Consider the following 115343-nt stretch of genomic DNA (forward strand, 5'->3'; position numbering starts at 1 on the left):
CCCGCGCAACGGTGGGCGAGGTGTGCAACGCCCTGCGCGAGGTCTGGGGCACCTACGTGCCGAGCGACGCGTTCTGAACGCCCGTTCTCGCCGGCTGAGACCCCTCGGAGGAGTGTCGTACCCCCGTGCGACACTCCCTCCATGTTCGGCGTCATCGACCTTCCCACCTACCTGGCAGGACTGATCCTCATCGTCCTGCTGCCCGGCCCCAACTCCCTGTACGTCCTCTCCGTCGCCGCCCGCAAGGGTGTCCGTACCGGCTACGCGGCGGCGGCCGGTGTCTTCACCGGGGACGCCGTCCTGATGACGCTGGCGGCGCTCGGCGCGGCCTCGGTGCTCACCACGACGCCGCTGCTGTTCCTGGTGGTGAAGTACGCCGGTGCCGCGTACCTGGCGTGGATGGCGTACGGCATGCTGCGCTCGGCGTGGAGCATGTGGAAGGCGCGGGGCGAGTCGACGGGCCCGGCCGAGGTGCCCGCCGTCACGTCCGCCGACGAGCGCCCCTACCGTCGCGCGCTGGTCGTGTCGCTGCTCAACCCGAAGGCGATCCTCTTCCTGATCTCCTTCTTCGTGCAGTTCGTCGACTCCGGTTACGCCTACCCCGCGCTCTCCTTCGTCGTCCTCGGCGCTCTGCTCCAGACGGCCAGCTTCCTCTACCTGTCGCTGCTGATATTCGGCGGCACCCGCCTGGCCGACGCGTTCCGGCGCAGGCGGCGGCTGGCGGCCGGTGCCACCTCGGCGGCCGGCGCCCTGTTCCTGGGCTTCGCGGCGAAGCTGTCCCTGGCGAGCGCGTAGCGGTCAGCGCCCGCCGAACCGGGCCAGGTACTCCGGAAGCCCGGTCGGCGTGTCCCCGGCCCAGCCCACGTAACCGTCCGGGCGGACGAGGAACAGTCCCGTCCCGTAGGTCTCGTGCGCCGGGCCGTGCACCAGTCGTACGGCGGCGGGCGGCGCGGGGGCGTCCGTGCCCAGTGCCAGCAGGGTCCAGTGCGGCCCCCGGAACGCGTCGAAGAGGCGTACGCCGTTCACCGTGGCGTCCGGGGCCCGGTCGCCCGCGCGGACCGGGCCGGGCGCCGTGCGCGTCTCCTTGGTGAGCGTCGACGCGGGATAGCCGAGGTCCAGTTGCCGGGTGGCCCCGCCCCGCTGCGCCTCACCCCGGTGGATGCTGGTGGACAGGCCCAGCATCTGCGCGGCGATCGGGCGCCGCTCCTCCTCGTACGTGTCCAGCAGCGCCGCCTCCGCCCCGTCGCCCAGGACCGCGCCCAGCTTCCAGCCCAGGTTGTAGGCGTCCTGGACGCTGGTGTTGAGGCCCTGGCCGCCGGCCGGGGAGTGCACGTGCGCCGCGTCGCCCGCGAGGAAGACCCGGCCCACCCGGAACCGGTCGGCGAGCGCGGCCCGCGGACGGAAGTCCGAGGCCCAGCGGACCTCCGTGACGTCCTCGGCGGCGAGATGCGAGCGGGTGGCGACGACCTGTCGTACGCCCTCCAGGGAGAGGTCCACCTCCGTGCCCTCCGCGAACCGGGCGATCAGCTGGAAGTCCTGCGTCCCGGCCAGCGGGCAGATGGCCAGGAGGTCCTCGGGTTCCTCGCCCTGGGGGAAGAAGTGCCAGTTGTCCCGGTCCAGGCCGGTGATCCGCACGTCCGCCACCAGCGTGGGGAACGGATCCACCTCCTCCCCGGTCATGCCGACGCCCACCGCCCGGCGCACCACGGAACGTCCGCCGTCCGCCGCGACGAGATACCGGGCGCGCACCGGCCCACCGGAGGCGAAGTGCGCGATCACGCCCTCCGGGTCCTGGACCACGCCGGTGACCTCCCGGCCGAAGGCGACCTTGCCGCCGAGCTCCTCCAGGCGCTCCAGCAGGATCCGCTGGGTGCGCCACTGCGGGACCATCCACGGCTCGTCGTACGGCGAGTCCTCGCTCGGCTCGGCCGGTTCGAACATGTGGTGTTCGCCGAGCCGCTCGCCGTTCCGCCAGATCATGCCGACCGGGTAGCCGCCGCCCACCGCGTGGATCGCGTCCAGCACGCCCAGGTCGTCGAAGACCTCCATGGTGCGCGGCTGGAACCCCTTGCCGCGCGAGCCGGGGAACAGCTCGTCCGCCCGCTCCACCACCAGTGCGGGGATCCCGCGCCGGGCCAGGTCGATGCCGAGGGTGAGGCCGGTCGGTCCGGCGCCCACGATCAGCACATGGGTGTCGCTCATGATCAAGTCTCCTTAACGCTGTTAAGTAGCCTGCCCTGTGAGCGTGTCCCTAACGGTGTTAACTTGTCAAGCGTGAGTTCGGAACGACGTGCCCCCCTGGACCGCCGACGGGTCGCCGACACGGCGCTGAAACTGCTGAACGAGGTCGGCCTGGACGGCCTGACGCTGCGCGCGATCGCCAGGGAACTGGACGTCAAGGCGCCCGCCCTCTACTGGCACTTCAAGGACAAGCAGGCGCTGCTCGACGAGATGGCGACGGAGATGATGCGGCAGATGGCCGCCGAGCTGACCGCCCGGCCGGCCGGCGACTGGCGGGAGGCGCTCCGCCTGATGATGGGCGGCCTGCGCGAGCACCTGCTCCGCTACCGCGACGGGGCCAAGGTCTACGCGGGCACCCGATTCACCGACATGTCGTACGCCGAGCCGATGGAGGCCGGCCTGCGGGTGCTCACCGACGCGGGGTTCACCCCGGCCGCCGCCGCCCGCGCCTGGTTCACGGCGTACAGCTACACCATCGGATACGTCATCGAGGAGCAGGCGATGGGGCCCGACCCCGCCACCGGGGCCGACGGCTACGACCTGGACGCCCGCGGGGAGCGCCTGGCCGCCCAGCCGCTCGCCGCGCAGGCCGGGTACGAGATGTTCCAGGACCACCAGGCCGGTTTCGAGGCGGGACTCGGCGCGGTCGTCGAAGGCATCGCGCTCACCCTCCGGGAGCGCTGACGACGTCCGGACCCGTCGCCACCGGGGGCCGCCGCGCGCGCCCCGCACGGCGTCGAAGCGCCCCGGGAACGGCCCGCCGCGCGCCCTCCTCCGAAGGCCGTGATCTTCCGGGCGGGCGTGTCCGCCGATGCGGTGCGGGCGTCCGCCACGCCGGCGACTTCCGTGTCAGCGGCCCCGGCTCCGGCCCGGCACGGAACGGAGGGGCCTTGAGCCGTGGCCGTGCCGACTGCCGTCCGGGCCGTTGCTCAGGAGGCCCGCAGGTACGCCGAGTGGGCGGCCTTGCCCAGGAACGTGAAGCGGGTTTCGCCCTTCAGGTGGGCGTCCAAGGCCTCCTTGACGCCCTGCCAGTTGGGGTCGCCGTAGTCGTCCAGGACGACGATCGCGCCGGGCGCGGCGATCTGCTCGGCCCACTCCAGGTCCTGGGCGACGCCCTTGGCCGAGTGGTCGCCGTCGATGACGATCACGCCGTAGCGGCGGTCCGAGACGGCCGCCCGGGTCTCGGGGTCCTCGGAGAATCCCCGCTGGATCCGTGCCGCCGTACCCGCCGGGCCGGCGAGGGCGAGGTTGGTGCGTACGGCGTGCTCGTCGACCGGTGACCCGCTGGGGTCGGGGCGCTGGGCGGTGCCGGGCTGGAGCTGTACGCCGGCGAAGGGGTCGACGATGGTCAGGCTCGGGCTGCGGCCGTCGCGTTCCATCATGCGGACCAGTCCGGCGGAGAACAGCCCGTACAGCGTGCCGATCTCCAGGATGTCGTCGTTCGGCGGATCGAGCAGCGGGACCGTCCCGAGCTTGCCGCAGATGTTCATGGTGCCGCCCGCGATCCGGCCCACGCCCAGCGACTCCAGCGAGACGAGCAGCCGGAAGGCGGTGGCGACGTTGCGCACGGCCGCGTCACGGTCACCGGACAGGGCCGTGACCTCGGCGTGCAACTGCTGCAGGGGCCCCTGGGACACGATGCGTGAGATGCCCCGCCCGCGGGGGCCGAGGAGCAGCTCGAAGGTGAGCTGGCGGTGCCGGAGCAACTCGACGTCGCGCACGAGCTGCTCGGTCCTGGCGAGGTCCGGCGTCTGCCGGTCGGCCGTGCGCCGGACCTCGGAGCGGACCCGCCGCTCGATGCGCTGGTCGATGACGTCGGCGACCGGGCGCAGCAGACGCCGGGAGACCGAACTGCGGAGCATGGAGCGGCTGTTCATGGACCTAAGACCTCAATCCGTCATGGAGCTGATGCAGTACCAGGAACACGGGGAACGTCGGTCGGAGGCTGACGTCTGAGGGGGCCGGGCGGGGGAGCGGCCGGCAGGGCTGGTGCCGTCCCGGCCGGACGCCCCGGCTCAGTCCCCCTTGCGCAGCCGCGCCGAGTGGTGGGTCACCTGCGCCCGGACCGATTCCTTGCGGGCCAGCTGCCGGATGGCCCGTCCGCGCGGGCCGAGCAGGGCCGCCACGCGGGAGATCTCCGACCACACCCTGCCCCGGTCGCCACCGACGACGGCCGCGGCGGCCAGCAGCCGGCACGCCTCCTTGGCCTGGCCCCGGGCGGCGCGCAGCTCGGCCATGCCGATCAGCACGTCCACCGGCTGCCGGCGGCGCAGGATCTCGGTCCCCACGCGCAGGGCGTCCTCGACGTTGCCCGCGCCGACGTGACGCTTGAAGTCCTCGTTGAGGTGCCGGAGCTGCTGCGGGATCACCGCCCGCGGATTCTCGGGACCGTCGCCGTCCGCGGTTTCCTCGCTCTCCGCGCTCTCCGCGCTTTCCGCGGACGCGGCGGACGCGGCGGACGAGACGGACAGCGGATACCGCGCGGGCCCGGGCCCGGGCAGCCCCAGCGCGGTTGTCATCCGCGCGGTGAACGCGGGGATGTCGAACAGTTCCTCGACCTCCCGGTAGTCGTCTTCCGAGACCCGCTCGGCGAGCACCGACCGCAGGGCGTCGAACGCCGCCTGCGGCGTGTACTCGGAGAACGACCGGTAGCCCGGAACCCCGTCGAGCACCTCGCGGGAGCCCACCCGCCCGTAGGTGATCACCCGCAGCCGCTGCTGGACCGCCTCGACCACCGACAGCGGCATCGGGTCGTCGACGGAGGAGAGGAAGAAGACGTCCGACGCGGCGAGTTCCTCCCGTACCCGCGCCCGCGACAGCGCCCCCATCCAGGTCACCCGGTCGGAGACCAGGGTCGAGGAGGCGATCCGCGGGGTGCGGTGGCCGATCCACGCGAACCGCCACGGCAGTCCCTTGGCGTGCGCGAGTTCCGCGACCCGGGAGAAGAGGTCCAGGCCCTTGCGGTCCTGCATCGAGCCGACCATCACGATCCGCGGCTGCCCGCCCGGCGTGGGCCGGGCCCGGACCCGGTGGCTGTCCTGCGGGACGGTGTTGTAGACGACGACGGGGGCGGTCACCCCGAGCCCGCGGAACATGTCGGCCTGGGCCGAGGACACGCACAGCACGCGCACCCGGGGCAGGAGCCGGAGCATCTCCTTGTGGCGCAGGGTGTGGTGCTCCGCCTCGTAGGCCATGACGTGTTCGGTCTCGTGGGCGTAGAGGAAGACCTTCCGGCCGGCGGACACCAGTTCGTCGACCAGTTCGTTGCCGAGGGCGGAGCGCCACAGCGGGGCGAGGCTGTTGACGAGCACGACATCGGTGTCCCCGAGCGCGTCGAGGACGTCCTCGGTACGGCAGTAGGCGCTCAGGTCGAGGTAGCGGACGTCCACGGGCGACTGGGCGAGCAGGGCCTGGGTGTAGGTCAGGACGGGGATCGCCACGCCGGTGGTGTAGCCGAAGCCGAGGCCGACGACGGCCATCGAGCGCGGGGGCGCCTGCTGGTCCCGTACGGCCCGCAGGGCGCGCTCGGCGCGGGTGCCGACGGGGGCGGGGGACGTCTCGCCGGGCCCGGGGGCGACGCGCGGCGCGCGCACCTTCGCCTCCTCGACCACCGTCAGGATCCGCTCGGCCACGTCGTCGTGGAAGGTGAGGAAGTGGGTCAGCGGCTCGCCGGTGTTGTTGCCGGCGAACTTGCCCGTACGGTGCAACTGGCCGACGACGTCCGCGAGTTCCCCGACGCTGCCGACGTTGCGCAGCAGCGCGTGGTTGACGGCGGGGAAGACGATGTTCAGCGGCGGCGGGCTGAACAGCACCAGCGGGACGCCGGCCCGCAGGGTCTGGAGATAGGTCGTGGAGAAGAAGGTGACGGCCAGGTCGAAGGCTTCCAGGCCGGCCGCGTCCACGAGCGTCGACTCGTCCAGGACGGTGATCCCCGGCAGGGTGGCCAGCCAGTCCAGGTGCCCGGAGAGGGTCGAGGGGTGCGGTTTGACGGAGACCTCGCCGAACTCGGCGAGCGCCTCGCAGGCCGTCCGGAGGTACTCGCGGTGCTGGTTGGCGGGCAGTTTGCGCTGGTCGCCCAGGGGCTGGTCGAGGAGGATGATCCGCAGCGGTTCCCGGGAGGGGCGCGCGGTGGGCGGTGCGGGCTGGTGGGCGGCGCGCACCAGGTCCGGGTCGTCGCTGTGCCCGAGCGCGCCGGTGACGTGGACGACCGGGTCCGCGTCCGCCGTGCGGTACAGCAGGTGGTGGGCGGTGGCCGGGCCCCACACGCACACGGCGGCGGGGCCGGAGGAGCCGTAGTACCAGTTCTGGTCGCGCAGGCCGGGGCCGAGCTTCTTGTAGTGGAAGTCGAGGTGGCCGTCCTGGACGAGGACCACCGGCAGCGTCCCGGAGAGGGCGTCGGCGACCCTGCTGCCGCGCTGCGACCGGTCGTTGAAGAGGATCAGCCGGTCGACGGACTCGCTCCGCGCGAACTCGGAGATCCGGGGGCCCGTCTCCTCGAGGAACTGCGCGTGGGTGAGGGCCTCCCCCTCCCGGAACAGATTGTGGACCCGCCGGCCGCCGAGCCGGGAGGAGGCCTCCTCGTCGATCCACCGTCCCACGTCTCCGTCGAGGTCGGCGGTGACCGGCAGGAAGGTGTGCTCCCCGGCGCCCGTGGCGCTCATGATCCGCGAGGTCAGACCGACACCGTTGCGGTTTTCGACGAAGACAGCGATACGCATAGACAACCAGCCCAGTCCACAGGGTCCGTGAGGCACAGAGATGTGATTATGTAATGAAAAAGCTGAGGGGATCATTGCACGAGGAGTGACGACCGGTGGGTTAAGGAAAAACAAATGCGGGGTGAAGCCGAGCAATTAACTCCTCGTTCACCTCGTGGACGCGAAAGTGTCGCCACCCGGGTTCGGGCACCTCCTAGATTCACGGGAACCCCGTTGAGAGAACTCAGGTGCAGCGTGACCAAGAGTCCCCCGAAACTGTCCGTGATCGTCCCCTGCTTCAACATCGAGGCGTACGTCCCGTCCACCGTGACCAGCCTCGTCAACAACGCGCGGGACGATTTCGAGTTCGTGTTCGTCGAGGACCGGTCGACCGAGGACGAGACCTACGAGGCGCTGCTGGAACTGACCGGACGCCTGCCGAACAGCCGGGTCGTCCGGCACGAGCACAACGGCGGACTGGCCACCGCGCGCAACACCGGGATCGACCTCGCGGAGGGCCGCTACCTCACCTTCCTCGACGGCGACGACTGGCTGGCCCCGGGCCATCTGAGCAGCCTGGTGGACGCCATCGAGCGCCTCGACGTCGACTTCGTGCGCACCGACCACGTCCAGGTCACCGGCATCGAACGGACCGTCCGACGGGCACCGGAGGGCCGCCGCCACACCCCGCTCGACCCGCGGACCTCCATCCTCCCCGTCGACGCCACCACCATGGTCGACTACCCGTACGCCTGGGCGGGCATCTACCACCGGCGCCTGCTCGACCGCGGGCTGCTGCGCTTCCACGACGGGCTGCGCACCGCCGAGGACCGCCCCTGGATCTGGGGCCTGCACCGCGAGGCCGACTCCTACGCCGTGGCCAGTCTGCACGGCGTCTTCTACCGCCGGGGCGTGACGACCTCGCTCACCCAGATCGGCGACGCGCGCCAGCTCGACTTCTTCCGCTCCTTCGACCTGGTCCTCGCCGAACTCGCCGGCGACCGCGACGAAAAGCGGCTGCGCGCCAAGGCACTGCGCGACTACTGCGTCGTCATCGCCCACCAACTGCTCGACCGCGCACGCTTCGAACGCGACGCGGCCACCAGGCTGAAGCGGCTGAGCGCCGAGGCGCTGGGCCGGATGACGGAGACGGAACTGAACGACGCCCTGATCGGCATGGGCACCGAACGCGTGCACCTGCTGCGCCGGATACGCGGGGGCATGAAGGGAGTCGCGGCATGATCCAGATCTTCTTCTCGGCCACGCAGTACGCGGCCGCGACCGTCACCGCCGCGATCCGCGCCGGCCTGTTCGGCCCGCGCGAACACCGCCGCATCCTCGTGGTCAGCAACACCGCCGCCGTCCCCGAGGTCGGCACCCCGCTGGACCGGATGGCCGGCTTCGAGACGCTGCGCCCGGAGTTCGACGAGGTGCGCTCCTGGAACGAGTTCATCGCCCCGCACCACCCGGCCGGCTGGTCGCCCCGCGACCAGGACGTCCGGCTCTGGGAGAAGGCCGTACGCCTCGCCTGGGACCTGGGCGACGAGCCGGTCGAGATCGCCTGCGAGTCCATCCAGGCCAACCCCTCCCGCGCGGTCGCGGAGATCTTCGCGGACAGCCCCGTCCACGTCTACGCGGACGGCCTGATGAGCTACGGCCCCACCCGCAACCGCCTCCCGCACGAACTGAGCAGCCGTATCGCCCGGGTCCTCCACCTCGACCTGGTGCCCGGACTGCGGCCGATGCTGCTGTCCGAGTACGGAGTGGAACCCGAGGCCGTGCCCGGCGAGGCCATGGTCGAGGTGCTCGCCGGGATCGGCGAGGCCGGCGCGGACCTCCTCGCCCGGCGCGTCACCGCGGACGACCGCCCCACCGCCGTACTCATCGGCCAGTACCTCTCCGCCATCGACCTGATCACCCAGGACGAGGAGGAACGGCTGCACGTGCGGATGCTGCGGGCCGCCGCCCGCGCAGGACACGAACACGTGCTGTTCAAGCCGCACCCCAGCGCACCCGCCGTGTACAGCACGTCGCTGGAGACGGCCGCCGCCGAACTGGGCGTACGGCTGACCGCGCTGACCGAACCCGTGCTCGCCGAGACCGTCTTCGCGTTCCTGCGGCCGAGGCTCGTCATCGGCTGCTTCTCCACGGCGCTGATGACGGCCGCCGCCTTCTACGGCATCCCCGTCGCCCGCGTCGGCACGGAGCTGCTGCTGGAGCGGATCACGCCGTACGAGAACAGCAACCGCGTCCCGCTCACCATCATCGACGCGGCCCTGCCCGACGCGGAGCACGCGGAGCTCGGCCGGCCGCTCGAACTGGACGCGCTCGCCGGGGAACTGGCGCCGCTGGTGCGGACGGTCGGGTACTGCATGCAGTCCCGCAAGTACCACGGGTCGCGGGAGGAGGCGGTGGCATGGCTCGCCGTCCACCTCTCCACGCACCAGAAGTACTTCCAGCGCCGCCGTCTCACCAGCCTGCGCCTGCCGGGCGGCAGCCCGGTCCGCGCGGAGGCGCTGCGCCGCCATCCGGCCGTGCGCCGCGCGGTACGGCGGATGCGGTCGGCCGCCCGGCAGAAGTGACGGGGCCCGGGGGCGGGGCGTCCTACGCCGCTCCGCCCTTCCCGGGCCCGCCGGGCCGCACGGCCAGCGCCCGCTTCAGCCGCGGCCCGAACGGCTTCTCCACGAATCGGTGCATCAGCCAGGCGACGCCCAGCAGCCCCAGCACCGAGACGGCGAACGTCGGATACGCGCCCAGCCCGAAGTAGCGGTACAGCACCCGGATGAAGAACCAGCCCAGGTGCTCGTGGATCAGGTAGAAGGGGTACGTCAGCGCCCCGGCCACCGTCAGCCAGCGCCAGTTCGCCCAGCGGGTCCAGCCCAGCGCCACGGCCGCGACGGCGGCGAAGGCGAGGAGCACGATCGCCTGGATGACGTACGGGTCGCGGTGGAAGTCGCCCTCCGCACCGGGATTCCACAGCGCCGTGACCGAGTAGCGCTGGCCGAGCAGGAAACTGAAGCCCACGATGCCCCACAGCAGCAGGCTGCCGCCGAAACGGTGGATCAGGTACAGGGCGAGGCCGCCGACGAAGTACGGCGCGTGGTCCCGCATCACCAGTTCGTCGGTCAGCGGGTGGTCCGCCACCCGCGCGAAGACGCCGGCCAGCGTCCACAGGCAGCAGAACACCACGACCTTGCGGTAGGTCACGCCCCGCCAGACCACCAGCAGCGCGAACAGCGCGTAGAAGCGCACCTCGACCCAGAGCGTCCAGCACACGCCCAGCACCCGGGGCACCCCCATCGGCTGCTGCAGCATGGTCAGGTTGACCAGGATCTCGTTCAGCCGCAGCGGGTGGGCGACGACCGGCAGCAGGCACCCGGCCGCGGTGATCAGGACGATCGCCGCCCAGTACGCCGGATACAGCCGGGCCACCCGGGAACGGAAGAAGTCGCCCGGACCACGGCCCCAGCTGCTCATGCAGATCACGAAGCCGCTGATGAGGAAGAAGAACTGCACCCCGAGAGAGCCGTACGTCGCCACCTGCGACAGCGTCGGGAACTTCTGGCCGGGGGACTGGTCCCAGGACGCGGCGACCTCGCCGTTCTTGCCCGCGAAGTGGTACAGGCAGACCATCAGAGCGGCCAGCAGCCGCAGGCCGTCCAGGGCACGGAGACGGTCGCCCCCCGGCCGGCGGGGAGACGTGTCGGGGTCCCCCGGGCGCCCGGAGGGTATCGGCGCAGGCGCCGTGATCGTCGGGACCAGGACCTGGTCGGCCGCTTTCACCATGAGGCCTTTCGGTGGATGTCCGGGACGCCGGACGGTCAGCGCCTGGTCAGCGCACGGGCGCGTCGGGCGAGTCGTCGGACGGTCGCGTTGCGCGGGAGGAACGACAACTGGGCCGGGACCCCGCCCGGCAGCGCGAGCGAGGTCAGGCGGCGGCGCTTGAAGTAGCGCCACGTACGGGTGTCGAGGTGCCGGGACAGATGGTGCTCGGCATCCGCCCGCAGCTCCGGATGGATCCTGGGCTGCATCACGTAGCTCACGGCCTTGAGCAGGTCGGCCAGGTCCGCCGACCGCTCCGGCGCGGGCATCCGCCGGTCGGTCACCGCCGCCGCGTCCTCCAGGTCGGGCAACAGGGCGTCCGCGATGGTCAGCGGTACACGATCGCCGTTCTGGTAGGGCGCGAGCCGGGCCAGCAGCGTGTCGGTGCCCACCCGCGCGACCGGAAGGCCGTACAGACCGGCCGCGGTGAACAGCGCGGCCGGGAAACAGCCGACGACGAGGGCGGGACGCACCCGCTGGAACACCGCCTCGGCCAGGACGGGACCCTCCGGCACGGTCAGCCGGGCGCCGAGCCGCCCGGCCTCCTCCGACAGCCGGCCCGGCCGGCACGCGGGCGCCGCCGGATGCGGTACGAAGAGCAGCCTGCGGTGGCCCAGCGCCACCGCGCCGCGCACCATGCGCAGGTACAGCTCCTCCTCCTCGCGGCCGGTGAGGAGGCCGGGCGCGGACAGACACTGGCCCAGCAGCAGCGCCGGCCGCTCGGCCCCGTCCTCCACGTCGGCGAGAGCGTCCCCGTCACGGGCGAGTTCGCTCAGGACCTTCACCAACGCCTCGGCCGGGACCTCCTCGGACGGCACGCCGAACTCCGTGAGCAGCAGCGGAGCGAGCCCCGGTACGAGACCGGGGTGCAGCAGCCGGTCGACGCGGGTGCCCACCAGCGGGTCGATCTTGCCGGGGGTGGGGCCGTAGCCCATGAGGCCGTCCGCGTAGACGTCGACGGGGGCGTCCGTGAACAGCCGGCACACGGCGAGCGCCGGGTCCGCGTGGACGGACTCCACCACCAGCCGGACCCCGTCGTCGCCGAGCCCCCACAGCAGCCGTACGTACCGCTCCCACATCGGGACGTCGTCGGCGCGGGGGCTCCAGCCGCCGGGATGGAAGGGAGCGATGGTCTCGTTCCAGGACAGCACCTCGTCGAAACGCTCCCGGATCCGGGCGAAGCCCGGCATGGTGTCGACGGCGGGGGCGGTCTCGGGGATGGCCGCGCCGTTGCTGACCAGCAGCAGGCGCCGGTCGGCGGGCTCGAAGAGCCCGGCGTCCAGGGCGGCCGCCAGCGTGGCGGCTCCGTACAGGGTCGACGCGCAGAAGATCTGCGTGGTGCGGGGCATCAGGCGGCCACCGCCCGGCCGGCCGCCGGCCGCCGGCGCAGCCGCCTCAGCGGGGTCGCCCGCTGGGTGTTCATGGAGTCCAGGACCTCCGTGAGGACGGGCTGCGGCAGGCGTTTGAGGGCGGCGGACGTCAGGGAACGCAGTCTCCTCGCCACGGCGGGTTCGAACCTCTCGATCGATCCGAGGTGATGGGCCATGACGGCGCAGTACGTGCGCACGGCCTTCGGCAGCAGGGTGCCGGCGTCCGGGTCCGCGGCCGTCTCGGCGATCACCTGGTCGAACGCCCGCAGGAAGTCCAGTTGCCGCACGTCCCCGATCTGGGTGAGCGACGAGGCGACCCCCCGGCGGTAGTGGACGCCCAGCAGCCCGACGACGGCGAAGGACTCCGCCTCCCGGTGCAGCTTCCAGATCCACGGCCGGTCCTCCGCGGTGCGCAGCCCGTCCGTGAAGTGCAGCAGCCCCCGGTCCACCAGCCGGCGGTGGTAGACACCGGCCCACGCGTAGGCGTAGTCGACGCAGGTCGTCCGGTCGGCGGGCAGGATCGCCTCCCGCGGGGACATCACCACTCCCCGGCGGCCGTGCGGGACGCGGTGGATGCTGCGGGCCCGCCCCGTGCACTGGACGTGGTCGGTCCGCAGGAAGTCGCAGTCCAGCCGCTCGGCCGCGGCGACGAGTTGCGGGTAGTAGCCGGGCGCGAGCCAGTCGTCGCCGTCGAGGAACGTCAGGAACCGGCCGCGCGCCCGGTCGATCCCGGTGTTGCGCGCGGTGGCCAGCCCGCCGTTGTGCTCGTGCCTGACATACACGGCACCCGGCAGCTCACGCGCCGCGCGCGCGAGGATCTCCGGGGTCTCGTCCCGCGAACAGTCGTCCACGAGTATGAACTCGAAGTCGTCGCGCGCGTTCGCACGCAGGCTCTTCAGGGTGTCCGGGGCGTATTGCTGCACGTTGTAGAACGGCACGATGACGGAGAGCTTCAGCACGCGGGCGACGTTAGGCGGCGGCCCGGCATTCGGTTCGACCGCCCACTGGATACCGGATGAACTACGTGTGGCGAATCCGTGAACCACGATTTCCATCGGCCCGATACGGGCTCGAATCGCCATTCGGCGGTGTGCTGTTAACCGTTTGTTGTGTTCGGGTTGGGCGGTTCCTAGGAATCGATTCCTAGCGTCTTCGACGTGCCAGCAAGTGCAACGAAGCCTCTCAGGGTCGCGGTCCTCGCGGATTCCGACACCCGGTGGAAATGGGGCGCGCTCACCGCGAACCGCGTCGCGCCGCGGGACGTCCGCCTCGACGGATTCCTGCTGCGGGGCCGCGCCACCCCCACCGCCCGCCAGCTCGGCGAGGTCGGCGTCACCGCGGACTCGCTCCGCGAGGTCACCGCCGTCGAGTTCCTGCGCGCGATGCGCGAGGAGTCGTACGACCTCCTCGTGCTCGCCCTGGTCGGCGGCGGTGTGCAGGCGATGCTGCACGGACTCAAGCGCGCCTGGGAGGACCGGCCGCGGCGGCCCGTCGTCGTCACCGGATACGTCGGTGTCGTCTACGAGAAGCTCGCCGACGGCCTCCTGCTGCGCCACGGCGCCGACCTGGTGCTCGCCAACTCCCGCCAGGACGCGGACCGCTTCCGCGCCGTGTACGAAGGGGTGGGCGCCGACGCCTCGTCGGTGACCGAGGTCGCGCTGCCGTTCCTCGGCGGGGCCGCGTACGAGGGCGAACACGATCCCTACACGGTCGTCTTCGCCGCCCAGCCCTCCGTCCCGGACAGCCGCAGGGACCGTACGTACCTGCTGAACCGGCTGGTGCGGCACGCCCGCCGGCACCCCGAGCGCGAGGTGCTGCTGAAGCTGCGCTCCAAGCCCGGCGAACACACCACGCACATCGAGGAACTGCCCTACCAGAAGCTCGCCCAGCGGCAGGACCTGCCGCCCAACTTCCGCCTGGTCTACGGACACATGGGCGAGGTCCTCGACCGGACCGACCTCCTCGTCACGGTCAGCTCCACGGCCGCCCTGGAGTCGCTGCACCGCCGCGTCCCCACCGTGGTCCTCACCGACCTCGGCATCCGGGAAGCCCTCGGCAACCACCACTTCGTCGGCTCCGGCTGCCTCGCCTCCTGGGACCAGCTCGACGCGGGACACCGCCCGGAGCCGGACCCGGAGTGGGTGGCACGGCAGGGGGTCGCGGTGGGCGGCTCGTACGAGACGGCCTTCGACGCGGCCCGCGAACGCATCGCCGAACTGCTCGGCCGGCCCGGCGGACTGCCGCCCCTCACCCCGTACTACACGCCCGTCACCGCGCCCGGCTATCTGCCCGGCATCCTCGCCCGCCACCACCTCGGCCCGGACGGCACCCCGCTGCCCGGCGCGCCCGCCGCCGACAGGGAGCCCGGACCGGTCCGGCAGATCGTGCGCCGGGCGGCGCGCGGCGCCTACCGGCACGGCGTGCAGCGCGTGGCCCCGGTGATCCGACGGATGGGCGAACTGTGACCGGCCCGACCCCCGCTCGAGGAGCTGATCCCATGCCCACCTCCCCTGCCGTACGCCGGGTACTCGCCGTGATCCCCGCGCGCGGCGGCTCCAAGGGCGTACCCGCGAAGAACCTCGCCCCCGTCGGCGGCGTCCCCCTGGTGGCACGCGCCGTGCGCGAGTGCCGCGCCTCCCGGTACGTCACGGACGTCGTCGTCTCCACCGACGACCAGGCCATCGCGGCCGCCGCCCGGCAGGCCGGCGCCGAGGTCGTGCTGCGGCCCGCCGCCATCGCCGGCGACACCGCCACCTCCGAGGCCGCCGTCCTGCACGCCATGGACACCCACGAGACCCTGCACGGCGCCCCCGTGGACGTCGTCCTGCTCGTACAGTGCACCAGCCCCTTCCTGCTCCGCGAGGACATCGACGGGGTGGCCGCCGCGATCACCGACCAGGGCGCCGACACCGCGGTGACGGTCGCTCCGTTCCACGGCTTCATCTGGCGCGACGGGGTGGACGGGGCAGCCCCGTCCACCCCGGCCGGCGAAGCGACCGCTCACGGCACCGACCGGGCCGCCGCCCCCGTCGGCCGGACCACCGCGCCGACCTCAGCCGGGAGCGCGGACACCGTCTCGGCCGCCTCCGGCGGCGACCGACGTCCCTCGGCCGCCGCCGACCTCGCGGGCGACGGAACCGGCGCGACCGCCTCCACCGGCGCCGGACGAGCCGCCTCCGCCGACACGGCTGCCGACGGTGGCCGGAGCGCCGCCCCGACTGCCATCGGCACCGGTGGGGGTGCGGACGCCGACCCGTCCGCCGACGCCGACCCGTCCGCCGACGGCCCGGTCGCCGCCGGAGGCCACGGAGTCAATCACGACAAGTCCTTCCGCCCCCGCCGCCAGGACCGCCCCCAGGACCTCCTGGAGACCGGTGCCGCCTACGCCATGGACGCGGCAGGTTTCCGCGTGCACAAGCACCGCTTCTTCGGCCGTACCGAACTCGTACGCACCGACCCGGCCCGCGTGCTGGAGATCGACGACCCGCACGACCTCGCACGGGCCCGCGCCCTCGCCCCGCTCTTCGACGCGGAGCGGCCCGGCGCCCTCCCGACCGCCGACGACATCGACGCGGTCGTCCTCGACTTCGACGGCACCCAGACCGACGACCGGGTGCTGATCGACTCCGACGGACGGGAGTTCGTCTCCGTGCACCGCGGGGACGGACTCGGCATCGCGGCCCTGCGCCGCAGCGGCCTGAAGCTGCTCATCCTGTCCACGGAGCAGAACCCGGTCGTCGCCGCCCGCGCACGCAAGCTCAAGCTCCCCGTGCTGCACGGCATCGACCGCAAGGACCTCGCACTCAAGCAGTGGTGCGAGGAACAGGGCACCGCGCCCGAGCGCGTGCTCTACGTCGGCAACGACGTCAACGACCTCCCGTGCTTCGCCCTCGTCGGCTGGCCCGTGGCGGTCGCGAGCGCCCACGACGTCGTACGCGGCGCCGCACGCGCGGTCACCACCCTCCCCGGCGGTGACGGCGCGATCCGGGAGATCGCCGGCTGGATCCTCGGTCCCTCTCTCGATTCCCTCCCCAAGTAAGGAAACGCCAGGTCATGAGCACCAACTCCCGCATCCGCACCTTCGGTACCCGCGAGGCCGGCCCCGGCCGCCCCGTCTACGTCACCGGCGAGATCGGCATCAACCACAACGGCGACATCGAGAACGCCTTCAAGCTGATCGACGCCGCCGCCGAGGCCGGCTGCGACGCGGTCAAGTTCCAGAAGCGCACCCCCGAGATCTGCACCCCGCGCGACCAGTGGGACATCGAGCGCGACACCCCCTGGGGCCGGATGACGTACATCGACTACCGCCACCGCGTGGAGTTCGGCGAGGACGAGTACCGCCAGATCGACGCCTACTGCAAGAAGAAGGGCATCGACTGGTTCGCCTCCCCGTGGGACACCGAGGCCGTCGCCTTCCTGGAGAAGTTCGACGTCCCCGCCCACAAGGTGGCCTCCGCCTCCCTCACCGACGACGAGCTGCTGCGCGCCCTGCGCGCCACCGGCCGTACGGTCATCCTCTCCACCGGCATGTCCACCCCGAAGCAGATCCGCCACGCGGTCGAGGTCCTGGGCAGCGACAACATCCTCATGTGCCACGCCACGTCGACGTACCCGGCGCAGGCCGAGGAGCTCAACCTCCGCGTCATCAACACCCTCCAGCAGGAGTACCCGAACGTCCCGATCGGCTACTCCGGCCACGAGACCGGCCTGCAGACCACCCTCGCCGCCGTCGCCCTCGGCGCCGTCTTCGTCGAGCGGCACATCACCCTCGACCGTGCCATGTGGGGCTCCGACCAGGCCGCCTCCGTCGAGCCGCAGGGCCTGACCCGCCTGGTGCGCGACATCCGCACCATCGAGGCCTCCCTCGGTGACGGCGTCAAGAAGGTCTACGACTCCGAGCTGGGCCCGATGAAGAAGCTGCGCCGCGTCACCGGCGTGGTCGCCGAGGCGGAGATCGCCACCGCCGCCGGCGAGCCCGTGGCCGTCTGACCCCGCACCCCACCCACCCCACCCTTACGACGACGGGAACGGTCGTACGTCGATGAGCCCCCGCGCCGGCCGGTCCGGACCCCACACTCTCGCCTTCGTCGAGAGCCCGGTACAACTGCTCAACGTGCTGGAGTGGGCGCACGCGCATGCGCCCGGCGTGGGGCTCACCCTCGTGGTGCTGTCCCCGGTCGACCCCATGACCCGCGGCCAGTTGCGCCGCATGGCGGAGCTGGCCCGCGAGGAGGGTCACGAGGTCCGCTGGGAGGAGGCACGCGGGGGAGCGGGCGCCCCGCTGCAGACGGTCGGCGGCCTCACCGGGCCGCTCCGCCGGGCCGCCCGCGTCGTCCTCGGCGACCCCTTCTCCCGCTACGTCCAGCTGCTGCTGACGATCACCCGCGCCCGTGAGGTCGTCGTCGTCGACGACGGCACCGCGACCATGGAGTTCGTCGGCCAACTGGCCCGCGGCGAACGCCTGGTGCGCTGGCACCGCAAGGGCGGCCGGCCCGGCCCCCGCGAACTCGTCCTCGCCCCCGTGTCCGCCGCCGCCCGGCGCCGGCTCACCCCCGGTGAGAAGCGCACGGTGGAGGTCTTCACCTCCATGCCCATGGAGGACACCCCGCCCGGCGTCACCGTCAGCTCCCACACCTTCGCCTGGACCCGGGACCGCTTCGGCCCGCCCCGTGTCACCCGGGGCGCCGACATGGTCGGCACGTCCCTGGTGGAGACCGGCGTGGTGGACGCCGACGCCTACCTGGAGGCCGTACGCGCCCTGGCCGCCACGCACGGCGCCAAGCGCTACTTCGCCCACCGCCGCGAGAGCACGGAGAAACTCCACCGGCTCGCCGTCGAGACGGGACTGGAGATCGTCCGCCCCGAGCTCCCGCTGGAGCTCATCGCCCGGCGCGGCCCCATCGGCGCCACCGTCCTCAGCTTCCCCTCCACGGTCGTCCACACCCTCCCGCTGGCCCTAGCCGGCACCGGCGTCCGCGTCGTGGTGTGCGACATAGACCCCGCCTGGCTGACCAAGCACGCCTCCCCCCGGGCCCAGGGCTTCCTGGCCAACGTCACCGACACGGCCAGGTCCGCCCACCACCTGCGGACGGCTCCGGCGGTCTGAGTCCCCGACACCGGAAGGGAGCGGATGTCCGGGTGCTCGCTCGTGTCGGCGAAACCCGATGCCACCAGGTGAGAGCGCCCGTACGCTGGCCGTGGAGCCGGTTCTCGCCCCGCTGGAGGTCCTGATGAGTGTGCCCGCGTCCGAGGGCTTCAGCCACCCGCAGCCGAGGCCGCGCCTGTCGGTCGAGGAGTTGCTGGCGGCGAAGAACACCCAGCCGATCCGTTCCCTGGACGACCTCGCCGCCGACACCTTCGAGTCGGACGAGGAGCTGGAAGAGTTCCTCGCCTTCACCTACGCCGGGCGCCGTCGCGACGCCGCCTGATCCCGCCGCATGCAACCCGTCATCCTCGACACCGATGTCGCCTCCCTGCTGCACAAGCGCAAGCTGACCGGAGCACTGGCGGACCCGCCTGATCGGCCGCGAACCGCTGATCACCTTCGTGACCTACGGTGAACTCACGAAGTGGATGGAGATCCGTCACCGGGGCACCCGAAGCCGCCGGGAACTCGCCGACTGGCTCGCCGATGTCCCCGTCCTTCCGGGTGATGAAGCCGTCGCCACCACTTGGGGACGACCGTCTGCCGCCGGGACACAGCGCGGCCGGCCCCGCCCCACCAACGACATGTGGATCGCCGCCAGCGCCCTCACCTACGACCTGCCGCTGGCCACCCTCAACCTCAAGGACTACGAGGACTTCCGCCTTCACCACGGCCTTCGCGTGCCCGGTGCCGAATAGCAGCCGTCGCCTGCCGGCATCCGCCGAATGAACCCGCCCGCGTGCCTTCGGCCGATCGTGGTAACCGTGAGGAGTGGACGGGTGCCGGAACCATGTCCCGGATTGTGATCGACCTCATGGACCGGCAGGCCATCGGCCTATACCCTCGCAAAAAGGCGGTGAGTGTACCCACCTCCATATACGGCTATGCGTAGGGCAGCCAGATTTTCTCCCCCCAACGGGCTGATTTTTCTTGATCGGGGGTCAGTGGACGGCTCCGGCGCCCTACTCTTCAAAGGGTGAAACCACTGATGTCACTGGAGTCCGAGATCGATCTCCCCGGGGGAGCGGTGCTCCCCGGCGCGCTGCCCGAGACCCTGCGCGCCGAACTCGTGGCCTTCCGACGCGACCTGCACATGCACCCGGAACTCGGTCACCAGGAGTTCCGCACCACCGCGGCGATCAAGGAACGCCTCGAGCAGGCCGGTCTGAAGCCGCGCGTCCTCTCCGGCGGCACCGGCGTGATCTGTGACATCGGAACCGACGACGAGGCCGGCACGGACTCGGCGATGCTCGCCCTGCGCGCCGACATCGACGGCCTGCCCATCCCCGACATGAAGGCCGACTGCCCCTACCGCTCCACCGTGCCCGACCGGGCCCACGCCTGCGGCCACGACGTGCACACCACCGTCGTGCTCGGCACCGGCCTGGTCCTCGCCGAACTGCACCGCCAGGGCCTGCTGCCCCGTCCCGTGCGGCTGATCTTCCAGCCCGCCGAGGAGGTGCTGCCCGGCGGCGCCGCCGAGGTCATCGAGGACGGCGGACTCGACGGCATCGGCCGGATCCTCGCCGTGCACTGCGACCCCCGCGTCGACGCCGGGAAGATCGGGCTGCGCGAGGGCGCCATCACCTCCGCCTGCGACCGGCTGGAGATCGCCCTCGACGGCCCCGGCGGCCACACCGCCCGCCCGCACCTGACCACCGACCTGGTCACCGCCGCCGCCCGGGTCGTCACCGACGTGCCCGCGCTGGTCGGCCGGCGGGTCGACAGCCGCAGCGGACTCGCCGTGACCTGGGGCCGGGTCGAGTCGGGCCACGCGCCCAACGTCATCCCGCAGCACGCCGAGCTGTCCGGCACCGTGCGCTGCCTGGACCTGGAGACCTGGCGGCAGGCCCCCGACATCGTGGTCGCCGCCATCGACGAGGTGGCCAACCTGCACCGCGCCAAGTCGGAGATCACCTACGTGCGCGGCGTCCCGCCGGTCGTCAACGAGGCCGGCGCCACCGAGCTGCTGCGCGACGCCATGATCGCCCGGCGCGGAGCCGACTCCGTCGAGGGCACCGAACAGAGCCTCGGCGGCGAGGACTTCTCCTGGTACCTGGAGCGCGTCCCCGGCGCCATGGCCCGCCTCGGCGTCCGCCCCCCGGGCGAGCGCACCGTGCGCGACCTGCACCAGGGCGACTTCGACGTGGACGAACACGCCATCACCGTAGGAGTGGAACTCTTCACCGGCGCCGCGCTCCTGGACGCCCTGCGCTAGGCATACCAGCCCCTCCGGTACAACTCAGCCCCTCCGGCGTTTGAGGAGCGGGGTCCGGGGCGGAGCCCCGGGTTCGGGACGGGACGGGAAGGGGCGGCGGGGGCGAAAACCCCTGTCCGGCCCCACCCCACCACTCCCCACCGCGTCACCTCTCCCGCCCACTCCGCTTGCGCGCCCCGCACACCAGAGGCAGCGTGGGCCGCGTGCACCCGCGCCCCCCGCACCGATCGCCCGCTTCGGACCCGTACGGCCCCCTGGTTCACAAGGACGTAACCGGCCATCGGCACGAATGGATAACGGCCCCGCTCGACCCCGTTCCCAGGAGTGTCTACGCGCGTTAATGTGCGCCGAACCGAGCGCCCGCTGCGGGGCTTTGGAGAATGGGGAACTTCAGATGCGTCGGATATCCAAACTGACCCGCGTCGCGGTGGGGGTCGCCTCGCTCGCACTCGCCGCCACCGCCTGCGGCGGCACCAGCGGTGACAACGGCGACAGCGGCGGCTCCAAGGAAGACCTCGGCCTCGCCATCGCCTACGACATCGGCGGCAAGGGCGACCAGTCCTTCAACGACGCGGCCTTCGCCGGCCTCACCAAGGCCAAGGACGAGTTCGGCTACAAGACCGCCGACGTCGAGCCCACCGAGGGCGAGACCGACGCGGACAAGGAGCAGCGCCTGGCCTCGCTGGCCCGCCAGGGCTACAACCCGGTCATCGGCGTCGGCTTCGCCTACGGCCCCGCGATGAAGGCCGTCGCCGAGAAGTACCCGAAGACCACCTTCGGCATCGTCGACTCCGTGGTCGAGGGCGACAACGTCGCCTCCCTCGTCTTCGCCGAGGAGCAGGCCTCCTACCTCGCCGGTGTCGCCGCCGCCAAGGCCACCAAGACCAAGATCGTCGGCTTCGTGGGCGGTGTGGACATCCCGCTGATCCACAAGTTCCAGGCCGGCTACGAGCAGGGCGTCAAGGCGACCGACCCCGGCGTCAAGGTGATCCCGCAGTACCTGACGCAGACCGCGGAGGAGGGCGGCTTCTCCAGCCCCGACAAGGGCAAGGCCGCCGCCGAGGGCCAGATCGAGAAGAAGGCCGACGTCATCTACCAGGCGGCCGGTCTCTCCGGTCAGGGCGTCATCGAGGCCGCCGCCAAGGCGAAGGTCTGGGCGATCGGTGTCGACTCCGACCAGTACCAGCAGGAAGCCCTCGCCGCGTACAAGGACTACATCCTCACCTCCGCCCTCAAGGACGTCGGCGGCGCGGTGTACGCCCTGGCCGAGTCCGTCGAGGACGGCAAGCCGCTGACCGGCACCCAGGTCTTCGACCTCAAGGTGGACGGCGTCGGCCTGTCCGAGAGCAACCCGAAGATGGCCGAGATCCCCGGCCTGACGGACGCCGTGAACAAGGCCAAGGAAGGCATCATCGACGGCTCCATCCAGGTCAAGACGGATTGACATGCTCCTCGCCCTGAAGGGCGAGAATTCTGGCCTTCCCGACTGGTTGCTGTGCCGCTATGCGGCACAGCAACCAGTCGGGAATCCGTGACTTCCTGTTTCTTCGCGCTGTGCCAGAACGGATTCTGGTCTTACCGGCGCTCCGCAGGCCGATACCGCCAGTCCGGCGGCCTGGTGGACGTTGATCGTGGCATTGTGGTCGCGATCGTGGACCGTGCCGCAGGCGCTGCAGGTCCATTCCCGTACGTTCAGGGGTTTGGGCCCGTCCTTGGCCCCGCACGTGGAACAGACCTGACTCGTCGGCTTGAACCGGCCGATCTTCACCAGGGTGCACCCGTACCGTTGCGCCTTGTACTCCAGCATGTTCACGAACGACGCCCAGCCCGCGTCATGGACGGACTTGGCCAGCCTGGTGCGGGCCAGTCCCGCCACCGACAGGTCCTCCACGGCGATCCCTTGGTTCTCGGAGACCAGCTTCGTGGAGAGCTGGTGGTGGAACTCACGGCGCGCGTCGGCGACCTTCGCGTGGGCGCGGGCGACCTTCAGGCGGGCCTTGGCGCGGTTCCTGGATCCCTTCTGCTTGCGGGACAGCTCCCGCTGGGCCTTCTTCAACTTCTTCTCCGCGCGCCGCAGGAAACGCGGGGAGTCGATCTTCGTGCCGTCGGACAGGACCGCGAAGTGCGTGAGGCCGAGATCGATACCGACGGTGCGGTCGGTGGCGGGCATCCGGGCGGCGTCGGCGGCGGGGTCGGTGTCGATGACGAAGGACGCGAAGAACCGGCCGGCCGCGTCCCTGACGACGGTGACGGAGGTCGGGGTGGCGGGCAGCGTGCGGGACCACTTCACCTTCACCGCCCCGATCTTCGGCAGGTCCAGACGGCCTGCGACGGTGATCTTCCAGCGGGCATTCGCGGTGAACCGGACCGACTGCCGGTGATCCTTGCGGGACTTGAAACGCGGTGCGCCCAGCTGCGCGCCCTTGAGGGAGGCGAAGAAGTTGCGGTACGCGGTTTCGGCGTCCCGTAGGGACTGCTGGAGCACCACCGCGGACACCTCACCCAGCCAGGCACGCCCGGCTGTCCGCTTCGCCTCGGTGATCAGCTTCCGGGACAGCTCCCCGCCCGTCGGGAACGGCCGCCCGGCCCGACGGGCGTCCTCACGGGCACGGACCGCGTCGTTGAACACCACGCGGGCGCACCCGAACGCCTTGGCCAACGCGGCTTCCTGGACGGCGTTCGGGTACAGGCGGAAGCCGTACCTGAGCTGCATGACGATCACCCTAGGCACGTCGAACCCATGTCTTCACCGGGAACATGTGAGCGACCCGTCACCATGACGAAGCAGCGTCCGGATCCGCCGGAACGTCACCGCGACGCTCCGCGTCGCGACCACACGATTCGCTTCACCTCCGGCCCGAAGGCCGGAGCACTGCGAATGGCTCCCGGTAGCCGAACCCGGTACACACGCACGGAGAGGGCCCGCACACCGGGCGCCGGCCCTCTCCGTCGTTCCCGCGCCCCTTCGAGGGGCGCGGGCCGTGCCGGTACGCGGCTTTGCCGCGTGGGCGCGAAGAGGGTCCGGGAGCGAAGCCCCCAGGGCGTCCGCTCACCCACCGCCACCCTCCGTTCGCGCCCGGCGACGCCCTGGCCACCGCTCGACGTTGCGTTGGCCACGGCCGCATAACAAGGTGGACAGAAGGGGTTTTCAGGCAGGTCTACGCGCGTTAATCTGCGGCAAAGCCAGCGCCGCAGCTGAACACGTCCCGGCGCTTGTACGACTAGGAGCACCACACATGCGCCGGATTTCCCGGATCACGGTCGCAGGCGCAGCGACCGCCTCCCTGGCCCTCGCCCTCTCCGCCTGCGGCGGCACCTCCACCTCCTCGAGCTCCTCGGAGTCGAAGGGTGACAAGGGCCTCGCCATCGCGTACGACGTCGGCGGCAAGGGCGACCAGTCCTTCAACGACGCCGCGTACGCGGGTCTGGAGAAGGCGAAGAAGGAGTTCGGCTACGAGACCGCCGACGTCGAGCCCACCGACGGTGAGACCGACGCCGACAAGGAACAGCGCCTGGTCTCGCTGGCGAAGCAGGGCTACAACCCGGTCGTCGGTGTCGGCTACGCGTACGCCGCCGCCGTGAAGGGTGCCGCGGAGAAGTTCCCGGACACCACCTTCGGCATCGTCGACGACGCCACGATCGAGGCGAAGAACGTCGCCGACCTGGTCTTCTCCGAGGAGCAGGCCTCCTACCTCGCCGGTGTCGCCGCCGCCAAGACCACCGAGACCGACGTCGTCGGCTTCGTGGGCGGTGTGAACATCCCGCTGATCCACAAGTTCCGCGCGGGCTTCGAGCAGGGCGTGAAGGACACCGACCCCAAGGTCAAGGTCATCTCGCAGTTCCTGACGCAGACCGCGGAGGAGGGCGGCTTCTCCAGCCCCGACAAGGGCAAGTCCGCCGCCGAGGGCCAGATCGAGAAGAAGGCCGACGTCGTCTACGCGGCCGCCGGCCTGTCCGGCCAGGGCGTCATCGAGGCCGCCGCCGCCAACAAGGTGTGGGCGATCGGTGTCGACTCCGACCAGTACAAGCAGGAAGCCCTCGCCAAGTACAAGGACTCGATCCTGACCTCGGCGATGAAGGACGTCGCCAAGGCGGTGTACAACCTGGCGAAGTCGGTCGAGGACGGCACGCCCACGACCGGTATCGTCAAGGGCGATCTGAAGACGGGTGAGGTGAGCCTGTCGAACTCCAACCCGAAGTTCGCGGACGACGCCGAGCTCCAGGAAGCCATCGAGACGGCCAAGGAGAAGATCATCAGCGGCGAGATCAAGGTCAAGTCGAGCTGAGCTGAGACACCCCTGTACCACCGCGGGGTCGCGTCCGCTCGACGGGGTACGAGGAGCCAGGCTCCTCGTACCCCGTCGGTCAGGTGCGCCACCCCTTTGCATGCCGTAGGGGCGCTACGCGCGTAGACGGCCCCCGTCCCCAGGAGAGTGCGTCATCAACGCGTCCAGCAGCCCTCCGGCCGGAGCGGCGGTCAACGATTCGGTGACCGCCGTCGAACTCGCCGGCATCACCAAGCGCTTCCCCGGTGTCGTCGCCAACCACGACATCCACCTCACGGTCCGCAAGGGCACCGTCCACGCCCTCGTCGGCGAGAACGGCGCCGGCAAGTCGACCCTGATGAAGATCCTCTACGGCATGCAGAAGCCGGACGAGGGCACCATCACGATCCACGGCGAACAGGTGAGCTTCTCCTCGCCCGCCGACGCCATCGTCCGCGGCATCGGCATGGTGCACCAGCACTTCATGCTCGCCGACAACCTCACCGTCCTCGAGAACGTCGTCCTCGGCAGCGAGAAGCTCCACGGCATCGGCGGCAAGGCCCGCCGCAGGATCAAGGAGCTCTCCGACCGCTACGGCCTCGGCGTCCGCCCCGACGTCCTGGTCGAGGAGCTCGGCGTCGCCGCCCGCCAGCGCGTGGAGATCCTCAAGGTCCTCTACCGCGGCGCCACCACCCTGATCCTCGACGAGCCCACCGCCGTCCTCGTGCCGCAGGAGGTCGACGCCCTCTTCGACAACCTGCGCGAGCTGAAGGCCGAGGGCCTGTCGGTCATCTTCATCTCCCACAAGCTGGGCGAGGTCCTCTCCGTCGCCGACGAGATCACCGTCATCCGCCGCGGCACCACGGTCGGCACGGCCGTCCCCGCCGAGACGACCCCGCGCCAGCTCGCCGAGCTGATGGTCGGCAGCGAGCTGCCCACCCCCGAGACGGCCGAGTCCACGGTCACCGACCGCCCCGTCATCACCGTCGACAAGCTGCGCCTGGCGGCCCCCGGCGGCAAGGCCCTGCTCGACGACATCAGCTTCACCATCCACGCGGGCGAGGTCCTCGGCATCGCCGGTGTGGAGGGCAACGGCCAGACCGAGCTGGTCGACGCGCTCATCGGCCTGAAGCACGCCGACTCCGGCGTCATCCGGCTGGCCGACGAGGAGATCACCTCCTGGGCCACCCGCAGGCGCCGCGAGCAGGGCATCGGCTACATCCCCGAGGACCGCCACCGCCACGGCCTGCTCCTGGAGGCCCCCCTCTGGGAGAACCGCATCCTCGGCCACGTCACCGAGAAGCCCAACGCCAAGGGCGTCTGGCTCGACCCGAAGGCCGCCCAGGAGGACACCCGCCGGATCGTCACCGAGTACGACGTCCGCACCCCCGGCATCGACGTCACCGCCGCCTCCCTGTCCGGCGGCAACCAGCAGAAGCTGATCGTCGGCCGCGAGATGAGCCACAAGCCGCGCTTCCTGATCGCCGCCCACCCCACCCGCGGTGTGGACGTCGGCGCGCAGGCCGCCATCTGGGACCACATCCGCGAGGCCCGCCGCGAGGGCCTGGCCGTCCTGCTGATCTCCGCCGACCTGGACGAGCTCATCGGCCTGTCCGACACCCTCCGGGTGATCTACGACGGCAAGCTGGTCGCGGACGCCGACCCGGCCACCATCACCCCGGAGGAACTCGGCACCGCCATGACCGGCGCCGCCGAGGGCCACCTGGAGCACGAAGAGACCCCGGCCGACGGCGGCCAGGGTGCGGAAGACGAGGCCCGCTGATGAAGAAGTTCGACAAGGAGCGCGTACTCCTCGCGGTGGCCGGGCCGGTCATCGCGCTCGCCGTGGCCTTCGTGCTCAGCGCGATCGTCCTGATCGCCTCGGGCAAGAACCCGGTCGAACCGTTCGCCCTGATGTTCGAGCAGGCCGGTTTCTCCGACATCCAGGTCCTGATCATCAACCAGGCCTCGATGTACTACATCGCCGCCCTCGCGGTCGCCATCGGCTTCCGCATGAACCTGTTCAACATCGGCGTCGACGGCCAGTACCAGCTCGGCGCCATGATGGCCGCCGTCGTCGGCGCGCACGCCGCCCTCCCGGCGTTCCTCCAGGTCCCGCTGCTGCTGCTGACCGCCTTGCTCACCGGCGCCTTCTGGGCCGGCATCGCCGGTGTCCTCAAGGTCACCCGCGGCGTCAGCGAGGTCGTCGCCACGATCATGCTCAACGCGATCGCCACCTCGCTCATCGTCTACATGTGGAAGCCGGACGTCTTCGGCGTCAAGATCGGCAACAACAGCACCACCGGCGAGATGCACGAGTCCGGCTGGATCCCCGGCATCGACATGGGCGCGGCCGGCGAGATCTACGGCCTGGTGGTCCTCGCCGTCCTGCTCGGCATCGGCTACTGGGTCACCCTCAACCGCACCCGCTTCGGCTTCGACCTGCGCGCCTCCGGCGCCTCCGAGTCCGCCGCCTCCGCCAGCGGCGTCGACCCCAAGCGCATGGTCCTCACCGCCATGCTGCTCTCCGGCGCCATCGCCGGCCTCGCGGGCCTGCCGATCCTCCTCGGCGACTCCCACACCTACAACCTCAACTTCCCCACCGGCATCGGCTTCCTCGGCATCGGCATCGCCCTGCTCGGCCGCAACAGCCCGGTCGGCATCGCCTTCGCCGCCCTGCTGTGGGCCTGGCTCGACAAGGCCTCGCCCGAGCTGGACTTCCACGGCTACGACAAGGAGATCGCGGTCATCATGCAGGGCCTGATCGTCCTCTCGGTGGTCGTCTCCTACGAGGCCGTCCGCGAGTGGGGCCTGCGCCGCCAGCAGCGCCGGGTCGGCGCGGAGCTCGCCGCAGGGCACGTCCTGGGCGCCGACAACAACACCACGAAGGAGGTGGCCGGCCGATGACCGCTCCGACCACAGCGACCGACGTCAACCAGCCGTCGCTGGAGCACGCACCGCCGACCGGCCGCCGCATGTCGTGGCCCGTACTGCTCCTGGTCATCGCCGGGGCCCTGGCACTGGTCTCGATCGTCCGCCTGATCACCGGCGCGGACGGCATCACCAACGTCAGCCAGATGTCCACCGCCCTCCAGCTCGCCGTCCCGATCGGCCTCGCCGGTCTCGGCGGCCTGTGGGCCGAGCGCGCGGGCGTCGTCAACATCGGCCTCGAGGGCATGCTGATCCTGGGCACCTGGTTCGGCGCCTGGGCCGGATTCCAGTGGGGTCCGTGGACCGGCGTCCTCGTCGGCATCATCGGCGGCTGCCTCGGCGGCCTGCTGCACGCCATCGTCACGATCACCTTCAACGTCAACCACATCGTCTCCGGTGTGGCCATCAACATCCTCGCCCTCGGCGCCACCCGCTACCTCGCCCCGCTCGCCTTCGAGGGCCACCAGGGCGGCTCCGCCAAGCAGTCCCCGGCGGTCGACTCCCTCGGCCACTTCACCGTGCCGGGACTCTCCGACGCGCTGAGCGACCTCAACGACAAGGGCTGGTTCTTCGTCTCCGACATCGCCGGCCTGCTCGGCGGACTGGTCACCGACGTCTCCTGGCTGACCCTGATCGCCGTCGCGCTCATCCCCGCCACCTGGTGGATCCTGTGGCGCACGGCCTTCGGCCTCCGCCTGCGCTCCTGCGGCGAGAACCCGATCGCCGCCGAGTCCCTCGGCGTCAACGTGTACAAGTACAAGTACCTCGCCGTGATCATCTCCGGCGGTCTGGCCGGCCTCGGCGGCGTCTTCCTCTCCATCGTGGCCAACCCCTTCTACCTGGAGGGCCAGACCTCGGGCCGCGGCTACATCGGCCTCGCCGCGATGATCTTCGGCAACTGGATGCCCGGCGGCCTCGCCATCGGCGCCGGCCTCTTCGGCTACACCGACAGCCTCAACCTGCGCGGCGGCTCCGCCAACGTGCACGCCCTGCTGCTGCTCGGCGCGCTGCTGCTGGTCATCGGCGCGATCTGGCTGGCCATCCGCAAGAAGTACGTCAACGCGGTGATCACCCTGGTCATCGGCGCCCTCGTCTGGACCTGGTACGCCACCACCAACGAGGTCCCCAACCAGGTCGTCTCCGCCACGCCGTACGTCATCACCCTCGTCGTCCTCGCGCTCTCCGCCCAGCGGCTGCGCATGCCGAAGGCGGACGGGATGCCGTACCGGAAGGGACAGGGCAAGTGACCTCCGCCGGGTCCACCGCGGCCGACACCGACTGGGATGCGCTGCGCGCCGTGGCGCGGGACGCCATGTCCCACGCCTACGCCCCCTACTCGGGCTACCCGGTCGGAGTGGCGGCCCTGGTCGACGACGGACGCACGGTGTCCGGCTGCAACGTCGAGAACGCCTCGTACGGACTCGGCCTGTGCGCCGAGTGCGGACTGGTCTCCGAACTCCAGCGCACCGGGGGCGGCCGGCTCACGCACTTCACCTGCGTGGACGGCGACGGCGAGATCCTCGTCCCGTGCGGCCGCTGCCGCCAGCTCCTGTACGAGTTCGGCGGCCCCGGTCTGCTCCTGGAGACCCCGGCGGGGATCCTGCCGCTGTCGGAGATGCTGCCGCAGGCCTTCGGCCCGCAGCACCTCACCAAGTAATTCCCGTACGGCCCCTCCGAGCGACCGTCGACACCCGTCGATACCGTCGACCGGAGGGGCCGCACCCTTCGCACCTTCGGAAGGAACGCCAGCCATGGCCATGGACGCCATCTCCGTCATCCGCACCAAGCGGGACCGCGGCGAACTCAGCGACGAGCAGATCGACTGGGTGATCGACGCGTACACCCGCGGGGAGGTGGCCGACGAGCAGATGTCGGCCCTCGCCATGGCGATCCTCCTCAACGGCATGAACCGGAGCGAGATCGCCCGCTGGACGGCCGCGATGATCGCCTCCGGCGAGCGCATGGACTTCTCGTCCCTGTCCCGCCCCACCGCCGACAAGCACTCCACCGGCGGCGTCGGCGACAAGATCACCCTCCCGCTGGCCCCGCTGGTCGCCGCCTGCGGCGCGGCCGTCCCCCAGCTCTCCGGCCGCGGCCTCGGCCACACCGGCGGCACGCTCGACAAGCTGGAGTCGATCCCCGGCTGGCGCGCGCTGCTCTCCAACGAGGAGATGCTGTCGGTGCTCGACGGCACCGGCGCCGTGATCTGCGCGGCGGGCGACGGACTGGCCCCGGCGGACAAGAAGCTGTACGCCCTCCGGGACGTCACGGGCACGGTCGAGGCGATCCCGCTCATCGCCTCCTCGATCATGTCGAAGAAGATCGCGGAGGGCACCGGCTCCCTGGTCCTGGACGTGAAGGTCGGCACCGGCGCCTTCATGAAGACGATCGACGACGCCCGCGAACTGGCCCGCACCATGGTCGGCCTGGGCACCGACTCCGGCGTGAAGACGGTCGCCCTCCTCACCGACATGTCCACCCCGCTCGGCCTGACCGCCGGCAACGCCCTCGAGGTCCGCGAGTCGGTCGAGGTCCTGGCGGGCGGCGGCCCCTCGGACGTCGTCGAGCTGACCCTCGCCCTGGCCCGCGAGATGCTGGACGCGGCGGGCCTGCGCGACGCCGACCCGGCGAAGGCCCTCGCCGACGGCTCCGCGATGGACGTCTGGCGCCGCATGATCGCGGCCCAGGGCGGCGACCCGGACGCGGAGCTGCCGGTCGCCCGGGAACAGCACGTCATCAAGGCCCCGGCCTCCGGCGTCCTGACCCGCCTCGACGCCTACGGCATCGGCGTCGCCGCCTGGCGCCTCGGCGCGGGCCGCGCCCGCAAGGAGGACCCGGTCCAGGCGGGCGCGGGCGTCGAACTCCACGCCAAGCCCGGCGACCGGATCACCGAGGGCCAGCCCCTCCTGACCCTCCACACGGACACCCCGGACCGCTTCGACTACGCGCTCCGGTCGATCGAGGGCTCCTACGACATCGAGGCCTCCGGCACGGACTTCTCCGCCACGCCGGTGGTGCTGGAACGCATCGCCTGACCTGGAGTCTCCTCACTCGGGTGAACGGGACCGGTGGACCCCCACCGGTCCCGTTCGCAGTCACCCCAGCAACGCCGCCACCACGACCAGAACCGGCACCGACAGCACCGTCGACACCAGGATCGCCTCACGGGCCAGCTTCTCGCCCACCCGGTAGCTGCTGGCGTAGGTGAAGAGGTTCTGGGCGGCCGGGAGGGCCGAGGTCACCACCACGTCGAGCAGGTGTGCGCCGCGCAGGCCGAAGACGCCGACCGCCAGGGCCCAGGCGGCCAGGGGCTGGCCCACCGCCTTCAGCGCCACGGCGAGGAGGACGGCGCCTCGGTCACCGCCCCGCAGGGGCAGTGCGCTGCCGCGCAGTGAGATGCCGAAGGCGAGGAGTACGGCGGGGACCGCCATGTTGCCGATCAGGGTCACCGGGTCCCAGACCGGCCCCGGTATCTCGACCCCGGCCGCCGACACCGCCACCCCCGCCAGCGACCCCACCGCGATCGGATTGCGCAACGGGGTCAGCAGCCGCCGCCACAGCGGCTGCTTCTCGCCCGCCGTCGACAGGTCGAGGATCGTCAGCGCGATCGGCGTGACCCCGACCAGCTGGAACAGCAGCACCGGCGCCACGAGCGAGGCGTCGCCCAGCACGTACACCGCGATAGGGATTCCCAGGTTCCCGGAGTTGACGTAGCTGGAGCACAGGGCGCCGATGGTGGTGCGGCCCACGCCCCAGCCGCGTACGACACCCACGGCGACGAAGACGCCCGCCACCGCCGCCGTGCTCAGCGCGGTGACCAGGAGGCGGCTGGAGAAGACCACCGACAGGTCGGCTTGCGCGAGCGTGGTGAACAGCAGCGCCGGGGACGCCACATGGAACGCCAGCTTCGTCAGGACCTCGCGGCCCTGTGCGCCGAGATGCCCCCGGCGGCCGATGACATAGCCGACGCCGATGACGACGGCGATCACCAGGAACCCGCTCAGCACCCCCTGCACGGCAGCTCCTCGCGGATGCGAAGGGCACCGGACACCGCGGGCGAGGATGATCTATGGCACATACAGCCAACCCTCCGGGGAGGGCCGCGCCCAGGTCAATGTGATCCTCACGGCGCCGGCCGCTCGCGATGAGTTACGTGCTGCCGCCCGGTCTACCGGTCGTGGATGCCATGACACCGCCCGTACTCGTGCTCAACGGCCCTCTCGTCCCGGACGAGGTGAGCGGGCCCTGCGACGCGCTGCGGGCGCTGATGGACAGCGGCGGCGGTGGCTCGGGCCGGGTGGTCGTGTGCGATGTCGCCGGGCTGGGGCCGGCCGGTCTCGCCGCCGTGAACCTGCTCGCGCGGCTCCAGCTCACCGCCCGCCGGGCCGGGGGCCGGATACGGCTGCGCGATCCCTCCCCGGCGCTATGCGCCCTGCTCGACCTGGTCGGCCTCCGCTTCGAGACGGAGGGGCAGGTCGAACAGCGGGAACCACCGCTTGGTGTCGAGGAAGCAGTGGAACCCGGTGATCCGGCCGTCTGAGATCTCCAGCACCTGGACCGCCCACGGTGTGAAGCCGCCGGCCTCCGGGTCGGGCTTGTACTGCGCGAACCCCGGCAGGCCGTTGACCTCCACCGGTATCAGCCGCGAACCCGCGCAGGCGGCGCCCAGCGTCGTCATGAAGCCCGTGATGTCCTCGGTGCCGGTCAGCCACAGGTCGAACGGCGGCATCGTCATGACGGCGTCCTCGTGCAGCAGCGCGGTCAGGGCCGACATGTCGTACCCCTCGAACGCCGCGACATAGCGGTCGAGCAGCTTCTGCTGCTCCTCGTCCAGCGGGTCGGAGACCGACGCGTCGGCGCCCGGCTGCTGCCGCTCCGCGAGCGTCGCCCGGGCCCGCTGGAGCGCGCTGTTGACCGACGCGACCGAGGTGCCCAGCAGCTCGGCGACCTCGCTCGCCTTCCAGGCCAGCACCTCGCGCAGGATCAGCACCGCCCGCTGCTTGGCCGGCAGCTGCTGCAGCGCGGCCATGAAGGCGAGCCGCACCGACTCCTTGGCGACCGCCGCCTCCGCCGGGTCGGCGGGGGTGGGCAGCACCCGGGAGTCGGGCATCGGCTCCAGCCACGTGTTGTCCGGGCGGGGGGACAGCGCCGCCTGCGCCAGCGGGGTGGACTCGGTCAGGTCCATCGGCCTCGCCCGCTTGTTGCCCGCCGTCAGCATGTCCAGGCAGACGTTGGTCGCGATGCGGTACAGCCACGAGCGCAGGCTGGAGCGGCCCTCGAACTTGTCGAAGCTGCGCCAGGCGCGGATCATCGTGTCCTGCGTCGCGTCCTCCGCCTCGAAGGAGGAGCCCAGCATCCGGTAGCAGTACCCGGTCAGTTCGACCCGGTACGCCTCCAGCCTGGCGTCCAGGTCGGTTGTCGTCGCGGTGCCGTTCGTCATCGTCCACCCACCCCATGTGGTGTCGTCTTGGTCCACCACTTCGGAAGCTACCGCAGCCCACTGACAACGGCCCGCCGTGCGGACGAACGTGCAGGTCAGGGGGGGAGAGAGGGCTGGCGCAGGAGTGTTTCGCCCCCGCCGCCCCCACCCGTTCCGAACCTGGGGTTCCGCTCCGGACCCCGCTCCTCGAACGCCGGAGAGGCTGAAATTCAGCCTCTCCGGCGTTCGAGGAGCGAAAGCCCGGGGGCAGCGCCCCCGGAGGACGGGACGGGTGGGGGCGGCGGGGGCGAGGAAAATCAGGCCGGGCGGACCACAGCCGCCCGCGCCGCCGCCCGCGTCCCGGCCAGGGTGATCGCCGCGACTCCGGCCACCGCCACCAGCCCGACCCCCACCGTCCCGCCCCAACCCCCCGCGTGGAACGCGAGCGCCCCCACCGTGCTCCCCACGCTGGACCCGACGTAGTACGCGGACTGATACAGAGCCGACGCCTGCGCCCGCCCCACCGTCGCCGTCTTCCCGACCGCCGACGACGCCACCGCGTGCCCCGCGAAGAACCCCGCCGTGATCAGCACCAGCCCCAGCAGCACCACCGGCAACGACCCCGCCAGCGACAGCAGCAGCCCCGCCGCGGTCGTCCCGCCACCCGCGTACAGCGCGCCCCGGCGGCCCAGCCGCCCCACCAGCCGCCCCGCCGCCGACGCCGAGACCGTGCCGACCAGGTACACCAGGAAGATCGAGCCCACGATGCCCTGCGGCAGTGAGAACGGCGCCTCGGTCAGCCGGTAGCCGATCACCGTGTAGACACCGCCGAACACCGTCATGAACAGCGCGCCGATCGCGTACAGCCGCCGCAGCAGCGGATCGGCGAGATGCCCCCGGACCGTGCGCACCAGCACACCCGGCCGCAGCGAGCCCGCCCGGAAGTGCCTCGGCGCCGGCAGCAGCAGCCGGAACGCCACCGCGCACGCCACCGCGACCACGCCGATCACCCCGACGGCGACCCGCCAGCCCCACTCCTGCGCCACCCAGCCGGTGATCACCCGGCCGCTCATCCCGCCGACACTGTTACCGGCGACGAACAGCCCGATCGCGGTCACCAGCGCCTTCGGCGTGACCTCCTCCGCGAGATACGCCGTCGCCGACGCCGGCAGTCCGGCCAGCGCCGCACCCTGCAGCGCGCGCAGCGCCACCAGCGCGCCCAGTGACGGCGCGAACGGCACCAGCAGTCCGAGGGTCACCGCGACGGCCAGGGACGCCGTCATGACCGTACGCCGTCCGTAGCGTTCCGACAGCGCGCTCATCGGCAGCACGAACAGCGCCAGCCCACCGGTGGCCGCCGCCACCGTCCAGCTCGCGTCCCCCGCGCTCACCGCGAAGTCGCCGGAGATCAGCGGCAGCAGGGCCTGGGTGGAGTACAGCAGCGCGAAGGTCGCGACGCCCGCGAGGAACAGGGCGAGACTCATCCGGCGGTAACCGGGTCCGCCCGGAGACATCCGGGACTCGGAGACAGGCGGCTGGGCGGAGGGAACGGATGCGACGGCGCCCACGCTGGTGGACGCCCCGGTACTGGCGGGAGTCATGCCTCGAAGCTACGTACGCCCCCGCTCATCCGTCCAATGCACGGAATCGCCATAATCGTTCCCATGGTGCATCAGCAGAGGTCACGGAGGAGACTGTCACAGACCAGTGACACACAAGACACGGACGACATGTCGAGACTGCTCGCACCCCGCCTCGCCTACTTCGCCGGCGTCGCCCGCACCGAGCACGTCACCCGCGCCGCCCAGGAGATGCAGGTCCCGCAGTCCACCCTCTCCCGCGCGATGGTCCGCCTCGAACAGGACCTGGGCGTCGAACTGTTCGCCCGCCACGGCCGCACCGTCTCCCTCACCCCGGCCGGCCGCACCTTCCTCACCTCCGTCGAACGCGCCCTCGCCGAGATCGAGCGCGCCGCCGACGAGGTACGCGCCGACGCCGACCCCGCCACCGGCAAGGTCGCCTTCGGCTTCCTGCACACCATGGGTGCCGAGACCGTCCCCGGCCTGCTGCACGCCTTCCGCGCCGACCACCCGCGCATCCGCTTCAGCCTGGTCCAGAACTACGGCGAGGCCATGCTGGAACGCCTCCGCGCGGGCGAACTCGACCTGTGCCTGACCTCCCCGGTGCCCGACGCCCCCGACCTGGTCGCCCGCCGCCTCGACGAGCAGAAGCTGCGCCTGGTCGTCCCCGCCGACCACCGCCTCGCCGGCCGCCGCCGCATCCGCCTGGCCGAGGCCGCCGACGAGACCTTCGTGACCCTGGAACCCGGTTACGGCCTCCGCCGCATCACCGACGACCTCTGCGCCCAGGCCGGCTTCAGACCCCGCATCGCCTTCGAGGGCGAGGAGGCCGAAACCCTGCGCGGCCTGGTGGCAGCGGGCCTGGGCGTGGCCCTCCTCCCCCCGCCGGCCTTCCCCCGCCCCGGAGTGGTCGAACTGACGGTCACGGCCCCCAGGGCAGCAAGAGAAATCGGCGTGGCCTGGCTCGCCGGCCACCCGGACACACCCCCCGTGGCAGCCTTCAAGAAGTTCCTGCTCAGCAAGAGGGGCACCTTGCTGCCGACCTGAGGGGGCAGCTCGTTCCCGACCCAAGGAGGAGTAACTTGCTGTCGGCGCAGGGGCAACTCACCCAGGGGCGCGGGGCTGTATCGATACGGGGCTTCGCCGCGTGGGCGCGACCAGCCACTGACGGCCCGCAGTCGCGCCACGACATGAACCCCACCGGCGCTACCGCCGCAAGGACTTGCCGAACCCCGCAGCAAGCGGCATCCGCAACCCCAACGGCGGAGGCGCAGCCAAAGCATCCTGCACGGGCCGCGAGAACGCCCGCCCGAACAACACCCCCATCACAAAGTCCTCGGACAGCGCCAGCACTTCATCCCGGTACTGACTCAACCCGTGCCCGTCCGAGTGGACTTCGAACCGGCACACCTCCCGGTTCGCCTTCTTCGCCCGCGCCGCCAGCCGGAACGACAACTCGGGATCGCTGCGCGCGTCATTCGTGCCGTGCACGATCAGCACCCGCCGCCCGGCGAGCTGTTTCACCGGTTCGGGTGGCGCCGCCACGTCCTCCTCCGGCAGCCAGGGTGCCAGCGTCAGCACGGAGTTGACGGCCTCGTGGCCCCCCGCGCGGAGCGCGGCCCTGCCGCCCATGCCGAGTCCGGCGAGGCAGACGGGGACGTCCCCGTAGCGCCGTACGGCCTCGTCGGCGGCCCACACGGCGTCGCGCGCGAGATGCGCCTCGCTGCCGTTCCAGCCCCGGTAGCGGTAGTGGACGACATGGGCGGCGAGACTCTCGTCGCGGCCCGCGCGGGTGAGACGGCGCCCCAGAGCGCGTACGGAGGCGGCCGCCAGCACGGCGGACGGTCTGCGGCCGGACACCTCCTCGCCGCCGGGGAGCAGCAGCACCACTCCGCCCACCGCCGTCGGCTCCGGGCCGAGCGCCCTCCCCAGCCGGGCCGTGCGAACCGGCATCGCTTCCTGTGCCATGACAGAACATTCTCAGAAGTGCGGGTGTACTCCACCCGGCCGTGCGATCACTGTTACGTATCGGCGCTTTCACCCACCCGGTGATCTACGCGCGTAGGAGTTAGAGTGCGGAAATGACGAGCCAGACCATCGCGAACACCCCGACCACGGAGCAGATCCGCCGGGCGCCCAAGGTTCTGCTGCACGACCACCTCGACGGCGGGCTGCGCCCCGGCACCGTCGTGGACCTGGCCCGCGAGAGCGGGTACCTCCAGCTCCCCGAGACCGATCCCGACAAGCTCGGCCTGTGGTTCAGGGAGGCCGCCGACTCCGGCTCCCTGGAGCGGTACCTGGAGACGTTCTCGCACACCGTCGGCGTCATGCAGACCCGTGACGCCCTCGTCCGGGTCGCCGCCGAGTGCGCCGAGGACCTCGCCGAGGACGGTGTCGTCTACGCCGAGGTGCGCTACGCGCCCGAGCAGCACCTCGAAGGCGGACTGACCCTCGAAGAGGTAGTCGAGGCGGTCAACGAGGGCTTCCGGGAGGGCGAGCGGCGCGCGCGGGAGAACGGCCGGCGCATCCGGGTCGGCGCCCTGCTCACCGCGATGCGGCACGCCGCCCGCGCCCTGGAGATCGCCGAACTCGCCAACCGCTACCGGGACCTGGGCGTCGTCGGCTTCGACATCGCGGGCGCCGAGGCCGGCTACCCGCCCACCCGGCACCTCGACGCCTTCGAGTACCTGAAGCGGGAGAACAACCACTTCACCATCCACGCCGGCGAGGCGTTCGGGCTGCCGTCCATCTGGCAGGCCCTCCAGTGGTGCGGCGCCGACCGGCTGGGACACGGGGTGCGCATCATCGACGACATCCAGGTCCGCGGCGACGGCACGGTCGAGCTCGGCCGGCTGGCCTCCTACGTCCGCGACAAGCGCATCCCGCTGGAGCTGTGCCCCAGCTCCAACCTCCAGACCGGGGCCGCCGCCTCGTACGCGGAGCACCCCATCGGCCTGCTGCGCCGGCTGCACTTCCGGGCCACGGTGAACACCGACAACCGTCTGATGTCCCACACCACCATGAGCCGGGAATTCGAGCACCTGGTCGAGGCATTCGGTTACACGCTCGACGACATGCAGTGGTTCTCCGTCAATGCGATGAAGTCGGCTTTCATTCCTTTCGACGAACGACTGGCCATGATCAATGACGTCGTCAAGCCCGGATACGCCGAGCTGAAGTCCGAATGGCTGTTCCGCCAGGCGGCCTCCACCAGCGGTTCTCCGGAAAAGGAAAGCTGAGAGCGGCGTCCGCGGGAAACGTGAACACCGTCGACGTTCACCATCCGTCCGCATTTCGATGTTTGCGGCGGGAGGGGCCCCGTGTTTACGGTCTCAGCACCGCTCACTCCCCGTATCCCATTTCGAGGACGCATTTACATGAAGCAGTCTGCTGCCAAGACCCTCGGTGTCGCCGTGCTGGGTGCCGCCTTCGCCGCCGCCGGTGCCGGCGCCGCCAACGCGGCCCCGGCCGTCCCGGACGCCGCCCCGGCGCTGGACACCGTCAACCGGGCCGTACCGGCGGAGAAGCTGTCCACCGCGCTGCCCGGCTCGGACCGGGCGCTGGCGACGGGCCAGGAGCTGGTCGGCACCGGCGTGGCGGCGCAGCCGGCCGCCCGGCAGGTGGGCCCCGAGGCCGCGACCTCCGGTCTCCTCGGCGGCATGCCGCTGCAGGAGCTGCCCACCAAGGTCGCCACCCTCAACGGGACGCCGATCGGGGTCTGACCCGCCAGGCGGAAACGCACCGATGGGGCGCGACCCGGAACCGGGTCGCGCCCCATCGGCGTACTCGCGGGAGACGGCGCCGCGGAGCTACCAGGCCGCCCGGGCCTTGTCCTCCGACGGCAACAGGATCCACAGCGCTATGTACAGCAGGAACTGCGGGCCCGGAAGCAGGCACGACAGCAGGAAGATCACCCGCATCGTGGTCGCGGAGGTACCGAAGCGCCGGGCCAGCGCGGCGCACACTCCGCCGATCATGCGGTCGTTGGTGGGGCGGGCGAGGCGGCTCATCGCGGCTCCTTCGTGAGTGGTGCGAGGCCTCCCGACCGGCTGCCTCTGTGCACTCCACGCTACGGAGACGAAGGGGGCAAAGCGTCGCTCCATGGGGCGATCCCGACCCTGGGAATCGTCGGGGTCCTACCCTGAGCCGGCTCCTCCGGGAGGAGGGGCGTGACGGAGTGCCGTGCCGCCCGGCGGCGCAGCCAGGCGCGGCCCGCCGGCACCACCGCCGCATGCGCGAGTGCCGCGCCCGCCGTGTTCAGCAGCAGCGAGTCGACGTCCACGACCTGGCCCGGCACCGCCGTCTGCAGCATCTCGATGGCCAGCGACACCAGCGCGGTCGCCGCCATGGCGCGGATCAGCGAACCCAGCCGCGAGACGGCCAGCCGGCCCCCGGCCATCGGCAGCAGCACACCCAGCGGCGCGAGCAGCGCCAGCCCCTCGCAGATCCGGCGGACCCCCGTCGCCCAGCCCAGCGCGAAGTCGCCCCGGATGCCGTCCAGCGGCCGCAGATTGGCGGGCATCACCCAGGGGACGTCCAGGGGGCGCAGCGTGTACCAGGCGACGAACGCGAGATACGCGCCCAGGAGGAGACCCCCTGTCACACGGATACGGGTCGCGGCGGAGCCGCCGATGAGGCCTTGACGCTGCACGACCCCCTAGACGCGGCCTTCGGCACGATCGGTTCCGGGATGTCACCCGTTCACCGGATGAGGCGTGCGCCACAGCCGCGGGCTCACCCGCCGGTGGCCTCCGAGGACGGCGGTTCCTCCTCGTCCGGACGGGACCGGACCTCGTCCGTGCACTCGTAGCGGCGCGGCCGGGCGTCGTCGGGGCCGCCCAGGATCACCGAGCCGTCGCCCTCGGCCGCCGCCGAGTCGGAGAAGGTGCACACGATCTGCGCGAGCCCGGCGGAGGTGAGGTCCGCGGGCGCGGCGCTCAGCCGCAGCGTGTCCTTGGGATCGCCGGGCCGCGGACTGCCCACGGTCATGCCGCGCCGTACCCGCGTGCTGTACCCGGCCTGCTGCTCGGCGGACGACGGCTCCCGCGACAACTCGTCCAGCAGCCCCTGCGCCACCAGCACACGCCGTGAGTCCGCCGCCCCGTCCGGCACCCGCACCGTCCGGTCGACGGCCACCAGCGACGACCCGCACAGCAGGAACACCTGCACCGGCAGCCCCCGCTCCGCCTGCGTCGACGCCTCCGGCCCGGCCGGCGAGCAGCGCACCCGCGACGGCGCGGGACCGAAGTCGGTCGGCACCTCCGTGGCCCGTATCCCGCACCCGGCGAGCAGCACCGCGAGCGCCCCCGCCGCGAGCAGTCCCCGCGTACGCCGCGGGGCAGTCCGTACGTTCATCAGGCGTCCCCCCCGGCGCCCTCGTCCTCGACGTCGCCGTCCTTCTCCGAAGGGCTCTGCGCGGACACGTCCCGCGGCAGCCGCAGGGTGAACACGGCACCTCCCTCGGGGGAGTTGGCCGCGGTGATCTCGCCGCCGTGGATGTGGGCGTTCTCCAGCGCGATGGACAGACCCAGGCCGCTTCCCTCGGAACGCGGACGCGAGGCGCTCGCCTTGTAGAAGCGGTCGAAGACGTGCGGCAGGACCTCCTCCGGGATGCCAGGACCGTGGTCCCGCACCTCGATGACCACCGCGCCCCCGTCCCCGGCGCCCTCCGCGCCGTCCTCCCGCACCGAGACCCGCACCGGCGACCCGCCGTGCTTGAGCGCGTTCCCGATCAGATTCGCCAGGATCACGTCCAGCCGGCGCGGGTCGATCCGGGCGTGGATGCCGCGCTCGGCGTCCAGGTCGACCGCGTCCAGCCAGGCACGCGCGTCGATGCAGGCGGTGATCTGGTCGGACATGTCGACGTCGTCGAGGACCAGCCGGGCGGTGCCCGCGTCGAAGCGGGTCACCTCCATCAGGTTCTCCACCAGGTCGTTCAGCCGCCGGGTCTCGCTCACCACCAGCCGTACCGCGGGCTCGATCATCGGGTCGATGCCGCCGCCCTCGGACTCCAGCTCCTCCTCCAGGACCTCCGTCACCGCCGTGATCGCGGTCAGCGGCGTACGCAGCTCATGGCTCATGTCCGCCACGAACCGCCGGGACGCCTCGTCGCGCCCCGCCATGTCCGCCACCCGCTTCTCCAGCGCCTCGGCCGCCTTGTTGAACGTCCGGGAGAGATCCGCCAGTTCATCGGTGCCCGACACCCGCAGCCGGGTGTCCAGCTTCCCCTCACCGAGCCGCCGCGCGGCGACACCGAGCCGCTGCACCGGCTTCAGCACCGTCGTGGCCGCCGCGTGCGCGAGCAGCGCGGAACCTATCAGCGCCAGCCCCGTGGCGATCCCCAGCGACCAGGCCAGCGAGTTGAGGTCCTTCGCCTCCGGCTCCAGCGACTTCAGCATGTAGCCGGTCGGCCCGCCGCCGATCACCCGCGTCCCCGCCACCAGGTACGGGGTGTCGCCGTCGACGATCCGCTGCCAGTACAGGTGGTGCGGGTACTTGTTGTTCGACGTGATCTCCTGCTGCTCGGTCACCGCCTCGCGCAGCGAGACCGGCACGTCCTGCAGCGAGAAGCCGTTCAGCCCGCCCGAACTGCCGTACACGGTCCGCCCGTCGGGGTTCTCGGCGACCAGCAGCACGGTGAAGCGCTGGCTGCTGGTCGCCATCTGCCCGGCGGTGTGCTGCAGTTCGTCCTGCGTCGGACGCTCGGGCAGCGAGCCCGCCCGGTTGCGCATCTCCTGCTCGAAGTCGCGCAGCACCGCGTCCTGGGTACGGGTCAGCACCGACTCACGGTTCAGCCAGTACGCGATGCCGGACGCGGACACCGCAGCGGTGAGCGCGACCAGCCCGAACACCACGACCAGCCGCAGCCGCAGGCTGGTGAACCGCAGCCGTGACCAGACTCCCTTGCGCGCCGCGGACCAGCCGCGGGTCTCCCCGTCGTGCTCCTGTGTCACTGAGGCGGATCCAGTCGGTAGCCGACACCGCGCACGGTACGGATCAGGGTCGGGGACGACGGCACGTCCTCGACCTTGGCGCGCAGCCGCTGGACACACGCGTCCACCAGACGCGAGTCGCCCAGGTAGTCGTGCTCCCACACCAGCCGCAGCAACTGCTGGCGGGACAGCGCCTGCCCCGGCCGCCGGCTCAGCTCGAGGAGCAGCCGCAGCTCGGTCGGCGTGAGCTGGAGGTCCTCGCCGTTCTTCGTCACCGTCATCGCCGAACGGTCGATGACCAGACTGCCGAAGGTCGCCGAGTCGGTGGACTCCCGCTCCCCGCGCCGCAGCACCGCCCGGATCCGGGCGTCCAGCACCCGGCCCTGGACCGGTTTGACGACATAGTCGTCGGCGCCGGACTCCAGCCCGACCACCACGTCGATGTCGTCGTTGCGCGCGGTCAGCAGGATGATCGGCAACTGGTCCGTGCGCCGGATGCGCCGGCACACCTCGAACCCGTCGATGCCGGGCAGCATCACATCCAGCACGATCAGATCCGGCCGCTGCTCACGCAGCAGCTTCAGACCGTCCTCACCACTGGCAGCGGTCGCCACCCGGTGACCCTGGCGCGTCAGTGAGAGCTCCAGGGCCGTACGGATGGCGTCGTCGTCCTCGATCAGCAACAGGGAAGGCACGGGCTCATTCTGGCCCATGGAGGGCCCCCTGTTCGACCCGTGGACGGCAGATGCCCATTGAGCCCGCATACGTGCCGCTACGTGCACGGACACCTGTGAAGGATCCGTGGACCCACCGTGACCGACCTCTGTGACACGCCTGTGACAGTCGGCTGACACGGCCATGAAGGTCCCCGGGCAAGCTTTTCGGCACAAGCACAACAGCAGGACAGAACACCGGAAGTCCACGACGGGGGGCGCGAGATGAACACGCTGCACGGCACCAGCACCAGCGCAGTGATCACGCGTCTGCACGACGTGCACCGGGGTTCCGAGAAGTCCGGTGCGGCGGGCATGCGGGGGTGCGCCCGCGGCACCGGGCGTCAGCACACCACGATCATGACGGTGGTTGACGCACCCACGGGGGACACGAACGGGGGGAACGCGTACAGGGAGGGCTCGGGGGAGCGCCGCTCGCTGTCGGAGGCGGAGTTCACCGCCTACGTCCAGGAGCGCCGCGCCTCCCTGTACGCCACCGCCTACCACCTGACCGGCGACCGCTTCGAGGCCGAGGACCTGCTGCAGAGCGCGCTGTTCTCGACCTACCGGGCGTGGGACCGGATCAGCGACAAGGCGGCGGTCGGCGGATACCTCCGCCGCACCATGACCAACCTGCACATCAGCGCGTGGCGCCGCCGCAAGCTGAACGAGTACCCGACCGAGGAACTGCCGGAGACGGCCGGTGACACGGACGCGATGCGCGGCACCGAGCTGCGCGCCGTGCTGTGGCAGGCGCTGGCCCGGCTGCCCGAGCTCCAGCGCACCATGCTGGTCCTGCGTTACTACGAGGGCCGCACGGACCCGGAGATCGCGGACATCCTCGGCATCAGTGTCGGCACGGTGAAGTCCAGCATCTGGCGGTCGCTCCGCCGGTTGCGCGAGGACGAGGTCCTCAGCTTCGGCCGTGACGAGGAGGACGCCTTCGGGGAGCTTGTCGCCTGAAGGTACGGGGGAGTCATGGGGACGCCGGGGGGCGTCGCCGTGACAAGCGGGGGACCGCGGGGATGCCGGGGGGCATCGCCGTGACGAGTGGGGGGACGCGGGGGCGACGGGGGACGTCGCCGTGACAAGCGGGGGACCGAAGGGGGAAGCACGAGGGGGTCACGGGGGACCTCTGCGGATCCGGGGGACCAAGAGGGATCCGGGGAGAACACGGGGGATCACGGGGGAGTGCGAAACAGCGGGACTGGAGGGCCGGGGGGCCCGCCCAGTCCCGCCTTTCGTATGCGCCCGGTGGGGCGGGCGTCCCGCTAGGCCGGCGTGCTCGTCCCCGTCGCCGTACGCCCGGCGACCGCCGCCCTCGCGAGGCGGCCCAGCGCCTCGTCCCGGTCGCAGGCGTACGCGCCCAGCGCCGTCTGACGGGCCACGATCGACCGCTCCAGCCGCATCAGCCGCCAGCCGCGGCGCAGCAGGAACGGCACCGACTTGCGGCCCTCCTTCAGGTCCCGCAGGAACCGCCGCCGGAACGTCCGCACCGGGCCGCGGTTCAGACACAGCGCGTCGGCCAGCAGGCCGAGTTCACGGCAGCGCTCGACGATCTCCGCGGCGAAGATGCCCTCGGCGATGAACAGCGGGGTCCCGCCGATGTCGACGGCCGTCTCGCCGGTACGGGCGCTCAGCGAGATGTCGTAGACGGGAACCGGCGTACGACGCGTGCGGCACAGCCGCTCGATCGCGGCGACGGCGGTGTCCGCGTCCCAGGAGCTCGGGTGGTCCCAGTCGATGTCCGTGCTGCCCGTCACGAGGGGGAGGGTCGGGTCGCCGGCCTCCTTGTAGAAGTCGTCGAGGCGCAGCACGGGAAGACCGGAACGGGCCGCGATGAGGGACTTGCCGGAGCCGGAGGGGCCGCAGAGCAGCACGACTCGCGCGGATATGGGCGACTGGGAACTCACGGGACACCAGTCTGAGGCATCACCCGGGCGGCGTACGCCCCGCGGTACGGCTTTGAAGCGCGCGTCACACCTCGACTACTCTTCGCGTCGACCCGATCACCCAGTGAGACGACAGGTGGTAGAGCGATGGCCCGTCACAAGGCACCCAAGACGCCGACCGTCCGACGCGCCCTGGCCGTGCTCGCGACCGCATCGGTGGCGCTCGGGGCCGGCGCGGCGACGGCGGCGGCCGCGGACTCCGACTCGCTCCTCGACGACACCGGCCGGGCCGTGGGCACGGTCGCGGACCTCAAGCCCAACCCGCTCGCCGGCACGGGCGTGGACCCGCTCGACAACGGCGTCGGCACACAGGTGGCCGACTTCCGGCCGGTGGACTCACGGGAGGTGACCGGGCCGGTCGCCCAGGCGCCGTCGGTCGGCAGCGTTCCGGTGGCGGGGCAGGCGACGGACGCGCTGAGGGGCTGAGCGTCGACCGGGGTGAGGCGCGTGCTCTGCGAGGTGGAGGGCAGCCCTTGTCCCGGAACGGGTCTCGGCACGTCACCGGGGCCCGTTCTGCGTAACCGCCCTCCAGGGAACCGCCCTTGACGCAGTCGGCGAAGGGCTGCCGGGCCGCCCCGTCCAGCACCGTCACAGGGCCGGTCGGGTTCTTGCCGTCGCGGACGGGGACCATGCCGGGGAGGTCGTCGCGGACTTCGACGCGGACGCCGTCCTCCCGGCCGCCGCTCGAGGGCGGAAGCCCCAGGGCCGAATCCCGGCGGGAGGCGCCTCGTCGGCGGCTGGGCGGGGGAGCCGGCCCGGGCGGCCCCCGCGCCGTGACCGGCATGGGGACGCCGTCGCCACGCCCCGGACACCCCGCCACGGATCGTCGCCGCCTTCGCCGGTCCGGCACGGCGCGACCGTGTGCACGCGCCCGCCGTCCCGCTGCCGCGTACTCCCCATGGGGTGCCGGGCCACCGCGTGCCCCGGCGCCCGTTTCTTCCGCGACGTCATTCCGGGGCATCCCCGAAGAGTTTCCCCGCGGTACCCCTTCCGTTGGCCGTGCCTGGCTACCTTCGCCTCACCCCGTCCGGCCGCAGGAGAAGTATGTCCATGAGCACCCCGGCCCACCGCGCCTCGGCACGGCAGTCCGCGGCCGTCCTGACGTCGGTCCGGCAGCGTCAGGAAGGGAACCGGGCCGGGAGCCCGCCCCGAAACCCGGTGGGGCAGGCCCTCCTCCAGATGCAGTCCAGCGCCGGCAACCGGGCCACGGCCGCGGTGGTGCAGCGTGCCAGGAGCGCGGACAAGGGGAAGGCGCCGGAGAACGGTGACGCGTCCGCCGGAGCGAAGAAGAGCTGTCGCGACCGGATCGCCGGGCTCCTGGACAGGTTCAAGAAGAACCTCGAGCCCATCGACACCTTCATCAAGGGAGTGCAGACCCCCGTCAACGCGGGCTTCACCCAGCAGGCCGCCGCCACGGCCAACGAGGGCCTCAAGCACTCCTCCGCCGCCTCGGGGACCTCCGCCGCGTCGGGGAACCTCCTCACGGAGGCCGCCGGCACCGTGGTCAGTGGCATGGACGCGTACAAGAACATGAAGGACGCCAAGACGCACGAGACCGGGGCCAAGCACCACACGGCGCAGAAGAAGGCCAGGACCAAGGGAACCGACGCGGTCATCGGCGCCGCCGGTTCGGGAAGCTACAGCGCCGCCATCGCCAAGGAAGCGACCAAGGTCCAGAAGGCGGCGGACGCCGCGGTGGCGTCCGAGGCGAGCGGTATCGCCGGCGCTTCCGTCGGTGCGATCAAGGGCGTACGGGCGGCCTTCCGGGTCGGGGGAGCGGCCCGCAAGTACAAGAGGGTGAAGGAGCTCGAAGACCCCCACCTCGTTCAGCCGGTTGCGCTGACCCGGTTGAACGAGTCACGGGAACAGGCCGAATGGGCCGCGGCGGAGGCGTACGTAGCGCTGGACGCCTACTGGGACCACGAGGGCGAGGAACGGCTGGAGCTCGTTTCCGAGGCCATCGACGCCGCCTGGGAGGCGATGGGTGAGGTCCGTGACACCGCCGAGACCATCCAGCGCACGGAGAGGAAGTGGGAGGGGGAGGCGGACAGGCTGACCAGGGCGCAGGAGTACGCGAAGAAAAAGCAGCTTACCAAGATCGGCAAGGAGGCGATCGGCGGCGCGGTGGGCGAGTCCACCAAGGCCGCGGCCGGCGTCGTGACGGCGGTCGCGGCGGGAACGGCCGGGCTGGCGAGCAACCCGGTCGGGTGGGGCCTCGCCGGGGCCGGCGCCGGCCTCGTCCTCGGCGTCACCCTGTACAAGGCGCTCCGCGCCGCCACGAAGCGCTACGAGGAGAAACGCCACCCCGAACGCTGGGCGCCGGAGGGCGAGACCCCGGAGAAGGCCGCATCCCGCGGTGACTCGCTGAAGCACGCCCTGACGTTCTGGAAGAAGGTGTCGAAGGGTGAACGCCAGGCCATGGCGCGCGAGATCTACGCCCTGGCGGCGGGTCCCGGCGTCCCCGGCAGCGGCGACACGACGCCCGAGATGAGGGAATCCGCGAGGGCCCTCCTCATCGCTCTCAAAGCGGGCCCCACCGACCACAAGCTGGATCCTGAAGCGTGGGCGCAGACCCTCGACGACCCGGCGAAGACCGCAGGCTGGATCAGTGAGATAGCGGAACAGCTGGCCTCGGGGTGACGGGGAGGCGGGGAGCGGGACGGTTCACCGCGCGGGCGGCTGGCGTGTGTCTCCTGGTGGACGAGTACGTCGTCCGTGCAGGGCCGGGTCCAGGTCCTGACGGCCTGTGTCAGCTGGTGCGAGGGGAGCCTGCACCGCTTCTCCGGCCCGGACCTTGGGGCTACAGGGCGCCCGGCGTCAAAGGCGGCTCTGAAAGCCGAGGTGACCAGGGCGTATCCCGCGCTCCCGCGAAGTCCGGCGCCTGCTCGGGGCGTCTTCCGGTCTCTCCTCGCCACCCTCCGTCGCCGTGTATCGGGCCGCCTTCGAGGTCCCGTTCACCGAGGTCGGCCGGATCACCGAGGCCACCGAGCTCAGCGACGGTCCCACGGGACGCCGAGCGCCGTGACGCGTACCCTCCGAACGGGTTGGTCGCCGGTGACGGACGCCGTGTCCCACCCGGCCGGCGGTGCCCGAAGACGGCCGCGGCTCATCTGGACGGAGATGAGCCGCGGCCGTCTTCGAGGAGGCCGGAGGGCCGTCAGTGCAGGGTGGTCGGTCAGTAGGCGGAGCCCGACGCGCCCAGCGAACCCGTCGGGTGCCAGACCGTCTTGGTCTCAAGGAACGCCGTCATGCGGTCCGTGCCGGGCGTCGCCGACCAGTCGTCCACAGGCTGTGGACGCAGGACGCGCTTGAGGTTGTCCGCCGCCGCGATCTCCAGCTCCTTCGCCAGCACCTCGTCGGCGCCCGCGAGGTCGATCGCGTTGACGTCCTGGTGCGCGGCGAGCGGGGCGGCGATCTCCGCCGTACGGCCGGAGAGGACGTTGACCACACCGCCGGGGAGGTCGGAGGTGGCCAGGACCTCACCGAGGGAGAGGGCGGGGAGCGGGGACTTCTCGGACGCCACCACGACCGCCGTGTTGCCCGTCGCGATCACCGGGGCCACCACCGAGACCAGGCCCAGGAAGGACGACTCCTGCGGGGCCAGTACGGCGACCACGCCCGTCGGTTCGGGGGAGGAGAGGTTGAAGAACGGGCCCGCGACCGGGTTGCCGCCGCCGACCACCTGGGCGATCTTGTCGGTCCAGCCCGCGTACCAGACCCAGCGGTCGATCGCCGCGTCCACCTGGAGGCCCGCCTTGGACTTCGACAGCCCCTCGGCGTCGGCGACCTCCGCGACGTACTGGTCACGGCGGCCTTCGAGCATCTCGGCGATCCGGTACAGGATCTGGCCGCGGTTGTACGCCGTCGCGCCGGACCAGCCGCCGAACGCCTTGCGCGCGGCGACCACCGCGTCACGGGCGTCCTTGCGGGAGGAGAGCGGGGCGTTCGCCAGCCACTTGCCCTTCGCGTCTGTCACCTCGTACACCCGGCCGCTCTCGGAACGCGGGAACTTCCCGCCCACGTACAGCTTGTAGGTCTTGAAGACACTGAGTCGCGTGTCAGACATCGAGGTACGCCTCCAGGCCGTGGCGACCGCCCTCGCGGCCGAAGCCCGACTCCTTGTAGCCGCCGAACGGCGAGGTCGGGTCGAACTTGTTGAACGTGTTGGACCAGATGACGCCCGCGCGGAGCTTGTTCGCGACCGCCAGGATGCGCGAACCCTTCTCCGTCCAGATGCCCGCCGACAGGCCGTACGGCGTGTTGTTGGCCTTGGCGACGGCCTCGTCGGGCGTACGGAAGGTCAGCACCGACAGCACCGGGCCGAAGATCTCGTCGCGGGCGACCGTGTGCGCCTGGGTGACCTTCGTGAACAGCGTCGGCGCGAACCAGTAGCCGGACGACGGCAGTTCGCAGGCCGGGGACCAGCGCTCGGCGCCCTCCGCCTCGCCCTGGTCGGCCAGCGCGGTGATCCGGGCGAGCTGCTCGGCGGAGTTGATCGCGCCGATGTCGGTGTTCTTGTCCAGCGGGTCGCCGAGGCGGAGAGTGGACAGGCGGCGCTTGAGGGAGTCCAGCAGCTCGTCGTGGATCGACTCCTGGACCAGCAGGCGGGAGCCCGCGCAGCAGACCTGGCCCTGGTTGAAGAAGATGCCGTTGACGATGCCCTCGACGGCCTGGTCGATGGGCGCGTCGTCGAAGACGATGTTGGCGCCCTTGCCGCCCAGTTCGAGGGTGACCTTCTTGCGGGTGCCCGCGACCGTGCGCGCGATCTCCTTGCCGACGGCGGTCGAGCCGGTGAAGGCGACCTTGTCCACGTCGGGGTGGGCGATCAGCGCGGCGCCGGTGCGGCCGTCGCCGGTGATGATGTTGACGACGCCCTTGGGCAGGCCCGCCTGGCGGCAGATGTCCGCGAAGAAGAGCGCGGAGAGGGGCGTCGTCTCGGCGGGCTTCAGGACCACCGTGTTGCCGGTCGCCAGCGCCGGGGCGATCTTCCACGCCAGCATCAGGAGGGGGAAGTTCCAGGGGATGACCTGGCCGGCGACGCCGAGGGGACGCGGGTTCGCGCCGTAGCCGGCGTGGTCGAGCTTGTCGGCCCAGCCCGCGTAGTAGAAGAAGTGCGCGGCGACCAGGGGGAGGTCCGCGTCGCGGGTCTCCTTGATCGGCTTGCCGTTGTCGAGGGTCTCGAGGACGGCGAGCTCGCGGCTGCGTTCCTGGATGATGCGGGCGATGCGGAAGAGGTACTTCGCGCGCTCGGAGCCGGGGAGCGCCGACCACTTCTCGAAGGCCTTGCGGGCGGCCTTCACGGCGCGGTCGACGTCTTCCTCGGTGGCCTCGGCGACCTCGGAGAGGACCTCCTCCGAGGAGGGGGAGACGGTCTTGAAGACCTTGCCGCCGGCCGCCTCGGTGAACTCGCCGTCGATGAACAGGCCGTACGACGGGGCGAGGTCGACGATCGAGCGGGACTCGGGCGCCGGTGCGTAGTCGAAAACAGGTGCCATGGTGATCAGTCCACCGTCACGTAGTCGGGGCCGGAGTAACGGCCGGTGGCCAGCTTCTGACGCTGCATCAGCAGGTCGTTCAGCAGCGAGGAGGCGCCGAAGCGGAACCAGTGGTTGTCCAGCCAGTCCTCGCCCGCGGTCTCGTTGACCAGGACCAGGAACTTGACGGCGTCCTTCGACGTACGGATGCCGCCGGCCGGCTTCACGCCGACCTGGACGCCGGTCTGGGCGCGGAAGTCGCGGACCGCCTCCAGCATCAGGAGCGTGTTCGCGGGGGTCGCGTTGACGGCGACCTTGCCGGTCGAGGTCTTGATGAAGTCGGCCCCGGCCAGCATGCCGAGCCAGCTCGCCCGGCGGATGTTGTCGTACGTCGACAGCTCGCCGGTCTCGAAGATGACCTTGAGGCGGGCGTTCGTCCCGCAGGCCTCCTTCACGGCGGTGATCTCGTCGTACACCTTCATGTAGTTCCCCGCGAGGAACGCCCCGCGGTCGATGACCATGTCGATCTCGTCCGCACCGGCGGCGACGGCCTCGCGGACGTCCGCCAGCTTCACGGCGATCGGGGCGCGGCCGGCCGGGAAGGCGGTGGCGACGGAGGCGACCTTGACGCCGGAGCCGGCGACGGCCTCCTTCGCCGTGGCCACCATGTCGGGGTAGACGCAGACCGCGGCCGTGGCGGGCGTGGTGCGGTCGGTCGGGTCGGGGCGGACCGCCTTCGCGCCGAGCGCCCGGACCTTGCCCGGGGTGTCCGCGCCTTCCAGCGTCGTCAGGTCGACCATCGAGATGGCGAGGTCGATGGCGTACGCCTTCGCGGTCGTCTTGATCGAACGGGTGCCGAGGGAGGCGGCGCGCGCCTCCAGGCCGACCGCGTCGACGCCGGGCAGCCCGTGGAGGAAACGGCGCAGCGTGCTGTCGGACGCGGTGACGTCGCTGAGAGCGTTTGGTGCAGTGGTGGGCATGGTCACCAGACGAGCATATCTACGCGCGTAGCGGCTGTACAGCCCCGTGCGGGATCGCGTACGGCTTCCACCGCGTACGAGGTCCCCGGAGGCGTCGTGCAGAATCGGGAGCATGACGTCCCCCGAGCACCAGTCGCCCGACCCGGAGCCCACGAAGCCGACCGGGTCTGCGGCACCCCAGTACCAGGACCGCATCTACCGCTCACTCGCGGGCATCGTCGGCGGTGTGCTGCTGCTCGCCGTCATCGGATGGCTCGGCGTCGACGCGGTGTTCGCCGGCGAGGGCCGCACCCCCTGGCTGGCCCTCGCCGCGATGCTCTTCCTCGTACCGCTGATCGTCGCCTACACCCTGCGCCCCGCCGTGTACGTGAACGACGACCGGCTGCGCGTCCGCAACCCGTTCCGCGTGATCGTGCTGCCCTGGGGACAGGTCGCCTCGCTGCGGTCCGGTTTCACCAACGAGGTCTTCGCCGAGTCCGGTGCGAAGTACCAGCTGTGGGCCCTTCCGGTGTCGCTGCGGGCCCGCAGCAAGGCGAACCGGCAGGAGGCGCGGGCCGCGGCGCAGGCCGCGCGCGAGGGCGGCCGCGGTGCGGGGGGTGCCGTCGAGGGGCCTCGGCGGCATGAGAGCGACCGGGCCATGGCCGAGATGCGTGAGCTGCACGAGCGGCGGCAGGGTGCCGAGGCCGCGCAGGGTGAGATGACCGTGCGGTGGGCCTACGAGATCGCGGCGCCCGCCGTCGCGGGGGCCGTGCTGCTGGCGGTGCTGCTGGCCGTGGGGTGAGGGGGTGACGTGGGGCGAGCGGGCTCGCCCCACGTGGGGTCCCCTCAGATGCCGGCGGCCTCGGACAGGTCCTGCTTGATCCTCGCGAGGAGTGCCGTCGCCTTCGTACGGGCCTCGGGGAGGCCGGTCCTCGTGGCGACCGGGACCACCACCTCCAGGTAGCACTTCAGCTTCGGTTCCGTGCCGCTGGGGCGGACGACGACCCTCGCACCGTCCAGGGTGTAGCGGAGGCCGTCGGTGGGCGGGAGGGTCTCCGTGCCCCGGGTCAGGTCCTCGGCCTTGGTGATGCGCAGGCCGGCCAGCTCCGTGGGCGGCCGGTCGCGCAGGCGGCGCATCGCGGATGCGATCAGGCCGAGGTCCTGGACGCGGACCGAGAGCTGGTCGGTGGCGTGCAGGCCGTGCTCGACGGCGAGGTCGTCGAGGAGGTCGAGGAGGGTGCGGCCCTCGGCCTTCAGTTCGGAGGCCAGTTCCGTGAGGAGGAGGGCCGCTGTGATGCCGTCCTTGTCGCGTACGCCGTCCGGGTCCACGCAGTAGCCGAGGGCCTCCTCGTAGCCGTAGCGCAGGCCCTCCACCCTGGCGATCCACTTGAAGCCGGTCAGGGTCTCCTCGTACGGGAGGCCCGCCTTCTCGGCGATGCGACCGAGGAGGGAGGAGGAGACGATCGACTCCGCGAAGGTGCCTTGCGCTCCGCGGCGGACCAGGTGGGCGGCGAGCAGCGCGCCTACCTCGTCGCCGCGCAGCATGCGCCAGTCCGCGCCGTCCTTGACCGCCGCGGCGCAGCGGTCGGCGTCCGGGTCGTTGGCGATGACCAGGTCGGGGCCGGTCTCCCGGGCCTTCGCGAAGGCCAGGTCCATCGCGCCGGGCTCCTCCGGGTTGGGGAACGCGACGGTCGGGAACTCCGGGTCGGGGTCGGCCTGCTCGGCGACGAGGACGGGCTGCGGGAAGCCGGCCCGTGCGAAGGCGGCGAGGAGGACGTCCTTGCCGACGCCGTGCATCGCCGTGTAGACCGTGCGGGCGGTGCGGGGGGAGTCCTTGGCCAGGACCGCGTCCGTGCGGGCGAGGTAGGCGTCCAGGACGGTGTCGTCGAGGGTCTCCCAGCCTTCGGTGGGGCGGGGGACCGTGGTGAGCGAGGCCACGGCCTCGATCTCGGCGGCGATCTCCGCGTCGGCCGGGGGGACGATCTGGGAACCGTCGCCCAGGTACACCTTGTAGCCGTTGTCGCGGGGCGGGTTGTGGCTGGCGGTGACCTCCACTCCGGCGACGGCGCCGAGGTGCCTTATGGCGAAGGCGAGGACGGGGGTGGGGAGGGGGCGGTCGAGGACGGCCGCGCGCAGTCCGGCGCCGGTCATGACGGCGGCGGTGTCCTCGGCGAAGTCGCGGGACTTGTGGCGGGCGTCGTAGCCGATGACGACGAGGCCGTCGGTGTGGTCGTTCTTCTTGAGGTACGCGGCGAGGCCGGCGGCCGCGCGGATGACGACGGAGCGGTTCATGCGCATCGGGCCCGCGCCCAGTTCGCCCCGGAGGCCGGCGGTGCCGAACTGGAGGGTGCCGCTGAAGCGGGCGGCGATCTCGGTGTGGTCGCCGGTGTCGATGAGGCGGGCGAGTTCCTCGCGGGTGTCCGGGTCGGGGTCCTCGGCGAGCCACGCCTGGGCCTGTGCGATGAGGGCGTCGTCTTGCACGGTCGGTCGGCCTCTCTCGTTGGTCGTCTGTCAGGTTTTCATGCTTGCGGAGGGTACGGGTACGGGTGCGCGTTGACGCCTGCGGCGCTGCTTTCGCCCCGGTGGGGGTGTGGGTCTTGTGCCTGTGGTGCTGCTTTCGCCCCGGTGGGGGTGCGGGTCTTGTGCCTGCGGCGCAGCTTTCGGTTCGGTGGGGGCTTGGGTAGCGCCTGCGGTCGGTGGGTGGGTCGGGGCCGCGTCGGGGGTGTCCGTCCTCGGACTGGCGCGGATCACGTTGTTCGGAGGGGTGCGGGGTGCGGACGCGCCAGCCACTGCGGGCGGCCACCCCCGCCCCGTCCCCTTCCCGCCGTAGGCGCCTGTGGCTCGCCCGCCGCGGCACGCGCTCCGGACCGTACGCGCCTGCGACCCGCCGTACCTACGGGCAGCCGCATGCCGCCGCGATCCGCGGGCAGTCGTGCCTCCCCCAGTGCCTCAAGGGCCTGGGAGGTACCCCCAGGGGGCGGCACGGGTGGGCGGTGGGGGTACCTCCCGCTCGAGCGAAGCCGAGAGTGGGGGAGGCACCCCGCACACGCCGGGCCGCGCAACCCCACCCCCGGCCCACACCGACGCGGAGCGCCCGTACGGTGCCGGGTTCCGGGAGCCACCCCCGGTCGGCACCGAAGCGGGGCACCCCGCAAGGCACCGGAACGGCGTGAGCCGGGACGCATCGACGCACCGCACCCCGAGAAAGCGGGCCTCCGTGCCTACAGGCGGCCGAGGACCTGCCCCAGCAGGGAGCCCATCCGCGTCGCGGAGTCCCGGCCCGCCTGGAGGACCTCCTCGTGGTTCAGCGGCTCACCCGTCATCCCCGCGGCCAGGTTGGTGACCAGGGAGATGCCCAGAACCTCCGCCCCCGCCTCACGCGCGGCGATGGCCTCGAGGACCGTCGACATGCCGACCAGGTCCGCCCCGATCACCCGGGCCATCCGGATCTCCGCCGGGGTCTCGTAGTGCGGGCCGGGGAACTGCGCGTAGACCCCCTCCTCCAGCGTGGGGTCGATCTCCTTGCACAGCGCCCGCAGGCGGGGCGAGTAGAGATCGGTGAGGTCGACGAAGTTCGCGCCGACGATCGGGGAGGTCGCCGTCAGGTTGATGTGGTCGCTGATCAGCACCGGCTGACCGGGGCGCATGCCCGCGCGCAGACCCCCGCAGCCGTTCGTCAGGACGATCGTCTTCGCCCCCGCGGCCACGGCCGTACGGACACCGTGGGCCACCGAGGCGACCCCGCGTCCCTCGTAGTAGTGCGTACGGCCCAGGAACACCAGGGCCCGCTTCGCGCCGATGGCGTACGAGCGGATCTTGCCACCGTGGCCCTCCACCGCCGGCGGCGGGAAACCGGGCAGCTCGGTGACCTGGAGCTCGGCCTCGGGCGTGCCGAGGGCGTCCACGGCCGGGGCCCAGCCGGAGCCCATCACGAGGGCGACGTCGTGGGTCTCGGCGCCGGTGAGTTCGCGCAGGCGCGCGGCGGCGGCGTCGGCTGCGGCGTACGGGTCGCCCTGGATGTCGTCCGGAAGAAGAGAAGCGTTCACGCGATGAGGGTAGCCGGTAATCGCCTACGCGCGTAGATGTCGGAGTGAACGGGTTGCCGATCGTTGTCTTGTCGTTTCCCCCGAAGGGGTCAGCAGGGACGCTTGCGGAGTTCCATCACATAGTCGTGGGGCGCGCCTGCGGACTCCGCCGCGTCGGCGATCTCGCCCAGGTAGCGGGCCGCGGGAAGGCCGCCCTCGTAACTGTTGAGGACGTACGTCCAGGCCGGCTCCTCGCCGTCCAGGGTGTGCACGCGCACCCGGGTGCGGCGGTAGAGGTCCAGGCCGCCCGCGCCCTCCCAGCGGTCCAGGGACTCCTCGTCCATCGGGGCGATGTCGTAGAGGGCGACGAAGACCGCCGAGATCGGGTCCTCGACCAGCGTGGCCAGCGCGCCCTCCCAGCCCATGTGCTCGCCCCCGAACGTCAGTCTCCACCCGTTCAGCCAGCCGGTGGCGCGCAGCGGCGAGTGCGGGGCGCGGCGGGACATCAGCCGCGCGTCGAGATTGCCGGCGTACGCGGCGTAGAGCGACATGGGGGAAGGGTACGGCAGCGGGAACGGGCGCCACTTCCGGTAACGGGGGAGCCACGGCTGAGGCCCCCGGGCGGTCGCACGGTGAAGTGTGCGGGACAATGGAGTACGTGACTCGGATCGTGATCATCGGTGGCGGACCCGGCGGATACGAAGCGGCGCTGGTCGCCGCACAGCTCGGCGCGGAGGTGACCGTCGTCGACTGCGACGGCCTGGGCGGGGCGTCGGTGCTCACCGACTGCGTGCCGTCCAAGACCTTGATCGCCACGGCCGAGGTGATGACCACCTTCGACTCCTCGTACGAGGAACTGGGCATCATCGTCGCCGACGACACCCCGCCCATGGAGCAGGCCGCCCGGGTGGTGGGCGTGGACCTCGGCAAGGTCAACCGGCGTGTGAAGCGGCTCGCACTGGCCCAGTCCCACGACATCACCGCCTCCGTGACCCGGGCCGGCGCGCGCGTGCTGCGCGGGCGCGGCCGGCTGGAGGGCATGCAGGCGCTCGACGGATCGCGGAAGGTCGTCGTCCGCGCCGCGGACGGGACCGAGGAGACGCTCACCGCCGACGCCGTACTGATCGCGACCGGCGGGCACCCGCGCGAACTGCCGGACGCCCGCCCCGACGGCGAGCGGATCCTGAACTGGACCCAGGTGTACGACCTGAACGAGCTCCCCGAGGAGCTCATCGTGGTCGGATCCGGTGTCACGGGCGCCGAGTTCGCCGGCGCCTACCAGGCGCTCGGGTCGAAGGTGACGCTCGTCTCCTCGCGCGACCGGGTGCTGCCGGGCGAGGACCCGGACGCCGCCGCCGTGCTGGAGGACGTCTTCCGCCGCCGCGGGATGAACGTCATGGCGCGCTCGCGGGCCCAGTCCGCGAAGCGGGTCGGGGACCGGGTGGAGGTGACGCTCGCCGACGGCCGCGTCATCACCGGCTCGCACTGTCTGATGGCCGTGGGCGCCATCCCGAACTCCGAGGGCATGGGCCTGGAGGAGGCCGGGGTCAGGCTGCGGGAGTCCGGCCACATCTGGACCGACAAGGTGTCGCGGACGACGGCTCCCGGCGTCTACGCCGCCGGCGACGTCACCGGCGTCTTCGCGCTCGCCTCCGTGGCGGCGATGCAGGGCCGTATCGCCATGTACCACTTCCTGGGCGACGCGGTGGCCCCGCTGAACCTGAAGACGGTCTCGTCGAACGTCTTCACCGACCCCGAGATCGCCACCGTCGGCTACTCCCAGGCCGACGTCGACGCCGGCAAGATCGACGCCCGCGTGGTGAAGCTGCCGCTGCTGCGCAACCCGCGCGCGAAGATGCAGGGCATCCGCGACGGCTTCGTCAAGATCTTCTGCCGCCCGGGCACCGGCATCGTGGTGGGCGGCGTGGTCGTCGCGCCGCGCGCCTCGGAACTCATCCACCCCATCTCGATCGCGGTCGACAACAATCTGACGGTGGAACAGATCGCGAACGCCTTCACGGTCTACCCCTCGCTGTCGGGCTCGATCGCCGAGGTGGCACGGCAGTTGCACACGCGGAAGGCGGGCGCGGAGGCCTGACGACCGGAAAGGGCGGCCCTATACCACTTGGTGCGGGGCCGTGCGAACAACTTCTGCTATTCAGCGCAAACTGCTGAAAGCAGACGGTCGCTGGCGTTACTGTCAGTTTCGTGTTCGCTGCAGAACGTCGCCAATTGATCCTCGAAATGGTGCGAGCGAACGGGGCCGTGTCGCTCCGTGAGCTCGCCCGCGTCGTCCAGACCTCCGAAGTGACCGTACGGCGGGACGTGCGCGCGCTGGAGGCAGAAGGACTCCTCGACCGCCGGCACGGCGGTGCGGTACTGCCGGGCGGTTTTACGCGAGAGTCCGGTTTTCCGCAGAAGTCACATCTCGCGACCGCCGAGAAGACCGCCATCGCCGACCTCGCCGCGAATTTCGTGGAAGAGGGCGAAGCGATCGTGGTCGGCGCGGGTACCACCACACAGGAGCTGGCCCGCCGGCTGGCCCGGGTGCCGGGCCTCACGGTCGTCACCAACTCCCTGCTGGTCGCCCAGGCGTTGGCCCACGCCAACCGGGTGGAGGTGGTGATGACCGGCGGTACGCTCCGCGGCTCGAACTACGCCCTGGTGGGCAGTGGTGCCGAGCAGTCCCTGCAGGGGTTGCGGGTGTCCCGGGCGTTCCTCTCCGGGAGCGGCCTCACCGCTGAGCGCGGGCTGTCCACCTCCAACATGCTGTCGGCGTCGGTCGACCGGGCATTGGTGCAGGCCGCGGCGGAGGTGGTGGTCCTCGCGGACCACACCAAGCTCGGTACGGACACGATGTTCCAGACGGTGCCCACGGATCTGATCACGCGGCTGGTGACCGATGAGCCGGCCGGGCACGACGACCGGGCGGCGACGGAGTTGCAGGCGCTGGCCGATCAGGGTGTGCAGATCGCTGTCGCGGGGGCGGGGGGCGAGGAGGGCTCGGCGGGTCGTCAGCGCCGGGATGTTCCTCTTCCCGGGCCGCGGCGGCAGGGGCCCGGCGGGCTGCGTACGGCTGTGGCGCTTGGGGCGGCGGAGTCGGCGCAGGGGGCTGAGCGGGCGCGGGTGGCGGATCTGCGGAGGCGCTGACGCGGTCTGCACGGGGGCTTTGCAAGGCACCCTGCGCTGTTGCGGGCCGGGGTGGGTTTGCGCCCCCCTGCGCTTGTCGGGTGCCCCGCGTCGGTGTCTTGCGGGATGCTCTGCGCTGGTGTTGGCCTGTGGGGCGCGTGACCCGGTGTTGGTGTGGGCCGGGGGTGTTCGCGCAGCCCGGCGCTCACGGGGTGCCTCCCCCACTCTCGGCTTCTCCCCCACTCTCGGCTTCGCTCGAGCGGGAGGTACCCCCATGAGCGGGAGGTACCCCCACCGCCCACCCGTGCCGCCCCTGGGGGTACCTCCCAGGCCCTTGAGGCACTGGGGGAGGCACGACTGCCCGCGGAGAGCGGCGGCAGCGGCTGCCTGCGGGAACGCGGGGCGGCGGCAGGGGCTGCCCGCGGCTGACGCGGCATGCGGCTGTCCGCGGAGGGCGGTGCCACGCGGCCGATCGTGGAGGGCAGGCGCGTACGGCGCGGCGTGTGTATCGCGGTGGGTGGAGGCCGGGCGTCTGCGGCGGGGTGTGTGTATCGCGGTGGGCGGAGACCGGGCGCGTACGGCGGGAAGGGGACGGGGCGGGGGTGGCCGCCCGCAGTGGCTGGCGCGTCCGCGCCCCGCACCTCTCCGAGGAACCCCATCGCGCCAGTCCGAGGACGGACACCCCCGACGCGGCCCCGACCCCCCCACCGGCCGTGGGCGCTACGCACGCCCCCACCGAACCGAAAGTGGCGCCGCAGGCACAAGACCCGAGCCCCCACCGAACCGAAAGCGGCGCCGCAGGCACAAGACCCGCGCCCCCACCGGGGGCGAACAGCGGCGCCGCAGGCGTCAGACGTGTCAGTCCTTGATCTCGCAGATCGCCGCACCGGAGGTGATGGAGGCGCCGACCTCCGCGCTCAGGCCCTTGATCGTGCCGGACCGGTGGGCGTTGATGGGCTGCTCCATCTTCATCGCCTCCAGGACGACGACCAGGTCGCCCTCCTTGACCTCCTGCCCCTCCTCCACGGCGAGCTTGACGATCGTGCCCTGCATCGGAGAGGCGAGGGTGTCGCCCGAGGCCACCGGGCCCGACTTCTTCGCCGCCCGCCGCTTCGGCTTCGCGCCCGCCGCCAGCCCCGTACGGGCCAGGGACATGCCCAGCGAGGCCGGGAGCGAGACCTCCAGACGCTTGCCGCCGACCTCGACGACGACCGTCTCGCGGTCGACCTCTTCCTCCGCCCCCGCGTCGACCGCGGCGGCGAACGGCTTGATCTCGTTGACGAACTCCGTCTCGATCCACCGCGTGTGCACCGTGAACGGTTCGGCCGAACCGGTGAGCTCGGGTGCGAACGCCGGGTCCCTCACCACCGCACGGTGGAACGGGATGGCCGTGGCCATGCCCTCGACCTGGAACTCCTCCAGCGCACGGGCGGCCCGCTCCAGCGCCTCCTTGCGCGTACGCCCGGTGACGATCAGCTTCGCCAGCAGCGAGTCCCACGCCGGGCCGATGACCGACCCCGACTCCACGCCCGCGTCCAGCCGCACACCCGGCCCCGACGGTGCGTCGAAACGGGTGACGGTACCGGGCGCCGGGAGGAAGTTACGCCCCGGGTCCTCACCGTTGATGCGGAACTCGAAGGAGTGACCCCGCAGCACCGGATCGCCGTACCCCAGCTCCTCACCGTCGGCGATGCGGAACATCTCCCGCACCAGGTCGATCCCCGCGACCTCCTCGGTCACCGGGTGCTCCACCTGCAGACGCGTGTTGACCTCCAGGAAGGAGATCGTGCCGTCCAGGCCGACGAGGAACTCCACCGTGCCCGCGCCGACGTAGCCGGCCTCCTTCAGGATCGCCTTGGAGGCGGAGTACAGCTCCTCCATCTGGGCGTCCGACAGGAAGGGGGCGGGAGCCTCCTCGACCAGCTTCTGGTGCCGCCGCTGCAGCGAGCAGTCACGGGTGGAGACCACGACCACGTTGCCGTGCTGGTCCGCCAGGCACTGCGTCTCCACGTGGCGGGGCTTGTCCAGGTAGCGCTCGACGAAGCATTCACCGCGACCGAAGGCGGCGACCGCCTCGCGCACCGCGGAGTCGTACAGCTCCGGCACTTCTTCCAGCGTCCGCGCGACCTTCAGACCGCGTCCGCCACCACCGAACGCCGCCTTGATCGCGATCGGCAGCCCGTGCTCCTCCGCGAAGGCGACGACCTCCTCCGCACCGCTCACCGGATCGGGCGTACCCGCCACCAGCGGAGCACCCGCGCGCTGCGCGATGTGCCGGGCGGCGACCTTGTCACCGAGGTCACGGATGGCCTGCGGCGGCGGGCCGATCCAGATCAGGTCCGCGTCCAGCACCGCCTGGGCGAACTCCGCGTTCTCGGAGAGGAAGCCGTAGCCGGGATGGATGGCGTCCGCGCCCGACTCACGCGCGGCCTTCAGCACCTTGTCGATGTCGAGGTAACTGGTGGCCGGAGTGTCACCGCCCAGGGCGAACGCCTCATCCGCGGCGCGGACATGCAGAGCGTCCCGGTCCGGGTCGGCATAGACGGCAACGCTCGCGATTCCGGCATCCCGGCAGGCCCGGGCAACGCGGACAGCGATTTCGCCACGGTTGGCGATGAGCACCTTGCGCACGATTGAGGCTCCCTCCTTGAAACAAGCCGAGTTTAGGGACTGCCGACACGGCACTTCGACCCGTCCCCACTGGTGAGCTTGCCCACACGGAGCGTGATACGAGGCTCGCTCGACCCGCGAAAGCCCTTGTCGCACCTCGGTACGCAGGACTCCTCCCGGAAACCCTAGCCGTCCTGTGTGGTCAAGGTCTCTGTGAGAGCGTGCTGCGGCCCACTCCGTTTCTTTGTGGAGTCCCTACGAATGGCCCAATGATTCTTTGCCCTCCGCAGAACCCTTGTACCGAGGTTTACCCGTTAGTAGCCTTCGCGTCGGCCCGAACATACTCGGGGTAACCACAAGCGTGCTCGAAAGTGGGTGGGGGCCGGTGGTGCGCAGACCGGTGGCGTGGGTCGTGGCGCTCGTACTGTTCGCCGAGGCGCTCGGCATAGCGGCGCTGAACTGGTTCCTGGGCGTCGTCGTCGACCGGCAGGACATGTCGCTGGCCGGTCTCGACCCGGACATGATGTCGACGTCCTCGAAGATCGGCGGAATCGTCTTCGGGCTCTACTTCGCGCTGTGCGGCCTGGTGGCCCTGCTGGTCGCCCTGCGCGACCGGGCGCCCGCCGGGCTCGGCCGGGTGCTGCTGATCAGCGCGGCGGTGGTGCACGCGCTGCTGGGCGCGGCCACATGGGGCCTGGTCGGCCCGGCCGCGTTCCTCTACATGGTGGTCGTACTCGCGCTCATCGTGCTGCTGCTGATGACGTACGACGGCCGTCCGGAGCAGCCGGCCGACGCCGGGTCCGGCGCCGCTCCCGAGAGCGGCGCCGGCGGTGACGGCTCGCCGGTCACGCCTCCGGCTGCGCCCACAGCTCCGTGATGCCGACGCCGAGGTCGGCGAGGAGGCGCCGGACCAGGGGCAGGCTGATGCCGATGACGTTGCCGTGGTCGCCGTCGATGCCGTCGATGAACGGGGCCGAGCGGCCGTCCAGGGTGAACGCCCCGGCGACGTGGAGCGGTTCGCCGGAGGCCACGTAGGCGGCGATCTCCTCGTCGGTGGGGTCGCCGAAGCGGACCACGGTGGAGGCGGTGGCGGAGACATAACGGCCGCTGACGGTGTCGTACACGCAGTGGCCGGTCTGCAGCGTCCCCGCGCGGCCCCGCATGGACTTCCAGCGGGCGGTGGCCTCCTCGGCGTCCGCGGGCTTGCCGAGGGCCTGGCCGTCCAGTTCCAGGACCGAGTCGCAGCCGATCACCAGCGCGCCCTTGACCTCGGGCTTCGCGGCGACGACGGACGCCTTGGCCTCGGCCAGGGCGAGCGCGAGATCGGCGGGGGTGGGGGCGGTGACGGCGTCCTCGTCGACCCCGCTGACGATCACCTCGGGGTCCAGCCCGGCCTGGCGGAGCAGCCCGAGCCGGGCGGGGGACTGGGAGGCGAGCACGAATCGCCTGCGGCGCTGAGCAGTCATGTCCTCAGGTTAGTCACCTGAGCCGGGCCGCATCACCGCACGCCGATCACGAGCATCGCCAGCACCATGGCCATGGCCAGGAGAACGCTCAGCCTCCGCAGCATGTCCTGCGTGTCCCGCAGTTCTTCGGGCGGCTCGTTCTCGGGGTCGGACCACAGCATGCCACCAGCGTGGGGCTGGAGTCGGGGAGGGCGCCTGAGTACGGGTACTTAAGTTGGGGCGCGGCGTTGTTCCTCTGTGCGCGGTTCCCCGCGCCCCTGAGCTGGTTGTCGCTAGCCAGGCCAATATGTGCGGGTCCAGGACACCGGGCCCGGGCGCGGGACGCTGTGGGCCGCGATCCGGGACGGGTCGGACCAGGAGTCGCGGGGGGTGGGCGCGCCGGGCGGTACGGCTGACGCCGCCGCGGCGCGCGCCCGGACCACCGCCAGTGCGGCGGCCAGCTCCTCGGGGGTGGGGTTGCCCCGTACGACCTTGATCACGTCGGCTCCTTACAGGGGGATGTTGCCGTGCTTCTTCGGGGGCAGGGATTCCCGCTTCGTACGCAGCTGACGCAGGCCTCGGACGATGTGCCGGCGGGTGTCGGACGGCATGATCACCGCGTCGACGTAGCCGCGCTCGGCCGCGACGTAGGGGTTGAGGAGGGCGTCCTCGTACTCCCGCATCAGGCGGGCGCGGGTCTCCTCCGCGTCCTCCGACTCGGCGATGGTGCGGCGGTGCAGGATGTTGACCGCGCCCTGCGCGCCCATCACGGCGATCTGGGCGGTGGGCCAGGCGAGGTTGAGGTCGGCGCCCAGGTGCTTGGAGCCCATGACGTCGTACGCGCCGCCGAACGCCTTGCGGGTGATGACCGTGATGAGGGGGACGGTGGCCTCCGCGTAGGCGAAGATCAGCTTGGCACCGCGGCGGATGATGCCGTCGTGCTCCTGGTCCACGCCGGGCAGGAAGCCGGGGACGTCGACGAAGGTGATCACCGGGATGTTGAAGGCGTCGCAGGTGCGCACGAAGCGGGCCGCCTTCTCGGAGGCGGTGATGTCCAGGCAGCCGGCGAACTGCATCGGCTGGTTGGCGACGATGCCGACGGGGTGGCCCTCGACGCGGCCGTAGCCGGTGAGGATGTTCGGCGCGAACAGCGGCTGGGTCTCGAAGAACTCGGCGTCGTCGAGGACGTGCTCGATGACGGTGTGCATGTCGTAGGGCTGGTTCGCCGAGTCCGGGACGAGCGTGTCGAGTTCGCGGTCCTCGTCGGTGACCGTCAGGTCCGCCTCCTCCGGGAACGCCGGGGGGTCGGAGAGGTTGTTGGAGGGGAGGTAGGACAGGAGCTGCTTGACGTACTCGATCGCGTCCTTCTCGTCGCCGGCCATGTGGTGGGCCACGCCGGACGCGGTGTTGTGGGTGCGGGCGCCGCCGAGCTCCTCGAAGCCGACGTCCTCACCGGTGACCGTCTTGATGACGTCCGGTCCGGTGATGAACATGTGGGACGTCTGGTCGACCATGATCGTGAAGTCGGTGATCGCGGGGGAGTAGACCGCGCCGCCCGCGCACGGGCCGACGACCAGGCTGATCTGCGGGATCACGCCGGAGGCGTGGGTGTTGCGGCGGAAGATCTCACCGTACGCTCCGAGAGAGGCGACGCCCTCCTGGATGCGGGCGCCGCCGGAGTCGTTGATGCCGATGACCGGGCAGCCGGTCTTCAGCGCGAAGTCCATCACCTTGACGATCTTCTGGCCGTAGACCTCGCCGAGGGCGCCGCCGAAGACGGTGAAGTCCTGGGAGAAGACGGCTACCGGGCGGCCGTCGACGGTGCCGTAGCCCGTGACGACGCCGTCGCCGTAGGGGCGGTTGGCGTCGAGGCCGAAGTTGGTGGAGCGGTGCCGGGCGAACTCGTCGAGTTCGACGAAGGACCCCTCGTCGAGCAGGAGGTCGATCCGCTCACGGGCCGTCAGCTTGCCCTTGGCGTGCTGCTTTTCGACGGCGCGTGCGGAGCCGGCGTGCGTCGCCTCTTCGATACGACGCCTCAGATCCGCGAGCTTGCCCGCGGTCGTGTGAATGTCAGGCTGCTGCTCTTCCGGCTCGGACATCGGGATGCGGCTCCCTGCCTGCTCAAAAGGGGGGACGGTTACTCATCCGTAGCGTAGTAGGGGGTCTTCCGATCGGCAGTGCGGTGTTTCCCACACCGCTTTCCCCTTCACAGACGAGGGAAGGAGATCCTCGAAGGGGCGACCGTGAGCCTCGGTCCCCGGGGCTGGGATTCGTCCCCTGTGCGGGGCGGAGGGTGCCGAACCTAGTGTGGGTCGCATGACACCCCATGCTGAAGGTACGCCCGACGGGCACAGTGAGCCGGGTTCGGGACGTTGGTCCGACCTCGGCCGTCCGCCGTTGAACGCCGTTGGTCTGCGCCGAGGGCTGGTGCGCGCGGGCGGATTGTGGACGCAGGTGGACGTGGTGCAGCGCACCGGTTCCACCAACTCCGACCTCGTGGCCCGTGCCGATGCGGGCGGGCTGGAGGAGGGCGCCGTCCTGGTCGCCGAGGAGCAGACCGCCGCGCGGGGCCGTCTGGACCGGCGGTGGACCGCGCCGGCTCGGTCGGGGTTGTTCTTCTCCGTGCTGTTGCGGCCTGTCGAGGTGCCGGTGGCTCGGTGGGGGTGGCTGCCGCTGCTCACGGGTGTGGCGGTGGCGACCGGGCTGTCGCGGGCCGCGGGTGTCGATACGGCGTTGAAGTGGCCCAACGATCTGCTGGTCACGGTGGGGGGAGAGGAACGCAAGGCCGGGGGGATCCTGGCGGAGCGGGCCGGTGACGACGGGGTGGTGATCGGCGTCGGGATCAATGTGAGCCTTCGGGGCGATGAGCTGCCGGTGCCGACCGCGGGGTCGCTGGCGTTGGCGGGGGCGGTGAGCACGGATCGGGATCCGTTGCTGCGGGGGGTGCTGCGGTCGCTGGAGGACTGGTACGGGCGGTGGCGTGCGGCGGGGGGTGACCCGGGGGTGAGCGGCCTGCAGGAGACGTATGCGGCGGGGTGCGCGACGTTGGGGCGGGTGGTGCGGGCGGAGCTGCCGGGGGATCGGGAGCTGGTGGGGGAGGCGGTCGCGGTGGACGGCGACGGGCGGCTGGTGCTGGCCACGGGGGAGGGCGTGCAGGAACCGGTGGGCGCGGGCGACATCGTGCACTTGCGGCCTGCGGGGGGTGCGCGTTGACGCCTGCGGTGCGGCGTTCGGTCCGGTGGGGGTGCGGGTCTTGTGCCTGCGGCGCAGCTTTCGGTTCGGTGGGGGCTTGGGTAGCGCCTGCGGTCGGTGGGTGGGTCGGGGCCGCGTCGGGGGTGTCCGTCCTCGGACTGGCGCGGATCACGCTGTTCGGAGGGGTGCGGGGTGCGGACGCGCCGGCCACTGCGGGCGGCCACCCCCGCCCCGTCCCCTCCCCGCCGTAGGCGACTACCTGCCGCCGTCCCCGCGTCCCGTGCCCCGCGGTCCGTGCCCCGTGCCCCGCGATCCGTGACCCGTGCCCTGCACCCCGCGATCCGCGATCCGCGCGCCGCGATCCGTGATCCGCATTCCGTGCCCTGCGCGCCGCGATCCGCGGGCAGTCGTGCCGCCGCCCCGCGTTCCCGCGGGCGGCCGCATGCCGCCGCGATCCGCGGGCAGTCGTGCCTCCCCCAGTGCCTCAAGGGCCTGGGAGGTACCCCCAGGGGGCGGCACGGGTGGGCGGTGGGGGTACCTCCCGCTCATGGGGGTACCTCCCGCTCGAGCGAAGCCGGGAGTGGGGGAGAAGCCGAGAGCGGGGGAGGCACCCCACAAGCGCCGGGCCGCGCAACCCCACTCCCGGACCACACCAACGCGGGGCACCCCGCAAAGCGCGCCGGGTTGTGCGAACACCCACGCCGGTGACCATGGAAACGCCGATCACCGCAACCCCCGGCCCAACCTGACGGAGTGAGCTGGCGCACACCTGCCGTAGAGTTGAGCCCGGTCGATACCTGGCCATGTCAGATCGGAAGGGCACGCGTGACCGTCGACGACTCGGGTTCCACGGACGCGCAGGGCGCCGGCGAGGATCCGCTTGCCCTGCGCCTCGAACAGCTCATCCTGGGCGCCGAGCGCCGTTACACACCGTTTCAGGCGGCCCGCAGCGCCGGCGTCACCATGGAGCTGGCCACCCGCTTCTGGCGGGCGATGGGTTTCGCCGATGTGGGCCAGGCCAAGGCCCTCACCGAGGCGGACGTACTCGCCCTGCGCCGGCTCGCCGGTCTGGTGGAGGCGGGCCTGCTGAGCGAGGCCATGGCGGTGCAGGTGGCGCGGTCCACCGGACAGACCACCGCCCGGCTGGCCGAATGGCAGATCGACTCCTTCCTGGAGGGGCTGACCGAGCCACCCGAGCCGGGCATGACCCGTACCGAGGTGACGTATCCGATCGTCGAGCTGCTCCTGCCCGAGCTGGAGGAGTTCCTCGTCTACGTCTGGCGGCGGCAGCTCGCCGCATCGGCCGGGCGGGTCGTGCAGGGTGCCGATGACGAGGAGATGGTCGACCGACGGCTCGCCGTCGCCTTCGCGGACCTCGTGGGGTTCACGCGGCTGACCCGGCGGATGGAGGAGGAGGAGCTCGGCGAGCTCGTCGAGGCCTTCGAGACCACCGCCGCCGATCTGGTCGCCGCGCGTGGCGGGCGGCTCATCAAGACGCTGGGCGACGAGGTGCTCTACGCCGCCGACGACGCCGGTACGGCCGCGGACATCGCGATGCGGCTGATCGAGACGATGGCGAACGACGAGACCATGCCGGAGCTGCGGGTCGGCATGGCGTTCGGCACGGTGACCACCCGGATGGGTGATGTGTTCGGTACGACCGTGAACCTGGCCTCCCGGCTCACGTCCATAGCGCCGCGCGATGCCGTGCTCGTCGACAGCGCCTTCGCCGAGGAGCTGATCCGTACCGGTGACGCGCCCGCCTCCGAGGCGGCGGCGGCCGAGGCGGTGGCCGCGGCGGAGAAGGAGGGCGAGGAGCCGCCGAGTTATCGGTTCGCGCTCCAGCCGATGTGGCAGCGGCCCGTGCGTGGTCTGGGCGTGGTGGAGCCCTGGCTGCTCACGCGCCGGAACGGGGCTTCCGTCCCGTCTTAGATCCCCTTATGCGTCAGTCCTGCTGTCGTACGCCCGTCGGCAGTTCTGGATTTCCTCGCCGTGCTCGACGGTCCAGCGGTAAAGGTGACCGAAAGGCTCGCGCAGGGACTCGCCCAGCGCCGTGAGCGAGTATTCGACGCCGACCGGTGAGGTCGGTAGTACTTTCCGCTGGATCATGCCGTTCCGCTCAAGACGGCGCAGTGTTTGGGTGAGGACGCGCTGCGTCACACCTTCCAGGCGGCGCTTCAGTTCATTGAACCGCATGGGCCGTTCCAGAAGCGCCATGACCATCATCGACCACTTGTCCGCTATCTGGTCGAGGATCGGCCGGCTGGGGCAGTCCGCCCGGAAAACGATGTGCGTTCCCGCGTCGACGCCGTACGGGTCGGTATCCCTCATGATCCTTGGTTCTCCCGAAGTGCGTTATTGACGGTCCCGGAGGCGTCGCCGACGGTAGGTATGCATCGCAAACCTACATGCCTGTCGGTAACTTACGGAGAGTCTCTTGAACGCCAATTCCTACTCGACTCTGCACGTGAGCATCGAAGACGGAGTCGCCCGGATCGTCCTCGACAACCCGCCGGTGAACCTGCTCGACGTGACGATGATGCGTGAGCTCCGCACGGTGCTGGACGCCTTGAGGGGTGACTCATCGGTCCGGGTGATCGTCTTCTCCAGCGCCGACCCGGAGTTCTTCCTCGCTCATGTGGACATGCGGATCGGGGAGAGGATGGACGTTCTGGAACAGCTCGCCGCGTCGGCGCCGGCGGACGTCAACGTGTTCCAGGCCGTGGGCGAGCTCCTCCGCCATCAGCCCCAGGTGACCATCGTGAAGCTCGCCGGGAAGGCCCGCGGAGGCGGGGCGGAATTCGTGGCCGCGGCGGACATGGCATTCGCCGCTGCCGGGACCGCCGGAATCGGCCAGATCGAAGCGCTCATGGGCATCGTCCCCGGTGGGGGTGGAACGCAGTACCTCCGTGACCGGGTGGGCCGCAATCGTGCGCTGGAGGTGGTGCTCACCGCAGATCTGTTCGATGCCGAGACCGCAGCGTCTTACGGCTGGATCAACCGGGCTCTGCCGGACGACCGGCTCGATGAATACGTCGACCGTATCGCCCGCAATATCGCTGCCCTGCCCGATGGCGTCATCGAAGCGGCCAAGCGCGCATTGCCCGCCGAGCACATCACGGACGGGCTCCTCCGCGAGGACGAGGCGTGGGCCGCTCAGATCGCTTTGCCCGCTGTGCGGCAGTTGATGGGCCGAGGACTGCGCGACGGGGCGCAGACGCCCACGGGCGAACGCGACCTCGAGGAGCTGATGCGCGGTGCCATGCTGCGCCGATGAGCCGGGAGCAGTGGTCGGCGCCGAGACAGCCGCGCGGGCCGGTGGCGCGATCCCGCAGGTCGTCTAACCCTGACCGCCGAGACCCAGGCCGCCGCCCACGCAGAGACCGATGATCGGTACGCACAGGCCGGGACGAGGGTTCGGGGCGGGGTCGTCCGGCTGTGGTGGCGTCGGGGCGTGGGGGGCTGGTGGGGGCGGACCCGGAGTGTCGCGTGGGGGCTGCTGGGGTGTGGGTGAGTGCGGTCGGCGGGTTGCCGGGGGCGGCCCGGTGGTGGGGGTGGTCGTTGCGTTCGGGACGGGTGTCCGGGCCGGGGACGATCGCTCGGGTGTTGTGAGCGGGGCCGGGTTCTTGCCGCCCAGGGCCGTGGGGGAGGACGGGCTTGCCTCGGGGGCGGGGGCGACGGTCTCGGGTGGGGTCGGGGAACCGGTGGGTGTGCCGATGTTCGTGTGAGGGGCGGGGCGGGGGCCCGCCTCCGTGCCGATGTCCGTGCCGCCGCCCTGGGTGGTGGCCAGGCGGGCCAGGGTCACGGCGCTCGCGGCCACGGCCAGGCTTCCCGCGGCCAGCAAGACCTTGCGGGGGCGGGGCTTGCGGTGGCGGCCCCGGAGGCGGGGGGTGCGTGCTGGTGGTTCACCGGTGGGTGCTGTCGGTGTCATTGCGATCCCCTCCCCTGCGTGCGCGCCCCGGCGCGTCGCGGTGTGCGCACGCTATGCACTCCTGTGCGGGGGCGGGCCGGAGTCGGGGCGATGTCACTCGAACGGGTGGGCGGGGGGTGGCAAGGGAACCGGGCGTGCGCCCTTTTCCCCGGTGGGCGTGGGCTGCGATGATCGGGGCGAGCGAAAGTTAACCCGCGTTAACCGGAGGATGTCGATGAGTGAGGAACGGTTCGGGGAGTTCGTGCTGGTGCGCCGGCATGAGCGGGGGCATGTCGCGGAGCTCGTCCTCGACCGGCCCAAGGCCATGAACGCCGTGTCGACCGGGATGGCCCGCTCCATCGCCGGTGCCTGTGCGGCGCTGGGGGAGGACCGGAGCGTACGGGTGGTGGTGCTGAGCTCCTCGCACGAGCGGGCGTTCTGTGTGGGGGCCGATCTGAAGGAGCGCAATTCCTTCAGTGACGCCGATCTGGTGCGGCAGCGGCCCGTGGCGCGCGGGGCGTACACCGGGGTGCTCGAACTGCCCGTGCCGACGGTGGCGGCGGTGCACGGGTTCGCGCTCGGCGGAGGGTTCGAGCTGGCCCTGTCGTGTGACGTGATCGTCGCCGACCGTACGGCGGTCGTGGGGCTGCCCGAGGTGTCGGTCGGGGTGATTCCGGGCGGGGGCGGTACGCAGTTGCTGCCCCGGCGGGTGGGGGCGGCCAGAGCCGCCGAGCTGATCTTCACGGCGCGGCGGGTGGAGGCCGCCGAGGCCCGGGAGCTGGGGCTGGTCGACGAGCTGGTGGAGGAGGGACGGGACCGGGAGGAGGCGCTCGCCATGGCGTCCCGGATCGCCGGGAACTCGCCGGTGGGGCTGCGGGCGGCCAAGCGGGCGCTGCGGCTCGGGCACGGGCTGGATCTGTCCGCCGGGCTGGAGGTCGAGGACGCCGCCTGGCGGTCGGTGGCGTTCTCGGGGGACCGGGCGGAGGGGGTCGCCGCCTTCAACGAGAAGCGCAGGCCGGAGTGGCCCGGGGAGTAGGGATCCGGTGAGCCCCGTTCGCTTCTTTAATGTCCCGGTTGGTCCTGAACCTTCCTAACCTGGAGAGATGGGTGAGGAGAGCCGGCTGGCGGCCGTGGTGGCGCTGGCCCAGGGCATGGCCGCCGCGCACGGTTCGCGGGACGCCTGGCGGGCCGCGGCCGGCGGGGCCTGCCGGGCGCTGGGCGGGAGCTTCGCCGCCCTGTCGGTGTGGGAGCGGGAGCTCGGGCGGCTGCGGGTCCTGGTGAACGTCGGCGAGCTGGCCGAGGGCGAGGAGGAGTTCCCGGAGAACGAGTCCTATCCGGTGCACCAGTTCGCCGAGATCACCGAGTTCCTGCACGAGCGGTGGGCGGGGGGCGGTGAGCCCGACGCGTGGGTGGAGACCGCCGAGGGGCCCTCGGCGGGGCGCGCCGGGTACTGCCATCAGCGGGTGGCCGCGCTCAGGCGGCGGGGGCGCGGGTGCTGTGTGGTGGCGCCGATCGTGCTGCACGGGCGGGCCTGGGGCGAGCTGTATGTGGCCCGGCCGGCCGGTGTGCCCGTCTTCGGGCGGGGCGACGCCGACTTCGCGACGGTCCTGGCCGCCGTCGTGGCCGCCGGGATCGCGCAGACCGAGCGGCTGGAGGAGGCCCGGCGGCTGGCGTACACGGACTCGCTGACCGGGCTGGCCAACCGGCGTGCCGTGGACGCGCGGCTCGACGAGGCCGTGGAGCGGCACCGGCGCGACGGGGCCGTCGTCAGCCTCGTGGTGTGCGATCTGAACGGGCTGAAGCGGGTCAACGACACGCTGGGGCATGCCGTGGGGGACCGGCTGCTGGAGCGGTTCGGGACCGTGCTGTCGCTGTGCGGGGCCATGCTGCCGGGGGCCCTGGCGGCGCGGCTCGGCGGGGACGAGTTCTGTCTGCTGGTGGTGGGACCGCCGGCCGACGAGGTCGTCAAGGCGGCCGACGAGGTGTGCCGGCGGGCCGTGGAGCTGGGGATCGGGGACGGTGTCGCGTGCGGGGTGGCGTCCACCGAGGATCCCGTCGGGCCGGTGCACTCCGCCCGGCGGCTGTTCCGGCTGGCCGACGCGGCGCAGTACCGGGCCAAGGCCGAGCGCGCCGCGCATCCCGTCGTCGCCGGACGGGAGGGGCCGGACGATCCCGTCGTACGGCTGGCGGACGAGCCGTCGCGGACGGCGGACGGGGAGCGGCGCCGGTTCCGGGGGAGGCATTCGCCGTAGCGCGTGGCCTGTCGGTGAGGCGCGTGACCCGCCGGCGTGAGCTGTCGCGCGTGACCTGTCGGTAAGGGGTGCAGCGGGAATCCGGTGGTGACATCATTGAATTCAGTGCGTACGCTCCTGAATATGGATATGCACACTGTGGTGGTGGGGACGTCCGGCGTGACCGCGTCCGACGTGCTCGCCGTGGCGCGCGGCGGTGCCCGCGTCGAACTGTCCGCGGAGGCGGTGGCCGCCCTCACCGCGTCCCGCGGGATCGTGGACGCCCTGGCCGCCAAGCCGGACCCCGTGTACGGGGTGAGCACCGGCTTCGGCGCCCTGGCGACCCGGCACATCAGCCCCGAGCTCCGTGCCCAGTTGCAGCGCAACATCGTCCGCTCGCACGCCGCCGGGATGGGGCCGCGCGTGGAGCGGGAGGTCGTGCGGGCGCTGATGTTCCTGCGGCTGAAGACCGTCTGCTCCGGACGCACCGGTGTCCGGCCCGAGGTCGCGCAGACGATGGCCGACGTGCTGAACGCCGGGATCACCCCGGTCGTGCACGAGTACGGCTCCCTCGGCTGCTCCGGCGACCTCGCCCCGCTGTCCCACTGCGCCCTCGCGCTGATGGGCGAGGGGGAGGCGGAGGGCCCCGACGGCAGCGTGCGGCCGGCCGGTGAACTGCTCGCCGAGCACGGCATCCAGCCCGTCGAACTGCGCGAGAAGGAAGGGCTCGCCCTCCTCAACGGCACCGACGGCATGCTCGGCATGCTGGTCATGGCCCTCGCCGACCTGGACCTCCTGTACAAGTCCGCCGACGTCACGGCCGCCCTGAGCCTGGAGGCGCTGCTCGGCACCGACAAGGTGCTCGCCCCCGAGCTGCACGCCATCCGCCCGCACCCCGGCCAGGCCGCCAGCGCCGCCAACATGCTGGCCGTACTCAAGGGTTCGGGGCTGACGGGGCATCACCAGGACGACGCGCCCCGCGTCCAGGACGCCTACTCGGTGCGCTGCGCCCCGCAGGTCGCCGGCGCCGGACGGGACACCCTGGCGCACGCCCGGCTGGTCGCCGAGCGCGAACTCGCGTCGGCCGTCGACAATCCGGTGGTGCTGCCCGACGGGCGGGTGGAGTCCAACGGCAACTTCCACGGGGCCCCGGTCGCCTACGTGCTGGACTTCCTCGCCATCGCCGTCGCCGACCTCGCCTCCATCGCCGAGCGCCGCACCGACCGGCTGCTGGACAAGAACCGCAGCCACGGGCTGCCGCCCTTCCTCGCCGACGACGCCGGCGTGGACTCCGGGCTGATGATCGCCCAGTACACGCAGGCCGCCCTGGTCAGCGAGCTGAAGCGGCTCGCCGTACCGGCGTCGGCGGACTCCATCCCGTCCTCCGCGATGCAGGAGGACCACGTCTCCATGGGCTGGTCGGCGGCGCGGAAACTGCGTACGGCCGTCGACAACCTCACCCGGGTCGTCGCCGTCGAGCTGTACGCCGCCACCCGGGCCGTGGAACTGCGCGAGGGGCTGACCCCGGCGCCGGCCACGAGGGCGGTCGTCACGGCCGTACGGGAGGCGGGTGTGGGCGGGCCCGGTGCGGACCGCTATCTCGCTCCCGACCTCGCGGCGGCGGACGCGTTCGTGCGGGACGGGCGGCTGGTCGCGGCCGTGGAGACGGTCACCGGACCGCTGAGCTGAACCGTCCGGGGCCCGGTGGCCGTTCCGCCGGGCCCCGGTGCATACGTCAGAGACCCAGCCGCTCCCGGCGCACCGAGTAGACGACGAAACCGGCGCCGAGGGCGAGGCAGGCCGTGCCGCCGGCGATGTACGGGGTGCTGTCGAAGCTGCCGGTGTCCGCGAGGCGGACGTCCTCGCCCCCGCCGCCGACGGACGTCGACACGACTCTCGCCTGCTGCGTGACCTGCGGAGACGGACTCGCCGAGACCGTGTCCGCCACCGGTGTGTTCGAGGTCGCGTTGGCGGACGGGACGAACCACAGGGCGCACAGCAGGGTGCCCGCGGCGGTGGCGGTCAGCAACGGACGGAGCGCGGAAGACACGGAATATCGATCCCCTTGTGGCGCTGGCGAATTGGCCGTGTGGGCAGATGTTAGTGAAAGTCGCGGGTCACAGGAAAGTCACGGGGGCCCGGGGCCGTACGCTCCGGGCATGAGCACCCCAGAGACATCACGGTTTGTACGGATTCGCGTGGAACTCGTCCTCGAAATCGACGACGAGGAGGCGGTGACCGGGGCCGCGCTGAGCAGGATCGCGGAGGACGGCGCCATGCCGGACGAGGAACGGGTACACGCCGAGAGCGCCGTGACGGAGGACACAGCGGAGGCCCTCGCCCAGCTCGTCGACCCGTTCGCCCTGCTCGGCGAAGTGCCGGGCGTGGAGCTGCTCCAGGCCTCCTGGAGCGGTGAGGAGATCGACTACGACCCCGACTCGCCGGAGTGGGACCTCGACGAGGACGATGACGACGGGCCCCACGACGACGAGGACGGGGCGGACCGGGCCGGCTGAGGCGTTTTGGGGAAATCGTGACCCCGGGCGGCAACCGCCACCGGGGTCCTGTCGTCTCAAGCGACGGAGCGCCGACCGGAAACCCTCGCCGCCCGTCGACGGACGTGGCGAGCCCCACACTCGCGGGCCGTGGGGAACGGGAGGGCGCGGTCGTAGCGTTGAAGGTTGTGGACGAGGTCCCTCACCTTCGCGGCGAGGCCTCGTGGGGTTGGGATTCGGCAACGATGGAGAAGCGTGTGATGACGGTCGGTAAGCGGCGCAGGGGTCTGGCGGCTGCGTCCGCCCTGCTCGGCGGAGTGCTGGTGCTCTCGGCGTGTTCCGGTGGTGACGACAGTGCCTCGGGCGACAGCGACAAGGGCGGTTCACAGGCCCAGGTCGACGAGGCGGCGGCGAAGAAGTCCTCCGAGGCGCAGATCGAGATCACGCCGAAGGACGGTTCCGACAACGCCTCCATCAACAACTCCGCCGCCGTGACCGTGGCCAAGGGCACGCTCACCGAGGTGAAGATGACCACCGGCGACGGCACCGCCGTCGCCGGTGAGATATCCGCCGACAAGAAGAGCTGGAAGCCCAGCGCCCAGCTCGAGCGCGCCACCACCTACAAGCTGTCGGTCGTCGCCGAGGACTCCGAGGGCCGCGCCGCCCACGAGAACGCCTCGTTCACCACGGTCGCCCCGGACAACAGCTTCATCGGCACCTTCACCCCGGACGACGGCACCACCGTCGGCGTCGGTATGCCGGTCTCGATCAAATTCGACAAGGCGATCACCAACAAGGCCGAGGTGCAGAAGGGCGTCACCGTCACCAGCAGCAGCGGCCAGGAGGTCGCCTGTCACTGGTTCAACGCCAACCGCATGGACTGCCGGCCCGACGAGTACTGGCAGGAGGAGTCCACCGTCACGCTGAAGCTGGCCCTCGACGGGGTCGAGGGCGCCGAGGGCGTCTACGGTGTCCAGCAGAAGACGGTCACCTTCAAGATCGGCCGCAACCAGGTGACGTACGTCGACGCCAAGACCAAGCAGATGAAGGTCACGCAGGACGGCAAGACCGTTCGCACCATCCCGATCTCCGCCGGGGCGCCCGAGACCAAGACCTACGAGGGTCAGATGGTGATCTCCGAGAAGTTCAAGGAGACCCGGATGAACGGCGCGACGGTCGGCTTCACCGACGCCGACGGCAAGGGCGAGTACGACATCGACGACGTGCCGCACGCCATGCGGCTGAGCACCTCCGGCACCTTCATCCACGGCAACTACTGGGGCGCCAAGTCCATCTTCGGCAGCGCCAACACCAGCCACGGCTGCGTGGGCCTGTCCGACACCAAGGGCGCGAACGACCCGAGCACGCCGGGCGCCTGGTTCTACGACAACTCGATCATCGGCGACGTGGTCGTCGTCCAGAACACCGGCGACAAGACCATCGCCCCGGACAACGGCCTCAACGGCTGGAACATGAGCTGGGAGCAGTGGAAGGCGGGCTCGGCGGTCTGACGCCGGCCGCGCACGCGGCGCCCCGTCCCACCACCTGACCGATGCCGCCGTCCGCCCCTCACGGGGAGCGGGCGGCGGCATCGGTCTTCTTCTCATGGGGCTCTTATGGAGCGCTTATCGCTTCATCACCCACCGTCCCTAGCTTGCGGCCATGTTCTTCACCTACCTGAGGCGCGAACTGCGCCGCCGCAGAAAGGCGGCCCTCGTCGTCGCCTCCGGGCTCGCGCTCGGCATCGCGCTGGTCATCGTGGTCAACTCCGTGTCCTCCGGCATGAGCAAGGCGCAGGAGAAGGTCCTGGAGTCCCTGTACGGGCTCGGCACGGACATGACGGTCACCAAGGCCGCGGAGGCCCAGTCCGGGACCAGCGGCGAACGCCCCCGGTTCCGGTTCGACGCCCAGGACGACGGCTCCGGCGAGGAGCAGAGCAGCGACCGCGTCATGGTGCAGGGCTTCCAGACCCTGGCGAGCTCCACCGTGACAGAGGTCGGCGAGCAGGACGGCGTCGCCGACGCGGTGGGCGGACTGAGCCTCCAAGTCATGAAGGTGAGCGGTGAGTTCACCCGGGGCCAGTTCCAGCAGGACGGCCAGGGCGGCCAGGGTGCTGAGGGCGGCCAGGGCGGTCCCGGTGGCGGCCAGTCCTCCCCGCAGGGCCGGGTCGAGGGCGGCGGCGCCGACTTCGACGTCAACAGCTACTCCGTCTACGGCACCGACGTCACCGAGCCCGCCCTCGGCCCGCTGACCTCCTCCGAGATCACCGACGGACGCACCTTCAAGACGACCGAGACCGATGCGAAGGTCGCCGTCGTCGACTCCGCCTACGCCAAGGAGAAGGAGCTCGAGACCGGTGACACCGTCACGGTCAAGGGCACCGAGTACAAGGTCATCGGCATCGCCACCGCCACCAGCGGGGACGCCGCGGCCAACCTCTACCTGCCGTTGAAGCAGGCGCAGGCCCTAGCCGACGCCAAGGACAAGGTCACCACGATCTACGTCCAGGCGACCGACTCCCAGCAGATCGACAGCGTCAAGTCCGGGATCCAGAAGAACATCTCCGGTACGACCGTCACGACCTCCGCCGACCTCGCGGACACCGTCTCCGGCTCCCTTTCCACCGCCTCCTCGCTCGCCGCCGGCGTCGGCAAGTGGCTGTCGGTCGTGGTGCTCGTGGCCGCGTTCCTCGTCGCCGGTCTGCTCACCTCCTCCGCCGTCTCCCGCCGGGTGCGCGAGTTCGGCACCCTCAAGGCGCTGGGCTGGAAGTCCGGCCGGGTGACCCGGCAGGTGGTCGGCGAGTCCATGGTCCAGGGCCTGATCGGCGGCGCCCTCGGCATCGCGCTCGGCCTGGCGGGCGCGTACGCCGTCACCGCCGTCAGCCCCACCCTGCAGGCCCAGCTCGGCGGCGGCAGCGGTGGCGGTGGCGGCATGGGCGGACCCGGCGGTGGCGGCGGCATGGGCGGCCCCGGCCGGCAGGCCGCCGCCAAGACCCTCGACGTCGCGCTCACCGCGCCGGTCAGCCTCACCACCCTCGCCCTCGCGGTCGGCCTCGCCGTGGCCGGCGGTCTCGTCGCCGGCGCCTTCGGCGGCTGGCGCGCCTCCCGGCTGCGGCCGGCCGACGCGCTCCGCCGCGTCGAGTAGCACCCACCCGGCACCGGCAACCGGGGCCCGCCCGCAGTGGACGGGCCCCCACCCCCGTACGCGATCCAGGAGCAGACCCATGTACGAACTCAGAGGCGTCACCCGGCGCTACACACGCGGCAAGGAGACCGTCAACGCCCTCGACGGAATCGACCTGACCATCCCCGACGGCGACCGGCTCGTCATCCAGGGCCCCACCGGCGGCGGCAAGTCCACGCTGCTGCAGATGCTCGGCGGCCTCGACCGGCCCACCTCCGGCGAGATCGTCCTCGACGGCACCGACCTGGCCAAGCTGCCCGAGGCCCGGCTCACCCGGGTCCGCAGCGAGAACATCGGCTTCGTCTTCCAGTCGTTCAACCTGATCCCCACGCTCACCGCGCAGGAGAACGTCGAGACCGCGCTCGTCCCGCTCGGCGTGAAGGCCAAGGAGCGCCGGGAGAAGGCCGCCGAGGCGCTGGCGTCGGTCGGTCTGGGCGAGCGGCTGGGCCATCTGCCCAGCGAGATGTCCGGCGGCCAGCAGCAGCGCGTGGCCATCGCGCGGGCGCTGGTGAAGGAGCCGAAGGTGCTGCTCGCCGACGAACCCACCGGAAACCTCGACGAGTCGATGCGCGACGAGATCATGGACGTACTCATCCGCATGTGGAAGGAGCTGGGGCTGACCTTCGTCATGGTCACCCACGACTCGGCCATCGCGAAGGCGGCCCCGCGCCTGGCGACGATCCGCAAGGGGCGGATCACCGTGAAGGAGAACACGAAAGCCTGACCGGAAGGGCGTCAACCGCGCGGTTGTGTAACGGAGTTCCGGCAGTGGCGTTACAGCCACCCGGCGACTTCCGCACCCTTCCCGGCGTCCCTTGAGGTGCTTGATCACCCCTCGGCATACTGCGAGATCCGGGGGGTGCGCGCATGCGTACGAGACCACCCCCGGCCGGGTGACACCGAGTTCACCCGGCGATCTCGCTAGGGGGAACCTTGCGCAGACAAGTGAAGAGGGCGTGCGCGGCCACGGTCGCCACGGCGACCGCCGTGGCGCTCGCGGCGGGCATGGCCGGCCCGGCGTCGGCCGACGGGGAGCGCACGACCGCCGCCTCCTCGACGGGGGCGTCCGCGGTGAAGTCCAAGCACCGGATCACGCTGATCACGGGGGACCGGGTCGCCGTGGACGCCAAGGGCCGCGTGGTCGGCCTGGAGCGGGCCGAGGGCCGGGAGCACATACCCGTGCAGGTCCGCCGCACCGGCGGACACACCCTCGTGCTGCCGGCCGACGCCGCCCGGCTGGTCGCGAGCGGCAAGCTGGACCAGCGGCTGTTCGACGTCACCGAACTGAACGGAGCCACGACCCGCGGCTCCCAGAAGCGGGGCCTGAAGGTCATCGTCGGCTACAAGGGCGGCGCACAGGCCGCCAAGGCCGACGTCCGTGACGCGGGCACGGTCCGCCGGACCCTGAAGTCCCTGAACGCGGACGCGGTGCAGACCCCGCACGAGGACACGCCCGAGCTGTGGGACGCCCTCACCGACGGCGACCGTACCGCCTCCGGCATCGCCCACGTCTGGCTCGACGGAGTCCGTAAGGCCTCCCTCGACACGTCGGTGGCGCAGATCGGCACCCCGAAGGCCTGGGCGGCCGGCTACGACGGCAAGGGCGTGAAGATCGCCGTCCTCGACACCGGCGTCGACGCCACCCACCCGGACCTCAAGGGCCAGGTGACCGCGTCCAAGAACTTCACCTCCGCGGACAGCGCCGGCGACAAGGTCGGCCACGGCACCCATGTCGCCTCCATCGCGGCCGGTACGGGCGCCCGGTCCAAGGGCAAGTACAAGGGTGTCGCGCCCGGCGCCACGATCCTCAACGGCAAGGTCCTCGACGACGCCGGCTTCGGTGACGACTCCGGCATCCTCGCCGGCATGGAGTGGGCGGCCGCGCAGGGCGCCGACATCGTCAACATGAGCCTGGGCGGCGGGGACACGCCCGAGGTGGATCCGCTGGAGGCGGCGGTCAACAAGCTCTCCGCCGAGAAGGGCGTTTTGTTCGCCATCGCGGCCGGCAACGAGGGCCCGCAGTCGATCGGTTCGCCCGGCAGCGCGGACGCCGCCCTCACCGTCGGCGCCGTCGACGACAAGGACGCGCTCGCCGACTTCTCCTCCACCGGCCCGCGCGTCGGCGACGGCGCCATCAAGCCGGACGTCACCGCTCCCGGCGTCGACATCACGGCCGCCTCGGCGAAGGGCAACGCCATCGCCGAGGAGGTCGGCGAGAAGCCGGCCGGGTACATGACCATCTCCGGTACGTCGATGGCGACCCCGCACGTCGCGGGCGCGGCGGCGATCCTCAAGCAGCAGCACCCCGAGTGGACCTCGGCGGAGCTGAAGGGCGCGCTCACCGGCTCCACCAAGGGCGGTAAGTACACGCCGTTCGAGCAGGGTTCGGGCCGCGTCCAGGTCGACCAGGCGGTCAAGCAGACCGTGATCGCCGACCCGGTGTCGCTGAGCTTCGGCGTCCAGCAGTGGCCGCACACCGACGACAAGCCCGTCACCAAGCAGCTCACCTACCGCAACCTCGGCACCCAGGACGTCACCCTCGAGCTGACGTCGACCGCCACGAACCCCAAGGGCAAGGCGGCCCCGGCCGGCTTCTTCACCCTGGGCGCCACGACGGTCACGGTCCCCGCGGGCGGCAAGGCCTCCGTGGACGTCACCGTCGACACGAAGCTCGGCGGCACGACCGACGGCGCGTACTCGGCGTACGTGGTCGCCACCGGCGGCGGGCAGACCGTACGCACGGCCGCCGCGGTGCAGCGCGAGGTCGAGTCGTACGACGTGACGCTGAAGTTCCTCGACCGCGCGGGCAAGCCGGCCGCCAACTACGTCGCCGGCCTGAACGGCGTCTCCGGCCTCGGCACCGACCGGTGGTACCAGCCCTACGACGCCGACGGCACCGTCACCGTCCGCGTACCCAGGGGCGGTTACGTCCTGGACACCAGCATCCTCGTCGGCTCCGACCCGGAGACGTACAAGGGCGCCGACTGGATCGCCCAGCCCAAGCTGGACGTCACCAAGAACACCACGATCACCCTGGACGCCCGCAAGGCCAAGCCGGTGAAGATCACCGTGCCGGCCAAGGGGGTCAAGCCGGAGTTCGCCTCCGCCGACTACACCGTCGAGACGAACGACTCCTCCTACGGCTTCGGCTGGTGGCTGGACTCGTACGACAACTTCCGCTCCGCCCACCTCGGCCCGCAGATCACCGACGGCTCGCTGAGCCAGCAGTGGGACGCCCACTTCAGCAAGGGCGCCAAGGAGCAGTACAGCACCGTCACCGGCGCCAAGGTGAAGAACCTCGCCACCGGATACACCCGGAACTACAAGGCCGGCGAACTCGCCACGGTAAAGGTCGGCATGGGCGCCGCGGCGAGCGGCAAGAAGGGCACCGTCAGCCCCGCGGGCTGGCTGCCCGGTGGCAGCGGAGCCTCCTCGTTCGGCAACGAGCAGAGCCTGCCCGGCACCCGCACGCTGCACCTTTCCACCGTGGCCGGGGTGAAGTGGGACCTCGACTTCGAGCAGATGGGCGGTGTCGACGCGGACGGCTGGCCCGTCTCCGAGGCCAGGTACGTCATCGGTTACGCGAAGGGCTACAAGGGCGGCAAGACGTACGCGGAGACCGTGAACACGGCCGTCTTCGGGCCGCGCCTCACCTCCGACTACGGCGTCTTCCGTGACGGCAACAGCATCTCCGGGCTGATCCCGCTGTTCGCCGACGGCAAGGGCCACGACGGCTCCTCGGTGTTCACCTCCGTCACCACCAGCCTCTACCGCAACGGCAAGAAGGTCGGCTCGAACGACGACCCGCTGTTCGGCGAGAAGGAGTTCAAGGTCCCGGCCGGGGACGCCTCCTACAAGCTGACCACCTCGGTCAAGCGCAGCGCCAAGGTCGCCGCCGCCTCCACGCGGATCGACGCGAGCTGGACCTTCCGCTCCAAGAAGACCGCCGAGCTCAAGCAGCTGCCCGCCTCCACGGTCCGCTTCCAGGCGGCCACGGGTCTGGACAGCAAGGTGACGGCCGGCAAGAAGGTCACGATCCCGGTCACCGTCGAGGGCGCCGCCAAGGGCAAGAACCTCAAGTCCCTGTCGGTGTACGTGTCGTACGACCACGGCAAGACCTGGAAGAAGACCACGGTCAAGAAGGGGAAGATCACCGTCAAGAACCCGGCGAAGGGGAAGGCCGTCTCCTTCCACGCCAAGATCGCCGACAAGAAGGGCAACACGTCGACGATCTCGATCTACAACGCGTACTACGGCAAGTAGTCCGTGAGCGGACGGCCCGCCGGAGGACTTCTCTTCCGGCGGGCCGTTTCGTGGCTGACGCGGGAGAACCCGGGCGTCGCGGGCTGAGAGCCGCCGTCCGTCTCGGGGAGTCGTGGCGGTCCGGGCTCAGGGAGCCGTGGCGTCCGCCCCGGCCCGCCTGGCGTCCGTGCCCCAGCTGCACAGCAGCTTCAGGGCCTCCGCCGACGGTGAACCCGGCTCCGCGAAGTACGTGACCAGCGACTGCCCGGTGTCGTCACCGGCCGGACGGAACGACTCCCACAGCAGCGTCAGCTCACCGACCAGCGGATGCCGGACGTGCTTGACGCCGTGGCTCTTCTCCTTGACGTCGTGCGCCGCCCACAGCCTGCGGAACTCCTCGCTCTTCACCGACAACTCGCCCACCAGCGAGGAAAGCTGCGGGTCGTCCGGGTGACAGCCCGCGTTCATGCGCAGATAGCCGACCATGTCGTGCGCCTTCTGCTCCCACTCCACGAACAGCTCACGGTAGTCCGGGTTCAGGAACACCAGCCGCGCCCAGTTCCGCTCCTGCGCCGGAAGCCGCCCCCAGTCCCCGAAGACCGCCGCCGCCATCCGGTTCCAGGCGAGGATCTCCGAGCGCCGGCCCACGACGTACGCCGGGACCGCGTCCATCGACTCCAGCAGGTGCCGCAGCGCGGGGCGGGCCTGCTGGGTGCGGGCCGCCGGCTTCCGCTTCTGCCGCTTCGGCTTCGCCAGATGTGTGAGGTGGGACCGCTCGGCGTCGGTGAGGCGCAGGGCGCGCGCGATCGAGTCCAGCACCTCCGCCGACACGTTCTGCCCGTTGCCCTGCTCCAGGCGCGTGTAGTACGCCACGGACACCCCGGCGAGCTGGGCCAGCTCCTCGCGGCGCAGGCCCGGCACCCGGCGGTGCCGTCCGAAGTCCGGCAGGCCCACGTCCTCCGGCTTCAGCCGGGCCCGCCGGGTGCGCAGGAACTCGCTGAGTTCCGCTCGCGGGTCGAGGCCGCCGTTCGCGGGGCCGGCCGGGTGGGTGCGCTGCTCGTCCATGACTCCAGTATTCCCGGTCGTACGCACAGCATCCTGTCCCCGTCAGTGGTACGCACAGCCAACGTAGGCAGAACCGTGGTCTGGGTAAGTACGTGACGTCGTCGCAGGCTGGAGGCCGTGCCCGGCCGGACGGAAAGACAGCCGGGCGTACGACCTCACGAGGAGAACCCCCGGCATGACCACTGTTGCCGCATACGCCGTACCCGCCGCCAAGGCCCCGCTGGAGCGGACGACCGTCGAGCGGCGCGCGGTCGGCGAGCACGACGTCCTGATCGACATCAAGTTCGCGGGCATCTGCCACTCCGACATCCACCAGGCCCGTGAGGGCTGGGGCGAGGCGATCTTCCCGATGGTCCCCGGCCACGAGATCGCAGGCGTGGTGTCCGAGGTCGGCCCCGGCGTCACCCGCTACCGGGTGGGTGACCGCGTGGGCGTCGGCTGCATGGTCGACTCCTGCCACGAGTGCGAGAACTGCAGGGCCGGCCGGGAGCAGTACTGCACCGGCAGCGGCATGGTCGGCACGTACAACGCCCTCGACAAGAACGGCGAGCCCACCTACGGCGGCTACTCGGAGAAGATCGTCGTCGACGAGAACTACGTCGTCCGCATCCCCGACGGGCTGGCCCTCGATGTCGCCGCGCCCCTGCTGTGCGCCGGCATCACCCTGTACTCCCCGCTGAAGCGCTGGGGCGCCGGCCCCGGCAAGAAGGTCGCGGTCCTCGGCATGGGCGGCCTCGGCCACATGGGCGTCAAGATCGCGCACGCGCTGGGCGCCGAGGTGACGGTGCTGTCGCAGTCCCTGCGCAAGAAGGACGACGGCCTCAAGCTGGGCGCCGACCACTACCACGCCACCAGCGACCCGAAGACCTTCGAGGAGCTGCGGGGCACCTTCGACCTGATCGTGTCGACGGTGTCGGCCCCGCTGGACTTCAACGCCTACCTGTCCCTGCTGAAGACGGAGGGCACGCTGGCGAACGTGGGCGCTCCCGAGGAGCCGGTCGCCCTCAACCTCTTCTCACTGCTCGGAGGCGGCAAGACCCTCGCCGGTTCGATGATCGGCGGCATCGCCGAGACCCAGGAGATGCTGGACTTCTGCGCCGCGCACGGCATCGGCGCGGAGATCGAGCTGATCGGCGCGGCCGAGATCAACGAGGCGTACGAGCGCGTCCTGAACAGCGACGTCCGCTACCGCTTCGTGATCGACACGGCGACGATCTGACGCCTGGCGCCGTGTCTCCGGGCCGTCGGGCCCGGAGACACGCGGGGGCCGCTGCCTCTGGCGGGACGGCACGGTCAGTGCGGGAGTGTCGCCGGGCTGCCGCCGTTCGCCTCGTAGCCGGCCACCGCCAGGGCGCGGTAGACGGTGAACTCGGCGGCCGGGTCGGGGGAGAGGGTCCAGGGGAGGGCGCCCACGTGGCCGTCGATGTGTATGAGCTGGCTCATGGCCTCCGCCCAGCGCTCGCCGCGGACCAGGAAGAAGACCAGCAGGTGCCGTACGTGCGCCGACATCGGGTCGTCGGGCCGGGCCGAGTGCACCGCGTGCAGCGCGCCGTGCATCGCCTTGGTGACGGTCTCACTCCGGTAGAAACCGGCGACCAGGTTCACCTCGGGCAGGTGCTCGAACACCGCGAAGAGCGGCATGGCGGCGAGGAGGGAGCCCTGGGGCGCCCGCGCCGCCGCGGCCTCCGCGAACGCGTACGCCTGCTGCCGCGAGCCGTGCCACTTCTCGCACCAGTAGTGCAGCGCGGCCAGGTGCGCCCCCATGTGGGCCGGGGCGCGGTCCAGGATCTTCAGCCAGACCTGCTCGAACTCCTGCTGCGAATAACCGAGTCCACGCGCCACCGACAGCTCCACGATGTACGGGACCGGGTCACCGGGAGCCAGCAGCGCGGCCTCGCCGCACGCCGCCTTCGCCTCCTCCATGATGATCCGGAACTCGTCCGTCCCGGGCGCCGCCGTACGCCACGCCTGCTGCACCAGGAACTCGGCGTGCACCGCGGCGCCGCCCGCGTCCTTGGGCATCTCGGTCCGCCACACCCGCAGCCACTGCCCGCCCGGCGCCTCGCTCACCCCGCCGGGCCGCTGCTTCAGCTCCAGCGAGGCCGCGCCCGCGAACGCCTGGACGCGCTGCCAGCGAGACTCGCCCTCCGCGTCCGTGCCGGCCAGCAGCTGCTGCGCCGCGCGGTAGTCCTGGGTGCGCTGCACCAGGTCCAGGACGTCCAGCAGGTCCTGGTCGGGGCCGGGCATGCGGATGTCCAGCTCCTCCTCGCGGGCGAAGCCGTAGTTCGCCGGGTCCGCCGCGTCCGGGTGGCCGGCGGGGACCTGCGTGATCGTCCCGCGCCCGCGCCTCACGAACGGCAGCACCACGAAGCCGAGCATGACGAGCGCGATCAGGACCCAGAGAATCTCCATGTCACAAGCGAACCAGACCGCGCCGACAATTGGCCAACCCGGTACCGGGCCCTGTGGAAAACCCCCGGCATCCGCCCCGCCGCCCGCCCCGCCCGCTCCGCGTCCGTCATCCGCACCGTACGCGCACTACCCTCGGGCCCATGAGCGACAGGCACATCAGTCAGCACTTCGAGACACTCGCGATCCACGCGGGCAACACCGCCGACCCCCTGACGGGCGCGGTCGTCCCGCCGATCTACCAGGTGTCCACCTACAAGCAGGACGGTGTCGGCGGCCTGCGCGGCGGCTACGAGTACAGCCGCAGCGCCAATCCGACCAGGACCGCGCTGGAGGAGAACCTCGCCGCCCTGGAGGGCGGCCGTCGCGGCCTCGCGTTCGCGTCCGGACTGGCGGCCGAGGACTGCCTGTTGCGTACGCTGCTCAGCCCCGGCGACCACGTGGTGATCCCGAACGACGCGTACGGCGGCACGTTCCGCCTCTTCGCCAAGGTCGTCGCACGCTGGGGCGTGGAGTGGTCGGTGGCCGACACGAGCGACCCGGCCGCCGTGCGGGCCGCCCTCACCCCGAAGACCAAGGCCGTCTGGGTGGAGACCCCCTCCAACCCGCTGCTCGGCGTCACCGACATCGCCGCCGTGGCCCAGGTCGCCCGGGACGCGGGCGCCCGGCTCGTCGTCGACAACACCTTCGCCACGCCGTACCTCCAGCAGCCGCTCGCGCTCGGCGCGGACGTCGTCGTGCACTCCCTGACCAAGTACATGGGCGGTCACTCCGACGTCGTCGGCGGCGCCCTGATCACCGGCGACGCGGAGCTGGGCGAGGAGCTCGCCTACCACCAGAACGCGATGGGCGCGGTCGCCGGCCCCTTCGACTCCTGGCTGGTGCTGCGCGGCACCAAGACCCTCTCGGTCCGTATGGACCGGCACAGCGAGAACGCGACGAAGGTCGCCGACATGCTCACCCGCCACGCGCGCGTGACGAGCGTCCTGTACCCGGGGCTGCCCGACCACCCCGGTCACGAGGTCGCCGCCAAGCAGATGCGGGCCTTCGGCGGCATGGTCTCCTTCCGTGTGGAGGGCGGCGAGGAGGCGGCCGTCGAGGTCTGCAACCGGGCCCAGGTGTTCACGCTCGGCGAGTCCCTGGGCGGCGTCGAGTCGCTGATCGAGCACCCCGGACGGATGACGCACGCGTCCGCGGCCGGTTCCGCGCTCGAGGTCCCCGCCGACCTGGTGCGCCTCTCCGTGGGCATCGAGAACGTCGACGACCTGCTCGAAGACCTCCAGCAGGCGCTCGGCCGGTAGACCCCGGTCACCAGCCCGTGAGCGGTGGAGTCGTCTCCGACGGCGGCTCCACCCACGGGCGGACCGTCAGCGCCCACACCACGAACGCCACGGTCACCGCCAACAACAGCAGCCACATCGCGCGGCGGGCGAGCGTCCTGCGGCGCAGGACGCGGGCCCCGCGGCGGACCGCGTCCGCGTGGAGCCCGTGCGGCACACGCGGCGGCGACTGCTCCAGCATCCGCCGCACGGTCGCCTCACGCCTCATCCGGGTCACGACGGCACCGTCTTGACGCCGCCCACCGCGGGGGCCGGTCTCGGGGGCGGGCGCAGCACGGTGGCCATCGCGCGGTGGAAGACGGTCCGCACGCGCTCCGCGGACAGGCCGAGCAGAGCCGCCGTCTGCTCCTCGGCGACCCCTTCCTGCAGCCGCAGGACCAGGATCAGGCGTTCCTGCGGGGAGAGCCGGGCCAGCGGGCCCTCCGGGCGGGCGCGGGGGCGGAGCAGTCCGCCGAGCCGGTGCCAGGCGCCGTTCGCGAAGCGGGTCGCCAGGTACTGGCGGGTGTGGACGTAGGGGTCCGCGCCGTGCAGCCGGTCCCAGCTCGCGTACGTGTGGGCCAGCGCCAGGGTCAGCAGGCGCCGGGCGTGCGGGTTGGCGTCCGGCGGTTCGGCGGTGAGCAGGGTCGCGGTGTGCAGCAGGCGGGGGCCTGCGCCCGCGACGTATGCCTCGAACTCGCGGGCGCGGTGGATGTCCTGGGACGTGTGCCGTTGTCGCAACCGCGCCTCCCCACCGCTCCTGAGAGCCCTTGGCTCTCATATCAGGCCAGGGGGCGTCCCTCGGTCAAGAGACGTGCACGCGCGGCGCTCCGGGTTTTTCGCCCCCGCCGCCCCTTCCCGTCCCGACCTGGGGCTCCGCCCCGGACCCCGCTCCTCAAACGCCGGAGGGGCTGAATTAGCCCGTCCGGCGTTTGAGGACGAGGCCCGTTCAGGGCCGAAGGGGGGGTTCGGGGGCGCAGCCCCCGGAGAGTCAGGAGTCCACCCGCTCAGGGGTGGACATCCGAGCCGACAACGCTCCGTTGAAGCGCGTCAGGAGCGCGCAGAACGCCTCGCGCTCCTCCGGGTCCCAGTCCTGCGTCAGCTCGGCCATCAACTGGCGCCGCGAGGAGCGCACTTCCTCCAGGCGCGACTGTCCGCGCGGGGAGAGCTGGAGCACGACCGCGCGGCCGTCCTCGGGGTGCGAGGTCCGTTTGACCAGGCCGGTGTCCACGAGCGGGGCGACCTGCCGGGTGACCGTCGAGGAGTCGATGCCCATGCTCGCGGCGAGCGCCTTGACGCCCATGGGACCTTCCTTGTCGAGGCGGTTGAGCAGCAGGTACGCGGCACGGTCCATCGAGTTGCGCACCTGGCCGACCCCGCCCAGACGCGTCTGTTCGGCACGGCGGGCGAACAACGCCACCTCATGCTGCAGCGTGTCGAGAAGACCGGTGTCGCCGACGGCCGTCAGGTCCGTCCTCATGTCCATCGACATATCAGGTGTTGTGGGCATGGCCGGGGGCTCACTTCGTGGAGGGCTGCTAATTGGGGGACAGGGTACGCGGCCGGACGTCGGCCCGTACCGGCGCTGCGCAAAGCCGGGTCCGCGGATTGGTCACTCCGGTCGCCGCCACCGGCGAACTGCGATGCTGGAGTCATGAGCTACAGCACGGCCGAATCCCTGCGGACCGTCACTCTCGACGATGTGCGCGGCGCCCAGAAGATGCTCTCGGGCGTGGCACGGACGACCGCGCTGGAGGGCAGCAGGCACCTGTCGCGACGGGTGGGCGCGCCGGTGCACCTGAAGTGCGAGAACCTGCAGCGGACGGGGTCGTTCAAGCTGCGCGGCGCGTACGTCCGGATCGCCGGGCTGCTGCCCGAGGAGCGGGCCGCCGGTGTCGTCGCGGCGAGCGCCGGCAACCACGCGCAGGGTGTCGCGCTGGCGTCGTCGCTGCTCGGGGTGCGGTCCACGGTCTTCATGCCGAAGGGCGCCCCGCTGCCGAAGATCAGCGCGACCCGGGAGTACGGCGCCGAGGTGCGCCTGCAGGGCCAGGTGGTCGACGAGACGCTGGCCGCGGCGATGGAGTACGCGCACGAGACGGGCGCCGTGTTCATCCACCCCTTCGACCACCCGGACGTCATCGCGGGCCAGGGCACGGTGGGCCTGGAGATCCTGGAGCAGTGCCCCGAGGTGCGCACGATCGTCGTCGGGGTCGGCGGGGGCGGGCTGGCCGCCGGGATCGCGGTCGCGGTGAAGGAGCTGCGGCCCGATGTGCGGATCGTCGGCGTGCAGGCGGCGGGCGCGGCGGCGTATCCGCCCTCGCTGGCGGCCGGGCGTCCGGTGTCGGTGCGCGACCCGGTGACGATGGCCGACGGGATCAAGGTGGGGCGGCCGGGTGACGTGCCGTTCGGGATCGTCGGCGAGCTGGTGGACGAGGTGCGCACGGTCACCGAGGACGAGCTGTCGGCCGCGCTGCTGCTCTGTCTGGAGCGGGCCAAGCTGGTCGTCGAGCCGGCCGGGGCGAGCCCGGTCGCGGCGCTGCTGAGCCGGCCCGGCGCCTTCGAGGGGCCGGTCGTCGCGGTGCTGTCCGGCGGCAACGTGGACCCGGTGCTGATGGAGCGGGTGCTGCGGCACGGCATGGCCGCGCAGGGCCGCTACCTGGCCGTACGGCTGCGGCTGACGGACCGGCCGGGCGCCCTCGCCTCGCTTCTGGGGGCGTTGTCAGTGGCGGACGCTAACGTCCTCGATGTGAGCCACGTACGGACCGATCCACGGCTCGGGCTCACGGAGGCGGAGGTCGAGCTGCACCTGGAGACCAAGGGCCCGGAGCACTGCGCGGAGGTCAACAGGGCTCTGCGCGAGGCGGGTTACACGGTCATGGACTGACGCCCGACCGGGTGTCACTCCTTCGGGCAATTCCATTGTGAGACGCGATACATCGCGTTATGGTGTGTGTCTCGCCGCCGGGTGGCCACCGTCCGTCCCGCCACCCGTGCCCGACGAAAAACCTCAGCACACCAAAGCGCGCAAACCTAGGCTTTCCGAAGAATCACGACGACGTGGAGACTCATATGCCAGGCGCCATCTATGCCGAAGGTCTGGTGAAGACCTTCGGGAACGTAAGGGCACTGGACGGCGTCGACCTGGAGGTCCCCGAGGGCACCGTCCTGGGCCTGCTCGGGCCGAACGGCGCGGGGAAGACCACCACCGTCCGCTGCCTGACCACCCTGCTGCGGCCCGACAGCGGCAAGGCGGTCGTCGCCGGCCTCGACGTGCTGAAACAGCCCGACGCCGTACGCCGCTCCATCGGCCTGTCCGGCCAGTTCGCCGCCGTCGACGAGTATCTGACCGGCCGCGAGAACCTGCAGATGGTCGGACAGCTCTACCAGATGAAGGCGAAGGCGGCGAAGGCCCGCGCGGACGAGCTGCTGGAGCAGTTCAACCTCGCGGACGCCGCCGACCGCACCGCCAAGACCTACTCCGGAGGCATGCGCCGCCGCCTCGACCTCGCCGCCGCCCTGGTCGTCTCGCCGCCCGTGATGTTCATGGACGAGCCGACCACCGGCCTCGACCCGCGCAACCGCCAGCAACTGTGGGAGGTGATCAAACAGCTCGTCTCCGGAGGTACGACACTGCTGCTCACCACCCAGTACCTGGAGGAGGCCGACCACCTCGCGCACGACATCGCGGTCGTCGACCACGGCAAGGTCATCGCCCAGGGCACCTCCGACCAGCTCAAGGCCCGCACCGGCGGCGAACGCGTCGAGGTAGTGGTGCACGAACGCGAGCACATCCAGTCGGCGTCCGCCCTCCTCGACAAGTACAGCCTGCGCGGCGCCGGCCAGGGCGACACCACGGTCGAGGACCACATGCGCAAGATCACCACACCGGTCTCCGGCGGCGCGAAGCTCCTCGCCGAGATCATCCGCGACCTCGACACCAACGGCATCGAGATCGACGACATCGGCCTGCGCCGCCCCACCCTCGACGACGTCTTCCTCTCCCTCACCGGCCATGTCGCGGAGGCCAAGGACGACGAGGACACCAAGGAGACCGCGAAATGAGCGCCGTCACCGACACCGTCCGGGTCACGGCCCCCGGGAACCCCGTCGGCCGGTCGATCAGGGACTCCCTGGTCGTCGCCCGCAGAAATCTGATCCGCATGGCCCGGATTCCCGAGATGCTCATTTTCGGGCTGTTCCAGCCGATCATGTTCGTGGTGCTGTTCACCTACGTGTTCGGCGGCTCGATCCAGGTCGGCTCGTCCAGCTCCACCCAGGCCTACCGCGAGTTCCTGATGGCCGGCATCTTCGCCCAGACCGTCACGTTCGCCACGGCGGGCGCGGGGGCGGGCATCGCCGACGACATGCACAAGGGCCTCATCGATCGCTTCCGCTCCCTGCCGATGTCACGTGGCGCGGTACTGACCGGCCGCACCATGGCCGACCTGGTACAGACGGCGCTCACCCTCGTCGTGCTGGCGGTCGTCGCCGTACTCGTCGGCTGGCGCACGCACGAGAACTTCGGCAAGGTGCTCGTCGGATTCGGCCTGCTCCTGCTGCTCGGATACGCGTTCTCATGGATCGGCGCGCTCATCGGCCTGTCCGTGCGCACTCCCGAAGCGGCGACCTCGGGCGGCCTGATCTGGCTGTTCCCGCTGACGTTCATCTCGAACGCGTTCGTGGACGCGAACCAGATGCCGTCCTTCCTTCGGCACATCGCGGAGTGGAACCCCTTCAGCGCCACCGTTCAGGCATGCCGTGAGATGTTCGGCAACCTTCCCCCGGGCTTCCAGACACCCGACGCGTGGCCCATGCAGCACCCCGTCTGGGCCTCGTTGATCTGGTCGGTCCTGATCATCGCGTTCTTCCGGACGCTCGCCGTGCGCAAGTACCGCTCGGCGGCATGACGAAGCCCCCGGCACCGCAGGGGTGCCGGGGGCCCGTCGGGGACTCGCGGGGGCGGGTCAGCCGTTGTACGGCTTCGCCTCCAGGATCTTCACCGAGGCCTTCTTGCCGTTCGGCAGCTCGTACTCCGCGTCCTCGCCGACCTTGTGGCCGATGACGCCCGAGCCGAGCGGGGACTGCGGCGAGTAGGTCTCGATGTCGGCGCTCGCGTACTCGCGGGAGGCGAGCAGGAAGGACAGCGTGTCGTCCTCGTCACCGTCGAAGGCGATCGTCACGACCATGCCGGGCGCCACGGCGCCGTCGGCCGCCGGGGCCTCGCCAACCTTGGCGCTCTCGAGGAGCTGGGTGAGCTGGCGCACACGGAGCTCCTGCTTGCCCTGCTCCTCCTTGGCCGCGTGGTACCCGCCGTTCTCCCGCAGGTCGCCCTCCTCGCGCGCGGCGGCGATCTTCGCGGAGATCTCCGTGCGCGCGGGACCAGTAAGGTACGCAAGCTCTTCCTTGAGCTTGTTGTACGCCTCCTGGGTCAGCCAGGTGACGTTCTCGCTGGTCTGGGTCACAGGTGCTCCTCGTAGGTACTGGGAATACAAAGCATCGCCCTACCCAGAAGGATGTTCCTCCAGGGATGGGCGAAACCACGAGCCTAACAATTGAGTGCCCGCAGGGGGAGGACATAAGCCACCGGACTCATGTCAGCGCAGGTCAGCGGCCAGGTATTCCCCGCGGTGTCAGCCCGTGTGACAGCCGACGAGCTCGGCCGAGGTGCCCCGGGAGGTGGTGCGGAGCGTGACGACCTCGTCGACGCGCGTGGCGTCCTTGTCGAAGCGGAAGTCGGCGCGGCCCACCTCGGCGCCGTCCTCGGACTGGGAGCGGACCGTGCAGTAGCCGGCGACGCCCGCGTCCTTGTGCACCTCCAGGTGCACCTTCACGGAGTCCTCGGCGGTCTCGAAACCGATCACCTCGGCGCTGATCTCGTTCTGGGCGACGTAGTGGTAGCCGAACCAGCCGATCAGCCCGAGCATCAGCACCGACAGCACGGCGCCGACGACCTTGAGGGTGCGGTCGGCACGCTGGTCCGAGGAGCGGCCGTAGCGGCCCTCGGGCAGCCGCGTGCTCGACGTACTCATGATCGTCTCCTCGGCAGGAGGGGACCGGTGTCCCCAGGCGGGTCCCGGAGCGCGGACTCCGGAATTTTTCGTCCCCCGATTCGGTCACTATAGAAGCCTGCGACTGCGCCGCCGCACTGAGGGCGCCTACCGACTTGAGGATTGAGTCTTGACTGACCAGCTGCGACTGATGGCCGTGCACGCCCACCCCGACGACGAGTCGAGCAAGGGCGCGGCCACCATGGCGAAGTACGTGTCCGAGGGGGTGGACGTGCTGGTGGTGACCTGCACGGGCGGGGAGCGCGGCTCCATCCTCAACCCGAAGCTGCAGGGCGACGCGTACATCGAGGAGCACATCCACGAGGTGCGCAAGAAGGAGATGGACGAGGCCCGGGAGATCCTGGGGGTGAAGCAGGAGTGGCTCGGGTTCGTCGACTCCGGGCTGCCCGAGGGCGACCCGCTGCCGCCGCTGCCGGAGGGCTGCTTCGCCCTGGAGGACGTCGACAAGGCGGCCGGTGAGCTGGTGCGGAAGATCCGTTCCTTCCGCCCCCAGGTGATCACCACCTATGACGAGAACGGCGGCTACCCGCACCCCGACCACATCATGACCCACAAGATCACGATGGTGGCGTTCGAGGGCGCGGCGGACACCGCGAAGTACCCGGAGGGCGAGTACGGACCGGCGTACCAGCCGCTGAAGGTGTACTACAACCAGGGGTTCAACCGCCCCCGCACCGAGGCGCTGCACCAGGCGATGCTGGACCGCGGCCTGGAGTCGCCGTACGGGGACTGGCTGAAGCGCTGGAGCGAGTTCGAGCGCAAGGAGCGCACGCTCACCACGCACGTGCCGTGCGCCGACTTCTTCGAGATCCGTGACAAGGCGCTGATCGCGCACGCGACGCAGATCGACCCCGACGGGGGCTGGTTCCGGGTGCCGATGGACCTCCAGCGGGAGGTCTGGCCGACGGAGGAGTACGAGCTGGCGAAGTCCCTCGTCGATACCTCCCTCCCCGAGGACGACCTCTTCGCGGGCATCCGGGACAATGCCTGACATGAGCGCAAGCGCAAGCCTGGCAATGACCCACCTGGTGCCTCTGGCCAAGGAACTCGACGAGGACAAGGTGACCCCTGGTGTTCTCGGGTTCATCGTGTTCGCGGTGATGGCTCTGGCGGTGTGGGCCCTGATGAAGTCGATGAACCGGCATATGGGGCGGGTGGACTTCCAGGAGGCACCCGAGGACGCCGCGGCACCCACCGGGGGCACCGGTCCCGCGGGTGCCGAGAAGCGCGCCTGAGGACTCCCGCCCTCCGGTGGCCGCGCCCGGGCGGCACGTGCCCTCAGCGGGCGTGGTCGGCCAGGGACAGCAACAGGTGCGCCGACTCGGGCCGCAGATGGTCCGAGTGGGCGCCCGCGGGTCCCCGGCCCCGGACGAAGACCCCGCCGGCGTCCACGCTGACGAAACGGTGGTCCAGGGCCTCGACCGGGTACGGCTGCCCGGGCGGGAGCATGTCGATCGCGGAGACCGGAGCCGGCGCCGTGCCGATGCCCGCGTATCCGATGCCCGCCCGTTTCTCCGCGCGCAGGTGCCAGAAGCCGGTGGCACGGTCGTACTGCGAGTAGGTCGCGACCAGCGGCCCGCGCAGGGGTGCCCCGGCCAGCGCGGTGAACCGGGTGGCGAAGGCGTCGCGCGGCGCCGCCATCTGGAACAGCAGCATGCTGTCGACGGTGAACGGCCGTCCCGGAACCGACGGCATGCTCCAGCCGAGCGTTCCCCCGGGCCGGTCGCCCGCCGCCCACTGCACCGCCTCGCACAGGAAGCGGCAGCCGAACGAGTGCCCCACCAGGTGCAGGTACTGCCCGTTCCGCGTCCGCAGGACCGGTGTCCGGTCGCCGCGCTGCGCGTCCAGGTAGCCGAGCAGCCGGCCGATGACCCGCGCGGCGTGACCGCGCGTCGACATGGAGTGCGCACGCTCCCGGATCGTCCGGTAACCGGCCAGGGAGGGCAGCGACCGGGACGGCCAGGCCACCAGTACCGGCCACGGGGCGAAGACCCGGGGACCGGACGCCAGCCGGGGGTAGAGCTCCGGGCGGGTGTCGAGTTGCCGCGCGGCCAGACCGAGCAGGGACCCGAAGGCGGCGACCGCCGAGTCCGGCGAGGTCTGCCACCCGTGGACGTACACGACGATGTCGGTGGCCCAGGGCGGCGGAGTGAGAAGGTCCGCGAAGTGCTCGTCGAGCCGGGCCGCGGGCACCGGGCGCGGGCCGTTCGCGGTGCGTCGGGCCGGCCAGCCGCGCTCGTCCAGGTGCACGGTGCGTACGGATGCCGGGCCGGTCACCAGGCACGCTCCAGCCGGTGGTCCATGCCGCAGTGCAGCGCGTAGGCGAAGCCCAGCGGATTGCGGAAGACGTCCGCGAAGTGCCGGCCCAGCCCGTGCATGATCTCCCCTGTCGTCTCGGTGCCCGGAAGGTAGCGGGTGACGAAGGCGTGGGCGTACTCGGCGGCGAACACCTGCGGCATCTCGATCTGCGGTCCGAGGACGCCGCCGGCACCGGCCCGGATCAGCGCCCCGCCGATGTGCGTCACGTCGGCGGAGCCGGTCAGTCCCGCGTAACAGGCGTTGAAGACCACCAGGGGGCGGTACGGGAAGAGGTCGCCCGGGCCGCGTCGCGCGAGCACCGTGTGCGCGTCGATGTCCTGGTGATCGCTCAGCTGCACCACGAACCGCGACGCACCGGGCTCCTCGGTGGGCCGGAAGTGACCGTGGCACCAGAAGTACATCAGCTGCTCCTCGAGGGGCCCGGACCGCAGGGCGTGGAGCAGTTCCGGGCGCCGGGTGCGCTCGATGCGCCGGGTGCCGACGGCGAGGGCGGCGGCGACCTCGGCCGCGCGGGTCCGGCCCTCGGCGTCCAGGCAGGTGTCGTGGTTGAGGCTCACCACCGGGACCGGGGGAGGTTCGGGAGACTCCTCCTCGTCGGGGAAGTCCGTGTGCAGTCCGCCGGTCTGCTCGATCTGGTGCCGGTAGCCGAGGAAACGCCGCAGCAGCTCGTCGGGAGGCCCCAGGCACGGGTCGCCCGCCGATCCGTACTCGGCGGGAAGGCACAGCATCGGCCAGGGCAGGAAGAGCGGGGAATCGACCCGGACGCGCAGCGGGTGGTCACCGCCGAGCGCGGCCAGGAGCACCTTCCGCAGCCGCTCGGCGCCTCTCCCTCCGGCCCCGAGCAGCTCCTCCCACAGCAGATACGCGCCCTGCTCGACGAGTTCGTCGAGGATGACGCACAGCTCCGTCTCGGGTTCGGTGGTGAAGTCCAGGAGCGTCGAATAGGGCAGCGGGGTGCGGTCCGGCACGGGGACGCCGTGCTCGTCGACGGGTTCGTACGACACCAGCTCCCGCTTCCACACGGCCCGCAGGCGGGCCGCCGAGGCGCGCAGCGCGGCGGGGGCCACCTCCAGCCTCGCCGTGTACTCGCCGATGGCCGCGGGGACGGCCGTGCCGTACACCCGGGCCCTGACGTGATCGTCCGCGTAGGCGTCCAGGGCCAGTACCAGATCGGGGTGGCGGACGGTGGCCGCCGGACGCCGGGTGAAGCCGCGTCCCGGGTCCTGGACGATGCGTACGGGAAGGTCCCGTGCCATCGAGGTCACCTCCCGCGCAGCGGCTCGACGAGCGGCGCGGTCGCCGAGGGGCGGCCGTCGCCGAGGGAGTCCGCGATGTCGATCTCGGTCTCCACCTCCTGGAGGACGGTGCCGGTCTCCTGGTACGTGACCGTGAAACGGATGCGGTGGTGGCCGGGGCGCAGGGGAGTGAAACGGAACTCGGCGCCCGCGTCCGGATCGCCCGGGGGAGACGGCCGGATGGTGACGGAGTGCTCCGGCTGGACGTCGGCGGCGGTGACCGGGACGGCGTGTGCCGAAAGCCAGGGCAGTGCGTCGACCGGCGCGGACGACCAGGGGTGGTGCACCCCGGGTACGAGATGCAGGGCGATGCGGGACACGCGGTCGGCGGCCGGGGAGTCGTCGAGCAGGGTGAGACGGATGCGGGACTCCAGGGTCGGGAAGCGGAACAGGTCCTCGTGACGCGGCTCCGGGACGGTGAGGCGCGCGGCGCGGGGAATGCCGAGCGGGCCGCGTCCCTGCGGCCACTCGATGAGGGCGAGAACGGCGGGCGGATACCGCCGGGAGAGTTCCCGCAGCGCCGCGGACGGCGGGGCCGCGCCGTCCAGGGCCGCCCGGCAGACGTCGACCCAGGCTTTGCCGGCCTCGTCGCCGATGGAGTCGAACAGGTCCCGGGCCCGGTCGAGCAGTTCGGCGCGCCGTGTGCCGTGCGGCCGGTTGGCCAGCCTGAACAGCGCCCAGGCCTCCCCGTGCGGGCAGCCGATCCGGGCGAAGACGTCCGCCGCGCGGAGCCGGGCGTTCAGGGCCACGATGTCCGCTGCCCTCCCGTCACGCGGGTCGATGACGAACTCGCGGTCCAGCCATGCCAGGCCCAGCATGTCCCCGGCGAAGGCGAACCCTTGGCGCAGGTGGGCCACCGTGGACCGCCGGTGGGACATCCTGAGTGCGCCCAGCATGGCCAGGTACAGATCGCGCCACGCCGCGGCGCGAGGGTCCCGGGTGATGTGCCGGGCGGCGCGGGCGGACGAGATCGTCTCCTCGGCGACCAGGACGTCGGTCTCCGACAGCACCAGGGCGATGTGCAGCAGCTCGACGTCCGCCCAGTCCCTTCCGAACGCGTCGTCGATGTCGAGGAACATCGTCTGTGCCGCGGTGACCCGCTTCTCCGCCTGGTCGGGGTCCCCGCGCAGCAGGCACCACCGGCCGTACTCCAGCATTGCCCAGGCCTCGCCCCGCAGATCCCCTGCCACCTGGTGCGCCTCGACGGCACGCCGCAGCAGCGGGCCCACCCCCCGCAGGTCTCCCCGGTCGCAGGAGACCCCGGCCTTGGTGTGCAGCACCCAGCCGTTGGTGCCGCGCTCCAACGGCAGGCGCGCGAGCAGCAGTTCGGCGTCCGCCAGCATCCCGCGCTCCCGGGACGCCTGCGCGCGCTGCAGCACCACCGCCGGATCGTCACCGCCGGCCGCCAGGACCTCGCCCACCGGCATGTTCTCCCCGCACCGCCGCAGGGCCAGCCCCAGGAACGCCGCGTACGCCGGGTGTCCGCCAGCCGTGCCCGCCGCGGCCTCCCGCAGCGCGAGCAGGTGCGGCACCCTTCCCCGATGGGCGAGTTCCCCCGCGAGGTACGCCGCGAAGTCCTCTGCGCCCGGACTCCCGGCACACAAGGAGCGAACAGCGAGCAGCAAGTAGGTGGTGGGGTGCTCACCGACCAGCGCGGGGGAGTACCGGGCCGCGCGCGTGAGCCTGTCCACCACCTCGGTCGCGCCATGGCGCGTCTCTTCACCGGGCAGGCCGTCCACGATGTCCGTGACGACGTCCCGGTGCAGTCGCACCGCCGCCCCGGTGTACTGCAGCAGCCCCAGGTCCTGCAGCAGCGCCGCCGCGCCGAACGCCACCGCGTCGTCGTCCGGCGTACCGGTGCCGGACGTCAGGTACCGGATCAGCCCGTCCGGCAGCCACAGGTCGTCCGAGGCGGTCAGCGCGGCCAGCGCGTCGCACAGACGCGCCGCCTCAGGGCTCATGCGCTCACGGGCCCCGGCCACCGGCCCGGCCGCCGCCGTCGGTTCGCTCACATCGGCCCGTATGACCCGGGACGGCAGGGTCTCGCCCGGTCCCACGAGGGCGAGGACCCGGCAGCCGGTGGTTCCGACGGCCCGCTGGAGAGCGTGCAGGAGGGGGGACCGGGCACCGTCCACCACGACGAGCACGGGCCCGGCCCGCTCCGCCTGCTCGGCCAGTTCCCGTGCGCAGGCATCGACCACCGGGCCGAGCAGCCGCCCGGGCGGGGCGGTCACGGCGTCCGCCAGCCGGCCCGGCGCCGCACTCAGGAGGTCCAGGAGCCGCAGCAGTGTCACCACGGGGGGCTCGAGGGCACTCACGTGGTCAAGCCAGCGCACCGTGGCGGACCGGTCGGCCGACAACCACCTGTCGGTCAACCGATCCGCCACCGCGTCCCTGCCGCGTCCCGGAGCCACGCCGGCCACCACCACCGGCTGGGACTCCAGCGCGGCCCACAGCTCCTCGTCCCCCGCCAACGGCACGTCACTCATCCAGCGTCCCCCTCCGTACGGCCCGGGACATACCCCGTTCCTACGCCTTCGAGCCCACCGCCACCCCCATGACCTCCCGTGCGTGGCGACTGGGGACCATGCCCAGGTGCCAGGCCTGCCAGCCCGCCTCCAGGCTGACGCCCCGTTCCAGGAGGAGCTGGTACGCCTCCACGCAGTCGGACAGTTTTCCGTCGCGGGAGTCGTGGCCGGACCGGCCCAGCCGGGACAGCTCCTCCTGGGCCACCGCCGTACCGACCTCCGTACCGCCCGGTGCCGCGTACGGCAGCAGCGTGCAGCGCAGGAAGCGTGCCCAGTCCTCGCCGCGCCGGTCGCCGTAGGACACGAACAGGGACACCGCCTCGTCGCACAGCGCCAGCGCCTGCTGCGTGCGCGCGTTGCCCGCGTCGACGACCGCCAGCTCCAGGCAGGTCCACGCCTCCCCGTGCGCGACCCCGATGCGCTGGAAGTCGGCGCGGGCGTCCACCAGGAGCTGCCGGGCGAACCCGGAGTTCCGCAGCGACCCCGTCCGGGCGGCCCGCTGGTCCCGGGTCACCCGCGCCGAGTGGTGCCGGGCGCAGGCCAGGCCGTACACGTCCCGCATCCGGGAGAACATCGTGCGGGCGCGTTCCAGCTCACGCACCGCCCGGTCCAGGTCACCGGTCTCCTCCAGCGCCTGGCCCAGGTAGTACAGCGTCCACGCCTCGCCCCGCGCGTCCTCGTTGTCCCGGTGCCGGGCGGCGGCCCGGCGCAGGTCCTCCACCGCCGGTGAGGCGTCCCCGTCGACCAGCCGGGCCCGCGCCAGTTCGGTCAGCGCCCACGCCTCACCGCGGGCGTCGCGGGTGCGGCCGTACAGCTCCAGGGCCGTGCGCAGCTCGGCCTCCGCGCGCGGCACGTCACCCATCCGCAGGTTCAGCTGGCCGAGCTGGAAGTGCGCCCACGCCTGCCCGTGCACGGACTCGCCCGCGCGGTGCAGCACCAGCGACTCGGTGAGCAGGTCCAGCGCCTCGGACAGCCGGGCCCGGTCCCGCTCCACCGCGGCGAGCGCGTGCATCGTCCAGGCGCGGTCGGTGGCCAGCCCGGGCGCGGCCTGCAGATTCAGCGCCTCCCGCAGCTTCGCCGACGCCTCCGTCAGATTGCCCTGGTGGTGCAGCGTGATGCCCAGCGAGGTCAGCGCCCGCGCCGCGCCCGCGTCGTGCTGCGCCTCCCGGTACAGGTCCACCACCGACGTCAGCGTGGTCCGCGCCTTGTCCAGCTCGCCGAGCTGCCGTGCCGCGATACCGGTGCGCCACTGCACGGAGCGCACCAGCAGCCCTTCGTCCACGGCCTGCGCCAGCTCGTTGATCTCACCGAGGCGGTACAGGTCGCCGCGCAGCAGGCAGTAGTCGCACAGCGCGCCGAGCAGGTTCAGCACCGCCCTCCGGTCCACGCCCTCCGCGTGCCGCAGCGCCGCCGTGATGAAGCTCGACTCGTCGTCGAGCCAGCGCAGCGCCTCGTCCAGCGAGGTGAAGCCGTACGGGCTGAAGCGGTCCGAGCGGGTCGACATGTTGCCGTCGACCAGCCGCAGCACCGAGTCGGCCAGCTCGGCGTAGTTCACGATCAGCCGTTCCTGCGCGGCCGTGCGCTCGGCGGGTTCCTCCTCGTCGAGGAGCCGGGCCAGGGCGAAGGCGCGGACGAGGTCGTGCAGCCGGTAGCGGCTGTGCCGTACGCGGTCGATCAGACCGGCGCGGTGCAGCGCGACCAGGTGCCGGGTGGCCTCGGCCTCGTCGGTGGCGAGGAGGGCCGCCGCCGCGGCGGCACCCAGGGAGGCCCGGCCGGCCAGGGCGAGCCGCCGCAGCAGCCGCCGCAGGATCTCCGGCTGGTCGGTGTAGCGCAGCCACAGCGCCCGCTCGACCGGCTCGACGGGCCCGTAGGCGCCCAGGTCGGTGGCGAGCGCGAGGGGCGAGCGGGGGCCGAGGGCCGCCCCGGCGATGCGCAGCGCCAGCGGCAGGCCCCCGCACAGCTCCCGCACCCGCTCGGCGGAGTCGGCGTCGTAGGGCCCCGAGGAGTCCTGCGCGGCGACCGCGAGCAGCTCCTCCGCACCGGCCGCGTCCAGCGGCTCCACCGGCAGCTGGTGGACCCGGGCCGGCAGATCGTCCGGCAGCCCGAGCGGCGCGCGGGAGGTGACGAGGACGAGGCTGTCGGACCGTTCCGGTATCAGCGTGCGCACCTGCTGCGGATCGGAGGCGTCGTCCAGCACCACCGTCACCGGCATCCCGGTCAGGTGCTGGTGGTACAGCTCGCTCAGCCGCTTGACCTGCTGGTCGGGGGAGGACCGCTCACGGAACAGCAACTGCTCGCGGGGCGCCCCGAGCCGGTTCAGCAGGTGCAGCAGCGCGTCCCGGGTGGACAGCGGGGGCTCGCCGGGGCTGTCGCCGCGCAGGTCGACGACGCAGGCGCCGCGGAAGTGGTCCTTCAGGTCGTGCGCGGCGCGCACCGCGAGCGTCGTGCGGCCGCTGCCGGACGCCCCGTGCAGCACGACCACCGTCGGCTGGGTCTCCGTGGTCGCGCGGGCCGCCTGCACCCACTGCCGGATGCGCGCCATCTCCTGCCGCCGTCCCGCGAACGGGCCCAGCGGCTCCGGGAGTTGCCCGAACGACTGCTCCAGCACGCTCCGTCCGCGGGCCGCCGCGCTCTTGTCCGTGCCGCGCAGCCGGGGCCCCGCCTTCTTCGGCCCGGTGGACGCGGCCAGCACCCGCTGCTGGTCCAGGAACGGACGGATCCCCCGTACCTCCAGCGCCGTCAGCCACTGCAGCCGCAACTGCTGCGGCCCGCCCGGCTGGCTCACCGCGCCGGCCCGGTGGTGCGCGGCGGGCACATGCGTGCCGGCCACCTTCACCACCGTCGCCGCCGCGCCGACGACCCCGACGGTCACGCCCGCGCCCAGCGCCGTCCCGGTGCCCGTCCCGAGCGCCATGTCGGCGACCACGGCCGCGACCCCCGCCACCCCGGCCACCAGCAGCGGCGTCCCGGCGCCCTCGCGGGCGTAACGCTGCCGGAAGGTGAGCTGCCCGGCCTCCGCCTCGTCCAGGGCGCGCGTGTACGCCTCGTACTCCTCGGCCGCCGCCTGCGCCATCGTGTCCAGCGCCCCGCGCGCCCGCGCGAGCAGCACCTTGCCGTCGGTGCGCCCGCCCGACCTGCGCACCTCCTCCTCCACGGCCCGCGCCAACAGCCGCTCGGCGTCCGCCCGCTGACTGTCCCGCATGACATGTCCCCCTCCGGCGGCAACTCCTTCGCTCACGAGTGTCCTTCGTACGGGCCGTCAGCGCGAGGGGGCGACGATCAACGGCTGCGCCGGCGCTACCTCTTCACCCGGCTGCGGACCGCGAGGGCCGCGAGTCCGAGCAGGGCCGGTTCGACGACGCGGGAGGTCATCTCGACGTAGGTGCCCGCGGTGGTCAGTTCCTGCCCGGAGGAGCGGAAGACCACGGAGTTGATGACGACCCGCAGCGACTTCTCGAACCGCTCGGTCGACAGCCGACTGCCGTACAGGCCCCGGCGGTCGACCGGGTCGGGGGCGTCCTGGGGCGGGCCCCACGGCATCGGCACCGGCACGGTGGCGACGGCGGCCAGGAGCAGCCACCCGAGGGCCCGTACCACCCGCAGGCCGTACCCGGACACGGCGCATGTGTCACGGCAGGCGGAAATCAGCCGACCTGTACTGCCCGTTCCGCCGTGCTCACACGCTCGCCGCAAAGGCTTCACGGTCGTGCCGCCGAGGGGAACCAGGGACGGTTTTCGGCTATTGCGTGATCAAGTCTTGCCTGACATGTACGCGCGGTACCTACTATGGCCGCCGCTCGAAGGAGTGGACCAGACCACTCCTTCGCTCACGGGGCGATTCGCGGGCGGAGGGCTTCGGTGTACGAGGGCGCCGCGCTTGCCCGTTGTCACCTTGGGGCGGTTCTGCGCGGCTGACAGGCGGACACGTCCACGTGTCCGCCTTGCCGGCGGAGTCTGTTCGGTCAGATGCACCACCGGACCCTGGAGAACTCTTGAGACGAAGAAGCAGAAGCAGATGGGCTGCCGTCACAGCCGCGGCCATGGCCGCGGCGCTGCTGCCGTCGGCCTACGCCTGGGCGGGCCCCGACGGGCAGGACACGGCGGCGACAGCGAGAAGTACGGAACAGCCCCCGACTCCGGAGCCCTCCGCGAACCCCTCCGCGGATGCCGGTGACCGGTCCGGCCCCGTCGACAGCGGTCCGTCGAAGGTGGAGAAGCCGGACGGAACGCTTCCGCAGGGCTGGCGCACCTCGGACGACCGGGCCGTCACCGTGGTCGGTGACCCGCAGGGGCTGCACCTGCTGGTCGCGGAGAGTTCCGAAGCGTACCAGTGGCGTGAGGTCGCGACCCTGCGTGAGGACGGCTTCGACGCCGACGCCTGGATCGGCAACGTGTGCGTCACGGGCTCGGGGAAGCGTGCGGTCGTCGCCTACGCGCCCCGGACCTTCACCAACGAGCCGGCGCTGTTCGACCGGGGCGGCTTCGCGGCCGTGGTGGACCTGGCGGACGGCAAGGTGACCAAGTTGCGGGAGCAGGTCTCCCTGGCCTACTTCAACCCCGGCTGCGGCACGGACGAGACCGTGGTGCTCAGTCAGTTCGGCGACGAGTCGGTGGGCAGGACCCGGCTGCTGCGGCTCGACGCCTCCACCGGCAAGGTCACCCGTACTCAGATCGTGCCGGGCGAGGCGACGTCGGCCGTGCCGGTCGAGGACGGCATCGTCGCGGCCTTCGGCGACAAGCTGACCCGGGTCGCCGCCGACGGGCGCAGGAAAGTGATCGGCGAGACGTCGGGTCCCGCGTTCCGCCTGCACCCGGACGCCGACGGCGGAGTCGGCTTCCTCGACCGCGAGGGCGACCGGGTCAACGTTCGCCGTACGACGTCCGACGGCAAGGTCGGTACCCTCGCTCACGGCCGGCTCGGCCGGGTCGGTCTCGTCGGCGGCACCGGCGGCAGGCTCTTCCTCACCGGCGATGCCGAGGACGTGACCGCCCTGCCGGCGAGCATCAAGCGCCTGGACGTCGCGGCCGACGCCCAGGTCTCCTCGCACGGACGTCTGGCCGTGCGCAAGGCCGTCTCCGCCGGCCTGCGCACGCACGGGTCACCGGACCCGCTGGCCGATCGGGCGGACGAAGGCATCGCGCTGCCGTACCGGGTCGAGGCCGAGGTGCCGCAGACCGACAAGAAGGTCGAGTTCACCGTCCCCGGCAAGACGGCCTCCACCCCGGAGAAGCCCTCACCGGCCCTGCGGACCGCCTCCCCGGCGGATGCGGGCGGCTCCGGGAAGCAGGAGCAGGGCACGCGGACCCAGGCGGCCGGGCCCCGCCTGCTGGCCGCGGTCGACTCCTCCTCCACCACGTACGATCCGGAAGCCACGTGCGGCGTCCCTCGTAACCACCCCAACTACCAGGCGCTGCAACCCACCCCCAACCAGGTCGAGTGGGCGGTGGACATGGCGATCCGGGGCAACCTCACCAGCGGCTGGGTCGCCCAGGGCGGCTGGCGCTCCCAGGCCGGACTCGGCTCGTCGGTGTCGCCGTCCTCCATGTTCCCGCTGCCGGAACTCAAGGACGCGCCGGCGGGCTCCCGGATACCGGCCCAGGTGCTGCTGGGCGTTCTCGCCCAGGAGTCCAACCTCTGGCAGTCGACCCATCACGTGCTGCCGGGCCAGACCGGCAGCCCGCTGATCGGGAACTTCTACGGCACCAACATCTACCCCGGCACGCCCGGTTACGACCCCGACAAGTACTGGACCGTCAACTGGGCCGAGGCGGACTGCGGCTACGGCATGGGCCAGCAGACCGACGGCATGAGCAGCGCCTCCCGTCAGCAGCCGGGCAAGCCCGCGGCGTTCCCCGCGGACCAGCAGCGCGCGATCGCCCTCGACTACGCGGCCAACGTCGCCGTCGCGGCGCAGACCCTGTCGAAGAAGTGGAACGAGCTGCACACCGACGGCCAGCGCGTCGAGATCAACGACGACGACCCGCGCAACATCGAGAACTGGTTCGCCGCGGTGTGGAACTACAACCTGGGCTTCAACACCCCTGACTCCGAGGGCAAGTGGGGTCTCGGCTGGCTGAACAACCCCGCCAACCCGAAGTACCCGGCGGACCGCAACGCCTTCCTCGACAACAACAGCTACGCGGACGCCGCCCATCCGCAGGACTGGCCCTACCCCGAGAAGGTGATGGGCTGGGCCGCGTTCCCCATCGACACCGGACGCGCCTACAGCGACTCCGGCGAGCAGAACGACAGCAACACGCACGGCTACCAGGCGGCCTGGTGGAACAGCGCCCTCTACCGTACGACCGGCATCAAGCCGCCGCTCAACGCCTTCTGCAACGACACCAACGGCTGCGACGACACCAGCCCGCCGGACTGCACCACCCTGGACTGCTTCGAAGCGCGCTGGTACGACGGAAACGCCAAGTGGAAGACGTGCTCCGGCGACTGCGGCTTCGAGACCCTCACCTACAAGACCCTGCGCTCGGAACTCGGCCGGGGCAACAGCGGCACACCCACGTGCAGCACCGGTGGTCTGCCTTCCAACGCGCTGATCATCGACGACGTCGCCGACAGCGTGCCGACCATGCGCACGGACTGCGGCAAGTCCTGGACCAACGCGGGCAGACTGGAGTGGGAGTTCGCTCCGACCGCCCCCAACGGGACCGACAGCACAGTCACCACGTATGAGGGCAAGGAGGACTTCCACCAGGTCGGCGGCGGGTTCGGGTCCCACTTCTGGTTCGCCCACACCCGCAACGGACAGAAGAGCATCGACAAGATGCGGGTCACGGGCACCTGGAAACTGGACAGGAACATGGACCAGTGGGCCCGTGTGCTCGTGCATCTGCCCGACACCGGTGCCCACACCCAGCAGGCGCGCTACCGCATCGACCTGGGCGACGGCAGCGCGCCGCGGGAGCGTTACGTGAACACCAACGTCCGTACGAACAAGTGGGTGTCGCTGGGCGTGTACCGCTTCGACGGCGTACCCAGCGTCGTCCTGGACAACGAGACGGAGGACGGCACCGCCGACAACGACATCGCCTGGGACGCCGTCGCCTTCCAGCCGCTCGCCGCCAAGCCCCAGCACGTCGTCGCCGTGCTGGGCGACTCCTACACCTCCGGTGAGGGCGCCGGCGACTATTCCCCCGAGTCCGACAAGCACCACGGCATCGCGGACTGGAACGGCTGCCGGCGCAGCGACAACGCCTGGGCGCGCAAGATCGTCCTCCCGGGCCAGTCCGCGCCGCTCGGCGAACTGAGCGACGACTGGTCCACGAACGCGGAACTCGGATTCGTCGCGTGCTCGGGCGCGATGACCAAGAACGTGGCCTACGTGCCCTCGGGAAACAGCCCGCAGAATCACAACGAGGGCCAGTTCCGCGAGGTGCGCCAGGTGGATTCCGGGGTTCTGGACGACAGCACCACGCTGGTGATGCTCACTCTGGGAGGCAATGACGAGAACGGTTTCGCCAACGCCATGCAGGAGTGCGGCAACATCACCGACTGCAGTGACGACTCGGGCTTCCTGACCGAGAAGAAGGCCATCGTGGACCGCATGGTCGCCGACCTGGAGTACGTCATGACGGACATCGCCGGGAAGGCGCCCAACGCGACGGTGATGCTCATGGGGTACCCCGAGCTCCTCAGCCGTACCGTCAAGTGTGCGGGCTCGTGGTACTACGACATGCCCGAGGTGGCCGCTCTCGCGGAGCTCGTGAACTACGCCAACGCGGAGCAGCGGGAGATGGTGGACCGTCTCCGCACGGGCCCGCAGAAGTACAGGATCCAGTATGCCGACCCGGTCAGCGCCTTCGTCGGTCACGGAGGCTGTGACGACCCGGAGTGGATCAACAAGATCGTCATCGGCCCCAATGGCGAGGGCGACTTCCACGCCGGAGACCCCGCGTCGCAGGCATGCACCTGGGAATGGCTCGGTGGGGACTGCCTCAGCCGCGAGTCCTTCCACCCGAAGAGCGCCGGCACGACGGGCTATGCCGCGGTGATGCGTCAGCGTCTGGACGACATCGGGTACGTGGGTTCGTGAAGTGACGCCGCACCGGGAGCCGCGCACCCGCCCAGTCACCGTGACGAGGTGGCTGGGCGGGTGCGCGGGCCTGACCGCCGGTGCGGCGGTCCTGGCCTTCGTGGCTGTCGCCCTGTGGGTCGCGTATGCCGTGCCGGCGTTCTTCGACCGCGCGGAGGTGCCGACGGACGAATCGTTCGGCAAGCAGTCGGGGCTGACCCGGTCCCGCATCGCACGGGCTCTCGGCGACGGAGTGCTGACCGACCAGGAGATCTCCCATGCCGCGACGAGGAACGAGTGGCAGGCACGGCTCACGGACTCGACGCCGCGCGTCGTGGTGAAGTACCGGGCGAACGGTTCCCACCGATGCTATTCGTTCCTTTTCCCCGACGGACTCACCGAGCGGGGGGCCGTCAGAAGCACGCCACTCGACCGGTGCCCCTTTTGACGAGCGGGTGGCGGCTTCGGTGTCCGCGACGCGCGAGGCATCCGTAGGATTCTGCGGTTGCGGCACGTCGCACTGTCCGCTCCCGGCGCGCCCGCACATGATCCGCCGGACCCGCCCCGACCCCGTGGGACCGCATGACGAGGGCGAGGCATCCAGGAGCTCCGGCACGGCTCCGTCGATGCCGGCGAGCAGGCCGACATGGGCATCGCAAGCTGGGCCGGACGGGCCCGGGCGTGCGACGATGCTGGTATGAATCGCCTGGCTGACTCCCAGTCGCCTTATCTGCTCCAGCACGCCTCCAACCCGGTGGATTGGTGGCCATGGGGAGAGGAGGCGATGGCGGAAGCCAAGCGGCGGAACGTGCCCATCCTCTTGAGTGTGGGCTATTCGAGCTGCCACTGGTGCCATGTCATGGCGCACGAGTCCTTCGAGGACCGGGCCACCGCCGACGAGATGAACGCGCACTTCGTCAGCGTCAAGGTGGACCGTGAGGAGCGCCCGGATGTAGACGCCGTCTACATGGAGGCGGTGCAGGCGGCGACCGGGCAGGGCGGCTGGCCCATGACCGTGTTCCTCACCCCGGACGCCGAGCCGTTCTACTTCGGTACGTACTTCCCGCCCGCCCCCCGGCACGGCATGCCCTCCTTCCGGCAGGTGCTCCAGGGCGTCCACCAGGCGTGGGACGAGCGGCGCGGAGAGGTCGACGAGGTGGCCGGGAAGATCGCCCGGGATCTGGCCGGCCGGGAGCTGTCCTACGGCGACGACCAGGTGCCCGGCGAGCAGGAGCTCGCCCAGGCGCTGCTCGGGCTGACCAGGGAGTACGACCCGCAGCGCGGCGGGTTCGGCGGGGCGCCGAAGTTCCCGCCGTCCATGGTGCTGGAGTTCCTGCTGCGCCACCACGCCCGCACCGGCGCCGAGGGCGCGCTGCAGATGGCGGCGGACACCTGCGAGCGCATGGCGCGCGGCGGGATCTACGACCAGCTCGGCGGCGGCTTCGCCCGGTACTCCGTCGACCGCGACTGGATCGTGCCGCACTTCGAGAAGATGCTCTACGACAACGCCCTGCTGTGCCGGGTCTACGCCCACCTGTGGCGGGCCACCGGTTCGGAGCTCGCCCGCCGCGTCGCGCTGGAGACCGCCGACTTCATGGTCCGCGAACTGCGCACCACCGAGGGCGGTTTCGCGTCCGCGCTGGACGCCGACAGCGAAGAGGTGGTGTCGCCCGAAGGGCGTCGTCAGAAGGGTGGTGGCGGGCGACGGGAGGGCGGCACGGGCCGGCACGTCGAGGGCGCGTACTACGTCTGGACGCCCGCGCAACTGCGCGAGGTCCTCGGGGACGACGACGCGGAACTCGCCGCACGGTACTTCGGCGTGACCGTGGAGGGCACCTTCGAGGAAGGCGCCTCGGTGCTGCAACTCCCGCAGCAGGAAGGGGTGTTCGACGCCGGGCGGATCGACGGCATCAGGGAGCGGCTGCTCGCGGCGCGCTCCGCCCGGCCCGCGCCCGGCCGGGACGACAAGGTGGTCGCCGCCTGGAACGGCCTCGCGATCGCCGCGCTCGCCGAGACCGGCGCCTACTTCGACCGGCCGGACCTCGTCGAGGCCGCCGTCGCCGCCGGTGACCTGCTGGTCCGGCTGCACCTGGACGACCAGGCCCGGATCGCCCGCACCAGCAAGGACGGCCGCACCGGGGCCAACGCCGGGGTGCTGGAGGACTACGCCGATGTCGCGGAGGGCTTCCTGGCACTCGCCTCGGTGACCGGCGAGGGCGTCTGGCTGGAGTTCGCCGGACTGCTCCTCGACCATGTCCTGGCCCGCTTCACCGACCCCGACTCGGGCGCCCTGTACGACACGGCGTCCGACGCGGAGCGCCTCATCCGGCGTCCGCAGGACCCGACCGACAACGCCGCCCCGTCCGGCTGGACCGCCGCCGCGGGCGCTCTGCTCGGCTATGCCGCGCACACCGGTTCCGAGCCCCATCGCACCGCCGCCGAACGGGCGCTGGGCGTGGTGAAGGCGCTCGGCCCGCGGGTCCCGCGGTTCATCGGGTGGGGGCTCGCGGTCGCCGAGGCCGTACTGGACGGGCCGCGGGAGATCGCGGTGGTCGGCCCGGCGCTCGACGACCCGGCCACGACCGCCCTGCACCGCACGGCACTCCTGGGTTCCGCGCCCGGCGCGGTGGTCGCCGTCGGAACCCCGGAGAGCGACGAGTTCCCGCTGCTGGCCGACCGCCCACTGGTCCGGGGCGAACCGGCCGCCTACGTCTGCCGCAACTTCACCTGCGACACCCCGACGACCGACCCCGACCGGTTGCGAGCGGCACTGGACGGCCGCGTCTAACAGCCCGCCTCACCGCCGCTGCCCACGAAGGAGTCGACGCCGACCGAGTAGCCGGCCCCGGCGATGAGGTCGGGGCGGTCCCCGTAGCCGTATTCCTCAAGGCGCTCGGCGGTGAGGAAGACGACCCGCAGGGCCATGTCGTCCTTGACGAAGCACAGGCCGCCGGGCGGGGCTTCGGGGTCCGGGTCCCACCCGTCGCGTACCGCCGCCGCCCGGTAGTGCGCGGTGACCTCGGTCCTCGTGCCGGGGAAGGCGTAGGTCCGCTCGGCGTACACCGAGACGTCGCCGCTGTCCGCCCAGCAGCCGGCGTCGACCTCCTCGAAGCCCCGGGCGACGGTGGCTCCGGTGGGCCGGGAGTCGAGGATGCCGAGCGCGGCCGTCTCCTTCACCCGGTCGTCGGTTCCGTCGCAGTCCCTGGTGAGGTCCCGCAGCGCGCAGCCGGTGAGCGTTCCGGCCGCGAGCACGGCGGACAGGGGCAGGAGCATCGAGCGGATGATCGTCCGTAGGGACACGGTGGGCTCCAGGGCGAGGGCCGGGACGGAGGGGGTGCGTCGGTTCTGTTCAGGAACCGTCGTCCCGGTATTCCCCCCGGGGGGAGGCCGGTTCCCCGACGACGGCTCCCAGCGCGCGTTCCACGATAGCCTCCAGCTGTTCGTGGTGCGCGCCCTTCCAGTACGCCCGCCCGCACTCACCGCACTGCGCGAACACGTCGTACGTCCGATGCGTCCCGCCCTTCAACTGGTCGGCGACCTCGTCCTTGGTGGCCCGGCGCAGCAGCCCGTTGCAGGCGGTGCACCGGCTCCACGGCCGCAGCTCGGGCTGGAACCGGTCGAGCACGTAGGTGAGTTGCTCCTCGGGCCGGGTGCTGTAGACGAACGCCCCCGCCCACAGCTCCCGCCGCCGCAGCAGCCCCCGGTCCCGGCTGAGCATCACCCGCTGCTCCGCCGCAGACCGCGCGGCCAGCGCCGGATCGCCGATGTCGGTCGACTCGTACGCCGTGTCCACGCCCAGCAGCCGCAGCCGGCGCGCGAGCGTGCCGAGGTGCACGTCGAGCAGGAACCGCAACGGCGCGCCCGGCACCCGCTGCGGATGTGCGACGGCGCGTACGGTCACCGACTCGCCCGCGGTCGGCACGTGGCCGACCGGTACCTCGCGGCCGTCCACGAGCAGCGCGCCCACCTCGGTCAGCGGGACTCCGAGGGACTCGACGACATGGCCGAGGCTGGAGACGCCGTCGGTGGCGGCCTTCGTGGCACCGGTGGGCCGTGCCCTGGGGACGAAGAGCAGCAGCTCGGGAGCGAACTCGACGTGGATCTCGGGACCGTTCACCCGCCCAAGGATGTCATGTCCGGTGTCCGCCGCTCCGGGATTTCGCGGTGGGCAGGCCGTGCTCGACCACGTCGAGGGCCCGGTCGAGGAGGGCGGCGAGGTCGTCGGTGTGGTCGCGTTCGGCCCAGTACGTCGCGGCCTCCAGCAGGCCGCCGAGCAGGGACGTCGTGGCGACCCGCACCTCCAGGCCGTCCGGGTCGAGCCCGGTGCGCGCGGCGATCGCGTCGGCGAGGAGCCGTCCGGTGGCCGACAGGCTCTCCCGCGTCCGGGAGCGCACCGCCGGGACCTCGGCCAGCAGCCGGGCCCGCAGCAGTGTCACCTCGGGCTGCTCGGCCATCGCGCGGCGCACGGCCCCGCGCAGCACGTGCCGGACGGAGGCCGGCCAGGGCTCGCCGGCGGGCCGTGCGGCGAGTGCCGCGGCCATCGGACGGTCGTACTCGTCCGTGAGGACGATGTCCTCCTTGGCCGGGAAGTAGCGGATGACGGTCGACGGCGACACCTCGGCGCGCTCGGCGATCCGCTCGATCGTCGTGGCGGCGTAGCCCTGTTCCCCGATCAGTGCGAAGGCCGCGCCGCGGATCGCCTCACGGGTCTTGATCTTCTTCCGCTCGCGCAGCCCCGGTCGGGGCGGGTCGGCGGGGGTGAGGGGGGAGGGTGCGGCCTTCATGACGGCCATTGTCGGCGATTGTCGGCCACCACGGCCGGTACCGGTCACTACGGTCGGTACCAGTCACTACGCGTGCTGGTACGCCACCAGGGAGATCCCCACGTAGTGGGCGATGAACGCGGCCAGGGTGAAGGAGTGGAAGACCTCGTGGAAGCCGAACCAGCGCGGTGACGGGTTGGGCTTCTTGATGCCGTAGATCACTCCGCCCGCGCTGTAGAGCAGACCGCCCACGACCACCAGGACGAGTACGGCGATGCCGCCGGTGCGCATGAAGTCCGGGAGGAAGAAGACGGCCGCCCAGCCCATCGCGATGTAGCAGGGCGTGTAGAGCCAGCGGGGCGCGCCGACCCAGAAGACCCGGAAGACGATCCCGGCGGCGGCCGCCGCCCAGATGCCCCACAGCAGCCACTGCCCCTTGGAGTGCGGCAGCAGCAGGATGGTCAGTGGGGTGTAGGTGCCCGCGATGATCAGGAAGATGTTGGCGTGGTCGAGGCGGCGCAGCACCCCGTCCATGCGGGGGCTCCAGTCGCCCCGGTGGTAGAGCGCGCTGACGCCGAACAGCAGGCAGGCGGTCAGGGCGTAGACCCCGCAGGCCAGGCGGCCTCGGGTCGAGTCGGCGAAGGCGGTCAGGGCCAGTCCGGCGACCAGGGCGGCGGGGAACATGCCGAGGTGGAGCCAGCCGCGGAGCTTGGGCTTGACCGGATGCGGCAGGGAGGTCGCGACCGGACCAGGGCCGTCGGCCGCCGGGTTCTCGGGCGCGTCGGGGGCGAGCGCAGTCATGTCCGGCATCGTACCTACGGAACCGTAAGTTATGCCTCGGGGTGCCGAATTGACCCGCGCCGAGTGGCCATCATCTCACGGCGCCCCGTCGCGTTGTCACGCAAAGAAACAGTCTGGTGAACCCAACGTGCACGCAAAGTGCCACGAGAAACCGTGGCCATCGTCACGTTGCTCACCTGTGCGGCCCTCTGGACAGATGGGCGCTCTCGTCGGATGATCAAATGAGTGCGGTCGACACCGGATGAGCGCCCAAGCTCCAACCGTGAAGCATCCGGGTCGCAGCCCCCACGGGGCCTCCCAACAAAAAACCCCTCATTTAGGAGCAATCGTGGCGCGCGACATCGCGGCTCCCAGCGTCCCCACCACCCACCAGGGACTGATTTCCTGGGTCAACGAGATCGCAGACCTGACGCAGCCGGACCGGGTGGTCTGGTGCGACGGCTCGGAGGCTGAGTACGAACGCCTGTGCGAGGAGCTCGTCGCCAAGGGCACCTTCCGCAAACTCGACCCGATCAAGCGCCCCAACTCCTACTACGCGGCCTCCGACCCCACCGACGTCGCCCGCGTCGAGGACCGGACCTTCATCTGCTCCGAGAAGGAGGAGGACGCCGGCCCGACCAACCACTGGAAGGCCCCCGCCGAGATGCGGGAGATCTTCCGGGGCGACAAGGGCGTCTTCCGCGGCTCGATGAAGGGCCGCACCATGTACGTCGTGCCCTTCTGCATGGGCCCGCTCGGCTCGCCGCTGTCCGCCATCGGAGTCGAGATCACCGACTCGGCGTACGTCGCCGTCTCCATGCGCACCATGACCCGGATGGGTCAGCCGGTCCTGGACGAGCTCGGCTCCGACGGCTTCTTCGTCAAGGCCGTGCACTCGGTCGGCGCCCCGCTGGAGCCCGGCCAGGAGGACGTCCCCTGGCCCTGCAACAGCACCAAGTACATCTCCCACTTCCCCGAGGACCGCGAGATCTGGTCCTACGGCTCCGGCTACGGCGGCAACGCCCTGCTCGGCAAGAAGTGCTACGCCCTGCGCATCGCCTCCGTCATGGCCCGCGACGAGGGCTGGCTGGCCGAGCACATGCTCATCCTGAAGCTGACCCCGCCGCAGGGCGAGTCCAAGTACGTCGCCGCCGCCTTCCCGTCCGCCTGCGGCAAGACCAACCTCGCCATGCTGGAGCCCACGATCTCCGGCTGGACGGTCGAGACGATCGGCGACGACATCGCCTGGATGCGCTTCGGCGAGGACGGCCGCCTGTACGCCATCAACCCCGAGGCCGGCTTCTTCGGCGTCGCCCCCGGTACGGGTGAGCACACCAACGCCAACGCGATGAAGACCCTGTGGGGCAACTCCGTCTTCACCAACGTGGCGCTGACGGACGACGGCGACGTGTGGTGGGAGGGCATGACCGAGGAGACCCCCGCCCACCTCACCGACTGGAAGGGCAACGACTGGACCCCCGAGTCCGGTACGCCCGCCGCGCACCCCAACGCCCGCTTCACCACCCCCGCCGCGCAGTGCCCGATCATCGCGCCCGAGTGGGAGGACCCCAAGGGCGTGCCGATCTCCGCGATCCTCTTCGGCGGGCGCCGCGCCAGCGCCGTACCGCTGGTGACGGAGTCCTTCGACTGGAACCACGGCGTCTTCCTCGGCGCCAACGTGGCCAGTGAGAAGACCGCCGCCGCCGAGGGCAAGGTCGGCGAGCTGCGCCGCGACCCGTTCGCCATGCTGCCGTTCTGCGGCTACAACATGGGCGACTACATGGGTCACTGGATCGAGGTCGGCAAGGACAAGGACCAGTCCAGGCTGCCGAAGATCTACTACGTCAACTGGTTCCGCAAGAACGACGACGGCAAGTTCGTCTGGCCCGGCTTCGGCGAGAACTCCCGCGTCCTGAAGTGGATCGTGGAGCGCCTGGACGGCAAGGCGGAGGGCGTCGAGACCCCGATCGGCGTGCTCCCGGCCAAGGCCGCCCTGGACACCGAAGGCCTGGACCTCTCCGACGCCGACCTGGACTTCCTGCTCACCGTCGACAAGGACGTGTGGCGCGAGGAGGCCGCCCTGGTCCCCGACCACCTCAACACCTTCGGCGACCACACGCCCAAGGAGCTGTGGGACCAGTACCACGCGCTGGTGAAGCGCCTGGGCTGACGCCCGCACAGACCCCGCGGCCGGTCACTTCTCGGTTTGAGGATGCCCTGACCAGCGATCGTCACGCCACGACCGGCCGCGGAACACACCGGCGAGGCCCGCACAACGGCGTGCGGGCCATGGGGCCTGTCGTCTCCTCCCCGCCCGCCCCGGCGGGGAGGCCGACGACAGGCCCTCGCCCATTCCGGTCCTACGAGGACATGCCGGGCTCACGGAGACCGGTCCTCCAGGTACCGGGTGTGCGACTCCTGCCGCCGCGCCTCCGTCTCCCGCAGGCCCTGCGCCAGCCGCTCCGCCTCCGCGTGCAGCAGCTCGAGCTGACGCACCAGGTGCTGCTCCGGAGGCACCTGCCCGGGTGTCAGCCGCGTCCACCAGCGGGTCCGTGCGTAGACGTCGACGGCCTCCGGCACGTCCTGCCGCACGGCCCGGGACAGGGTGTGCACGGCGTCCGGGTCCTGGGCGAGGATCTCGGTCACCCACCCGGGATCCAGCAGCGCGGCCAGCAGTTCCGTCAGCATGGTGAGCCGGTCCGTCGCGGTGGGCGGCAGGTCGACGTCCCCCAGGTACTCCCGCAGCCGCCCGAAGTCGGCCCGCACCTCGTCGAGCTGCGCGGACGGGTCCGGGAAGGCGGGCGGCGCGGGCCGCTCGGGCGGGGCGACCAGCGCGCCCGCCCCGTACAGCCCGGCCACCACGACCGGCCAGTACGGTCCCGCCACGCCCGTGAACGTCAGTACCAGCCCCGCCAGCCCGCCCACACACCCGGCGATGTTCTTGCGGGACTCCACGTACCTACTGATAACCACGGATCTCCTCGAACGCCCCGTCCAGCGAACCCTGCCCGTCGAACAGCCGGCCGCCGGTCAGCTCGGCGATGTGCTCCAGCTCGGCCCGGTCGGAGTCGCCGAACAGGATGGGGAAGACGGGGATGTCCTGCCGCTCGCGGGCCAGCCCCGCGTAGAAGGCGTCGAAGTCACCGGCCCCGTCGCCCGCCGTGTTCTCGCCGTCCGTCATCAGCACGATCGACGTGAACGTGTCCTCACCGCCGCCCAGATGGTCGTACGCCTTCCGCAGGGACGTGTAGATCGCGGTGTCGCCCTCGGCCCGCAGCTCTTCCGTGTCCCGGCGGATCGCGGCGATCCCCCGCCGCGGATCGTCGGGGCGCACGACATGGGTGCGCACGCTCTTCACGTCCGTGCCGAACGGCATCAGGGTGATCTCCTCCCGGTCGCGGAAGTCGCCGGTGAGGCCGGTGAGGGCCTGCTTCAGCCGGCCGATCCGCTCGCCCTCCATCGAGCCGGAGGTGTCGAGGACGTACACCGTCCGGGAGGGGCGGCGCAGCTGGTTCTCGTACGCGTCGAGCAGCCCGTCGGCGACGGAACGACTGCCGGGGAAGGGCAGTTCGCGCCTGCGGCCGGTG

General features: G+C 71.5%; 98 protein-coding genes and 1 pseudogene (1 of these 99 running past the window's edge). 51 read left to right on the plus strand and 48 right to left on the minus strand.

What is annotated here, in order from left to right; translation table 11 throughout:
- Positions 1 to 141 precede the first annotated feature (141 nt).
- Positions 142 to 795 (plus strand): leucine efflux protein LeuE, encoded by a 654-nt coding sequence (gene leuE / locus AMK33_RS08125; RefSeq protein ID WP_073932096.1) that lies wholly within the window; start codon positions 142 to 144, stop codon positions 793 to 795.
- A gap of 3 nt (positions 796 to 798) precedes the next feature.
- On the opposite strand, the gene AMK33_RS08130 is transcribed toward leuE, so the two are convergent.
- Positions 799 to 2202 (minus strand): FAD-dependent oxidoreductase, encoded by a 1404-nt coding sequence (locus tag AMK33_RS08130; RefSeq protein WP_073932097.1) that lies wholly within the window; start codon positions 2200 to 2202, stop codon positions 799 to 801.
- A 72-nt stretch (positions 2203 to 2274) separates the two neighbouring features.
- Here AMK33_RS08130 and AMK33_RS08135 point away from each other — a divergent pair, with 72 nt between their 5' ends.
- Positions 2275 to 2925: a TetR/AcrR family transcriptional regulator C-terminal domain-containing protein gene (locus tag AMK33_RS08135; RefSeq protein WP_073932098.1), complete on the plus strand. Its 651-nt coding sequence runs from the start codon at positions 2275 to 2277 to the stop codon at positions 2923 to 2925.
- A 245-nt stretch (positions 2926 to 3170) separates the two neighbouring features.
- Here the strand turns inward: AMK33_RS08135 and AMK33_RS08140 are convergent, their stop codons facing one another.
- Together AMK33_RS08140 and AMK33_RS08145 are read right to left on the minus strand one after the other, a co-directional pair.
- Positions 3171 to 4118, minus strand: a complete 948-nt coding sequence (locus tag AMK33_RS08140; protein ID WP_073932099.1) for a class I SAM-dependent methyltransferase — start codon at positions 4116 to 4118, stop codon at positions 3171 to 3173.
- Positions 4119 to 4256: 138 nt separating this feature from the next.
- Positions 4257 to 6959 carry a glycosyltransferase family 4 protein gene (locus AMK33_RS08145; RefSeq protein WP_073932100.1) on the minus strand — a complete coding sequence of 901 codons (2703 nt, stop codon included), beginning with the start codon at positions 6957 to 6959 and terminating at the stop codon, positions 4257 to 4259.
- 234 nt (positions 6960 to 7193) lie between these two features.
- On the opposite strand from AMK33_RS08145, the gene AMK33_RS08150 reads away from it, so the two are divergent.
- Complete coding sequence (locus tag AMK33_RS08150; protein ID WP_073932101.1) at positions 7194 to 8180, plus strand: glycosyltransferase family 2 protein; 987 nt, start codon at positions 7194 to 7196, stop codon at positions 8178 to 8180.
- Positions 8177 to 9520 carry a polysialyltransferase family glycosyltransferase gene (locus AMK33_RS08155; protein ID WP_073932102.1) on the plus strand — a complete coding sequence of 448 codons (1344 nt, stop codon included), beginning with the start codon at positions 8177 to 8179 and terminating at the stop codon, positions 9518 to 9520. The genes AMK33_RS08150 and AMK33_RS08155 overlap by 4 nt, the downstream gene beginning before the upstream one ends.
- Positions 9521 to 9542: 22 nt before the next feature.
- Here AMK33_RS08155 and AMK33_RS08160 read toward each other — a convergent pair whose 3' ends face one another.
- From AMK33_RS08160 to AMK33_RS08170, 3 genes are read right to left on the minus strand one after another with little or no spacing between them, the layout of a single operon-like run.
- Positions 9543 to 10721 (minus strand): acyltransferase family protein, encoded by a 1179-nt coding sequence (locus tag AMK33_RS08160; RefSeq protein WP_383617414.1) that lies wholly within the window; start codon positions 10719 to 10721, stop codon positions 9543 to 9545.
- Positions 10722 to 10759: 38 nt separating this feature from the next.
- Positions 10760 to 12109, minus strand: coding sequence for a polysialyltransferase family glycosyltransferase (locus AMK33_RS08165; RefSeq protein ID WP_073932103.1), 1350 nt, complete (start codon positions 12107 to 12109; stop codon positions 10760 to 10762).
- Positions 12109 to 13089, minus strand: coding sequence for a glycosyltransferase family 2 protein (locus tag AMK33_RS08170; RefSeq protein ID WP_073932104.1), 981 nt, complete (start codon positions 13087 to 13089; stop codon positions 12109 to 12111). Before AMK33_RS08170 ends, AMK33_RS08165 begins: the two co-directional genes overlap by 1 nt.
- Positions 13090 to 13287: 198 nt before the next feature.
- On the opposite strand from AMK33_RS08170, the gene AMK33_RS08175 reads away from it, so the two are divergent.
- The 8 genes from AMK33_RS08175 (at position 13288) to AMK33_RS08210 (ending at position 21940) form a co-directional block, all read left to right on the plus strand.
- Positions 13288 to 14595, plus strand: a complete 1308-nt coding sequence (locus AMK33_RS08175) for a DUF6716 putative glycosyltransferase (RefSeq protein WP_073932105.1) — start codon at positions 13288 to 13290, stop codon at positions 14593 to 14595.
- 32 nt (positions 14596 to 14627) lie between these two features.
- The gene (locus AMK33_RS08180; protein WP_073932106.1) at positions 14628 to 16169 is read left to right on the plus strand and encodes an N-acylneuraminate cytidylyltransferase; all 1542 of its coding nucleotides are present in this window, start codon (positions 14628 to 14630) and stop codon (positions 16167 to 16169) included.
- Between the two features lie 14 nt (positions 16170 to 16183).
- Positions 16184 to 17122, plus strand: a complete 939-nt coding sequence (locus AMK33_RS08185; RefSeq protein ID WP_073932107.1) for an N-acetylneuraminate synthase family protein — start codon at positions 16184 to 16186, stop codon at positions 17120 to 17122.
- Between the two features lie 52 nt (positions 17123 to 17174).
- On the plus strand, positions 17175 to 18239 hold the full coding sequence (locus tag AMK33_RS08190) for a hypothetical protein (protein WP_073932108.1): 1065 nt from the start codon (positions 17175 to 17177) through the stop codon (positions 18237 to 18239).
- Positions 18240 to 18297: 58 nt separating this feature from the next.
- Positions 18298 to 18561, plus strand: coding sequence for a hypothetical protein (locus AMK33_RS08195; protein WP_235618016.1), 264 nt, complete (start codon positions 18298 to 18300; stop codon positions 18559 to 18561).
- A gap of 118 nt (positions 18562 to 18679) precedes the next feature.
- Positions 18680 to 18976 carry a PIN domain-containing protein gene (locus AMK33_RS08200; protein WP_201262986.1) on the plus strand — a complete coding sequence of 99 codons (297 nt, stop codon included), beginning with the start codon at positions 18680 to 18682 and terminating at the stop codon, positions 18974 to 18976.
- Between the two features lie 290 nt (positions 18977 to 19266).
- Positions 19267 to 20496, plus strand: coding sequence for a M20 family metallopeptidase (locus tag AMK33_RS08205; RefSeq protein ID WP_073932109.1), 1230 nt, complete (start codon positions 19267 to 19269; stop codon positions 20494 to 20496).
- Between the two features lie 394 nt (positions 20497 to 20890).
- A complete protein-coding gene (locus AMK33_RS08210) occupies positions 20891 to 21940 on the plus strand; it encodes a BMP family lipoprotein (RefSeq protein WP_073932110.1) in 1050 nt (349 codons plus the stop codon).
- A 57-nt stretch (positions 21941 to 21997) separates the two neighbouring features.
- On the opposite strand, the gene AMK33_RS08215 is transcribed toward AMK33_RS08210, so the two are convergent.
- Positions 21998 to 23209: an RNA-guided endonuclease InsQ/TnpB family protein gene (locus AMK33_RS08215; protein ID WP_073932580.1), complete on the minus strand. Its 1212-nt coding sequence runs from the start codon at positions 23207 to 23209 to the stop codon at positions 21998 to 22000.
- 523 nt (positions 23210 to 23732) lie between these two features.
- On the opposite strand from AMK33_RS08215, the gene AMK33_RS08220 reads away from it, so the two are divergent.
- The 6 genes from AMK33_RS08220 (at position 23733) to AMK33_RS08245 (ending at position 30727) form a co-directional block, all read left to right on the plus strand.
- A complete protein-coding gene (locus AMK33_RS08220; protein ID WP_073932111.1) occupies positions 23733 to 24782 on the plus strand; it encodes a BMP family lipoprotein in 1050 nt (349 codons plus the stop codon).
- Positions 24783 to 24984: 202 nt separating this feature from the next.
- Positions 24985 to 26544: an ABC transporter ATP-binding protein gene (locus AMK33_RS08225; protein ID WP_073932112.1), complete on the plus strand. Its 1560-nt coding sequence runs from the start codon at positions 24985 to 24987 to the stop codon at positions 26542 to 26544.
- Positions 26544 to 27668 (plus strand): ABC transporter permease, encoded by a 1125-nt coding sequence (locus AMK33_RS08230; protein ID WP_073932113.1) that lies wholly within the window; start codon positions 26544 to 26546, stop codon positions 27666 to 27668. Before AMK33_RS08225 ends, AMK33_RS08230 begins: the two co-directional genes overlap by 1 nt.
- Complete coding sequence (locus AMK33_RS08235; protein ID WP_073932114.1) at positions 27665 to 28939, plus strand: ABC transporter permease; 1275 nt, start codon at positions 27665 to 27667, stop codon at positions 28937 to 28939. Before AMK33_RS08230 ends, AMK33_RS08235 begins: the two co-directional genes overlap by 4 nt.
- The gene (locus AMK33_RS08240) at positions 28936 to 29349 is read left to right on the plus strand and encodes a cytidine deaminase (RefSeq protein ID WP_073932115.1); all 414 of its coding nucleotides are present in this window, start codon (positions 28936 to 28938) and stop codon (positions 29347 to 29349) included. The genes AMK33_RS08235 and AMK33_RS08240 overlap by 4 nt, the downstream gene beginning before the upstream one ends.
- 100 nt (positions 29350 to 29449) lie before the next feature.
- Positions 29450 to 30727, plus strand: coding sequence for a thymidine phosphorylase (locus AMK33_RS08245; RefSeq protein ID WP_201263006.1), 1278 nt, complete (start codon positions 29450 to 29452; stop codon positions 30725 to 30727).
- Positions 30728 to 30787: 60 nt separating this feature from the next.
- Here AMK33_RS08245 and AMK33_RS08250 read toward each other — a convergent pair whose 3' ends face one another.
- Positions 30788 to 31708 (minus strand): AEC family transporter, encoded by a 921-nt coding sequence (locus AMK33_RS08250; RefSeq protein ID WP_073932117.1) that lies wholly within the window; start codon positions 31706 to 31708, stop codon positions 30788 to 30790.
- A gap of 128 nt (positions 31709 to 31836) precedes the next feature.
- Here AMK33_RS08250 and AMK33_RS08255 point away from each other — a divergent pair, with 128 nt between their 5' ends.
- Positions 31837 to 32232 (plus strand): STAS domain-containing protein, encoded by a 396-nt coding sequence (locus AMK33_RS08255; RefSeq protein WP_073932118.1) that lies wholly within the window; start codon positions 31837 to 31839, stop codon positions 32230 to 32232.
- Here AMK33_RS08255 and AMK33_RS08260 read toward each other — a convergent pair.
- Complete coding sequence (locus AMK33_RS08260) at positions 32116 to 33132, minus strand: sigma-70 family RNA polymerase sigma factor (RefSeq protein WP_073932119.1); 1017 nt, start codon at positions 33130 to 33132, stop codon at positions 32116 to 32118. The genes AMK33_RS08255 and AMK33_RS08260 overlap by 117 nt on opposite strands.
- Positions 33133 to 33428: 296 nt before the next feature.
- Positions 33429 to 34712 (minus strand): MFS transporter, encoded by a 1284-nt coding sequence (locus tag AMK33_RS08265; protein ID WP_073932120.1) that lies wholly within the window; start codon positions 34710 to 34712, stop codon positions 33429 to 33431.
- A 63-nt stretch (positions 34713 to 34775) separates the two neighbouring features.
- On the opposite strand from AMK33_RS08265, the gene AMK33_RS08270 reads away from it, so the two are divergent.
- A complete protein-coding gene (locus tag AMK33_RS08270; protein ID WP_073932121.1) occupies positions 34776 to 35738 on the plus strand; it encodes a LysR family transcriptional regulator in 963 nt (320 codons plus the stop codon).
- A 159-nt stretch (positions 35739 to 35897) separates the two neighbouring features.
- Here AMK33_RS08270 and AMK33_RS08275 read toward each other — a convergent pair whose 3' ends face one another.
- On the minus strand, positions 35898 to 36659 hold the full coding sequence (locus AMK33_RS08275) for an alpha/beta hydrolase (protein ID WP_073932122.1): 762 nt from the start codon (positions 36657 to 36659) through the stop codon (positions 35898 to 35900).
- A gap of 113 nt (positions 36660 to 36772) precedes the next feature.
- Between AMK33_RS08275 and AMK33_RS08280 the strand changes: the two genes are divergently transcribed.
- Together AMK33_RS08280 and AMK33_RS08285 are read left to right on the plus strand one after the other, a co-directional pair.
- A complete protein-coding gene (locus AMK33_RS08280; protein ID WP_073932123.1) occupies positions 36773 to 37930 on the plus strand; it encodes an adenosine deaminase in 1158 nt (385 codons plus the stop codon).
- Positions 37931 to 38068: 138 nt separating this feature from the next.
- Positions 38069 to 38413 carry an ATP-binding protein gene (locus AMK33_RS08285; protein WP_073932124.1) on the plus strand — a complete coding sequence of 115 codons (345 nt, stop codon included), beginning with the start codon at positions 38069 to 38071 and terminating at the stop codon, positions 38411 to 38413.
- 87 nt (positions 38414 to 38500) lie between these two features.
- Here the strand turns inward: AMK33_RS08285 and AMK33_RS08290 are convergent, their stop codons facing one another.
- The 5 genes from AMK33_RS08290 to afsQ1 all read right to left on the minus strand — a co-directional run bounded on the left by AMK33_RS08290 (position 38501) and on the right by afsQ1 (position 42318).
- Positions 38501 to 38701: a PspC domain-containing protein gene (locus AMK33_RS08290; protein WP_073932125.1), complete on the minus strand. Its 201-nt coding sequence runs from the start codon at positions 38699 to 38701 to the stop codon at positions 38501 to 38503.
- Between the two features lie 59 nt (positions 38702 to 38760).
- Positions 38761 to 39342 carry a VanZ family protein gene (locus AMK33_RS08295; RefSeq protein WP_073932126.1) on the minus strand — a complete coding sequence of 194 codons (582 nt, stop codon included), beginning with the start codon at positions 39340 to 39342 and terminating at the stop codon, positions 38761 to 38763.
- A gap of 83 nt (positions 39343 to 39425) precedes the next feature.
- Complete coding sequence (locus AMK33_RS08300; protein WP_073932127.1) at positions 39426 to 40046, minus strand: hypothetical protein; 621 nt, start codon at positions 40044 to 40046, stop codon at positions 39426 to 39428.
- Positions 40046 to 41644: a sensor histidine kinase gene (locus AMK33_RS08305; protein ID WP_073932128.1), complete on the minus strand. Its 1599-nt coding sequence runs from the start codon at positions 41642 to 41644 to the stop codon at positions 40046 to 40048. The genes AMK33_RS08300 and AMK33_RS08305 overlap by 1 nt, the downstream gene beginning before the upstream one ends.
- Complete coding sequence (afsQ1, locus tag AMK33_RS08310) at positions 41641 to 42318, minus strand: two-component system response regulator AfsQ1 (protein ID WP_158075115.1); 678 nt, start codon at positions 42316 to 42318, stop codon at positions 41641 to 41643. The genes AMK33_RS08305 and afsQ1 overlap by 4 nt, the downstream gene beginning before the upstream one ends.
- Before the next feature lie 243 nt (positions 42319 to 42561).
- Between afsQ1 and AMK33_RS08315 the strand changes: the two genes are divergently transcribed.
- Complete coding sequence (locus AMK33_RS08315) at positions 42562 to 43299, plus strand: SigE family RNA polymerase sigma factor (protein WP_073932129.1); 738 nt, start codon at positions 42562 to 42564, stop codon at positions 43297 to 43299.
- Between the two features lie 308 nt (positions 43300 to 43607).
- Here AMK33_RS08315 and AMK33_RS08320 read toward each other — a convergent pair whose 3' ends face one another.
- Entirely contained in the window at positions 43608 to 44249 is a 642-nt protein-coding gene (locus tag AMK33_RS08320) for a uridine kinase family protein (RefSeq protein ID WP_235618017.1), read from the minus strand.
- A gap of 126 nt (positions 44250 to 44375) precedes the next feature.
- Here AMK33_RS08320 and AMK33_RS08325 point away from each other — a divergent pair, with 126 nt between their 5' ends.
- Positions 44376 to 44714: a hypothetical protein gene (locus AMK33_RS08325; protein ID WP_073932130.1), complete on the plus strand. Its 339-nt coding sequence runs from the start codon at positions 44376 to 44378 to the stop codon at positions 44712 to 44714.
- Between the two features lie 624 nt (positions 44715 to 45338).
- The gene (locus tag AMK33_RS08330; RefSeq protein ID WP_073932581.1) at positions 45339 to 46928 is read left to right on the plus strand and encodes a hypothetical protein; all 1590 of its coding nucleotides are present in this window, start codon (positions 45339 to 45341) and stop codon (positions 46926 to 46928) included.
- 535 nt (positions 46929 to 47463) lie between these two features.
- On the opposite strand, the gene AMK33_RS08335 is transcribed toward AMK33_RS08330, so the two are convergent.
- Genes AMK33_RS08335 through deoC form a run of 3 tightly spaced genes read right to left on the minus strand, consistent with a single transcriptional unit; the run spans position 47464 to position 50742 of the window.
- Positions 47464 to 48354 carry an aldehyde dehydrogenase family protein gene (locus AMK33_RS08335; protein ID WP_073932131.1) on the minus strand — a complete coding sequence of 297 codons (891 nt, stop codon included), beginning with the start codon at positions 48352 to 48354 and terminating at the stop codon, positions 47464 to 47466.
- Positions 48347 to 49783 (minus strand): aldehyde dehydrogenase family protein, encoded by a 1437-nt coding sequence (locus tag AMK33_RS08340; protein ID WP_073932132.1) that lies wholly within the window; start codon positions 49781 to 49783, stop codon positions 48347 to 48349. Before AMK33_RS08340 ends, AMK33_RS08335 begins: the two co-directional genes overlap by 8 nt.
- A gap of 5 nt (positions 49784 to 49788) precedes the next feature.
- Positions 49789 to 50742 (minus strand): deoxyribose-phosphate aldolase, encoded by a 954-nt coding sequence (gene deoC, locus AMK33_RS08345; protein WP_073932133.1) that lies wholly within the window; start codon positions 50740 to 50742, stop codon positions 49789 to 49791.
- Between the two features lie 112 nt (positions 50743 to 50854).
- Here deoC and AMK33_RS08350 point away from each other — a divergent pair, with 112 nt between their 5' ends.
- Positions 50855 to 51523, plus strand: coding sequence for a PH domain-containing protein (locus AMK33_RS08350; protein WP_073932134.1), 669 nt, complete (start codon positions 50855 to 50857; stop codon positions 51521 to 51523).
- A 44-nt stretch (positions 51524 to 51567) separates the two neighbouring features.
- On the opposite strand, the gene AMK33_RS08355 is transcribed toward AMK33_RS08350, so the two are convergent.
- The 3 genes from AMK33_RS08355 to AMK33_RS08365 all read right to left on the minus strand — a co-directional run bounded on the left by AMK33_RS08355 (position 51568) and on the right by AMK33_RS08365 (position 55297).
- The gene (locus AMK33_RS08355; protein ID WP_073932135.1) at positions 51568 to 53202 is read right to left on the minus strand and encodes a phospho-sugar mutase; all 1635 of its coding nucleotides are present in this window, start codon (positions 53200 to 53202) and stop codon (positions 51568 to 51570) included.
- Between the two features lie 740 nt (positions 53203 to 53942).
- A complete protein-coding gene (locus AMK33_RS08360; protein ID WP_073932136.1) occupies positions 53943 to 54767 on the minus strand; it encodes a purine-nucleoside phosphorylase in 825 nt (274 codons plus the stop codon).
- Positions 54768 to 54856: 89 nt separating this feature from the next.
- Positions 54857 to 55297 (minus strand): gamma-glutamylcyclotransferase, encoded by a 441-nt coding sequence (locus AMK33_RS08365; RefSeq protein WP_073932137.1) that lies wholly within the window; start codon positions 55295 to 55297, stop codon positions 54857 to 54859.
- An 86-nt stretch (positions 55298 to 55383) separates the two neighbouring features.
- On the opposite strand from AMK33_RS08365, the gene AMK33_RS08370 reads away from it, so the two are divergent.
- Both AMK33_RS08370 and AMK33_RS08375 read left to right on the plus strand, forming a co-directional pair.
- The gene (locus AMK33_RS08370) at positions 55384 to 56844 is read left to right on the plus strand and encodes an NAD(P)H-quinone dehydrogenase (RefSeq protein WP_327378811.1); all 1461 of its coding nucleotides are present in this window, start codon (positions 55384 to 55386) and stop codon (positions 56842 to 56844) included.
- A 134-nt stretch (positions 56845 to 56978) separates the two neighbouring features.
- Entirely contained in the window at positions 56979 to 57896 is a 918-nt protein-coding gene (locus AMK33_RS08375; protein ID WP_107425056.1) for a DeoR/GlpR family DNA-binding transcription regulator, read from the plus strand.
- An 837-nt stretch (positions 57897 to 58733) separates the two neighbouring features.
- On the opposite strand, the gene AMK33_RS08380 is transcribed toward AMK33_RS08375, so the two are convergent.
- Positions 58734 to 60506, minus strand: a complete 1773-nt coding sequence (locus tag AMK33_RS08380; protein ID WP_073932140.1) for an acetyl/propionyl/methylcrotonyl-CoA carboxylase subunit alpha — start codon at positions 60504 to 60506, stop codon at positions 58734 to 58736.
- A gap of 364 nt (positions 60507 to 60870) precedes the next feature.
- Between AMK33_RS08380 and AMK33_RS08385 the strand changes: the two genes are divergently transcribed.
- Positions 60871 to 61362, plus strand: coding sequence for a hypothetical protein (locus AMK33_RS08385; RefSeq protein WP_073932141.1), 492 nt, complete (start codon positions 60871 to 60873; stop codon positions 61360 to 61362).
- On the opposite strand, the gene AMK33_RS08390 is transcribed toward AMK33_RS08385, so the two are convergent.
- From AMK33_RS08390 to AMK33_RS08400, 4 genes are all read right to left on the minus strand, one after another.
- Positions 61331 to 61951 carry a Maf family protein gene (locus AMK33_RS08390; RefSeq protein ID WP_073932142.1) on the minus strand — a complete coding sequence of 207 codons (621 nt, stop codon included), beginning with the start codon at positions 61949 to 61951 and terminating at the stop codon, positions 61331 to 61333. The genes AMK33_RS08385 and AMK33_RS08390 overlap by 32 nt on opposite strands.
- Before the next feature lie 32 nt (positions 61952 to 61983).
- Complete coding sequence (gene mmpB / locus AMK33_RS44695; protein WP_107425057.1) at positions 61984 to 62112, minus strand: morphogenic membrane protein MmpB; 129 nt, start codon at positions 62110 to 62112, stop codon at positions 61984 to 61986.
- A 111-nt stretch (positions 62113 to 62223) separates the two neighbouring features.
- Positions 62224 to 62430: an acyl-CoA carboxylase epsilon subunit gene (locus tag AMK33_RS08395; protein WP_073932143.1), complete on the minus strand. Its 207-nt coding sequence runs from the start codon at positions 62428 to 62430 to the stop codon at positions 62224 to 62226.
- A gap of 9 nt (positions 62431 to 62439) precedes the next feature.
- Complete coding sequence (locus AMK33_RS08400) at positions 62440 to 64029, minus strand: acyl-CoA carboxylase subunit beta (protein WP_073932144.1); 1590 nt, start codon at positions 64027 to 64029, stop codon at positions 62440 to 62442.
- A 217-nt stretch (positions 64030 to 64246) separates the two neighbouring features.
- Here AMK33_RS08400 and AMK33_RS08405 point away from each other — a divergent pair, with 217 nt between their 5' ends.
- Positions 64247 to 65143 carry a biotin--[acetyl-CoA-carboxylase] ligase gene (locus AMK33_RS08405; protein WP_073932145.1) on the plus strand — a complete coding sequence of 299 codons (897 nt, stop codon included), beginning with the start codon at positions 64247 to 64249 and terminating at the stop codon, positions 65141 to 65143.
- Positions 65144 to 65947: 804 nt separating this feature from the next.
- Entirely contained in the window at positions 65948 to 67054 is a 1107-nt protein-coding gene (locus tag AMK33_RS08410) for an adenylate/guanylate cyclase domain-containing protein (RefSeq protein WP_073932146.1), read from the plus strand.
- A gap of 6 nt (positions 67055 to 67060) precedes the next feature.
- Here the strand turns inward: AMK33_RS08410 and AMK33_RS08415 are convergent, their stop codons facing one another.
- The gene (locus AMK33_RS08415; RefSeq protein ID WP_073932147.1) at positions 67061 to 67453 is read right to left on the minus strand and encodes a winged helix-turn-helix transcriptional regulator; all 393 of its coding nucleotides are present in this window, start codon (positions 67451 to 67453) and stop codon (positions 67061 to 67063) included.
- A gap of 136 nt (positions 67454 to 67589) precedes the next feature.
- On the opposite strand from AMK33_RS08415, the gene AMK33_RS08420 reads away from it, so the two are divergent.
- The 4 genes from AMK33_RS08420 (at position 67590) to hutH (ending at position 72952) form a co-directional block, all read left to right on the plus strand.
- Positions 67590 to 68399, plus strand: a complete 810-nt coding sequence (locus AMK33_RS08420) for an enoyl-CoA hydratase/isomerase family protein (protein ID WP_327378820.1) — start codon at positions 67590 to 67592, stop codon at positions 68397 to 68399.
- 868 nt (positions 68400 to 69267) lie between these two features.
- Positions 69268 to 70068, plus strand: coding sequence for an enoyl-CoA hydratase/isomerase family protein (locus tag AMK33_RS08430; protein ID WP_073932150.1), 801 nt, complete (start codon positions 69268 to 69270; stop codon positions 70066 to 70068).
- A 67-nt stretch (positions 70069 to 70135) separates the two neighbouring features.
- Entirely contained in the window at positions 70136 to 71284 is a 1149-nt protein-coding gene (locus tag AMK33_RS08435) for a GGDEF domain-containing protein (RefSeq protein ID WP_073932151.1), read from the plus strand.
- 129 nt (positions 71285 to 71413) lie between these two features.
- Entirely contained in the window at positions 71414 to 72952 is a 1539-nt protein-coding gene (gene hutH, locus AMK33_RS08440; protein WP_073932152.1) for a histidine ammonia-lyase, read from the plus strand.
- A gap of 46 nt (positions 72953 to 72998) precedes the next feature.
- Here hutH and AMK33_RS08445 read toward each other — a convergent pair whose 3' ends face one another.
- Entirely contained in the window at positions 72999 to 73313 is a 315-nt protein-coding gene (locus tag AMK33_RS08445; protein WP_201262987.1) for an LAETG motif-containing sortase-dependent surface protein, read from the minus strand.
- Between the two features lie 109 nt (positions 73314 to 73422).
- On the opposite strand from AMK33_RS08445, the gene AMK33_RS08450 reads away from it, so the two are divergent.
- The 5 genes from AMK33_RS08450 to AMK33_RS08470 all read left to right on the plus strand — a co-directional run bounded on the left by AMK33_RS08450 (position 73423) and on the right by AMK33_RS08470 (position 81204).
- The gene (locus AMK33_RS08450; RefSeq protein WP_073932154.1) at positions 73423 to 73779 is read left to right on the plus strand and encodes a hypothetical protein; all 357 of its coding nucleotides are present in this window, start codon (positions 73423 to 73425) and stop codon (positions 73777 to 73779) included.
- Between the two features lie 239 nt (positions 73780 to 74018).
- Complete coding sequence (locus AMK33_RS08455; protein ID WP_073932155.1) at positions 74019 to 75269, plus strand: L,D-transpeptidase; 1251 nt, start codon at positions 74019 to 74021, stop codon at positions 75267 to 75269.
- Positions 75270 to 75420: 151 nt separating this feature from the next.
- Positions 75421 to 76902 carry an ABC transporter permease gene (locus tag AMK33_RS08460; RefSeq protein WP_073932156.1) on the plus strand — a complete coding sequence of 494 codons (1482 nt, stop codon included), beginning with the start codon at positions 75421 to 75423 and terminating at the stop codon, positions 76900 to 76902.
- A 79-nt stretch (positions 76903 to 76981) separates the two neighbouring features.
- Positions 76982 to 77665, plus strand: coding sequence for an ABC transporter ATP-binding protein (locus tag AMK33_RS08465; protein ID WP_073932157.1), 684 nt, complete (start codon positions 76982 to 76984; stop codon positions 77663 to 77665).
- Between the two features lie 209 nt (positions 77666 to 77874).
- A complete protein-coding gene (locus AMK33_RS08470) occupies positions 77875 to 81204 on the plus strand; it encodes a S8 family peptidase (RefSeq protein WP_235618019.1) in 3330 nt (1109 codons plus the stop codon).
- Positions 81205 to 81330: 126 nt separating this feature from the next.
- Here AMK33_RS08470 and AMK33_RS08475 read toward each other — a convergent pair whose 3' ends face one another.
- Positions 81331 to 82248, minus strand: a complete 918-nt coding sequence (locus AMK33_RS08475; RefSeq protein WP_073932159.1) for a helix-turn-helix transcriptional regulator — start codon at positions 82246 to 82248, stop codon at positions 81331 to 81333.
- A 175-nt stretch (positions 82249 to 82423) separates the two neighbouring features.
- Between AMK33_RS08475 and AMK33_RS08480 the strand changes: the two genes are divergently transcribed.
- Positions 82424 to 83467 carry an NAD(P)-dependent alcohol dehydrogenase gene (locus AMK33_RS08480; RefSeq protein WP_073932160.1) on the plus strand — a complete coding sequence of 348 codons (1044 nt, stop codon included), beginning with the start codon at positions 82424 to 82426 and terminating at the stop codon, positions 83465 to 83467.
- 74 nt (positions 83468 to 83541) lie between these two features.
- On the opposite strand, the gene AMK33_RS08485 is transcribed toward AMK33_RS08480, so the two are convergent.
- Positions 83542 to 84660 (minus strand): hypothetical protein, encoded by a 1119-nt coding sequence (locus AMK33_RS08485; RefSeq protein ID WP_073932161.1) that lies wholly within the window; start codon positions 84658 to 84660, stop codon positions 83542 to 83544.
- Between the two features lie 140 nt (positions 84661 to 84800).
- On the opposite strand from AMK33_RS08485, the gene AMK33_RS08490 reads away from it, so the two are divergent.
- Positions 84801 to 85958 carry a cystathionine gamma-synthase gene (locus AMK33_RS08490; protein WP_073932162.1) on the plus strand — a complete coding sequence of 386 codons (1158 nt, stop codon included), beginning with the start codon at positions 84801 to 84803 and terminating at the stop codon, positions 85956 to 85958.
- Positions 85959 to 85965: 7 nt separating this feature from the next.
- On the opposite strand, the gene AMK33_RS43725 is transcribed toward AMK33_RS08490, so the two are convergent.
- The 3 genes from AMK33_RS43725 to AMK33_RS08505 all read right to left on the minus strand — a co-directional run bounded on the left by AMK33_RS43725 (position 85966) and on the right by AMK33_RS08505 (position 87459).
- The gene (locus AMK33_RS43725; RefSeq protein WP_073932163.1) at positions 85966 to 86214 is read right to left on the minus strand and encodes a hypothetical protein; all 249 of its coding nucleotides are present in this window, start codon (positions 86212 to 86214) and stop codon (positions 85966 to 85968) included.
- Positions 86211 to 86714 (minus strand): sigma factor-like helix-turn-helix DNA-binding protein, encoded by a 504-nt coding sequence (locus AMK33_RS08500; RefSeq protein ID WP_073932164.1) that lies wholly within the window; start codon positions 86712 to 86714, stop codon positions 86211 to 86213. Before AMK33_RS08500 ends, AMK33_RS43725 begins: the two co-directional genes overlap by 4 nt.
- Before the next feature lie 250 nt (positions 86715 to 86964).
- Entirely contained in the window at positions 86965 to 87459 is a 495-nt protein-coding gene (locus tag AMK33_RS08505; RefSeq protein ID WP_235618020.1) for a MarR family winged helix-turn-helix transcriptional regulator, read from the minus strand.
- 168 nt (positions 87460 to 87627) lie between these two features.
- On the opposite strand from AMK33_RS08505, the gene ilvA reads away from it, so the two are divergent.
- The 3 genes from ilvA (at position 87628) to AMK33_RS08520 (ending at position 90880) form a co-directional block, all read left to right on the plus strand.
- On the plus strand, positions 87628 to 88857 hold the full coding sequence (gene ilvA / locus AMK33_RS08510) for a threonine ammonia-lyase (RefSeq protein ID WP_073932165.1): 1230 nt from the start codon (positions 87628 to 87630) through the stop codon (positions 88855 to 88857).
- 185 nt (positions 88858 to 89042) lie between these two features.
- The gene (locus tag AMK33_RS08515) at positions 89043 to 90035 is read left to right on the plus strand and encodes an ATP-binding cassette domain-containing protein (RefSeq protein ID WP_073932166.1); all 993 of its coding nucleotides are present in this window, start codon (positions 89043 to 89045) and stop codon (positions 90033 to 90035) included.
- Positions 90032 to 90880 (plus strand): ABC transporter permease, encoded by an 849-nt coding sequence (locus AMK33_RS08520; protein WP_073932167.1) that lies wholly within the window; start codon positions 90032 to 90034, stop codon positions 90878 to 90880. The genes AMK33_RS08515 and AMK33_RS08520 overlap by 4 nt, the downstream gene beginning before the upstream one ends.
- Positions 90881 to 90937: 57 nt before the next feature.
- Here the strand turns inward: AMK33_RS08520 and greA are convergent, their stop codons facing one another.
- On the minus strand, positions 90938 to 91435 hold the full coding sequence (gene greA, locus AMK33_RS08525; RefSeq protein WP_073932168.1) for a transcription elongation factor GreA: 498 nt from the start codon (positions 91433 to 91435) through the stop codon (positions 90938 to 90940).
- Between the two features lie 168 nt (positions 91436 to 91603).
- Complete coding sequence (locus AMK33_RS08530) at positions 91604 to 92002, minus strand: DUF4307 domain-containing protein (protein ID WP_073932169.1); 399 nt, start codon at positions 92000 to 92002, stop codon at positions 91604 to 91606.
- A 148-nt stretch (positions 92003 to 92150) separates the two neighbouring features.
- Between AMK33_RS08530 and mca the strand changes: the two genes are divergently transcribed.
- Positions 92151 to 93032 (plus strand): mycothiol conjugate amidase Mca, encoded by an 882-nt coding sequence (gene mca / locus AMK33_RS08535; RefSeq protein ID WP_030859827.1) that lies wholly within the window; start codon positions 92151 to 92153, stop codon positions 93030 to 93032.
- A complete protein-coding gene (locus AMK33_RS08540) occupies positions 93025 to 93276 on the plus strand; it encodes a hypothetical protein (protein WP_073932170.1) in 252 nt (83 codons plus the stop codon). Before mca ends, AMK33_RS08540 begins: the two co-directional genes overlap by 8 nt.
- Positions 93277 to 93319: 43 nt before the next feature.
- On the opposite strand, the gene AMK33_RS08545 is transcribed toward AMK33_RS08540, so the two are convergent.
- From AMK33_RS08545 to AMK33_RS08565, 5 genes and pseudogenes are all read right to left on the minus strand, one after another.
- On the minus strand, positions 93320 to 94318 hold the full coding sequence (locus AMK33_RS08545) for a hypothetical protein (RefSeq protein WP_235618021.1): 999 nt from the start codon (positions 94316 to 94318) through the stop codon (positions 93320 to 93322).
- The gene (locus tag AMK33_RS08550; protein WP_073932171.1) at positions 94315 to 95616 is read right to left on the minus strand and encodes a CHAT domain-containing protein; all 1302 of its coding nucleotides are present in this window, start codon (positions 95614 to 95616) and stop codon (positions 94315 to 94317) included. The genes AMK33_RS08545 and AMK33_RS08550 overlap by 4 nt, the downstream gene beginning before the upstream one ends.
- 5 nt (positions 95617 to 95621) lie before the next feature.
- Complete coding sequence (locus AMK33_RS08555) at positions 95622 to 98144, minus strand: hypothetical protein (protein ID WP_073932172.1); 2523 nt, start codon at positions 98142 to 98144, stop codon at positions 95622 to 95624.
- A 40-nt stretch (positions 98145 to 98184) separates the two neighbouring features.
- The gene (locus AMK33_RS08560) at positions 98185 to 101385 is read right to left on the minus strand and encodes a tetratricopeptide repeat protein (protein WP_073932173.1); all 3201 of its coding nucleotides are present in this window, start codon (positions 101383 to 101385) and stop codon (positions 98185 to 98187) included.
- A 95-nt stretch (positions 101386 to 101480) separates the two neighbouring features.
- Positions 101481 to 101804 (minus strand): annotated as a pseudogene (locus tag AMK33_RS08565) (pentapeptide repeat-containing protein); the annotation flags it as partial.
- 419 nt (positions 101805 to 102223) lie between these two features.
- Between AMK33_RS08565 and AMK33_RS08570 the strand changes: the two are divergent.
- The 3 genes from AMK33_RS08570 (at position 102224) to AMK33_RS08580 (ending at position 109001) form a co-directional block, all read left to right on the plus strand.
- A complete protein-coding gene (locus AMK33_RS08570) occupies positions 102224 to 106234 on the plus strand; it encodes an SGNH/GDSL hydrolase family protein (RefSeq protein WP_073932174.1) in 4011 nt (1336 codons plus the stop codon).
- 40 nt (positions 106235 to 106274) lie between these two features.
- Complete coding sequence (locus tag AMK33_RS08575; RefSeq protein ID WP_143203812.1) at positions 106275 to 106661, plus strand: hypothetical protein; 387 nt, start codon at positions 106275 to 106277, stop codon at positions 106659 to 106661.
- 249 nt (positions 106662 to 106910) lie between these two features.
- A complete protein-coding gene (locus tag AMK33_RS08580) occupies positions 106911 to 109001 on the plus strand; it encodes a thioredoxin domain-containing protein (protein WP_073932176.1) in 2091 nt (696 codons plus the stop codon).
- On the opposite strand, the gene AMK33_RS08585 is transcribed toward AMK33_RS08580, so the two are convergent.
- From AMK33_RS08585 to trhA, 4 genes are all read right to left on the minus strand, one after another.
- Positions 108998 to 109513 (minus strand): hypothetical protein, encoded by a 516-nt coding sequence (locus AMK33_RS08585; RefSeq protein WP_073932177.1) that lies wholly within the window; start codon positions 109511 to 109513, stop codon positions 108998 to 109000. The two genes, AMK33_RS08580 and AMK33_RS08585, sit on opposite strands and share 4 nt — an antisense overlap.
- A gap of 49 nt (positions 109514 to 109562) precedes the next feature.
- Positions 109563 to 110330: a Mut7-C RNAse domain-containing protein gene (locus AMK33_RS08590; RefSeq protein ID WP_073932178.1), complete on the minus strand. Its 768-nt coding sequence runs from the start codon at positions 110328 to 110330 to the stop codon at positions 109563 to 109565.
- A gap of 13 nt (positions 110331 to 110343) precedes the next feature.
- Positions 110344 to 110997 (minus strand): TetR/AcrR family transcriptional regulator, encoded by a 654-nt coding sequence (locus tag AMK33_RS08595; RefSeq protein ID WP_073932584.1) that lies wholly within the window; start codon positions 110995 to 110997, stop codon positions 110344 to 110346.
- Positions 110998 to 111063: 66 nt separating this feature from the next.
- A complete protein-coding gene (trhA, locus tag AMK33_RS08600) occupies positions 111064 to 111777 on the minus strand; it encodes a PAQR family membrane homeostasis protein TrhA (protein WP_073932585.1) in 714 nt (237 codons plus the stop codon).
- Positions 111778 to 112105: 328 nt separating this feature from the next.
- Between trhA and AMK33_RS08605 the strand changes: the two genes are divergently transcribed.
- Entirely contained in the window at positions 112106 to 113926 is a 1821-nt protein-coding gene (locus AMK33_RS08605) for a phosphoenolpyruvate carboxykinase (GTP) (protein ID WP_073932179.1), read from the plus strand.
- 209 nt (positions 113927 to 114135) lie between these two features.
- Here AMK33_RS08605 and AMK33_RS08610 read toward each other — a convergent pair whose 3' ends face one another.
- A complete protein-coding gene (locus AMK33_RS08610) occupies positions 114136 to 114729 on the minus strand; it encodes a hypothetical protein (RefSeq protein ID WP_073932180.1) in 594 nt (197 codons plus the stop codon).
- Positions 114716 to 115343 carry the 3' portion of a substrate-binding and vWA domain-containing protein gene (locus AMK33_RS08615; RefSeq protein WP_073932181.1) on the minus strand. Its footprint extends 917 nt past the window's final position, so only the last 628 of its 1545 coding nucleotides appear in the window; its start codon lies beyond the right edge, outside the window; it ends in the stop codon at positions 114716 to 114718. Before AMK33_RS08615 ends, AMK33_RS08610 begins: the two co-directional genes overlap by 14 nt.

The organism is Streptomyces sp. CB02400, assembly GCF_001905725.1.
GTDB lineage: Bacteria > Actinomycetota > Actinomycetes > Streptomycetales > Streptomycetaceae > Streptomyces > Streptomyces atrovirens.

Coding starts and splice junctions, on each gene's coding strand:
- AMK33_RS08190 (WP_073932108.1), top strand. CDS start 17,175: ATGAGCCCCCGCGCCGGCCGGTCCGGACCCCACACTCTCGCCTTCGTC.
- AMK33_RS08515 (WP_073932166.1), top strand. CDS start 89,043: ATGCCAGGCGCCATCTATGCCGAAGGTCTGGTGAAGACCTTCGGGAAC.
- AMK33_RS08145 (WP_073932100.1), bottom strand. CDS start 6,959: ATGCGTATCGCTGTCTTCGTCGAAAACCGCAACGGTGTCGGTCTGACC.
- AMK33_RS08485 (WP_073932161.1), bottom strand. CDS start 84,660: ATGGAGATTCTCTGGGTCCTGATCGCGCTCGTCATGCTCGGCTTCGTG.
- ilvA (WP_073932165.1), top strand. CDS start 87,628: ATGAGCTACAGCACGGCCGAATCCCTGCGGACCGTCACTCTCGACGAT.
- AMK33_RS08270 (WP_073932121.1), top strand. CDS start 34,776: ATGGTGCATCAGCAGAGGTCACGGAGGAGACTGTCACAGACCAGTGAC.
- AMK33_RS08340 (WP_073932132.1), bottom strand. CDS start 49,783: ATGGCACCTGTTTTCGACTACGCACCGGCGCCCGAGTCCCGCTCGATC.
- AMK33_RS08400 (WP_073932144.1), bottom strand. CDS start 64,029: ATGTCCGAGCCGGAAGAGCAGCAGCCTGACATTCACACGACCGCGGGC.
- AMK33_RS08505 (WP_235618020.1), bottom strand. CDS start 87,459: ATGGACATGAGGACGGACCTGACGGCCGTCGGCGACACCGGTCTTCTC.
- AMK33_RS08475 (WP_073932159.1), bottom strand. CDS start 82,248: ATGGACGAGCAGCGCACCCACCCGGCCGGCCCCGCGAACGGCGGCCTC.
- AMK33_RS08285 (WP_073932124.1), top strand. CDS start 38,069: ATGAAGCAGTCTGCTGCCAAGACCCTCGGTGTCGCCGTGCTGGGTGCC.
- AMK33_RS08460 (WP_073932156.1), top strand. CDS start 75,421: ATGTTCTTCACCTACCTGAGGCGCGAACTGCGCCGCCGCAGAAAGGCG.
- AMK33_RS08235 (WP_073932114.1), top strand. CDS start 27,665: ATGACCGCTCCGACCACAGCGACCGACGTCAACCAGCCGTCGCTGGAG.
- AMK33_RS08405 (WP_073932145.1), top strand. CDS start 64,247: ATGACACCCCATGCTGAAGGTACGCCCGACGGGCACAGTGAGCCGGGT.
- AMK33_RS08540 (WP_073932170.1), top strand. CDS start 93,025: ATGCCTGACATGAGCGCAAGCGCAAGCCTGGCAATGACCCACCTGGTG.
- AMK33_RS08245 (WP_201263006.1), top strand. CDS start 29,450: ATGGACGCCATCTCCGTCATCCGCACCAAGCGGGACCGCGGCGAACTC.
- AMK33_RS08230 (WP_073932113.1), top strand. CDS start 26,544: ATGAAGAAGTTCGACAAGGAGCGCGTACTCCTCGCGGTGGCCGGGCCG.
- deoC (WP_073932133.1), bottom strand. CDS start 50,742: ATGCCCACCACTGCACCAAACGCTCTCAGCGACGTCACCGCGTCCGAC.
- AMK33_RS08300 (WP_073932127.1), bottom strand. CDS start 40,046: ATGAACGTACGGACTGCCCCGCGGCGTACGCGGGGACTGCTCGCGGCG.
- AMK33_RS08430 (WP_073932150.1), top strand. CDS start 69,268: ATGAGTGAGGAACGGTTCGGGGAGTTCGTGCTGGTGCGCCGGCATGAG.
- AMK33_RS08260 (WP_073932119.1), bottom strand. CDS start 33,132: ATGACGAACGGCACCGCGACGACAACCGACCTGGACGCCAGGCTGGAG.
- AMK33_RS08255 (WP_073932118.1), top strand. CDS start 31,837: ATGAGTTACGTGCTGCCGCCCGGTCTACCGGTCGTGGATGCCATGACA.
- AMK33_RS08275 (WP_073932122.1), bottom strand. CDS start 36,659: ATGGCACAGGAAGCGATGCCGGTTCGCACGGCCCGGCTGGGGAGGGCG.
- AMK33_RS08280 (WP_073932123.1), top strand. CDS start 36,773: ATGACGAGCCAGACCATCGCGAACACCCCGACCACGGAGCAGATCCGC.
- AMK33_RS08330 (WP_073932581.1), top strand. CDS start 45,339: ATGAGCACCCCGGCCCACCGCGCCTCGGCACGGCAGTCCGCGGCCGTC.
- AMK33_RS08165 (WP_073932103.1), bottom strand. CDS start 12,109: ATGCCCCGCACCACGCAGATCTTCTGCGCGTCGACCCTGTACGGAGCC.
- AMK33_RS08455 (WP_073932155.1), top strand. CDS start 74,019: ATGACGGTCGGTAAGCGGCGCAGGGGTCTGGCGGCTGCGTCCGCCCTG.
- AMK33_RS08265 (WP_073932120.1), bottom strand. CDS start 34,712: ATGACTCCCGCCAGTACCGGGGCGTCCACCAGCGTGGGCGCCGTCGCA.
- AMK33_RS08180 (WP_073932106.1), top strand. CDS start 14,628: ATGCCCACCTCCCCTGCCGTACGCCGGGTACTCGCCGTGATCCCCGCG.
- AMK33_RS08435 (WP_073932151.1), top strand. CDS start 70,136: ATGGGTGAGGAGAGCCGGCTGGCGGCCGTGGTGGCGCTGGCCCAGGGC.
- hutH (WP_073932152.1), top strand. CDS start 71,414: ATGCACACTGTGGTGGTGGGGACGTCCGGCGTGACCGCGTCCGACGTG.
- AMK33_RS08130 (WP_073932097.1), bottom strand. CDS start 2,202: ATGAGCGACACCCATGTGCTGATCGTGGGCGCCGGACCGACCGGCCTC.
- AMK33_RS08290 (WP_073932125.1), bottom strand. CDS start 38,701: ATGAGCCGCCTCGCCCGCCCCACCAACGACCGCATGATCGGCGGAGTG.
- AMK33_RS08520 (WP_073932167.1), top strand. CDS start 90,032: ATGAGCGCCGTCACCGACACCGTCCGGGTCACGGCCCCCGGGAACCCC.
- AMK33_RS08220 (WP_073932111.1), top strand. CDS start 23,733: ATGCGCCGGATTTCCCGGATCACGGTCGCAGGCGCAGCGACCGCCTCC.
- trhA (WP_073932585.1), bottom strand. CDS start 111,777: ATGACTGCGCTCGCCCCCGACGCGCCCGAGAACCCGGCGGCCGACGGC.
- AMK33_RS08595 (WP_073932584.1), bottom strand. CDS start 110,997: ATGAAGGCCGCACCCTCCCCCCTCACCCCCGCCGACCCGCCCCGACCG.
- AMK33_RS08215 (WP_073932580.1), bottom strand. CDS start 23,209: ATGCAGCTCAGGTACGGCTTCCGCCTGTACCCGAACGCCGTCCAGGAA.
- AMK33_RS08140 (WP_073932099.1), bottom strand. CDS start 4,118: ATGAACAGCCGCTCCATGCTCCGCAGTTCGGTCTCCCGGCGTCTGCTG.
- AMK33_RS08450 (WP_073932154.1), top strand. CDS start 73,423: ATGAGCACCCCAGAGACATCACGGTTTGTACGGATTCGCGTGGAACTC.
- AMK33_RS08560 (WP_073932173.1), bottom strand. CDS start 101,385: ATGCGGGACAGTCAGCGGGCGGACGCCGAGCGGCTGTTGGCGCGGGCC.
- AMK33_RS08315 (WP_073932129.1), top strand. CDS start 42,562: ATGAACACGCTGCACGGCACCAGCACCAGCGCAGTGATCACGCGTCTG.
- AMK33_RS08155 (WP_073932102.1), top strand. CDS start 8,177: ATGATCCAGATCTTCTTCTCGGCCACGCAGTACGCGGCCGCGACCGTC.
- leuE (WP_073932096.1), top strand. CDS start 142: ATGTTCGGCGTCATCGACCTTCCCACCTACCTGGCAGGACTGATCCTC.
- AMK33_RS08555 (WP_073932172.1), bottom strand. CDS start 98,144: ATGAGTGACGTGCCGTTGGCGGGGGACGAGGAGCTGTGGGCCGCGCTG.
- AMK33_RS08580 (WP_073932176.1), top strand. CDS start 106,911: ATGAATCGCCTGGCTGACTCCCAGTCGCCTTATCTGCTCCAGCACGCC.
- AMK33_RS08205 (WP_073932109.1), top strand. CDS start 19,267: ATGTCACTGGAGTCCGAGATCGATCTCCCCGGGGGAGCGGTGCTCCCC.
- AMK33_RS08350 (WP_073932134.1), top strand. CDS start 50,855: ATGACGTCCCCCGAGCACCAGTCGCCCGACCCGGAGCCCACGAAGCCG.
- mmpB (WP_107425057.1), bottom strand. CDS start 62,112: ATGCTGTGGTCCGACCCCGAGAACGAGCCGCCCGAAGAACTGCGGGAC.
- AMK33_RS08335 (WP_073932131.1), bottom strand. CDS start 48,354: ATGTCTGACACGCGACTCAGTGTCTTCAAGACCTACAAGCTGTACGTG.
- AMK33_RS08390 (WP_073932142.1), bottom strand. CDS start 61,951: ATGACTGCTCAGCGCCGCAGGCGATTCGTGCTCGCCTCCCAGTCCCCC.
- AMK33_RS08195 (WP_235618016.1), top strand. CDS start 18,298: ATGCCACCAGGTGAGAGCGCCCGTACGCTGGCCGTGGAGCCGGTTCTC.
- AMK33_RS08550 (WP_073932171.1), bottom strand. CDS start 95,616: ATGGCACGGGACCTTCCCGTACGCATCGTCCAGGACCCGGGACGCGGC.
- AMK33_RS08185 (WP_073932107.1), top strand. CDS start 16,184: ATGAGCACCAACTCCCGCATCCGCACCTTCGGTACCCGCGAGGCCGGC.
- AMK33_RS08465 (WP_073932157.1), top strand. CDS start 76,982: ATGTACGAACTCAGAGGCGTCACCCGGCGCTACACACGCGGCAAGGAG.
- AMK33_RS08365 (WP_073932137.1), bottom strand. CDS start 55,297: ATGTCGCTCTACGCCGCGTACGCCGGCAATCTCGACGCGCGGCTGATG.
- AMK33_RS08490 (WP_073932162.1), top strand. CDS start 84,801: ATGAGCGACAGGCACATCAGTCAGCACTTCGAGACACTCGCGATCCAC.
- AMK33_RS08325 (WP_073932130.1), top strand. CDS start 44,376: ATGGCCCGTCACAAGGCACCCAAGACGCCGACCGTCCGACGCGCCCTG.
- AMK33_RS08570 (WP_073932174.1), top strand. CDS start 102,224: ATGGCCGCGGCGCTGCTGCCGTCGGCCTACGCCTGGGCGGGCCCCGAC.
- AMK33_RS08530 (WP_073932169.1), bottom strand. CDS start 92,002: ATGAGTACGTCGAGCACGCGGCTGCCCGAGGGCCGCTACGGCCGCTCC.
- AMK33_RS08210 (WP_073932110.1), top strand. CDS start 20,891: ATGCGTCGGATATCCAAACTGACCCGCGTCGCGGTGGGGGTCGCCTCG.
- AMK33_RS08480 (WP_073932160.1), top strand. CDS start 82,424: ATGACCACTGTTGCCGCATACGCCGTACCCGCCGCCAAGGCCCCGCTG.
- AMK33_RS08415 (WP_073932147.1), bottom strand. CDS start 67,453: ATGAGGGATACCGACCCGTACGGCGTCGACGCGGGAACGCACATCGTT.